At 59.8% G+C, this 115,343-nt stretch carries 104 protein-coding genes, 1 tRNA gene and 2 pseudogenes (2 of these 107 running past the window's edge); 54 read left to right on the forward strand and 53 right to left on the reverse strand.

From position 1 onward, the window contains the following. Together KVH01_RS16435 and KVH01_RS16440 are read right to left on the reverse strand one after the other, a co-directional pair. On the reverse strand, positions 1-66 hold the beginning of the coding sequence (locus KVH01_RS16435) for a DUF1652 domain-containing protein (protein ID WP_043050215.1). It extends 207 nt beyond the left edge of the window; the window shows 66 of its 273 coding nt (coding positions 1-66); its start codon is at positions 64-66; the stop codon falls past the left edge of the window. Between the two features lie 102 nt (positions 67-168). Beyond that, positions 169-1,665 (reverse strand): PAS domain S-box protein, encoded by a 1,497-nt coding sequence (locus KVH01_RS16440; protein ID WP_217882104.1) that lies wholly within the window; start codon positions 1,663-1,665, stop codon positions 169-171. Between the two features lie 203 nt (positions 1,666-1,868). On the opposite strand from KVH01_RS16440, the gene KVH01_RS16445 reads away from it, so the two are divergent. Both KVH01_RS16445 and KVH01_RS16450 read left to right on the forward strand, forming a co-directional pair. Continuing rightward, positions 1,869-2,837 carry a hypothetical protein gene (locus tag KVH01_RS16445; protein ID WP_124377266.1) on the forward strand — a complete coding sequence of 323 codons (969 nt, stop codon included), beginning with the start codon at positions 1,869-1,871 and terminating at the stop codon, positions 2,835-2,837. Positions 2,838-2,915: 78 nt separating this feature from the next. Next, entirely contained in the window at positions 2,916-3,536 is a 621-nt protein-coding gene (locus KVH01_RS16450) for a transglycosylase SLT domain-containing protein (protein WP_217882105.1), read from the forward strand. A gap of 668 nt (positions 3,537-4,204) precedes the next feature. Here the strand turns inward: KVH01_RS16450 and KVH01_RS16455 are convergent. Then, on the reverse strand, positions 4,205-4,450 hold the full coding sequence (locus tag KVH01_RS16455; protein ID WP_217882106.1) for a DUF6124 family protein: 246 nt from the start codon (positions 4,448-4,450) through the stop codon (positions 4,205-4,207). Between the two features lie 397 nt (positions 4,451-4,847). Here KVH01_RS16455 and KVH01_RS16460 point away from each other — a divergent pair, with 397 nt between their 5' ends. Continuing rightward, positions 4,848-5,192 carry an FKBP-type peptidyl-prolyl cis-trans isomerase gene (locus KVH01_RS16460; protein WP_046071995.1) on the forward strand — a complete coding sequence of 115 codons (345 nt, stop codon included), beginning with the start codon at positions 4,848-4,850 and terminating at the stop codon, positions 5,190-5,192. 11 nt (positions 5,193-5,203) lie between these two features. Beyond that, positions 5,204-5,803 carry a GNAT family N-acetyltransferase gene (locus tag KVH01_RS16465; protein ID WP_217882107.1) on the forward strand — a complete coding sequence of 200 codons (600 nt, stop codon included), beginning with the start codon at positions 5,204-5,206 and terminating at the stop codon, positions 5,801-5,803. Positions 5,804-5,806: 3 nt separating this feature from the next. On the opposite strand, the gene KVH01_RS16470 is transcribed toward KVH01_RS16465, so the two are convergent. After that, positions 5,807-6,553: an ArsR/SmtB family transcription factor gene (locus KVH01_RS16470; RefSeq protein ID WP_217882108.1), complete on the reverse strand. Its 747-nt coding sequence runs from the start codon at positions 6,551-6,553 to the stop codon at positions 5,807-5,809. 74 nt (positions 6,554-6,627) lie between these two features. Here KVH01_RS16470 and KVH01_RS16475 point away from each other — a divergent pair, with 74 nt between their 5' ends. The 7 genes from KVH01_RS16475 (at position 6,628) to KVH01_RS16505 (ending at position 17,386) form a co-directional block, all read left to right on the forward strand. Continuing rightward, a complete protein-coding gene (locus tag KVH01_RS16475; protein ID WP_217882109.1) occupies positions 6,628-7,788 on the forward strand; it encodes a cytochrome P450 in 1,161 nt (386 codons plus the stop codon). Further along, positions 7,785-8,129, forward strand: a complete 345-nt coding sequence (locus KVH01_RS16480) for an antibiotic biosynthesis monooxygenase family protein (protein WP_043050225.1) — start codon at positions 7,785-7,787, stop codon at positions 8,127-8,129. Before KVH01_RS16475 ends, KVH01_RS16480 begins: the two co-directional genes overlap by 4 nt. Positions 8,130-8,747: 618 nt before the next feature. Then, on the forward strand, positions 8,748-11,453 hold the full coding sequence (gene mgtA, locus KVH01_RS16485; protein WP_217882110.1) for a magnesium-translocating P-type ATPase: 2,706 nt from the start codon (positions 8,748-8,750) through the stop codon (positions 11,451-11,453). 129 nt (positions 11,454-11,582) lie between these two features. Continuing rightward, the gene (locus KVH01_RS16490; RefSeq protein ID WP_043050227.1) at positions 11,583-12,299 is read left to right on the forward strand and encodes an MgtC/SapB family protein; all 717 of its coding nucleotides are present in this window, start codon (positions 11,583-11,585) and stop codon (positions 12,297-12,299) included. A 287-nt stretch (positions 12,300-12,586) separates the two neighbouring features. Then, complete coding sequence (locus KVH01_RS16495; RefSeq protein WP_043050228.1) at positions 12,587-13,213, forward strand: response regulator transcription factor; 627 nt, start codon at positions 12,587-12,589, stop codon at positions 13,211-13,213. Between the two features lies 1 nt (position 13,214). Then, positions 13,215-16,829 (forward strand): transporter substrate-binding domain-containing protein, encoded by a 3,615-nt coding sequence (locus tag KVH01_RS16500; protein WP_217882111.1) that lies wholly within the window; start codon positions 13,215-13,217, stop codon positions 16,827-16,829. 134 nt (positions 16,830-16,963) lie between these two features. Further along, entirely contained in the window at positions 16,964-17,386 is a 423-nt protein-coding gene (locus tag KVH01_RS16505) for an ANTAR domain-containing protein (RefSeq protein WP_217882112.1), read from the forward strand. 227 nt (positions 17,387-17,613) lie between these two features. On the opposite strand, the gene KVH01_RS16510 is transcribed toward KVH01_RS16505, so the two are convergent. Beyond that, positions 17,614-18,696, reverse strand: coding sequence for a 3-deoxy-7-phosphoheptulonate synthase (locus KVH01_RS16510; RefSeq protein WP_217882113.1), 1,083 nt, complete (start codon positions 18,694-18,696; stop codon positions 17,614-17,616). Positions 18,697-19,313: 617 nt separating this feature from the next. Here KVH01_RS16510 and KVH01_RS16515 point away from each other — a divergent pair. After that, positions 19,314-20,063 carry a carbon-nitrogen hydrolase family protein gene (locus KVH01_RS16515; protein WP_217882114.1) on the forward strand — a complete coding sequence of 250 codons (750 nt, stop codon included), beginning with the start codon at positions 19,314-19,316 and terminating at the stop codon, positions 20,061-20,063. Then, on the forward strand, positions 20,064-20,510 hold the full coding sequence (locus tag KVH01_RS16520; RefSeq protein ID WP_043050232.1) for a GNAT family N-acetyltransferase: 447 nt from the start codon (positions 20,064-20,066) through the stop codon (positions 20,508-20,510). A 35-nt stretch (positions 20,511-20,545) separates the two neighbouring features. Here the strand turns inward: KVH01_RS16520 and KVH01_RS16525 are convergent, their stop codons facing one another. Next, positions 20,546-20,785, reverse strand: coding sequence for a DNA-binding protein (locus KVH01_RS16525; protein ID WP_046072005.1), 240 nt, complete (start codon positions 20,783-20,785; stop codon positions 20,546-20,548). A gap of 82 nt (positions 20,786-20,867) precedes the next feature. Here KVH01_RS16525 and KVH01_RS16530 point away from each other — a divergent pair, with 82 nt between their 5' ends. The 5 genes from KVH01_RS16530 (at position 20,868) to KVH01_RS16550 (ending at position 24,580) form a co-directional block, all read left to right on the forward strand. After that, entirely contained in the window at positions 20,868-21,233 is a 366-nt protein-coding gene (locus KVH01_RS16530) for a helix-turn-helix domain-containing protein (protein ID WP_217882115.1), read from the forward strand. Positions 21,234-21,384: 151 nt separating this feature from the next. Further along, the gene (gene gacA, locus KVH01_RS16535) at positions 21,385-22,026 is read left to right on the forward strand and encodes a response regulator transcription factor GacA (RefSeq protein WP_003190387.1); all 642 of its coding nucleotides are present in this window, start codon (positions 21,385-21,387) and stop codon (positions 22,024-22,026) included. 1 nt (position 22,027) lies between these two features. After that, the gene (gene uvrC / locus KVH01_RS16540) at positions 22,028-23,851 is read left to right on the forward strand and encodes an excinuclease ABC subunit UvrC (protein WP_043050236.1); all 1,824 of its coding nucleotides are present in this window, start codon (positions 22,028-22,030) and stop codon (positions 23,849-23,851) included. A gap of 32 nt (positions 23,852-23,883) precedes the next feature. After that, positions 23,884-24,444 (forward strand): CDP-diacylglycerol--glycerol-3-phosphate 3-phosphatidyltransferase, encoded by a 561-nt coding sequence (pgsA, locus tag KVH01_RS16545; RefSeq protein ID WP_043050237.1) that lies wholly within the window; start codon positions 23,884-23,886, stop codon positions 24,442-24,444. A gap of 60 nt (positions 24,445-24,504) precedes the next feature. Then, positions 24,505-24,580, forward strand: a tRNA-Gly gene (locus tag KVH01_RS16550). An 87-nt stretch (positions 24,581-24,667) separates the two neighbouring features. On the opposite strand, the gene KVH01_RS16555 is transcribed toward KVH01_RS16550, so the two are convergent. Then, positions 24,668-24,967, reverse strand: coding sequence for a hypothetical protein (locus KVH01_RS16555; RefSeq protein ID WP_043050238.1), 300 nt, complete (start codon positions 24,965-24,967; stop codon positions 24,668-24,670). Between the two features lie 418 nt (positions 24,968-25,385). Here KVH01_RS16555 and KVH01_RS16560 point away from each other — a divergent pair, with 418 nt between their 5' ends. Next, positions 25,386-25,646: a helix-turn-helix domain-containing protein gene (locus tag KVH01_RS16560; protein ID WP_217882116.1), complete on the forward strand. Its 261-nt coding sequence runs from the start codon at positions 25,386-25,388 to the stop codon at positions 25,644-25,646. Positions 25,647-26,379: 733 nt separating this feature from the next. Here KVH01_RS16560 and KVH01_RS30320 read toward each other — a convergent pair. From KVH01_RS30320 to tssB, 22 genes and pseudogenes are all read right to left on the reverse strand, one after another. Continuing rightward, the gene (locus KVH01_RS30320) at positions 26,380-26,508 is read right to left on the reverse strand and encodes a hypothetical protein (protein ID WP_264083641.1); all 129 of its coding nucleotides are present in this window, start codon (positions 26,506-26,508) and stop codon (positions 26,380-26,382) included. 89 nt (positions 26,509-26,597) lie between these two features. Then, on the reverse strand, positions 26,598-27,500 hold the full coding sequence (locus tag KVH01_RS16565) for a hypothetical protein (RefSeq protein WP_318836576.1): 903 nt from the start codon (positions 27,498-27,500) through the stop codon (positions 26,598-26,600). Between the two features lie 99 nt (positions 27,501-27,599). Then, the gene (locus tag KVH01_RS16570; RefSeq protein WP_217882117.1) at positions 27,600-28,154 is read right to left on the reverse strand and encodes an imm11 family protein; all 555 of its coding nucleotides are present in this window, start codon (positions 28,152-28,154) and stop codon (positions 27,600-27,602) included. Beyond that, positions 28,147-31,839 (reverse strand): RHS repeat-associated core domain-containing protein, encoded by a 3,693-nt coding sequence (locus tag KVH01_RS16580; protein WP_318836577.1) that lies wholly within the window; start codon positions 31,837-31,839, stop codon positions 28,147-28,149. Before KVH01_RS16580 ends, KVH01_RS16570 begins: the two co-directional genes overlap by 8 nt. A 252-nt stretch (positions 31,840-32,091) precedes the next feature. Beyond that, positions 32,092-32,142: pseudogene (locus KVH01_RS30450) on the reverse strand (hypothetical protein); the annotation flags it as partial. Between the two features lie 356 nt (positions 32,143-32,498). Continuing rightward, entirely contained in the window at positions 32,499-33,191 is a 693-nt protein-coding gene (vgrG, locus tag KVH01_RS16585) for a type VI secretion system tip protein VgrG (protein WP_318836578.1), read from the reverse strand. A 113-nt stretch (positions 33,192-33,304) separates the two neighbouring features. Beyond that, entirely contained in the window at positions 33,305-34,303 is a 999-nt protein-coding gene (locus KVH01_RS16590) for a hypothetical protein (protein WP_217882118.1), read from the reverse strand. 78 nt (positions 34,304-34,381) lie between these two features. After that, positions 34,382-34,888: a hypothetical protein gene (locus KVH01_RS16595; protein ID WP_217882119.1), complete on the reverse strand. Its 507-nt coding sequence runs from the start codon at positions 34,886-34,888 to the stop codon at positions 34,382-34,384. Between the two features lie 8 nt (positions 34,889-34,896). Continuing rightward, positions 34,897-36,117, reverse strand: coding sequence for a hypothetical protein (locus KVH01_RS16600; RefSeq protein WP_217882120.1), 1,221 nt, complete (start codon positions 36,115-36,117; stop codon positions 34,897-34,899). Between the two features lie 3 nt (positions 36,118-36,120). Next, positions 36,121-36,477, reverse strand: coding sequence for a DUF4150 domain-containing protein (locus tag KVH01_RS16605; protein WP_217882121.1), 357 nt, complete (start codon positions 36,475-36,477; stop codon positions 36,121-36,123). Position 36,478: 1 nt separating this feature from the next. Beyond that, positions 36,479-37,828, reverse strand: a complete 1,350-nt coding sequence (locus tag KVH01_RS16610) for a DUF2169 family type VI secretion system accessory protein (RefSeq protein WP_217882122.1) — start codon at positions 37,826-37,828, stop codon at positions 36,479-36,481. A gap of 9 nt (positions 37,829-37,837) precedes the next feature. After that, a complete protein-coding gene (locus KVH01_RS16615) occupies positions 37,838-39,850 on the reverse strand; it encodes a type VI secretion system Vgr family protein (RefSeq protein WP_217882123.1) in 2,013 nt (670 codons plus the stop codon). Positions 39,851-39,875: 25 nt separating this feature from the next. Then, a complete protein-coding gene (locus KVH01_RS16620) occupies positions 39,876-40,133 on the reverse strand; it encodes a PAAR domain-containing protein (protein WP_217882124.1) in 258 nt (85 codons plus the stop codon). Positions 40,134-40,210: 77 nt separating this feature from the next. After that, complete coding sequence (locus KVH01_RS16625; RefSeq protein WP_217882125.1) at positions 40,211-40,732, reverse strand: Hcp family type VI secretion system effector; 522 nt, start codon at positions 40,730-40,732, stop codon at positions 40,211-40,213. A gap of 104 nt (positions 40,733-40,836) precedes the next feature. Beyond that, the gene (gene icmH / locus KVH01_RS16630) at positions 40,837-41,682 is read right to left on the reverse strand and encodes a type IVB secretion system protein IcmH/DotU (RefSeq protein WP_217882126.1); all 846 of its coding nucleotides are present in this window, start codon (positions 41,680-41,682) and stop codon (positions 40,837-40,839) included. Next, on the reverse strand, positions 41,675-43,021 hold the full coding sequence (gene tssK / locus KVH01_RS16635) for a type VI secretion system baseplate subunit TssK (protein WP_217882127.1): 1,347 nt from the start codon (positions 43,019-43,021) through the stop codon (positions 41,675-41,677). Before tssK ends, icmH begins: the two co-directional genes overlap by 8 nt. 37 nt (positions 43,022-43,058) lie before the next feature. Continuing rightward, positions 43,059-44,408, reverse strand: coding sequence for a type VI secretion system lipoprotein TssJ (tssJ, locus tag KVH01_RS16640; RefSeq protein ID WP_217882128.1), 1,350 nt, complete (start codon positions 44,406-44,408; stop codon positions 43,059-43,061). Continuing rightward, entirely contained in the window at positions 44,405-45,427 is a 1,023-nt protein-coding gene (gene tssG / locus KVH01_RS16645; RefSeq protein WP_217882129.1) for a type VI secretion system baseplate subunit TssG, read from the reverse strand. The genes tssJ and tssG overlap by 4 nt, the downstream gene beginning before the upstream one ends. Further along, entirely contained in the window at positions 45,391-47,157 is a 1,767-nt protein-coding gene (gene tssF / locus KVH01_RS16650; protein WP_217882130.1) for a type VI secretion system baseplate subunit TssF, read from the reverse strand. The genes tssG and tssF overlap by 37 nt, the downstream gene beginning before the upstream one ends. A 7-nt stretch (positions 47,158-47,164) precedes the next feature. Further along, the gene (gene tssE, locus KVH01_RS16655) at positions 47,165-47,578 is read right to left on the reverse strand and encodes a type VI secretion system baseplate subunit TssE (protein WP_217882131.1); all 414 of its coding nucleotides are present in this window, start codon (positions 47,576-47,578) and stop codon (positions 47,165-47,167) included. Next, on the reverse strand, positions 47,579-49,051 hold the full coding sequence (gene tssC / locus KVH01_RS16660) for a type VI secretion system contractile sheath large subunit (RefSeq protein WP_217882270.1): 1,473 nt from the start codon (positions 49,049-49,051) through the stop codon (positions 47,579-47,581). A 37-nt stretch (positions 49,052-49,088) separates the two neighbouring features. Continuing rightward, positions 49,089-49,592: a type VI secretion system contractile sheath small subunit gene (gene tssB / locus KVH01_RS16665; RefSeq protein WP_217882132.1), complete on the reverse strand. Its 504-nt coding sequence runs from the start codon at positions 49,590-49,592 to the stop codon at positions 49,089-49,091. Positions 49,593-49,927: 335 nt separating this feature from the next. Here tssB and vasI point away from each other — a divergent pair, with 335 nt between their 5' ends. From vasI to KVH01_RS16685, 4 genes are read left to right on the forward strand one after another with little or no spacing between them, the layout of a single operon-like run. Continuing rightward, complete coding sequence (vasI, locus tag KVH01_RS16670; RefSeq protein WP_225924242.1) at positions 49,928-50,590, forward strand: type VI secretion system-associated protein VasI; 663 nt, start codon at positions 49,928-49,930, stop codon at positions 50,588-50,590. Then, entirely contained in the window at positions 50,578-52,014 is a 1,437-nt protein-coding gene (gene tssA / locus KVH01_RS16675) for a type VI secretion system protein TssA (RefSeq protein WP_217882133.1), read from the forward strand. Before vasI ends, tssA begins: the two co-directional genes overlap by 13 nt. Positions 52,015-52,023: 9 nt before the next feature. Beyond that, entirely contained in the window at positions 52,024-55,665 is a 3,642-nt protein-coding gene (gene tssM, locus KVH01_RS16680) for a type VI secretion system membrane subunit TssM (protein ID WP_217882134.1), read from the forward strand. A 51-nt stretch (positions 55,666-55,716) separates the two neighbouring features. Next, positions 55,717-57,039 (forward strand): hypothetical protein, encoded by a 1,323-nt coding sequence (locus tag KVH01_RS16685; RefSeq protein WP_217882135.1) that lies wholly within the window; start codon positions 55,717-55,719, stop codon positions 57,037-57,039. Between the two features lie 134 nt (positions 57,040-57,173). On the opposite strand, the gene KVH01_RS16690 is transcribed toward KVH01_RS16685, so the two are convergent. Continuing rightward, the gene (locus tag KVH01_RS16690) at positions 57,174-57,962 is read right to left on the reverse strand and encodes a ketol-acid reductoisomerase (protein ID WP_052501167.1); all 789 of its coding nucleotides are present in this window, start codon (positions 57,960-57,962) and stop codon (positions 57,174-57,176) included. A 10-nt stretch (positions 57,963-57,972) separates the two neighbouring features. Continuing rightward, entirely contained in the window at positions 57,973-58,200 is a 228-nt protein-coding gene (locus KVH01_RS16695; protein ID WP_043050631.1) for a hypothetical protein, read from the reverse strand. Positions 58,201-58,688: 488 nt separating this feature from the next. Between KVH01_RS16695 and KVH01_RS16700 the strand changes: the two genes are divergently transcribed. Next, positions 58,689-59,774 carry a sensor domain-containing diguanylate cyclase gene (locus KVH01_RS16700; protein WP_217882136.1) on the forward strand — a complete coding sequence of 362 codons (1,086 nt, stop codon included), beginning with the start codon at positions 58,689-58,691 and terminating at the stop codon, positions 59,772-59,774. Here the strand turns inward: KVH01_RS16700 and KVH01_RS16705 are convergent. From KVH01_RS16705 to KVH01_RS16725, 5 genes are all read right to left on the reverse strand, one after another. Next, positions 59,758-62,106: a TonB-dependent receptor gene (locus tag KVH01_RS16705; RefSeq protein WP_217882137.1), complete on the reverse strand. Its 2,349-nt coding sequence runs from the start codon at positions 62,104-62,106 to the stop codon at positions 59,758-59,760. The genes KVH01_RS16700 and KVH01_RS16705 overlap by 17 nt on opposite strands. A 1-nt stretch (position 62,107) precedes the next feature. Continuing rightward, positions 62,108-64,510: a hybrid sensor histidine kinase/response regulator gene (locus tag KVH01_RS16710; RefSeq protein WP_217882138.1), complete on the reverse strand. Its 2,403-nt coding sequence runs from the start codon at positions 64,508-64,510 to the stop codon at positions 62,108-62,110. Next, positions 64,510-65,334 carry a response regulator transcription factor gene (locus tag KVH01_RS16715; protein ID WP_217882139.1) on the reverse strand — a complete coding sequence of 275 codons (825 nt, stop codon included), beginning with the start codon at positions 65,332-65,334 and terminating at the stop codon, positions 64,510-64,512. The genes KVH01_RS16710 and KVH01_RS16715 overlap by 1 nt, the downstream gene beginning before the upstream one ends. Before the next feature lie 373 nt (positions 65,335-65,707). Then, the gene (locus KVH01_RS16720; protein WP_198720135.1) at positions 65,708-66,616 is read right to left on the reverse strand and encodes a LysR family transcriptional regulator; all 909 of its coding nucleotides are present in this window, start codon (positions 66,614-66,616) and stop codon (positions 65,708-65,710) included. A 190-nt stretch (positions 66,617-66,806) separates the two neighbouring features. Further along, positions 66,807-67,580: an SDR family oxidoreductase gene (locus tag KVH01_RS16725; protein WP_217882140.1), complete on the reverse strand. Its 774-nt coding sequence runs from the start codon at positions 67,578-67,580 to the stop codon at positions 66,807-66,809. A 342-nt stretch (positions 67,581-67,922) separates the two neighbouring features. Between KVH01_RS16725 and KVH01_RS16730 the strand changes: the two genes are divergently transcribed. The 3 genes from KVH01_RS16730 (at position 67,923) to hemN (ending at position 71,243) form a co-directional block, all read left to right on the forward strand. Beyond that, positions 67,923-68,366 carry a CopD family copper resistance protein gene (locus KVH01_RS16730; protein ID WP_217882141.1) on the forward strand — a complete coding sequence of 148 codons (444 nt, stop codon included), beginning with the start codon at positions 67,923-67,925 and terminating at the stop codon, positions 68,364-68,366. A 119-nt stretch (positions 68,367-68,485) separates the two neighbouring features. Continuing rightward, positions 68,486-69,871: an oxygen-independent coproporphyrinogen III oxidase gene (locus tag KVH01_RS16735; protein WP_217882142.1), complete on the forward strand. Its 1,386-nt coding sequence runs from the start codon at positions 68,486-68,488 to the stop codon at positions 69,869-69,871. Beyond that, complete coding sequence (gene hemN, locus KVH01_RS16740) at positions 69,855-71,243, forward strand: oxygen-independent coproporphyrinogen III oxidase (protein WP_057024128.1); 1,389 nt, start codon at positions 69,855-69,857, stop codon at positions 71,241-71,243. Before KVH01_RS16735 ends, hemN begins: the two co-directional genes overlap by 17 nt. Before the next feature lie 59 nt (positions 71,244-71,302). On the opposite strand, the gene cobA is transcribed toward hemN, so the two are convergent. Genes cobA through KVH01_RS16790 form a run of 10 tightly spaced genes read right to left on the reverse strand, consistent with a single transcriptional unit; the run spans position 71,303 to position 78,783 of the window. Further along, complete coding sequence (gene cobA, locus KVH01_RS16745; RefSeq protein ID WP_217882143.1) at positions 71,303-72,112, reverse strand: uroporphyrinogen-III C-methyltransferase; 810 nt, start codon at positions 72,110-72,112, stop codon at positions 71,303-71,305. 47 nt (positions 72,113-72,159) lie between these two features. After that, positions 72,160-73,338: a heme d1 biosynthesis radical SAM protein NirJ gene (gene nirJ, locus KVH01_RS16750; RefSeq protein WP_217882144.1), complete on the reverse strand. Its 1,179-nt coding sequence runs from the start codon at positions 73,336-73,338 to the stop codon at positions 72,160-72,162. Between the two features lie 25 nt (positions 73,339-73,363). Continuing rightward, positions 73,364-73,867: a siroheme decarboxylase subunit beta gene (gene ahbB / locus KVH01_RS16755; protein ID WP_198720129.1), complete on the reverse strand. Its 504-nt coding sequence runs from the start codon at positions 73,865-73,867 to the stop codon at positions 73,364-73,366. Then, positions 73,842-74,285 (reverse strand): Lrp/AsnC family transcriptional regulator, encoded by a 444-nt coding sequence (locus tag KVH01_RS16760; RefSeq protein ID WP_217882145.1) that lies wholly within the window; start codon positions 74,283-74,285, stop codon positions 73,842-73,844. Before KVH01_RS16760 ends, ahbB (KVH01_RS16755) begins: the two co-directional genes overlap by 26 nt. Next, positions 74,278-74,793, reverse strand: a complete 516-nt coding sequence (ahbB, locus tag KVH01_RS16765) for a siroheme decarboxylase subunit beta (protein ID WP_217882146.1) — start codon at positions 74,791-74,793, stop codon at positions 74,278-74,280. The genes KVH01_RS16760 and ahbB (KVH01_RS16765) overlap by 8 nt, the downstream gene beginning before the upstream one ends. Next, positions 74,790-75,248: an Lrp/AsnC family transcriptional regulator gene (locus KVH01_RS16770; RefSeq protein WP_217882147.1), complete on the reverse strand. Its 459-nt coding sequence runs from the start codon at positions 75,246-75,248 to the stop codon at positions 74,790-74,792. The genes ahbB (KVH01_RS16765) and KVH01_RS16770 overlap by 4 nt, the downstream gene beginning before the upstream one ends. A 1-nt stretch (position 75,249) precedes the next feature. Then, on the reverse strand, positions 75,250-76,425 hold the full coding sequence (locus tag KVH01_RS16775) for a cytochrome D1 domain-containing protein (RefSeq protein WP_217882148.1): 1,176 nt from the start codon (positions 76,423-76,425) through the stop codon (positions 75,250-75,252). Next, positions 76,422-76,748: a c-type cytochrome gene (locus KVH01_RS16780; RefSeq protein WP_217882149.1), complete on the reverse strand. Its 327-nt coding sequence runs from the start codon at positions 76,746-76,748 to the stop codon at positions 76,422-76,424. The genes KVH01_RS16775 and KVH01_RS16780 overlap by 4 nt, the downstream gene beginning before the upstream one ends. Before the next feature lie 16 nt (positions 76,749-76,764). Then, entirely contained in the window at positions 76,765-77,079 is a 315-nt protein-coding gene (locus KVH01_RS16785) for a c-type cytochrome (protein ID WP_217882150.1), read from the reverse strand. A 24-nt stretch (positions 77,080-77,103) separates the two neighbouring features. Then, the gene (locus tag KVH01_RS16790; RefSeq protein WP_198720123.1) at positions 77,104-78,783 is read right to left on the reverse strand and encodes a cytochrome D1 domain-containing protein; all 1,680 of its coding nucleotides are present in this window, start codon (positions 78,781-78,783) and stop codon (positions 77,104-77,106) included. 197 nt (positions 78,784-78,980) lie between these two features. On the opposite strand from KVH01_RS16790, the gene KVH01_RS16795 reads away from it, so the two are divergent. The 6 genes from KVH01_RS16795 (at position 78,981) to KVH01_RS16820 (ending at position 85,072) form a co-directional block, all read left to right on the forward strand. Beyond that, a complete protein-coding gene (locus tag KVH01_RS16795; protein ID WP_043050648.1) occupies positions 78,981-79,781 on the forward strand; it encodes a CbbQ/NirQ/NorQ/GpvN family protein in 801 nt (266 codons plus the stop codon). Then, positions 79,765-80,352, forward strand: a complete 588-nt coding sequence (locus KVH01_RS16800) for a cytochrome c oxidase subunit 3 (protein WP_217882151.1) — start codon at positions 79,765-79,767, stop codon at positions 80,350-80,352. The genes KVH01_RS16795 and KVH01_RS16800 overlap by 17 nt, the downstream gene beginning before the upstream one ends. Before the next feature lie 11 nt (positions 80,353-80,363). Beyond that, positions 80,364-80,621, forward strand: a complete 258-nt coding sequence (locus KVH01_RS16805; protein WP_217882152.1) for a cytochrome C oxidase subunit IV family protein — start codon at positions 80,364-80,366, stop codon at positions 80,619-80,621. Positions 80,622-81,280: 659 nt separating this feature from the next. After that, positions 81,281-81,721 (forward strand): c-type cytochrome, encoded by a 441-nt coding sequence (locus KVH01_RS16810; RefSeq protein WP_043051390.1) that lies wholly within the window; start codon positions 81,281-81,283, stop codon positions 81,719-81,721. Positions 81,722-81,724: 3 nt separating this feature from the next. Continuing rightward, complete coding sequence (locus tag KVH01_RS16815) at positions 81,725-83,152, forward strand: cbb3-type cytochrome c oxidase subunit I (RefSeq protein ID WP_043051391.1); 1,428 nt, start codon at positions 81,725-81,727, stop codon at positions 83,150-83,152. A gap of 78 nt (positions 83,153-83,230) precedes the next feature. After that, a complete protein-coding gene (locus KVH01_RS16820) occupies positions 83,231-85,072 on the forward strand; it encodes a nitric oxide reductase activation protein NorD (RefSeq protein WP_217882153.1) in 1,842 nt (613 codons plus the stop codon). 23 nt (positions 85,073-85,095) lie between these two features. On the opposite strand, the gene KVH01_RS16825 is transcribed toward KVH01_RS16820, so the two are convergent. Further along, positions 85,096-85,296: a hypothetical protein gene (locus KVH01_RS16825; RefSeq protein ID WP_057024114.1), complete on the reverse strand. Its 201-nt coding sequence runs from the start codon at positions 85,294-85,296 to the stop codon at positions 85,096-85,098. Continuing rightward, a complete protein-coding gene (locus tag KVH01_RS16830) occupies positions 85,293-85,976 on the reverse strand; it encodes a Crp/Fnr family transcriptional regulator (protein WP_057024113.1) in 684 nt (227 codons plus the stop codon). The genes KVH01_RS16825 and KVH01_RS16830 overlap by 4 nt, the downstream gene beginning before the upstream one ends. Before the next feature lie 472 nt (positions 85,977-86,448). Between KVH01_RS16830 and KVH01_RS16835 the strand changes: the two genes are divergently transcribed. Both KVH01_RS16835 and KVH01_RS16840 read left to right on the forward strand, forming a co-directional pair. Beyond that, positions 86,449-87,639, forward strand: a complete 1,191-nt coding sequence (locus KVH01_RS16835; protein WP_057024112.1) for an NnrS family protein — start codon at positions 86,449-86,451, stop codon at positions 87,637-87,639. Between the two features lie 28 nt (positions 87,640-87,667). After that, complete coding sequence (locus KVH01_RS16840; RefSeq protein ID WP_217882272.1) at positions 87,668-88,105, forward strand: hypothetical protein; 438 nt, start codon at positions 87,668-87,670, stop codon at positions 88,103-88,105. A 75-nt stretch (positions 88,106-88,180) separates the two neighbouring features. On the opposite strand, the gene ytfE is transcribed toward KVH01_RS16840, so the two are convergent. Continuing rightward, on the reverse strand, positions 88,181-88,855 hold the full coding sequence (ytfE, locus tag KVH01_RS16845) for an iron-sulfur cluster repair protein YtfE (protein WP_198721107.1): 675 nt from the start codon (positions 88,853-88,855) through the stop codon (positions 88,181-88,183). Positions 88,856-89,009: 154 nt separating this feature from the next. On the opposite strand from ytfE, the gene norR reads away from it, so the two are divergent. The 7 genes from norR (at position 89,010) to ubiT (ending at position 95,644) form a co-directional block, all read left to right on the forward strand. Next, positions 89,010-90,539: a nitric oxide reductase transcriptional regulator NorR gene (norR, locus tag KVH01_RS16850; protein ID WP_068967752.1), complete on the forward strand. Its 1,530-nt coding sequence runs from the start codon at positions 89,010-89,012 to the stop codon at positions 90,537-90,539. Between the two features lie 89 nt (positions 90,540-90,628). After that, positions 90,629-91,276, forward strand: coding sequence for a pyridoxamine 5'-phosphate oxidase (gene pdxH / locus KVH01_RS16855; protein ID WP_057024109.1), 648 nt, complete (start codon positions 90,629-90,631; stop codon positions 91,274-91,276). Positions 91,277-91,376: 100 nt separating this feature from the next. Continuing rightward, on the forward strand, positions 91,377-91,931 hold the full coding sequence (moaB, locus tag KVH01_RS16860; RefSeq protein ID WP_057024108.1) for a molybdenum cofactor biosynthesis protein B: 555 nt from the start codon (positions 91,377-91,379) through the stop codon (positions 91,929-91,931). Then, positions 91,928-93,163 (forward strand): molybdopterin molybdotransferase MoeA, encoded by a 1,236-nt coding sequence (locus KVH01_RS16865; protein ID WP_217882154.1) that lies wholly within the window; start codon positions 91,928-91,930, stop codon positions 93,161-93,163. Before moaB ends, KVH01_RS16865 begins: the two co-directional genes overlap by 4 nt. Positions 93,164-93,283: 120 nt before the next feature. Beyond that, complete coding sequence (gene ubiU, locus KVH01_RS16870) at positions 93,284-94,279, forward strand: ubiquinone anaerobic biosynthesis protein UbiU (RefSeq protein ID WP_217882155.1); 996 nt, start codon at positions 93,284-93,286, stop codon at positions 94,277-94,279. Between the two features lie 10 nt (positions 94,280-94,289). After that, the gene (locus KVH01_RS16875; protein WP_198721105.1) at positions 94,290-95,180 is read left to right on the forward strand and encodes a U32 family peptidase; all 891 of its coding nucleotides are present in this window, start codon (positions 94,290-94,292) and stop codon (positions 95,178-95,180) included. Next, entirely contained in the window at positions 95,174-95,644 is a 471-nt protein-coding gene (ubiT, locus tag KVH01_RS16880) for a ubiquinone anaerobic biosynthesis accessory factor UbiT (protein ID WP_198721104.1), read from the forward strand. Before KVH01_RS16875 ends, ubiT begins: the two co-directional genes overlap by 7 nt. Positions 95,645-96,329: 685 nt before the next feature. Here the strand turns inward: ubiT and KVH01_RS16885 are convergent. From KVH01_RS16885 to KVH01_RS16895, 3 genes and pseudogenes are all read right to left on the reverse strand, one after another. Then, entirely contained in the window at positions 96,330-97,004 is a 675-nt protein-coding gene (locus tag KVH01_RS16885) for a Crp/Fnr family transcriptional regulator (protein ID WP_057025439.1), read from the reverse strand. Between the two features lie 84 nt (positions 97,005-97,088). Then, entirely contained in the window at positions 97,089-97,736 is a 648-nt protein-coding gene (gene narL, locus KVH01_RS16890) for a two-component system response regulator NarL (protein WP_057025438.1), read from the reverse strand. Next, a pseudogene (locus tag KVH01_RS16895) lies at positions 97,733-99,534 on the reverse strand (histidine kinase). The gene narL and the pseudogene KVH01_RS16895 overlap by 4 nt, the downstream one beginning before the upstream one ends. Before the next feature lie 304 nt (positions 99,535-99,838). Between KVH01_RS16895 and KVH01_RS16900 the strand changes: the two are divergent. From KVH01_RS16900 to KVH01_RS16955, 12 genes are all read left to right on the forward strand, one after another. Beyond that, on the forward strand, positions 99,839-101,143 hold the full coding sequence (locus KVH01_RS16900; RefSeq protein WP_043051184.1) for an MFS transporter: 1,305 nt from the start codon (positions 99,839-99,841) through the stop codon (positions 101,141-101,143). After that, positions 101,121-102,518 (forward strand): NarK family nitrate/nitrite MFS transporter, encoded by a 1,398-nt coding sequence (locus KVH01_RS16905; protein ID WP_057025436.1) that lies wholly within the window; start codon positions 101,121-101,123, stop codon positions 102,516-102,518. Before KVH01_RS16900 ends, KVH01_RS16905 begins: the two co-directional genes overlap by 23 nt. A 70-nt stretch (positions 102,519-102,588) precedes the next feature. Further along, positions 102,589-106,362 carry a nitrate reductase subunit alpha gene (locus KVH01_RS16910; RefSeq protein ID WP_217882156.1) on the forward strand — a complete coding sequence of 1,258 codons (3,774 nt, stop codon included), beginning with the start codon at positions 102,589-102,591 and terminating at the stop codon, positions 106,360-106,362. A 1-nt stretch (position 106,363) separates the two neighbouring features. Beyond that, positions 106,364-107,902 carry a nitrate reductase subunit beta gene (gene narH, locus KVH01_RS16915; RefSeq protein WP_043051186.1) on the forward strand — a complete coding sequence of 513 codons (1,539 nt, stop codon included), beginning with the start codon at positions 106,364-106,366 and terminating at the stop codon, positions 107,900-107,902. A gap of 2 nt (positions 107,903-107,904) precedes the next feature. Beyond that, positions 107,905-108,660, forward strand: coding sequence for a nitrate reductase molybdenum cofactor assembly chaperone (narJ, locus tag KVH01_RS16920; RefSeq protein ID WP_198719063.1), 756 nt, complete (start codon positions 107,905-107,907; stop codon positions 108,658-108,660). Next, the gene (gene narI / locus KVH01_RS16925; RefSeq protein ID WP_057025435.1) at positions 108,653-109,333 is read left to right on the forward strand and encodes a respiratory nitrate reductase subunit gamma; all 681 of its coding nucleotides are present in this window, start codon (positions 108,653-108,655) and stop codon (positions 109,331-109,333) included. Before narJ ends, narI begins: the two co-directional genes overlap by 8 nt. A 10-nt stretch (positions 109,334-109,343) precedes the next feature. Continuing rightward, positions 109,344-110,303, forward strand: a complete 960-nt coding sequence (locus KVH01_RS16930; protein WP_217882157.1) for a peptidylprolyl isomerase — start codon at positions 109,344-109,346, stop codon at positions 110,301-110,303. A gap of 24 nt (positions 110,304-110,327) precedes the next feature. Continuing rightward, positions 110,328-111,320, forward strand: a complete 993-nt coding sequence (gene moaA, locus KVH01_RS16935; protein WP_217882158.1) for a GTP 3',8-cyclase MoaA — start codon at positions 110,328-110,330, stop codon at positions 111,318-111,320. Between the two features lie 181 nt (positions 111,321-111,501). Beyond that, positions 111,502-113,517 carry a ribonucleoside triphosphate reductase gene (locus KVH01_RS16940; protein WP_217882159.1) on the forward strand — a complete coding sequence of 672 codons (2,016 nt, stop codon included), beginning with the start codon at positions 111,502-111,504 and terminating at the stop codon, positions 113,515-113,517. A 32-nt stretch (positions 113,518-113,549) separates the two neighbouring features. Next, positions 113,550-113,717, forward strand: a complete 168-nt coding sequence (nrdD, locus tag KVH01_RS30325; RefSeq protein ID WP_124400195.1) for an anaerobic ribonucleoside-triphosphate reductase — start codon at positions 113,550-113,552, stop codon at positions 113,715-113,717. Further along, entirely contained in the window at positions 113,714-114,409 is a 696-nt protein-coding gene (locus KVH01_RS16950) for an anaerobic ribonucleoside-triphosphate reductase activating protein (RefSeq protein ID WP_217882160.1), read from the forward strand. Before nrdD ends, KVH01_RS16950 begins: the two co-directional genes overlap by 4 nt. Before the next feature lie 113 nt (positions 114,410-114,522). Beyond that, the gene (locus KVH01_RS16955; RefSeq protein WP_217882161.1) at positions 114,523-114,738 is read left to right on the forward strand and encodes a DUF3079 domain-containing protein; all 216 of its coding nucleotides are present in this window, start codon (positions 114,523-114,525) and stop codon (positions 114,736-114,738) included. Positions 114,739-114,775: 37 nt separating this feature from the next. Here the strand turns inward: KVH01_RS16955 and KVH01_RS16960 are convergent, their stop codons facing one another. Beyond that, positions 114,776-115,343, reverse strand: the final stretch of a protein-coding gene (locus KVH01_RS16960; protein ID WP_217882162.1) for an MFS transporter. Its footprint extends 602 nt past the window's final position; 568 of the gene's 1,170 nt are visible here — the last part of the coding sequence; the start codon falls outside the window, past its right edge; it ends in the stop codon at positions 114,776-114,778.

Below are 115,343 nucleotides of genomic sequence, written 5' to 3' on the forward strand. Positions count from 1 at the left end.
GAATTCGCACGTCAGCGGTGACAGGCCTTCTTCGATGCAGTTACGCAGTTGGGAGAGGGTAAACATGCGGGTTCCTTCAAGGCAAAAGTACGATCCCTTGAAGGTTATTGATTGCACCCCCGCCCAATAAGGCGAATTCGCACTAGCTGGACTAGTGCATTTGTATGTTCAGCGCTTGTTTTTAACCCGCAATTCTCCGGCAAACAGCCCGCGTTCGCGGGCCCATACGATGGCCGCACTGCGGCTGTGCACCCCCAGCTTTGAATACACCGTGGCTACATGGTTACGCACGGTGTTGGGTGCCAGTTTCAGGCGCGAGGCGATTTCCTTGTCGGCCAGACCCTCGCAGATCAGGCCCAGCACATCACGCTCCCGGGCGGTCAGGTCGGTGAAGGCCACATTGGACAGGTTAGGGCTATTGACGCTTTTGGCGTTGGCCAGCTTTTCGATCAGGGTCTGGCTGAACCACGACGCGTCCTGCATCACTTCCTCAATGGCCGCCACCAGTTCAAGCTCCGAGCGTTTGCGTTCGGTGATGTTCATCAGCACCATCAGGTAGCAGGGGATGTCCTGAATGATCACGGTATCGGCGGACACCACGCAATCGATCACCTCGTTGCCTTTCTTGCGCACCTTGAGGTCCTGGCCGTCGAGGTTGCCGGCTTTCTCCAGTGTGGCAAACAGTTGCGCACCGGCCTGGGAGCTGTCGATAAAGTTGATTTCTTCGATGGATTTACCGATCAGTTCCTCACTGATATAACCGGTGATCGTCATGAAGGCTTCGTTGATATCCACTACCTGGCGGTTGACGGCGCTGCACATCAGGGTCGGCACTGGCGTCAGGCGGAAGGATTTGGCGAAGCGCTCTTCACTCTGGCGCAGGGCAATTTCCGCTTTGCGCCTAGGCTCCAGGTCGGTGAAGGAAAACAGCATGCAGTCTTCCTCGTTCATGTCCAAAGGCTGGCCGGCCACGATCACCAGTTTACTGCCGCCTTCGGGCAGTCGCAGCTCGGCCTGCATCTGCGGGATGGTCGCGCCTTCGCTTAGGCGCTCGATGGCCAGGTCCTTGCGCTCGGCCTGTTCCAGCACATCCAGTTCATACACGGATTTGCCGATGACCTGGTCGCGGTTGTAGCCGGTCATCTCCAGGAAGCCCTGGTTGACCTTGATATAGCGCAAGTCGCTGAGGCGACAGATCACTGCGGGCGCCGGGTTGGCGTTGAAGGTTTTTTCAAAGCGTTGCTCGGCACTGGCCCACTCAGTGGCGTCGCTGAGGATCAACACCAGCAGCTCCGGCTCGCCCTTGGCGTCAGTCAACACCAGGCTGCGCAAACGGTGTACCCAGTAACGACTTTCATCGGCGGCGGGGGTGACCTCCACCACCACATCGCTGAACTCTTCACCGGCCGCTACGCGGCTCAAGGGGTAGCTGTCCAGCTGCAACGGATGATTATTGCGATAGCGCAAGGCGAAACGCTTGGCGTACGCCTCGGTGTTGGCGCCGAGCTCCTCGACTTCGCTGACGCCATGCATGGCCAGCGCGGCTTCATTGGCCCAGAGGATGGTCTGGTCGACCTCGGCCAGAATCACGCCGTCGGACAGCCCGGAGATGATCTGCTGCAATTGACGGCGGTTGGTTTCTTTGGCGAGAACATCCTGGGTCATAACTTCTCCGTGAGGGCGTGTCTAGGGCGCATGGGACTACGACATCCCGGCTTCAGGATAGTGCAGAGCAATTAACCCAGGGGCAGTGCGAATGCACCAGCTGGCGTGGTGCATATGGGCCACGACTGAACGTATGTCGTTTCGCCACACTCCCACTCAACAAGGCGCCTTGCCTTGCTCCTGAAATTGAAAAGGACCTTTGTATGACCACTGTCTATGAAACCAATCGATCGCTATTCCGTGTGTCGTGGAGTTCGGTACTGGCCGGTAGTGCAATCGCACTGGTGACCTACCTGGTATTGAGTGTGTTGGGTACGGCTATTGGCGCCAGCGCTGTGGACCCTATGGAAGCGGGTAACCCCTTGAGCGGTTTCGGCACCGGAGCGGGCATCTGGCTGTTTGTCTCGACGTTGGTGGCTGTTGCACTGGGTGCCTTCGTGGCCGGGCGCACTGCACCCGACCGTGGTGGGCTGCACGGCGTATTGACCTGGACCTTGACCACCTTGCTCACCACCTGGCTGCTGGCCGGTTTGGCTGCCAGCGTTGTCGGCACTGCCGGCAATGTAGTAGGCAAAGGCCTTTCAGCTGCCGGCAGTGGCATCGCCGCCGCTGCGCCGGGGATCGGCAACAGCCTCAAGCAGCAGTTGAACGAACAAGGCATCCAACTCGATTGGAACAGCCTGCAAGGCCAGTTGGATACCTTGCTCAAGCAGAGTGGCAAGGCTGAGCTTGACCCGGCCAATATCGAGCAGAAAGCCGACCAGGCTGGCGCTGATGGCAAGCAATCGGCCACCGATGCAGCGACCAACCCAGCCCAGGCCGGCGATGAGTTGAAGCAGTGGTTCGAACGTGTCAAAGCCTCCGGCGAGCCGGCACTGAATGCGGCGGATAAAGAAGCACTGGTCAACATCGTTGCCGCCCGTACCGGCAAGAGCAAAGAAGAAGCCACGCAGATCGTCGATAACTATGCCCAGGCTTATCAGCAAGCCATGCAGAAGGTCGAGGAACTCAAGCAGCAGGCTGAGCAGAAAGCCCGTGAAGCCGGTGAAGTAGCGGCCAAGCAACTGTCCCGCGCTGCCTGGAGCACCTTGGCCATGCTGCTGTTGGGCGCGGCCTTGAGCTTCTTTATCGGCCGTATCGCGCTGACGACCCGTCGCGTGCCATTGGCTTAAAACTGTCTGCGGCAAGGACGCCGCCTGTGTGAACGGGTAAAATGCTGGCATTTTACCCGTATCCCGCAAAGGTGCCCCTTGAGCGCAGGCAAAGCCGTAGGACTGTTATTACTTACCTCTCTGTTGGCGGCGTGCGGCACCTCGCCGCCACGCACGCCCAATGATATCTGCGGCATCTTTCGCGAAAAGGATGACTGGTACGACGCCGCCAAGGTCACGCAAAAACGTTGGGGCGTACCGATCCAGGTGCCGCTGGCCATCATGTATCAGGAGTCGGGCTTTCGCCACGACGCCAAGACCCCGCGTAAATACCTGCTGTGGATCATCCCCTGGGGGCGCGTGTCCACCGCTTCGGGCTATGCCCAGGCCAAGGATGAAGTGTGGAACGATTACCGCAAAGCCACCGGACGTAGTGGCGCTGATCGTGAAGACTTCGACGACGCCATCGACTTTATCGGCTGGTACATGGACAAGACTTACACCATCAATGGCGTCTACAAATACGACGCCTACGGCCAATACCTGAATTACCACGAAGGCTGGGGTGGCTACCGCCAGCGCACCTACGCCAGCAAAGCCTGGCTGCTACCGGTGGCGAGCAAGGTTCAGGCGCGTTCACAGCTGTACGCACGGCAATATGCCGGGTGCAAGAATGAGTTGGGGCGTGGGTTCTGGAGCCGATTCTGGCATTGGTTGTAAAAGCTGATAGAACGACCTCTTAATGCACACCGATCAAAATGTGGGAGGGGCTTGCTCCCGATAGCAGGTTGTCAGCCAATGAAGTGGTGACTGATGCACCGCCATCGGGAGCAAGCCCCCTCCCACAGTAGATTGCGGTACGACGCTGGATCTGTGGCGAGGCTGTTGGCAGCCTGACAGCCGACGGCTATCTGGCTGATGCCCTGCGATTCAAATGTGGGAGGGGCTTGCTCCCGATAGCAGGTTGTCAGCCAATGATGAGGTGGCTGATGCGCCGCCATCAGGAGCAAGCCCCCTCCCACAGTAGATTGCGGTACGGCGCTGGATCTGTGGCGAGGCTGTTGGCAGCCTGGCAGCCGACGGCTATCTGACTGATGCCCTGCGATCCAAATGTGGGAGGGGGCTTGCTCCCGATAGCAGGTTGTCAGCCAATGATGAGGTGGCTGATGCGCCGCCATCAGGAGCAAGCCCCCTCCCACAGTAGATTGCGGTACGACGCTGGATCTGTGGCGAGGCTGTTGGCAGCCTGGCAGCCGACGGCTATCTGACAGATGCCCTGCGATCCAAATGTGGGAGGGGCTTGCTCCCGATAGCAGAGTGTCAGCCAATGATGAGGTGGCTGATGCGCCGCTATCGGGAGCAAGCCCCCTCCCACATTTAGTTTTGCATTAGCGCGGCAGTATGCATTCCAGCGAACGGTCCATCATCACGCTGGCCATTTCCACCAGGTGCATGACCGAAATCACCAGGGTGCGGGAAGTGCCATCCAACTGCTCACCCGCTGTCTGCGCGGCAACGGCGGCGCAACGCAATACGCTGCTGGCATGGGCCAGGGCGTCTTCGAAGCTGAGGTCGGGTGTGGTGGCGAAGAATTGCAGTTCTGGGGCGGGTGGTGCGGGGACTAGCTTTTCCATGGTTGACTCCTAATCTAAGTTAGAAGGCCACCACCATCGCTACCAAACGACTTTATAGGGTGGTGGCCGTACGCAGATTGGTAGACCGGTGATTAGGACCCGGTGCACCCGAAGGTGCCCTGCGCACGGCCGCCATAACGCAGGGCCGAAAAAAAGCGCCTTGCATAAGGGGGCGCTTAGCGCCTAATCATTCGCGGTCTACCAAACCCCGAGTCACTGAATTGGCAGTGACCGACGAAGACTAGCCACGCAATGTGAGCGGCGTAAGCGGTTGGGATTCTCTCGGAAACGTCCTTTAAGTTAAAGGGAAATGTCATTGTTCCGACTGTTCCTACACTTGCCAAACCCAGTCGAATCTGGGAAAACCCCAGCCTTCCACCCCTTCAATGAGACCCCCATGAGCAACGACGAACTGCAGATCACCGACATCCGCCCGGGCACTGGAAAAACCGTGGTCAAGGGCGCGCTGATCACGACCCAATACACCGGCACCCTGGAAGATGGCACCGTGTTCGATTCGTCGTGGGAGCGGGGCAAGCCGTTCCAGTGCGTGATTGGCACCGGTCGCGTGATCAAGGGCTGGGACCAGGGTTTGATGGGGATGCAGGTCGGCGGGGTACGTACATTGTATGTGCCAGCGCACCTGGCCTATGGCGAGCGTTCCATGGGCGCGCATATCAACCCCAACAGTAATTTGCGTTTCGAGATTGAATTGCTGGAAGTGCTGACGCGGGATGATTGAAGAGACTGAACATGGACGTTGATCCACAGGTGTTGCCTGGCTGCTCCCTCAAAGACGTTAGGGTGGTTGAACTGCTTGGCTGCGATGAGGCTGAGCTGCAGCAGTTTTTTGAACAGGCGCCGGGTTACTTCATCGCGGTGAATGGCGAACCGGCTACCCCGAGCGAAGCACGGGAAGAATTATACGGCCAGTTACCCGCTGGCTGGCATTGCAGCCGCATGTACTGGCTGGGCTACCGCGATACGCAGAACCAATTGGTCGCCGTGGTGAATATCGCCGCAGATTTGCTCGCCGCGGGGGTATGGCATATCGGCTTGCTGCTTGTGCATACGCGCTGGCACGGCAGCGGGCTGGCGCAGCGCTTGCACTCGGACCTTGAGGCATGGGCGGCGGCGAAGGGTGCCCAATGGCTGCGGTTGACGGTGGTGGTGGGCAATACCAGGGCCGAGCGTTTTTGGCCCGGGCTTGGGTATGTACAGGTGCGAACTCGCGAGGGCATCACCATGGGGCGCCAAGTGAATAGGGTGTCGATCCAGGTCAAGCCTCTCGGCAACGGGACCATTGACGGCTACCTGGCGTTGGTTGAGCGGGACCGGCCCATCAGCCTGTAGCACCTACCGCTCTCCTGGGCGCGCGGCGCCTGATTTCTCCAGCTCCTTGCTTTCAACCGTGATCCCAAATCTGCGGTACAGCTCCTTTCGCCCTTTGGGCGTCAATGCCAACGCACGACTATCAAGGTCCTGGATCACCCATTTGTGGCTTATAACGGCCTGTAGAACAGCGGCCCCCAGTGCGCCGGCGAGGTGAGGGCGGCGCATGCTCCAATCCAGGCATGAGCAAGCGAAACGACGTCGCTGTGCCCTTACGGTTTCTATCTCGACACCGAGCCCCGTCATCGCTTTTTCGCCCTCCACGCTGAGCTGATACGTACCGTCACCAGCGACCGGCATGCTCAACCAGCCGGCGTCGATGAAATAGTCGTGCAGTTGTACAGCCAGGGATCCTGCCATGTGGTCATAACAGGTCCGCGCCAACTGCAATCGACTGGGGGCCGTCGAAACGAACTGGGTTTGCGCGTTTCGGCTGATCACCATGAGTGCTTCAATAGCTTGGGCCACGTGCGCGTCTGCCAGGCTGAAGTAGCGGTGCCTGCCCTGCGTGTGCAGTTTTATCAAACCGTCCTCTTTGAGCCTTGCCAAGTGCGCGCTCGCCGTGGATGCACTGACGTCGGCGATGACAGCCAATTCGGTACTGGTACGGGCGTGACCGTCCATCAGCGAACAAAGCATTTTCGTCCTCGCGGGCTCCGCAATGGCGCCTGCGACACGGGAAATAGCAGTGTCATTGCTTTGGGAATCCATATTTCGTTCCTGAGCGAATTGTGGGGGTGAGGATTGCTCGATAGTAGCCGTTCTTTGTGAAAAGGACTGCCAAAATGACGCCGTTTGAAGCCGCCACGCATGTCGATCCCTACGTTTATTACTCACGCCTCAGGCAGCAAAGGGAATTGTTGTTCGATGCAGATCTTGGAGTATGGATTGCCAGTGGCGCCGGCGTTGTCGAGGCCATTCTGGAACATCCCGACTGCCTTGTACGTCCACTGCACGAGCCGATTCCGGCTGCCCTTGCGCAAGGCGCCGCAGGCCATATTTTTGGTCGTTTGATGCGCATGAACGAGGGGGCGCAACACCAGTGTCCGCGCAGGGTTATCGAGCCTATCTTGGCCTCGATGGGCACGCAAAACATCGCAGGCCTCGTGGCGCAGGTTGTCGAGACATTTGAGATGTCGGGCGATAACCCGAATGAGTGGATGTTCACGTTACCGGTTTCGGTCATTGCGACCTTGATAGGTTTCGCATCCAACCAGCTACAGGAAGTCGCGCAGATGACACGGGATTTTGTTGCCTGTCTGTCGCCGTTAAGTGACGAGGCTCAACTCAGTAAAGCCCATTGCGGGGCGGCACGGCTAAGCCAGATGCTGCAGGCGCTGCTGAGTAACGATGATAAAGGTAACTGCGTGTTGGGCCGTCTTTATAGCGATTACGACACTTCAGCCTGGGAAGACGATGATGCATTGATAGCGAATCTGATCGGACTATTGTCACAGACCTGCGAAGCCACTGCCGGGCTGATCGGCAACACCCTCATAGCGCTCCAACGAAACCCTGAGCTGTTTGAAGGCATGCAAGCCACACCGACGCTTGCCGCTGAGTGGGTGGCAGAGGTAGCGCGCCACGATTCACCGGTACAAAACACTCGGCGGTTTGTTGCCAAGCGATGCGCGATAGGCGACAGCGTTTTAGAGGCGGGCGATACCATTCTGTTATTGCTCGCTGCTGCCAACCGAGACCCCAGCGCCAACCCAGAACCCGACAGCTTCTTGCTCAAGCGAGCGCAACGACGAACCTTCAGCTTCGGCTCAGGAAGACATAAATGTCCAGGCCAGCCATTAGCATTGGCAATTGCTTCAGAGGTGGTTTTCGCGTTTTTGCATCGACAGCCAACCTCACCAGCTCCTGCTTATCGCTGGCGTTATTTGCCTTCGCTTAATGGTCGTATCCCGCAGTTCTGCCGTGATGGGGAGATTCAGCAATGATCGCCGTTATTTTTGAAGCCTGGCCACACGAGGAGCAATACCAGCGCTATCTCGACCTTGCTGCCGAACTCAAACCCCTGCTTGCTCAACTCGATGGCTTCATTTCAGTTGAGCGTTTCCAGAGTCTGAGTGAACCAGGAAAAGTGCTATCTCTGTCATTTTGGCGTGACGAGGAGGCTATCCAGCGGTGGCGACGCCTTGAACTACATCGAGCCGCCCAACTAACAGGTCGTAAGCAGGTTTTTGCTGACTACCACCTGCGTATTGCCCATGTAGTGCGCGATTACAGTCTCGAGGATCGTGTTCAAGCGCCGACCGATAGCAGACAGGCTCATGAGTGAAAGCAGCACACCGAATTCTTAGGTGCAGTTGCCTTAATGCAAGCCTGTTAAGTGGTCATCGTCTTCTGTAGGAGCGAGCTTGCTCGCGAAAAATGTTAATAATAACGCGTGCTTGCTGAATGAACGCGGCGCCTGTAAGTTTTTCGCGAGCGAGCTCGCTCCTACAAAAGATCCTTAACTGACTGGCATTACCTGAACCCATCCTGAAGAATTTTCTTATTCTCCATGCGGGCACTTTCCTACGGTTTACTCTGCCAACATCGCGGCGTAAGCTTCGCGCGTTTTCATCAATAGCGGAGACCCTCAGTGGGTACTTGTTCGAGTGACAGTTGTCGGCCGGTCTCGGTAACCGGCGCATACTTGGCAAGATAACGCGCATTTTCCAGATGCCGTTGTCTCGCCTCACAAAGCGAGAAGCGGCATCCCGGCAGTGGCCCGTCCTGGCGCCTGCCTGAATCCCTCTCATCGACGCTGACCAGCACCTGGGTAACGCCTGGATGCTACGGACGCGCCTGCCTTTTACGGTGGGCGGGCCAGGTTCGGCTGTGCCTGTGTGACGGGCGCGGTGCGGATGGGCAGTACCTGCACGACGGGTTTTCCTCGCGCAGGAGTAACACCATGAACTTCACGCTGCTCAAAGAGTTCTTCGCCGGCTTCCTGCGGACCCGGCATATCGCCCGGCATTTTCGCCGGCTGGCGATGCTCGAAACCGTGACCGACGCCAGCGTCAGCCGCGAAGTCCCGCCGAACCTGGCGCACACCCTGGTGGCTGCGGCCAATGGCAGTGCCGTGCAGTTGCTGGGTGTGCTGGGCAGTCATTCGGCGGGGCTCACTATTCAGGAGGCCGACGCCCTGCGTGTGCAATACGGCCTCAACGAGGTCGAACACGAGCAGCCGCTGCCGTGGTGGGTGCACCTGTGGCACTGCTACAAGAACCCGTTCAACCTGCTGCTGACGTTGCTGGCAGTGATCTCCTGGCTGACCGAGGACATGAAGGCCGCCACGGTGATTTTTTCCATGGTGGTGCTGTCGACCCTGTTACGCTTTTGGCAGGAGGCCAAGTCGAACAAGGCGGCCGACGCCTTGAAGGCCATGGTGAGCAACACGGCCACCGTATTGCGCCGCGATGCTGCCAAGCGTGTTGAACTGCCGATCAAGCAACTGGTGCCGGGCGACCTGATTGTATTGTCGGCCGGTGACATGATTCCCGCAGACTGCCGCGTGCTCAGCGCCAAGGACCTGTTCGTCAGCCAGGCGGCGATGACCGGTGAGTCCATGCCGGTGGAGAAGTTCGTCCATCAGCAGGATGCCCATACCCGCAACCCGTTGGAGCTGGAGAACATTCTGTTCATGGGCACCAACGTAGTGTCCGGCGCCGCCACCGCAGTGGTTCTGGCCACCGGCAACAGCACCTATTTCGGTGCGTTGGCCCAACGTGTCACCGCCACTGATCGCGCGACCACTTCGTTCCAGCACGGGGTCAACAAGGTCAGCTGGTTGCTGATCCGCTTTATGTTCGTGATGGCGCCGCTGGTGCTGTTCATCAATGGTTTCACCAAGGGCGACTGGACCGAGGCGCTGTTGTTTGCGCTGTCGATTGCCGTGGGCCTGACCCCCGAAATGCTGCCGATGATTGTCACCTCGACCTTGGCCAAGGGCGCGGTATTCCTGTCGCGCAAGAAGGTCATCGTCAAGCGCCTGGACGCGATCCAGAACTTCGGCGCCATGGACGTGCTGTGCACCGACAAGACCGGCACGCTGACCCAGGACAAGATATTCCTGGCACGCCATGTGGACGTGTGGGGTGAGGAGTCCGAAGACGTGCTGGAAATGGCCTACCTCAACAGCTACTACCAGACCGGCCTGAAAAACCTGCTGGACGTGGCGGTGCTTGAGCACGTGGAAATCCATCGCGAGCTGAAAGTCGGCACCGCGTTCCATAAGGTCGATGAGATCCCCTTCGACTTCAACCGCCGCCGCATGTCAGTGGTGGTGGCCGAGCAGGACCGGCCCCACCTGTTGATCTGCAAAGGTGCGGTGGAGGAGATCTTGTCTGTGTGCACCAGCGTGCGCCACGGCGACGTCAATGAAGCCCTGAGCGAGGAACTGCTGGCGCGCATTCGCCAGGTGACCGCGGCCTTTAACGAGGAAGGGCTGCGTGTGGTGGCGGTGGCGGCGCAGCCGATGCCAGCCGGGCGTGACACCTACAGCCTGGCGGATGAAAACGACCTGACCCTGATCGGCTATGTGGCGTTTCTCGACCCGCCCAAAGAAAGCACCGCACCCGCCCTCAAGGCCCTGAAAGCCCATGGCGTGGCGGTGAAAGTGCTGACCGGCGACAACGAGCTGGTCACGGCGAAGATCTGCCGCGAAGTGGGTCTTGCGCAACAAGGCTTGCTGATGGGCAACGATATCGAAGCCATGACCGATGCCGAACTGGCCCTGTCTGTGGAAACCACCAATGTGTTCGCCAAGCTCACTCCCAGCCACAAGGAACGCATTGTGCGCCTGCTCAAGGCCAACGGGCATGTGGTGGGCTTTATGGGCGACGGCATCAACGACGCACCGGCATTGCGCACGGCCGATATCGGTATTTCGGTGGACAGCGCGGTGGACATCGCCAAGGAAGCGGCTGACATCATCCTGCTGGAAAAGAGCCTGATGATCCTGGAGGAGGGCGTGCTGGAAGGTCGGCGCACCTTCGCCAACATGCTCAAGTACATCAAGATGACCGCCAGTTCCAACTTCGGCAACGTGTTCTCGGTGCTGGTGGCCAGTGCCTTTATCCCGTTCCTGCCAATGCTGCCAATGCATTTACTGGTGCAGAACCTGCTGTATGACATCTCCCAGATTGCGATTCCGTTCGATAACGTCGATGACGAAATGCTCGCCACGCCGCAACGCTGGCAACCAGGGGAGGTGGGGCGCTTCATGCTGTTTTTCGGACCGATCAGCTCGATCTTCGACATCACCACGTTCGCACTCATGTGGTATGTGTTCGATGCCAACACTCCAGACCACCAGACCCTCTTCCAGTCCGGCTGGTTCGTGGTGGGGCTGCTGACCCAGACCCTGATCGTGCACATGATCCGTACTCCGAAAATTCCCTTCCTGCAAAGCCGTGCGGCGCTGCCGTTGATGTTGATGACCGGCGTGATCATGGCCGTGGGGATTTTCCTGCCGATGGGGCCGCTGGCGCACTATTTCAAATTGCAGGCGCTGCCGTCGCTGTACTTCGTATTTCTGCCGGTGATCCTGCTGGCGTACATGGCACTGACCCAGGCGGTGAAGGGCTTTTATATCCGCCGGTTCGGCTGGCAATAACCCTGTAGGAGCGGGCTTGCCCGCGAGAATCGTTAACGATGACGCGGGCCTTCTGACGGACCGCGCCGCCCTCAGGTTTTTCGCGAGCAAGCTCGCTCCTACAGGCCATCAGGTCATGGAGATCTTTTTATGCAGGCAATCAACAACATCAACCTCAACTCCCTGGTCGACACCGTAGTCAGCCTCAGCGCGGCGTTTATCCTAGGTGGCCTGATCGGCTTCGAGCGCCAATACCGCCAGCGCACCGCTGGCTTGCGCACCAACGTACTGGTGGCGGTCGGCGCGGCAATTTTTGTCGACATGGCCAACCGCCTGGGCGGTGCGGAGGGTGCGGTGCGCGTGGTCGCCTACGTAGTGTCGGGCATCGGCTTCCTCGGCGCCGGTGTGATCATGCGTGAAGAAGGCAATGTGCGCGGGCTCAATACGGCCGCTACCCTCTGGGCCTCGGCGGCGGTGGGTGCCTGTGCCGGCGCTGACCTGATCCTCGAGGCGTTGCTGGGCACGCTGTTTGTGCTGGCGGCCAACACCTTGCTGCGGCCGATCGTCAATAACATCAACCGCCAGCCGTTGGACGTGGTGTCGGCGGAGGTCACCAACATCCTCTATGTGATTGCGCGGCGCAGTCAGCAACAGGCGGTGATGGTGTTGCTGGAAGCCGAGTTGGCCCGCTGCAACTACCCGGCCAGCGATGTCGACGTGCGCCCGTTCGGCAGCGAAGAAGTGGAAATCGAGGCCACCCTGGCAGCGACGTCGGTCGATGGCGACGAGCTGGATGCACTGGTGGCGCGCATCTCGACCTCGACACTGGTGGTACAGGCGTTCTGGAGCCCGAGTACCACTGACTGAACGTTATGGATAGGCCACGGCTGGCTAAACTTAATCGTGGAAAAATCCTACAAACAGTCCGGATTATCCCTTCAATCTAAATATTTATGCGTTGCTAAGGTTGGGCACTTACAACTGATGGGCCCATGGCCCGGCTGCTGGAAGTGTGGTGTTGCAATTGAATGGGCCAGGCATCGCTTGGTTATCTTCCTGAGTTTGCGCAGTGCCGTTGGTCGGAACTGTCATTTCTCACAGGTACCAAGGTCCGATGTGATGTGTAAGGGTATTTTGTCCGTATAGGGAAGTTTATGAGCAAAGCATTAATTGTGGATGACCATCCGTTTATCCGTGCAACGGTCAAGCATCTACTGCAGTTGGAAGGGTTCGACGACATTTATCAGGCAGGTGACGGTGCAGATGCCATGCAATTGGCAAGGGAACAACGTCCGGACTTGATTATCCTCGACCTGGCGATGCCGAAGCTGGGTGGGTTGGAAGTGATCCACCGCATCAAGACCCAGGGCCTGCCGTGCCGCATCCTGGTACTCACCTCTTACCTTGCGGTGTTTTTCTCCACCCGCTGTATGCGCGCCGGAGCCATGGGGTTTGTGGCCAAGACAGGCGAGCTGGACGAGTTGCAAAAGGCCATCAAGGCAATCATGTCGGGCTACAGTTGCTTTCCCAGCCTGCCGACCAGCTCGGTACGCCGTGACGATCTGCAAGAAACGGAGCGACAGATGATCGAATGCCTGTCTGACCGTGAATTGACCGTACTGCAAATGCTGGCCCTGGGGCTGGGTAACAAGGAAATTGCCGAGCAGATGCTGTTGAGCCACAAGACCATCAGCACCTACAAGACTCGACTCAAGGAGAAGTTGCGTATGTCCTCGGTAGTGCATTTATCCAAGTTTGCCCAGCGCAACCATCTGATCTGAAATGATCACCACCGCGTTTACGAGGTTCGCCACGATCCTTTGGATGAGCCTGTTACCCCTGATCGCGGTGGCCCTTGACGAGCCCCACGCTTTGCGCCTGCTGGGGCATTCTCGTATCGAAACTCCCGAAGTGACGCTGGACGAAGCTGATTGGCGTTGGCTGCGTGAGCGGCACACGCTGTTGATGGGGGTTTCGGCCCCCGACTACGCGCCATTTGACCTGACCAATAACAACCACGAACTCGAAGGCATAACTGCCGATTTTGCCGCACTGATCGGCCAGGCGCTGCATATCACGATCGAAGTCCGGCGCTACGATACCCGCGATGAAGTGATCGAAGCCCTCAAGCAGGGGGCCGTGGATTTTCTCGGGTCGGCCAACGGCTACGAAGCGGCCGACCCGCAACTGCATCTGTCTCGCTCCTACGCCAATGATCAACCGACACTGGTCACCCGCACCGGTGAAAGCCAGGTGTTGAGCGACGACCTGGCGGGCAAGCGTGTGGCGATGCTGTACCACTATATGCAGCCCGCCGCTGTACGCGCCTTTTACCCCGATGCCCAGTTGGAGCTGTTTGCGTCGACCTTCGAAGCCATCGGCGCCGTGGCATTTGGTCGTGCCGATGTGTATCTGGGCGACGCTATCAGCACCAATTACTTGATCAACCGTAACCACCTCAATAACGTGCGCATGGCCGATTTTTCGACCCTGGAAGTCAACCCGTTTGCCTTCGCCGTGGCCCGTGACAATGCACGTCTGTTGCCGATCCTGAACGCCGCGCTGGAGGCGATTCCTGCCAGTGAGCAGATGGAGATCCTGCGCCGTTGGAGTGGGGGCAACCTCGGTATCGTCGGCGTCGATCGGTTGCAACTGAGTGCCAGTGAGCAGCGCTGGGTGCAGAAGAACCCACGGGTCAAGGTCGCAGTGCTGAACAGCTTCCTGCCGCTGTCATTCATCAATGACCAGGGGCAGTTCGAAGGGTTGAGTGCCGAGGTGTTGGAGCGTGTCAGTTTGCGTACCGGCTTGAAGTTCGATGTGGTCCCGGGCACCTCGCTACCGCGCCAGATCAATATCGTCAATGCGGGCACGGCGGATATGCTGGCGGTCGTGACCCCCAGTGTCGAGCGCGCCGAGAAGGTGCGGTTTACCCGACCCTACCTCACCAACCCCTTTGTGCTGGTGACACGTAGTGGGGACTACAGCCCGGCCACCTTGGAAGATATGCTCGGCAAACGCTTGGCAATGGTGACTGGCAACGGCTTGCACGATGAAATCGCGCAGAATTTTCCAGGCATCACGTTTGTGGACGTGGAAAACCCGGAGCAAGCCATGGCGTTGGTGGCCAAAGGCGACGCCGAAGGCGCAGTAAACTCGCTGTTCAGCGCGCGTTATGTGATAGCCCGGGATTATCGCGACCGTTTGCGTATCGCCAGTACCGTCGGCACCGAGCCGGCACGTGTGACATTTGGGGTCAATCGCAGTCAATTGGAGCTTTATTCGATCCTGGACAAGGCGCTGCTGAGCATCACCCCGCAAGAAATGGATGAACTGATCGGGCATTGGCGCAGTGAGATCATCATCGAGGACAGCTATTGGTTGCGCCATCGCAACGTCATCCTCCAGGGCTTCGGGCTGGCGGCACTCTTGCTGGTGATCACGCTGGGTTGGGTCATCTATCTACGCAGTCTGATTCATAAACGCGTGCAGGCCGAGCGGGCGCTGAGCGACCAGATGCGGTTCATGAGCGTATTGATTGATGGCACCCCGCACCCGATTTATGTGCGCGACCGCCAAGGACGGCTGATGGCTTGCAATAACGCTTATCTTGACGTTTTCGGGTACAAGCTCGAAGACGTGATCGGCAGAACCGTGGTGGAAACAGACACCACCAATCTGCCCCAGGCCCACTCGTTTCATGAAGATTATCTGCGCCTGATGGCCGGTGGCGAACCGCAGATTCATGATCGGATACTCAAGGTGCCCAGTGGCGAGATTTTGACGATTTACCAGTGGATGTTGCCGTACCGCGATGGCGACGAGAAGGTAGTGGGCATGATTGCCGGCTGGGTGGATGTAAGCGAGCGACAACGCTTGCTTCGCCAGTTGCAGGAAGCCAAGGACGATGCCGATGCTGCCAGCCGAGCCAAGACGACCTTTCTGGCAACCATGAGCCATGAGATCCGCACGCCAATGAATGCGGTGATCGGCATGATCGAGCTGGCCCTGAAAAATGCCGAGCAGGGGCGGGCCGACAGGGATGCGCTGGAGGTGGCATCGGTGGCCTCGCGCGGCATGTTGGAACTGATCGGCGATATTCTCGATATCGCGCGAATCGAGGCCGGGCATTTGTCCCTGGCCCTTGAACCTGCCAACTTGCAAGAGCTGCTGGCATCGGTGGCTCGTGTGTTCGAAGGGTTGGCGCGGGCCAAGGGGCTGGCGCTGCAGGTTGAACTTGACCCATTGATTGATCGGGTGGTGCTGGTCGACCCGCTACGCTTCAAGCAGGTGGTGTCGAACCTGCTGAGCAATGCGATTAAATTCACGGCCAATGGCCAGGTAACACTTGGGGCCAAGGCAGGACTGGAGGGCGAGCGATTGCGCTTGCAGTTGTGGGTGCAGGACACCGGTATCGGTATCAGTGTCCAAGACCAGCAGCGTTTGTTCAGCCTCTTTATCCAGGGCAGCAACAACGAACAGTCGGCGCGTAGCGGTTCTGGGCTGGGTTTGGTGATCAGCCGCAATTTGTGCGAAATGATGGGTGGCCAGCTGCACTTGAACAGTGTGCTGGGGCAAGGTACCCGGGTGGATGTGACGTTGGCATTGGTCATGACCAATGTAGTGCCCGCGCAGGCAGCACCGATGGAAAACTTGCCCCCCCCGAACCGTGCGCTGAGCATTCTGGTGGTCGACGACTACCCGGCCAACCGTCTGTTGCTGGCCCGGCAATTGAGTTTCCTCGGGCACCGTATCATCACCGCCGAGGATGGTGTACAGGGGCTCGAACAGTGGCGCAGTGGTCAGTTCGATTGCGTCATTACCGATTGCAATATGCCCTACAAGAACGGCTATCAGTTGGCACAGGATATCCGTGCACAAGAGCGCGAGCGAGGATTGTCGCCTTGCCTGCTGTTGGGGTTCACCGCCAACGCACAACCGGAAGAAACCGAACGCTGTCGGCAAGCAGGCATGGACGGCTGTCTGTTCAAGCCTACCGGGCTTGACGATTTGCGCTCAGCGTTGGCGTCGCGCGCGGCGGACACTGCCCCGCTGCGCGTGGCGGCTTTTGACTTAAGTACCCTGATTGCGTTGACAGGGGATGACCGCCCCGCGCTTATCGAGTTGCTGGCGCCGTTGCTCGAGAGCCTGAAGGCCGATCGTGCCTTGCTGTCCCCGCTGCAAAGCCAGGCAGACTTCGCCAAGCTGCACGACCTGGCCCATCGCGCCAAAGGCGGCGCTCGGATGGTCAAGGCTTACGGGCTGATCAGCTGTTGTGAGGCATTGGAACAGGCGTGTGAACAGCAGGACCGCCAGGCGTTGGGGTCGACGGTCGAAGGCGTGGGTGAAGCAATTGATACCTTGCATCATGGCCTGAGCGTTTATTGCAATCAGCCTTGACTGCGGTTGATCGCCATTCGGAGAATTTGGGAGAACTCCTACGTGAACGGGGAATATGCCTGATTTTGTCGTCGGCATATGTCTGGAAAATGGGTCGCGCTCACTGCCGAGCACAGCCTGTCCAGGGGTTTGCCATGCCGAACAAAGCACTGACTATCCTGATTGCCGATGAGCAGCATCTGCAACGTTTATACATCGAGAAAATGCTCAACCAGTTGGGGTATTACCGGATCGTGCCGGTGCAAACGCTCGAAGAGGTACAGATTCTGACCGCCATTCCAGCCGAGCCCTTCGATGTACTGATCATCAACGCGAGGCTGATGGCCTATGCCTGTGGGCCTCAGGCCCAGGTAAGCCATGTACTGGTCTATGACCACCCGCAATCGAACGCACCCACGGGCGTAATGCCAGGGCTGCGGGTACGCCTGCCCGGGATGCCGGACAACCTCAATCTCGAACACTTCATGGACATCATCGACCCACCCGAGGCCAGTCAAGGCCTGCGGGTATTGCCGTGGCTGCGGGAGTTGTCCCGTATGCCGGTGGCCGGGGCCTAGTCCCACATCGGCGCGATGCCCTCGGGGCTAGTCAAGCGATGGCCAAGCTGCAGGGCGGCAATCTGCTGGCGCGTTCTGTAAGAGCGAACTTGCTCGCGAAAAAACGTCAACGATAACGCGTGCTTTCTGAATGGACACGGCACCGGTGAGTTTTTCGCGAGCAAGCTCGCTCCTACAAAAAGTTCTAAATGATTGACATCAGGGCACGCCGCACATTTTGCCCTGCGTCAATCCGCTGTTTTGTGGTGTTCGCGCAAGCGCTCTGCCGCACTGCGTAGCAGCTGCTCGGTAGCGTCCCACCCCAGGCAACCATCGGTCACCGATACGCCGTATTTCATCGACGCACTCAATGGCTGGCAACCCTCGAACAGGTGGCTTTCAAGCATCATGCCGATCAGCGATGTATCGCCCTGCAAGCGCTGCTCCAGTACCTCGTTGAATACTGCCGGTTGACGCAACGGGTCCTTGCCGCTGTTGGCATGGCTGCAATCAACCATGATCCGCGCTGCCACCTTGGACTTGGCCAGGTCATGCTTGATCTGGGTGACGCTTTGCGCGTCGTAGTTCGGCCCACGATGACCGCCGCGCAGCACCAAGTGGGTGTCGGGGTTGCCCGGGGTCTGGATGATCGCCGGATGGCCCTGGCTGTCGACGCCGAAGTGGCGATGGGGGTGTGAGGCAGAGCGCATCGCATCACAGGCAATCGCGACGCCGCCGTCGGTGCCGTTCTTGAAACCCACGGGCATGCCCAGGCCGCTGGCCATCTCGCGGTGGATCTGCGACTCGGTGGTGCGTGCACCAATCGCGACCCAACTGAGCAGGTCATCGAAGTAGCCGGCGGCCATGGGTTGCAGCAGCTCGGTAGCGACCGGCAGGCCCAGGCGCAGCATTTCGCGCATCAGCTCCCGCGAGAGGCTCAGGCCGGCGGCCATGTCATCGCTGCCATCCAGGTGCGGATCGTAAGCCAGGCCTTTCCAACCGATGGTGGTGCGGGGTTTTTCGACGTAGGCACGGATTACCAGCAGCATCTGGTCGCTGACTTCAAGCGCGAGCTTCTTCAGGTTGCGTGCGTATTCCATGGCCGATTCCGGATCGTGGATCGAGCACGGACCGACAATCACCAGTAAGCGTGAGTCTTGGCCATTGAGGATGGCGCGCGCAGCTTGGCGATGGGCGTGAATCTGTTCATTGAGGAACGGGCTGAGGGGCAACTGATGCTTGAGCTCCAGGGAGCTGGGCAGGCGCTGGGTCAAGGCTTCATTGGCGCTGTTCAGGGCAGAGACGGGCAAAGCGGCGACGGAGGAGTTCATATTCAAGGCTTCCTGGGCAAGCGGCGGGCGATTCCCGCACGCTTGGCCTACTGGGGTGTTCGACAATTGGCCGTATCGGCTGTACGTGTTGGCTTGCCACCAAGAGGTGACCGGTCGGAGGCGGCAGGCTGTCCCGAACGGAGCTGGCTAAATCGCCATGCAGTGCAAGTGTCGTAGCGGTAATAAGTGGTGTAGTTCATGGCGCGGTTCCTTTAAGTTCTTGATCAAACAAAATAAAAAGAGGCTGAAAAACAAAACCCCCGGTCGGGGAGCCGACCGGGGGTTTAGATTTCTCTGGTAGGCGACCCCTTGAGTAGTGGGCGCCGATTTCAGGTATCAGGCGCGCCAGTGGCTAAACCAATACCCAAAATAAAAGCCAGCCAGTGCGCTCGAACCGTTCACGCGGGTAGCCGACACCGAGCGCAAGGCGCTGGCAGCAGGGCAAACCTGAGTGTGGGTGAGTTGCAACATGAGTAGCTCTCCAAATGTTGGGGGGAGCTTACTAGAGGCGTATGGGTGGATTCAATCAGTAATTTCTATGGCGTGGGGGGACTTACGGCTATGGGTGTGTGCCGATATGCTGACGACACTTAAACAATGATTGCCAGGACGCGACCATGACTGCCTTGACCCTTGCTGCGGCACAAACCCTTTCCATCCCGGGCGACGTTGCGGCCAATATCCAACGGCACCTGGTCATGATGCAGGCTGCGGCCGAGCACGGTGTGCAATGGTTGGTGTTTCCGGAACTGTCGTTGACGGGCTATGAACCATTCCTGGCGGCGGACCTGGCTATCGCCCCGGAGAGTGACGTATTGGCTCCGTTGCGTGAAATGGCGCGGGAATTGCGTTTGACAGCTGTGGTGGGTATGCCGGTGCGGCTGGCGCCACAAGCGGGTGTACTGATTGGTGCGCTCGTGCTGGGAGCGGACGGTTCAATTGGCGTCTACACCAAGCAGCATCTGCATTCTGGAGAAGAACTGGCATTTACGGCCGGGCAGGGTGGCGAGATCCTTGATTGGGAAAGTGAGCGCATTGCGCTGGCGGTGTGCGCGGACTTTTCCCACGCCAGCCACCCACGCCTGGCGGCGGAATCGGGCGCCACGGTATATGCCGCCGGCGTGCTGGTCAGCGAGGGTGGCTACGCGGCAGACAGCGCACTGCTTCAAGGGTATGCGTCTGAGCATGGCATGCTGGTGCTGATGGCTAATCATGGTGGCCCTTCGGGAGGCTGGACCTGTGCAGGCCGCAGCGCGGTCTGGACCGCAGACGGCAATTTGCTTGCCGCTGCGCCCGGTGTCGGCGATGCGTTGGTGATCGCCCATCGCGAAGGCGGGTTGTGGACTGGCCAAGTGGTAGCCCTCTGAATGACGTTTCACTTGCGCCAGGCGACGGACCAGGACCTGCCCTTTGCCCGAAGCCTCACCTATGAAGCCATGAACCGCTACTACTTGCAGTACGGCTTGTTGTGGTCCAACGCCGGCTTTGACACTGCGTGGGCGGGTCGCGAGAACTGGCTGGTGTGCAACGATGATGGCGTAATGGGGTTTGTCAGCCTGAGTCGCGACGAAAAGGCGCTGTATATCCGCGAGCTGCACATGCTGGAGTGCTGCCGCAAGCAGGGGGCGGGCAGTTGGGTGCTGGAGCAGATGGCGCTCAAGGCACATACCGAGGGCCTGGGCTTGTTACGCTTGACCGTATTCAAGACCAACCCGGCAAGAAGGCTGTATCAGCGCCAGGGGTTGAGTATTGTGGGTGAAGAGGACTGCTTCTGGCGCATGGAGTGTGAATGCCGGGCACCCACCTCGGACTAAAACAGTCACGCCGTACGAATAAGCGCATACTGCCGTCAGTTAACGCCTTGCTGATCTTGGGTTCGAGCTTCGGGCTCATCCACGATAATCCCTTCTTTCATGCCCAACAGGACCGCCACCTTATGGGCTTCTCCACGCCGTCCCTTTTTTCGCCCAGCGAGCACTTGATAGGTGGTTGCCGGGTCCACGCCATGCTCCCGGGCAAACGCTTGAACTGATTTTCCTTGGTGTTCAAGCCAAGCCTTGGCTTGTGCAGCAGTGCGGATACCGGGCATAGTTCAAAACCGTTCAAGTTTGTTTAATGAAGTGATGGTGTGTCACCTCTTGGGGTGTGCCAATTTAGGATCATACATCCAAATGAGTGGAATCGGTTCGCGCTTAAGGCAAGAAAGAGAGCGGCTTGGCCTGTCGCAGAAAGTTTTTGGTGAAATCGGAGGCGTGGAAGCCAACGCACAAGGCAAATATGAAAATGGCGGTCGTGCGCCTAAGGCGGACTATCTGTCTCGTGTCGCCGAAAGGGGCGTGGATATCCTGTACGTGTTGACCGGCAGCCCAACGCCGATCCAATTGGATAACCTCAGCAAGGTCGAAGAAAAAGTACTGGGCAACTATCGCGCGATGCTCAAGGAAGACCAGGATGCAATCCGTCGCTTGACCAGCACATTGGCCGAGCATTCATCCGTATTGAACGGAAAACCCAAGCCCACCGCCCCGGATTCCTGACCTTTCACCCAGGAAATAGCGCTGTTTGCCCCCCGGCGAACAGCCGCAGCGCGTCAAAACTCTATATATATGCCACTTGCACCTAGGTCTGCGCCTTGGTTTTTTGCTAAGGTGTTCAGCAATCTATAAGACCATATCGCGAGGTGTCTGCTTGATTAGGGTGCTAGTAGTCGATGACCATGATCTCGTTCGTACAGGCATTACACGAATGCTGGCTGACATCGACGGCCTGCAAGTAGTCGGCCAGGCCGAGTCCGGGGAGGAATCCCTGATCAAGGCCCGAGAGTTAAAACCCGATGTGGTGTTGATGGACGTCAAGATGCCGGGCATCGGCGGCCTGGGCGCCACGACCAAATTATTGCGCAGCCATCCCGACATCAAGGTCGTTGTGGTGACGGTGTGTGAGGAAGACCCGTTTCCGACTCGCCTCCTGCAGGCCGGTGCAGCCGGTTATCTCACTAAAGGCGCGGGCCTGGCGGAGATGGTGCAAGCCATTCGCCTGGTGTTTGCCGGCCAACGCTATATCAGCCCGCAGATTGCCCAGCAATTGGCCATCAAGTCTTTCCAGCCCACCAGCGATTCGCCGTTCGATGCGCTGTCGGAGCGGGAAATCCAGATTGCCCTGATGATCGTCGGTTGCCAGAAGGTGCAGACGATCTCCGACAAGCTGTGCCTGTCGCCCAAAACCGTCAACACCTACCGCTATCGTATCTTCGAGAAGCTCGCCATCAGCAGTGATGTTGAATTGACCCTGCTCGCGGTGCGCCACGGCATGGTGGACGCCAGCGCCTGACATGACCACGCCGTTTGATCCAAGTGCCTTTCTCTCAACCTGCAGTGGCCGCCCCGGCGTGTACCGCATGTTCGACAGCGAGGCGCGCCTGCTGTACGTGGGCAAAGCCAAGAACCTGAAGAACCGTCTGGCGAGCTACTTCCGCAAGACCGGCCTGGCGCCGAAAACTGCCGCTTTGGTGGCGCGTATCGCCCAGGTCGAAACCACCATTACTGCCAATGAAACCGAGGCGCTGCTGCTTGAGCAGACGCTGATCAAGGAATGGCGGCCGCCCTACAACATCCTGCTGCGCGACGATAAATCCTATCCCTATGTGTTTCTATCGGACGGCGATTTCCCGCGTCTGAGCATTCATCGCGGGGCGAAGAAGCAGAAGGGCAAGTATTTCGGCCCCTATCCCAGCGCGGGCGCGATTCGTGAAAGCCTGAGCCTGCTGCAAAAAACCTTTTTTGTGCGCCAGTGCGAAGACAGCTTCTACAAGAACCGCACGCGGCCGTGCCTGCAATACCAGATCAAGCGCTGCAAGGCGCCCTGCGTAGGCCTGGTGGAACCGGCAGAGTACGCCGAGGATGTGCGCCACTCGGTGATGTTCCTCGAAGGGCGCAGCAATGCGCTCACCGATGAGCTGTCCGTGGCCATGGAGCAAGCCGCCAGCACCCTGGATTTCGAGAAGGCCGCCGAACTGCGCGACCAGATCTCTTTGCTGCGCCGGGTCCAGGACCAGCAAAGCATGGAAGGCGGCACCGGCGACGTCGATGTTATCGCCGCCTTCGTCAACCCGGGGGGGGCCTGTGTGCACCTGATCAGCGTGCGCGCTGGCCGGGTGCTGGGCAGCAAGAACTTTTTCCCGCAGACCGGTATCGACGAAGACGTCGCTGAGGTGATGGCCGCGTTCCTTGGTCAGTATTACGTCAGCAGCCCCGAGCGCGACCTGCCGTCGGAGCTGATCGTCAACGTGGTGCACGAAGATTTCCCCACCTTGATCGAGGCCATCCACGAGCTTCGCGGCCGTGAGCTGGACATCAGCCACCGCGTACGCGGCACCCGCGCGCGCTGGCAGCAACTGGCTGTGACCAACGCCGAACAGGCCCTGGGCGCACGCCTGGCCAATCGACAGCATGTTGCCGCACGCTTCGAAGCCTTGGCCGAGGTCCTCAACCTGGACGAGCCGCCTCAACGCCTGGAGTGCTACGACATCAGCCACTCCAGCGGTGAAGCCACGGTGGCCTCTTGCGTGGTATTCGGGCCGGAAGGGCCGATCAAGTCCGACTACCGGCGCTACAACATCGAAGGCGTTACCGCCGGGGACGACTATGCGGCCATGCACCAGGCGCTCACGCGGCGTTTCAGCAAATTAAAGGACGGGGAGGGCAAGCTGCCCGATATCCTGTTGGTAGACGGCGGCAAGGGCCAACTGTCCATGGCCCGTGACGTGCTCAACGAACTGGCTGTGCCCGACCTGATCCTGCTTGGCGTGGCCAAGGGCACCACGCGCAAGGCCGGTTTCGAGACGTTGTACTTGAATGATGCCGCCCATGAGTTCACTTTGAAGGGCGACTCACCCGCGTTACACCTGATTCAACAGATCCGCGACGAAGCCCACCGTTTCGCCATCACCGGCCACCGGGCTCGGCGTGGCAAAACCCGGCGAACCTCAACCCTGGAAGGGGTCGCAGGGGTTGGCCCGACACGGCGTCGCGACTTGCTTAAACATTTTGGTGGCTTGCAGGAGCTCTCCCGTGCCAGCATTGACGAAATAGCCAAAGCACCCGGTATCAGTAAAAAGCTCGCTGAGCTGATTTATGCAAACCTGCACAGCGAATAGAATGCCTTCTCACCTCGTAGCCAGTTGTGCCGATGAATATCCCTAATCTGATTACCGTTCTACGTGTCCTGCTTATCCCGATTTTCATTCTGCTGTTCTATTTGCCGTATGAATGGAGCTATGTAGCCTCAAGCTCCGTGTTCGCCTTCGCAGCCGCCACCGACTGGCTCGACGGCTACCTGGCGCGCCGCCTGGAACAGAGCACGCCCTTTGGCGCGTTCCTTGACCCGGTGGCCGACAAGCTCATGGTGGCCGTCGCCCTGGTGCTGCTGGTGCAGGAACACGGCAACCTGTGGCTGACCCTGCCGGCTGCGGTGATCATCGGCCGCGAGATCGTCGTCTCGGCCCTGCGCGAATGGATGGCCGAAATCGGCGCCCGCGCCCACGTCGCCGTTTCGAACATGGGCAAATGGAAAACCGCCGCGCAGATGCTCGCGCTGGTTATCCTGCTGGGCAATCCATCGGACTTCTCGTTCTGGGTCCTTACGGGCTACGCCTTGCTGCTGATCGCCGCCGGCTTGACCCTGTGGTCCATGCTCCAATACCTGCGCGCCGCCTGGCCGCATCTGCGCACCACCGTGGAAAAGAAATAAAACTTTTTTGAATCAAGGGCTTGACGGGTGCTGAGGATTCTATAGAATGCGCATCACCAAGCGGGAATAGCTCAGTTGGTAGAGCACGACCTTGCCAAGGTCGGGGTCGCGAGTTCGAGTCTCGTTTCCCGCTCCAAGCATTAAAGAAAAAAGCCACTCTAACGAGTGGCTTTTTTTTGCCTGCGATTTGGGGAATAGACGCTTTGGCGTCCGGATGTCGGGCTTACTTCGTGCAGGTCAGCCGCGAGTACGTCGGCGGCTCAAGCAGGATGCCCGGGGTCATGAATGTCGAGCAGTTGAATACGCGGCCCTTTGCTGTCGTGGCTTTAAATGTCAGTTCAGCACCACCCAGGAAGTCTTCCTTGCCTTTGGTCACTGGGCCCATGGTCAGCTCATCCGTTGAGGCGAGGCCGATCGCTTCGGCGGTGACTTTGTGCATTTGCAGAACATTGGGGGTGGTGGAACAGCCTGTTAGCAGGCTGGCCAGTACCAGCAGTAAGAGGGTGGTTGAGGTTTTGGTCACGGTTGGCTCCTTGCGAGTGGCGGCGGCAGCGAGCAGGGCATTCTGCTACATGCCGCCTGTTCGAATCTTCGAAGGGACAGGGATTTGCCCTACGGCTGCGGAGTCTAGGAACACGTAATTGCTCCCACAATCACTTGGACAAAATCGAGACGGAACCCACGGCAGATATTTCTGGATCTGTAGGAGATCAGCTACAGCAGGGTCTAGCGGCCCGTTGTTGCTTATCGGCCACGCGGGTGCACGCTGACTGATCAAGCTATGGACGCGGCCCCTGTTCGATTGAAATCAGCGCATTGTCGTGTTCAACCGACGGGGCTTTGCGGCATGGAAATTGGGCTAGGTGAGCGTCGTGTTTATACTCAGCGAGCCCACATTGTGAGCGGGGCAAAAAGACAGGGAGTTACACAAGGAGCAAGGAATGGCCTTTGGGCAAGGGAAAGAAGTGTGTACGGAGCAACAATCAATGACCCTCTGGGCTGTCAGCGCGGAATGCTCCGGGGCGCGTCTGCGGGTATTGTTGAGTGAGTGCAAGATCTCGCCAATGGATTTCGCACTGTTTTTGAAGATCAGCCCTCAGCGGCTGAACAACTGGTTTGCGCGGGGCATCCCACACTCGCAGCTTGATAGGATCGCACGACTGTTGAGCGTCAACGCCCACTGGCTGAAAACAGGGGGCTGAGGAGTGGCTCCTGGCGACAAGAGCTGGAGCGCACAGCAGAGAGGCCCAGGCGGGCGGGGGCTCAAAGTCTGCTATGTGATTGGCTTACGGCGTGACGGCTCGCAACGGCAATCAACTTCTGGACGGGAGGGTGTTGGCGACAGGCTCCCGGCAACTATCCAAGCCCGCGGGTACTTCATCGTCCGCCGTTCCATGACGGCGTCACTTTTTATGGGTGAGGGCATTCGGACCCGCTGGTTTCCCTGACCGCAAACATCAGGCATCGCACCGCTTCACGATCCTGTTCCGACAAGCAACGGTAGTAGCGCACCAGTTGCTCTTCCTCTCGGGTGAGCTGGTGGGGGTGCAGGGATGTACCGGGGGCGATATGTGGTGTGGGGGAGTGTGGAGTAATTGGCATGATCCTGGTTCTTCATGAGGTGAATGGAGACGTGGGCTTCTTGCCCAGAACAACTGAATACATAGCGTTTATTTTGGAAAAGGGCTCGTTATTTTTTGTGACTGTTGGGTATTTCAGATGGGGCCGTCGGAAGTGCTTGGCAAAGGTGTAGGAGCGATCTTTCAATGGAGGTGGAAAACACGCGATCGGGGGGACGCTACCGCAGATCGGGTCCTGTGCAGTGCCTGAGAGGTCCGGGTGCTGGCTTGCGATCAGGTAGTCGCGGGCGTCATACCGATAGTGAATGTGCTCGCCATGGGCGTTGATATTTTCGCTCAGCCGCCCAAAGCGGTCTTAGCGATAACGTTTGTCTTGATACACATGCACCCGGTTGTGCTTGATCAGGCCGCTGACACAGTAGCCATCGAACAGGTTGCCGGCTGCGTTGTAGTTGAGGCTTTCGATAGACGGGCCTCGGTGCACGCTCTGGATCTGCTCGACGGGGTTGTAGCCATATTGGGCGCTGCCTTGATAGGACTTGCCGGTTGTTGCCTGATTGTGAAATCGTCCGATCAGGCTGTCGTCATTGGCCGCCGTGGTCGGGCGGTTAGCGCCTGGGTAAGTATTTCTGCTATCAGATTGTCGCTGGCGTCGTACTGGTAGTCTTTCTGCAACAGCGGCAGCACCTCGCGGGCGACCTGCTGGTAGTGCAAAGCTTTCTGGCTGAGGCGGCCATAGGCGTCGTAGCCAAACTCAACGCTGTGGCCGAGGGCATCAACACGCTGGATTAGTCTTCCACTGCGGTCATAACGCAGGCGGGTGATGTGCTGGGCTGGGTCGGTATAGGCAGTCAACTGGCCGGCGGCGTCAATGTCATAGCGGTCGATTCGGCCGTCCGGGCGTTCGCTTTCGATCAGATAACCACGAGCGTCGTAACGGTAATGAGTGTGCTCGCCGCGCGCATTGATGCTTTCACTGAGGCGTCCGTCGGTGTCGTAGTGGTACAGCGTTTGCGCATTGGAACAATCGAGGTAACTGAGCAACTGGCCGTGCACGTTCCAGCTCAGGTACTTGGTCTTGTCCAGCGCGTCGGTGATGCGTACCACCCGACCTTCGGGGTCGTATTGGTAGTGGGTCTTGCTGCCCAGCGGATCCGCTTCCCAGAGCAGGTTGCCCTGAGCGTCGTAGCGGGAGCAGTACGTACGCCCCGCAGTGTCGGTGACTTCCACAGGCAAGGCCCAGTGCCGCAGGTAGCGGACGTGTTCGCTACGCCCCAATGGATCGCGCGTCTCGATCAGGCGGCCAATGTCATCATAGCTGTAGTGCCATTCGCCGCCCTGTGGATCGACACTCTTCATCAATTGCCCGGCGATGATTTCCTCTTGCCAGCAGTTGCCGAGGGGGTCGATGTGTTTGTAGATCTCGTAGAACGGGCCCCAATAGTAATGGGTCCTTACGACCGAGTCTGCCAGCACCCTCCAGTTGGTTCTCGCAAGTCTGCAAAAATGTTTTATGTCTGGAGAGCCCCTTTTAATATATCCGCCATGTTGAGTAGATGAACAGGTGTTTTGCTTCTACTCTACGAACTTAAGTCCGTTTAAGTTGTTGCTTAAGCAAAGATCTCTGAATCGTTGTGATACGATAATTCGCGTGAAATCTTCCTGGGCTCGGAAGACATCTGTGTCATGCGTGGTCATTTGGTCCAGTGAAATGCTCGTATATTTTCTAGGGCCGTCGGGTAAGTAGGGGATTAATGGTTCGAAGGATGACTTTTTTTCGTTGAAGCAGTTGCGCTTGTTTGTGACTACAAAAATATTATATCCGGTATGGATCTCCTTGTTTATTGCAATAGACGTTGCCATAAGCTGAAGTCCTGTTATTTGTTCAGAGCGAATCAGGTCACTAAATTTTGGAGAGATGAAATTAGGCCCATCGCTGAAGAAGAAATCATGCTCAAGTATTTTTGATGAGGTTTTTTTTGAATTCTTCTCAAATGTGGTTTCTATTTCAGTATCAATTTTTTTTGATTGGCTGAACTCAATAGCGTCAACCCCTTCGGGGTGTTTGAATTTAAACCAGTGGCTTTCTGGGTAGTTGTTAGATATTTCAAGTAGATAAAGTTTAGTCACAAGGATTGCCCCTTATTGAACGTGCGTTTAAATATGTTCTTCCTGTGCGTAAGCCTTTTCTTTCTTCCGAGATTATAGTGTTTATTGCTCTGGCGTAGTCTGCTTTTTTCCAGCCATTATTTTTCCCGTACTGATCGATAGCGTCCAGTTGTCGTTTTATGTTCGCTGTGTAGCCAGGGTGTGGGCCATTGTGGATTGTGCGTGTTTTATGATATTTACCGTCGGTTGGAAGGTATATGATATTGGATCTCTGATGAATGTTCATGCCAGATGCCTTCAGTGCATCGTGATCGGCAAGTTGGCGTGGAATTATATGGTGTTTTTGGTAGCCATCTTTTGATTCCATTGTGTTATAAGTTTTCCAGCCGAGCGGGTCGATCCAGGTAAGTGGATTTGGACTGTATTGGTAAAGATTAAGTCCGCCTGATAACCCAATCGGATCCGGCTGGGTAAACCGACCCACATCCGGATCAAAAAACCTAAAGGTGTTGTAGTGCAGCCCGGTTTCGCGGTCAAGGTACTGGCCCTGAAAACGTAGGTTCTGCTCACGCCCTGGCTGCTGATTATGCCACTCGTCCCGGCTCTTGCCCCAGGCTTGGAACTCGCTGTGCCACACCGTGGTGCCGGCGGTGTCGGTGAGCTGTTCCGGCAGCCCGGCCAAGTTGGTGTGGAAGTAGAAGATCGCCTCGCTACCGGGCTTGCCATCGACGCGTGCCAGCGGTTCATAGCTGTCCGGATCGGCATACACGTACAGGCTGGGCCGGCCGTCCTGCACCTCTTCCAGCAGGCGCAAGCCTTGCCAGTGGAACAGCGTGCGGTGGCTCGGTTCGCTGGCGTCGTCGTTGTACACCTGCTTGCTGATGCGCCGCCCCAGCGGGTCGTAGCCGAATACCACCCGTTGGCGCAGGGCGCCGTTCTGTTGATGTACCTCTATTAGTCGGTGTTCAGCGTCGTACTCGAAACGCTGGATGCGGTTGCTGCCACTGCGCTTTTCGCTCAGCCGCCCAAAGCGGTCATAGCGATAACGCTTGTCCTGATACACATGCACGCGGTTGTGCTTGATCAGGCCGTTGACCCGGTAGCCATCGAACAGGTTGCCGGCCGCGTCATAGTTGAGGCTCTCGATAAACGGGCCCCGGTGCACGCTCTGGATCTGCTCGACCGGGTTGTAGCCGTAGCGGGCGCTGCCTTGATAGGACTTGCCGGTAGATGCTTGGTTGTGAAAACGCCCGATCAGGCTGTCGTCATTGGCCGCCGTGGTCGGGCGGTTAGCGCCTGGGCGCTGCGTCTGGGTAAGTATTTCTGCTATCAGGTTGTCGCTGGCGTCGTACTGGTAGTCCTTCTGCAACAGCGGCAGCACCTCGCGGGCCACCTGCTGGTAGTGCAACGCTTTCTGGCTGAGGCGGCCATTACGGTCGTAGCGGGTGCGCGTGTGCAGGGCGCCCTGGGTGCGCAGCACTTCCTCGTGCAGCGCGTCGCGCTCGAAATCGCTGATCACCCGCCCGCCCAGGTTGATTTGATGCAGGTGGCCGCTGCCGTAATACAGATGGTTGAGTTGGCGCTGATCGGGCAGGGTCAGGGTTTCAAGGTTGCCCAACTCGTCATACTGGTATTGCAGGAGGCCGGCGCTGTTGGTCTCGCTAAGCAGTTGACCGAGGGCATCGTAGGTGTAGTCGAGCCGCTGCTCTTCACCTTGTTTGTTTATAAAGGCAATCGACAGCAGGTTGTCGGCGTTATCGTAGGCATACTCGGTGACGCCGTCGTCGGTGCGTTTGCGGACCAACCGTCCGAGGGCATCACGTTCGAAATAATGCTCTAGCGGCGTGTGCGGCTCGGTCGCGTCTTTGCCGTCCAGTTCCGGTTCGGCCAGCGGCGCGGGGATATGGCGGATGCCGGTGACCTCGCCCAACGGGTCGTACTGGTAGATATGCCCGCTGCCGTCCAGATCCTGCTGGGCCAGCAGGCGATCCAGCGCATCCCACTCGAAGCGGTAGCGTTCGCGGTTTTCATTGCTCAGGTGCAGCAGGCGGCCATAGGCGTCGTAGTCAAACTTGACACTGTGGCCGAGGGCGTCAACCCGCTGGATCAGCTGACCACTGCAGTCATAACGCAGGCGGGTAATGCGCTGGGCCGGGTCGGTATAAGCCGTAAGCTGGCCGGCAGCGTCGATATCGTAGCGGTCGATTCGGCCGTCCGGGCGTTCGCTTTCGATCAGATAACCACGGGCGTCATACCGATAGTGGGTGTGCTCGCCACGGGCGTTGATGCTTTCGCACAGGCGCCCGTCGGTATCATAGTGGTACAGCGTTTGCGCATTGGAACAATCGCGGTAACTGAGTAACTGGCCGTGCGCGTTCCAGCTCAGGTACTTGGTCTTGTCCAGCGCATCGGTGACGCGTACCACCCGGCCTTCGGGGTCGTATTGGTAGTGGGTCTTGCGGCCCAGCGGATCTTCTTCCCAGAGCTGGTTGCCCTGGGCATCGTAGCGGGAACGGTACGTGCGCCCCGTAGCATCGGTGACTTCGACAGGCAAGGCCCAGTGCCGCAGGTAGCGGATGTGTTCGCTACGTCCCAATGGATCGCGCATCTCGATCAGGCGGCCAATGTCATCATAGCTGTAGTGCCATTCGCCGCCCTGTGGATCGACACTCTTCATCAATTGCCCGGCGATGATTTCCTCTTGCCAGCAGTTGCCGAGGGGGTCGATGTGTTTGTAGATCTCGTAGAAAGGCCCCCAATAGTAATGGTCCTGGCGACCAAGGTTGTCGGTGACGTGGGTTTCACCCCGTTCCAGGTCGTATTCGAATCGATATTCTTCGCCGTCGCTGCCCCAGTGGCGGGTGACGCGCCATTCGTGGTCGGGTTGTGGCTCCAATAGCGGCGGAAGCTGGTACGACGTGCCGTCTGCACGCTTGGGTGTGGGGCGGTTCTCGGGGATGGCAAAGCGTGCCCATTCGTACTCGCGGACGGCGCCACTGGCGATCTGGTGGCTGTTCAGGTAGCCCTCGGCGGTGTAGGTGAAGCGGCGGACCACGTGGTCGGTGGCGTCCAACACTTCATGCAACTGACCACTGCGTGTGTAGCGATAGCTGGCCAGCGTCTTGTTGCGCTCGATGCTGGGGTTTTCGCCGGCCTTCAGGAATACACGAGACGCCTTGCTGACACGCTTTGGATGGTGTTGATCATAGTGAAGCTGCACAACGGTTTGGCTGTACTTGTCGACGAGGAAGTGCAGGCGGCCCTGTTCGTCGTACAGCATGTCGAGGACGTTGAGATTACGGTCGCCTAAGCGGATCAGTCGCGAGCGTTGCGGGTCATGCGGGTCAGTCTGGAAAACCTGATAGCGCCCTGCGTAGATGTCCTCGACAACGGTCTGACCATCCTCCAGCTGGAAGAAGGCCAAGCCATCGATGGCACTGACGAACGCATTGCCGGCCATGAGTTGGCCCAGCTCCAGGCGGTTGCCTGTCTCGTCGACATAGATCCATAGCTCGCCGCCGTGGGGATGCGGGACACGGACGATTTCCACCTCATAGGGAACGCTCCAGCCCCGACCGAAAATACCCTTGGTTCGGGAGTCGTTGCTGTCGTAGCTTCGGGCCCACTCGATGCCCAGCAACCCAGGTAGGCTGAAGTCGACGTCTTCTTCACCGCCGAGGATTTTGCCACCGGTGGAAACCTGCACGGGATTGCCTTTGAGCCCAGGGATTGTGAACTTAATTTTCGTTTCTGAACACCGACGACGACGAGCCCCCATTCGTCTGGATATAAGCAGTGCCGCTACAATCCCCACGATCTGCGCAGTCTTGCTTTTGCCATTGTGAATGTTCCGAACGGTCACCGTTCCGCCGCCAATACGCACATTGGGAGAGACGTTGGCGTTTACATCAATGGTGGCATCGCAGGTGGCCTTATCTCCCGAGCGTGCCGCCGGCCGACTATTGATCTGCACCTTGTCTGAGCCCTGTGCTATGTAGGTCTCAGGCATGGGGGGTGACGGGTGCAGGTGATCTTGTCTTCTTCCTTGGGGGTGAACCCCGGCGCTGCGGGGGTTGTTACTGGAGGGTTGAAAATTTGATGAACCGTGTCAAAGAAGTCTTTGACCAACTTGAAGGGAGGAAATGCAAATCCCAGAGCCGTTTGGGCTATCGCACTTACGTTCTCCAGAACTGAGGGCTCCTCGCCTTTTTCCTCTTCTTCAGACCCATTCGGGGAACTGATCGCCGCAGCGCGAGCGGCGGGTTTGCCATTGATAAAGATATTTTTGGAGCCGCTTTGATTTCGCCATAGACTTCCGGTGCGTCTATGGCGTTGCCAATTGAATCGCAGAAGTCGGAGATGGCGTCACCGATACTTCGATCCTCGCCTATGGGAATCGAACTCATGGCGCCTACCGCAACGCCTGCAGCTATCCCGATGACAACGCCGAGCGCGCCGCCCGTGAACACGGTAGTCGTAGCGTTCGTAGTCCTTGTGCTGATTGTTCAGGTCTTGGTCGCCGGTGGCGGTGTGCTGCTGGTTGTAGCGCGGGTGGGTGAAGGTGTAGTCGCGTTGCACCTGGCGTGCGGTGCGCACTTGTTCGGTGTAGTGGAAGCGGGTCAATGCCGGTTCCATGGAGTCACCGCCACCCATGGCCTGGTAGATCACCGGGCAATCGGTGTGGGTGCCTATGGTGCCGAGGCCGCCGACGCAGTCGGTGAGGACGAGAGTGTGGCCGTCGGCGCGGTGTTCGAAAGTGTAGAGCAGGCCTTCTTCGGCGGCGAGGCGGGCGATGAAGTCGAGGTCGGTTTCGCCGGCCTGTGCGCAGTATTCGCGGGGTTGGTGCTCGAAGCAGATATCGCTGCGGATATCGGTCAGTTTCTGCTCGGCCAGCATGCTGGTGATGATGTCGGGCACGGTCTGGGCCTGGAAGATGCGCCAGTTGGAACGTAGGTTGAAACGCGCCAGGGTCGGCTCGACTACGGCGGTGTAGCGGGTGCGGCGAAAGCCGGTGTCGCCTTGTTGGAACAGGCTGACCAACCCGTGGACGTAACGCACCGGGGTGTCGTCGCGCCAGATGGTGAACGGCGTACGCGCATCATTGATTGCGCGATTTACCACAGCTCATTGGTAACGATGCGAGCAAGTGATGTGCTCAATTGAGCGAGTAATTAGGTGCGTAAGTCGTTTCGATAACCTTCTCTGAGTACACGTATTGACTCAATGCAGTTGTCAAAATTGTCAAAATTAATCCAGACGAGTAGCCCAGGAATGAACCAGCGGGCTACGCCCCACATCATGAAGTCATCCCAATGATCAGCTTTTTTACCAATTTTATACTCAAGAACTGCTGGCGAGTCATCGAAATGCAGCGCGAACGGAAGCTCTCCCCTCCAAGGGGTTGAATCACCCATACGATCTCGGCACATGTTGATTCCGACAAAAGTGGGGCTGCCATCTGCCAATCTGAGTTTTGTATCAAAGTAAAGAGCAAACCCGTACTCGCGTTTTCGGTCAACTATTTCCTGTTCCGCATCAATTTCCAGCTGTTTGGGTTCAAAGTCATCAAATACTCTATGGAATAAAGGATTGGTCGCTGATTTGCCAAATAATGAAAATACTTCTTCCGAAGTAGGATATGAGCGGAGTGGGAGCGAGGGAGGAGATATGGGCATTGGTATGCCTAAACTTACATCGAATAGTCCGGGCTTATCTGGTCTATTGATATCGCCAGGTTGATATGTAAGGCGTACTCGATAGTTTTCCAACCACCAAGCATCACGTTTATAGGCATGCAGAGAACTTTCAAAGCCAAGTGATGCCATTTTTTTGCGTGCTTCAGTACGAGAGTCTTCCCACAGAAGATTGAAGGGAATATTGCCCTCATACCTGGAAAGTAATCCGGATATACCAGCTGAAAGTGCTAAATTTGTAAAAATTAGTATGCGGCTTTTACCGTGTGATGTAATTGGGAGGTTTTCCCAATAGTTTCGCTCGCTAAATGAAAAAAGCATACCCTTGCTTTTTATGCGGACAATTGCTTCGTACGGGCTTTTTGCTAGGCGCTGTAGTTCGGGCCGTGACTTTATGCCGAAACTATCGAACATTGCCTCTATCGCCGGGTCGGATGAGGGCTTTCCGAAGTTGCAAGTTATTTCTTCTGTATGCATAAGTGCTTCCAGTGTCGGCGACCTTTAAGTGCGTTTATGGATGAGGATGTGTATTTTTTTGTGATGTGGGTTTTGTCTTTATTCCAATTGGAGGGGGCGTGGTAATGATAATACTATGCAGCGAATAATCTGCTTGCGGGTGCTAAAGTCTACAAATATATTAAATTCATTTGAGTGCCATATGTCAATATTTTCTGAAAAACCGCCAACTTTTGGCGAGCCAAAGCCGCGAGTGTTCATAATGGTGCGAACATGTTCTCTAGTCATAGAAAACTGGATGTCATAAGGCGTCGGGCCTTTGTAAGTGTTTTTACTTTCTTCCTCAGACCATAGTGTTACATCTGTAAGTATCCATGGTCCTTCATCATCGTGTAGATCGCCATGCAGCAGAGAGCTGACGTCCTCAAGCTCCAGTTGGATCCCCTTATCCATGTCAGCCCAAAGTCGTTGGCCTGGGAGGTCGATTGGAAATTTTTTGAGACTTTTTTCACTGATGTTAAGCTGCTCCATTAACCTTTTGAGCTGAGAGGATTCTGTATTTTGCCCGATTGAAGTTGAAAGTAGTTCAAAGCTTGGGTAGTTCATGGCTCCTCCTAGAGTATTCCATTCCAAGGGTTGTTGGTTCGCTTTCCAGAGAGTGTGTCTGTGAGAAGCTTTTCTAGAAACTTATCATATTGTTTATTGGTTATTTTTCCAATGTCGCCCGTCGCTTTTTGAAGTGCAGCCAAGCAGCGGTGATTTTTGTCACTCCTTCGCATATTTTCTCTATGGCTTGCGCCCTCTTTGTGAGCAATTCCCTGTAGGTCTCTTGAGGCACTTCTGTTATTAGGGTTGCTGTTTGTAACGCCGCTTCTATGGATCTCTTTGGGAATGCTCACTGCTTGGCCATGCCGTTCAATCTTACCTGCTAAGGATTCGATTTGATTCGGGCTAAGCTTCACACCTTTTGCTAGGGCAATATCCTTGGCTCTCTGAATCAGAGCTGCTTGTGGAGGTATATGATCTCGTTCCATCTTGACGCTGGCTGCATCAAAGTCACTGAGTTTGCCATATGTGCTTCTTTGTCCGCATTTGAGTGGAGTTTTGGGTGTGCTTTTGCCTCCTGGGGTATCAGTGTTTTTGCGTGGGGCATCAGTGGCGGCCGTAGCAGGCTTCTTGCCACTTGTCTCCCCTGCTTTGGATGTAACGGTAGCTGCTTCCTCTGCTTTTTCACTCTTCTTCGCAGTGTCTGCAATATTGGTAGCTCTTCTTGCTAGCTTACCAGCCGTCCCGGCGTAGCCGACAAACGGGATCGCCGAGAGCAGCGAGAGACCTGCGCCCACGTAGTCCCCGCGAAAAAGGCTAATGATACCGCTGGCAATATCGGCCACTTCCCCGACCACGGGGATCAGGCCCACCACATCCAAGCCCAGCTGGATGCCATCCAGGATCTGCTCGCCGGTGATACCTTCCTCTTCGGTCTCGGCCTCTATCGGCGGGTTGGCCTGTGATGCCGGAACTGCCAAAGGCGCCGTCTCACCCACAACCCGCCCAATGGTATTACCGCTCTTGAACGAACTGAACGGCGGCATCGTCGCCAGTTCGGCGCGCAAGTAGCCTTTGCGCATTTCCTCGTATTCATCCTCCTGCATCTCCCGGCTTTCGTGCAGTTCATTACCTTGTGCATCCCGCCCAAACACGTCGACTTGCACGCCGCCGTTCTCGCCGAGCTGTAGCATCATTTCGTCCGGGCCGGCGATGCTGTTGGGAGGACGTCGGACGGGTACACTGACCGCATGCACCTGCATCGGGGCTAGATTGATCGGTTCGGCCATGCGTTACGCCCCATTCATCCAGAACTTGTCGCCATGGCGCACCACCAACTTGCCTTCGGCGCGGACGCTGCTGCTCTTCTCCAGCGGGTAGCACTTGCCGCCCACGGTGTTGCTCTTGATGCCCTTGGCGGCGCCAGCCGCATCCCCCTTGGTGGTCGGCACCAGGCTCTTGTCGAACACCACCACTGGCCTGCCGTTGGCACGTACCGATTTGGCGACGCCAGTGGCGGATTTCAGTTCGGCTGTGACCGGGTAGGGCACTGGCGGGATGGCGCTGCCCATCGGCGTCTTGCACACATCCGGGACGATGCTGACGACTTTCCATTTGCCCTGCTTACGGGCGATGACGTTATCGGCCATGTCAGAGCACCTCCCGGGCTGCGCGTTTGATCAGCGGTGCATTTGGATCCGTCTCAAAGCGCGCTTCCATTACGCGGATGCCCAGGTGATTGGGCAGGCTGATGCGATGGGTCAGCGCCAAGGTCATGGCTTCGGTGTCGATGCGCAGCGTATCGGTGAGCATGGGCAGCGGCAGCATGGCGCCGTTGTGCAGGCGCATTAGGACAAACGGGCGATGGCCGGGCAGTTCGACGCACAATGTGCCGTCGGGCGTAAGGCCAGGGGCGGTCAGGTTGAACAGTTCAAGACGAAACGCGGGCGGCGGAAATTCGATCTGTTGATCAACCGGCGCACCGTTCCAGTAGGCAAAGTCGAAATCCCGTGGCAAGCCCGGCCAGCGTTCGCGCTTCCAGGTTTCGTCGTAACTCCCGGCCAATGGCAGGCGCGGTGCCCAGGCGCGTCCCACTACGCCAAATCCCGCTGGTTGGTTTTTGTAGCTGGCCGCGACCTGTGCCATGCCGTGGGCGTCGAGTTCACCCTCGGGGTGTTTGACTCGATCCAGACGCCACACCGGTTTGTCGATGGGCTCGATCTGCGGCGCGGGGAGTTCGCGCAGCGGCTTGTCCAGTTGAAAACCGAGGTCTTCCTGGCGCTTTTCGATCCAGCCTCGGCCCAGCGGGTTGCTGTAATACACCTCGTTGAGCAAATACGGCGGAGTGTTTTCATCAACCGCATGTTCAGGATTGATTACTACGCTGCTGCCCCCGAACGCGTATTCCCAGCGCAAAGGCACCGAGCTGGCCGGTTGCGGTTCGGTCAATTGCCAGCCACCGAACAAGCTGTGGCGGAACTGGCGAGGGCCAGTGAATTTCAGATGCTTGTCCAGCAAGTAATGGCGCGTTGGCGCTTCGGCACGACGCTTAAAAGCTTCTTGCCGGGCGGCCTGCCAAGCAACCAGCTGATACTCGGTCAGTCGTTCGCCGGGACTCAGCGGCGTCGGCAGCGGCACGTCGATGCTGGGCGGCGGCGCCACCGGCGCACTGATGCGTAGCCCGGCAGTCCACTGCGTTGCTGGTTGACCTTGTGGTGCATGAGCATTTCCCACCACGATCACATCACAGCGCGGCTTGAACGGCGCCAGGTCACTTTCCTCGCAGACGCTGCTTGCCCCTTCCTCGCCGTAGTAGCGATCAGCGGCGCATAGCGCCAGTGGATCCTCATCCATCACCTCGGTGCGAAACTGCCCCGGATGCCCGTCAATCGGCAGCAGCCGATAGCCCACCTTCATGACCAGCACCGGGTACTCTTGATCGTCCATGCCCAGCGCGCTAAAGCACAACGCATCGAAGGGCGTCAGATTGCGAAATTCCATGTCCGCCCCTCAGTTGATATCGACGTCTTTGCCGTTGATCTGCACCGCGCCGCTGGCGCTGAAATCGAAGGTGCGGCCATTGATCAGTACGGTGCCGTCGGACTTCATCACTAGAGTGGATTTGCCCACAGTGACCTTGAATTCATCCCCGGCGTCGATGCTGAACTTCTTGCCTACCACCACCGATTTGTGAATACCGATCTGCTCGTTTTGGCTCAGGCCCACAGTGGTGTTCATGGCGGCGCCGACACTGGTCTGGTAGGCCGCACCGATGGTCAGCGCCTTGGCTAAACCGATGGTTTCTGCTTTGGCCAACTTGATGGTTTCGGCCTTGTTGCCACCGATGGTCACGCTGCGGTTGGCGCCGATGCTGATGGTTTCGTTCTGGCCGACATCCTCGGTGCGGTGGTCGCCAATAGAGACGGTTTCGTTGTGTTCAACCCGTTCCTTACGGTTGTTGCCGACGAAGATGCCGTTGTTGTTTTTGATATGGACGTTCTTGTCTTTTTCGGCATGAATGAACACTTCCTGGTGGCCCAACTCATCTTCAAAGCGCAGCTCGTTGAAGCCAGAGCCCTTGTGGGTGCGGCTTTTGATGGTCATTCTTGTTTTGTGTTTGGGCAGCTCGTATGGCGGCAGATTGGTTTGGCGGTAGGTGCGCCCCGTGGCGATCGGCTGGTCAGGATCGCCATCCAAAAAGCTGATGATCAGTTCCTGATTGACCCGAGGCACGGCCATGGCGCCCCAGGTCGCACCGGCCCAGCCTTGAGCTACACGGATCCAGCACGAACTCTGATCGTTGTTTTTGTCCGAACGGTCCCACGGGAATTGCACCTTGACCCGTCCCCATTCATCGCAATAGATCTCCTCGCCCGGTGGGCCGACGACTGTGGCGATCTGCGGACCGTCGATGCAGGGTTTGGGACGCAGCGGCGCTTTCCAATCCGAGGTCCAGCGGATGGCGCTGGCCTTTAACGAGTAAGACGTACCTAGGCCGCTACCAAAGGATTCTTCCTGCAAGCTGGTGTGCTGCTTGCCTTCGTGTTTGATGGCGATGGTGCGCCAACGGTCGTTGAAGTCCTCACGGGGATGATCATTGAGATCGAAGGCCAATCCCGGTTGCAGACGTTCATCGTCGCCTTCCACATGGGCCAGTTTGGCGTCGTTGCGCAGTGCGGCCAGACGGGTCTTGGTGAAGGGTTTTCCAGCGATGTCGCGTTTGTAGCGGCCAGGGTAGTCGTAGCGCTCGTAGTCCTTGTGCTGGTTGTTCAGATCCTGGTCGCCGGTGGCAGTGTGCTGCTGGTTGTAGCGCGGGTGGGTGAAGGTGTAGTCGCGCTGCACCTGGCGTGCAGTGCGCACTTGTTCGGTGTAGTGGAAGCGGGTCAACGCCGGTTCCATGGAATCGCCGCCACCCATGGCTTGGTAGATCACCGGGCAGTCGGTGTGGGTGCCGATGGTGCCCAGGCCGCCGACGCGGTCGGTGAGGACGAGGGTGTGGCCGTCGGCGCTGTGTTCGAAGGTGTAGAGCAGGCCTTCTTCGGCGGCGAGGCGGGCGATGAAGTCGAGGCCGGTTTCGCCGGCCTGCACGCAGTATTCGCGGGGTTGGTGCTCGAAGCAGATTTCAGTGCGGATGTCGGTCAGCTTCTGCTCGGCCAGCATGCTGGTGATGATGTCGGGTACGGTCTGGGCCTGGAAGATGCGCCAGTTGGAACGTAGGTTGAAACGCGCCAGGGTCGGCTCGACCACGGCGGTGTAGCGGGTGCGGCGAAAGCCGGTATCGCCCTGTTGGAACAGGCTGACCAAACCGTGGACGTAACGCACCGGGGTGTCGTCGCGCCAGATGGTGAACACGGCGGCGAGGTCGAGCATGCGGTAGAAGTCGATGGCCGGGTGGTGACTGACCAGTTCCAGCTCAAGTTTGAAGGGCTGGGACAGGCCTTCTTCAAGGGTGAACGAGACCACTTCGAAGGGATCGCCCCGCAGCGGTTGGAAGGTGTAACGCAGGTCGCTTTGACGGGGCATGAAACCTCCTTGTGGTGAGTATGGATCAGTTGATCAACCAGCTGGCGTCGCCGTTTTCCAGCACGCCTTCGTGGTCGGTGGTATCACCGACGCGGGCCACGGCTTTGCCGTTGACGGTCATCGAGGGCGAGCCGCTGATGATCACGGCACCGCAGCCCAGGGCGTCGCCGACACGGGCGACGGCGCGACCGTTGACGGTGACGTTGCGCGTGCCGCTGTTGATGGTGGTGGGGCCACACAAAGGGCAATCGTGGTCGTGTCCGACCAGAACGACGGCAGGCATAGAGCCTCCTTAATTAGATTTGAGTCAGTGAAGGTCCCGCCGCTGCACGCACTGCAGCGACGGAACGGGGTCCAGGCTTAGCCCGCTTCTGCCGGTTTGCGCCAGTCATCCGAGGCTTCGGTACCGGACACTTTGTGGGTCCAGCTGACCTTGCGATAAGACAGGCTGGTCTTGATCAGTTGGGTGTAGTTGGCGTTGTCGCTGTCCTGGGCGTGGGGCAGCACGGTGTGGATTTCGACGACGGTGGCATCCTCAAGCTTGGTGGTGAAGAAGTGCTCCTGCTTGCCGTCCCCCGAGGTGCGGAACCACTTCACTTCAACGGTTGGCAGCACTTCGCCGGTGGCCAGGGCTTGATAAAGCATCGGTGAGGCTTTGTTCAGTGCGCTGGTGAACGTCAGGGGTTTATGCACGCGCTGGCCAGATGGCTGGCCGCTTTGTGGGTCGGTGGGCGCGGCGATTTGGTGGTCGACTTCCTGAGCGAGGATTTCGTCTTCGTGGCCTTCCACATAAACGTTGCCCACCGAATCGGCGGTGAACGCACCTTTGGTGATATGGCCCTGTTTTTTGCCGTGGATGCTGATGTACGCAGGTGTTGGCATGACAAGCTCCTTGTCGCGATCAAGTGAACGACCCGTGGGGTCGCGGGTTATGGCCGATACGGCCATGGCTTTGCAGGCGCTCGGGATGAGCGCGCTGAAAATCGTTACAGGTGAAGCACCCGCTCCAGCGACACCAGCACCTGCTGAGTGATGGCGTTCAGGCGGATGGAGTAGATCGTGTAGGCAACCGTCAGCACGACGGCGGCCATGGCCCAGGGCGTCCACAGCGGCCAAGCGCGTTTGATCCGGTAGTTGCGCGGCGCGACGTTTTTCAGCGGGTCGGTCAGGCGCTTGGGCGTCTCGCCGCGCAAGGGACGCAGCAGGCCGTGCAGTTGGTCGATGATCTTCTGTATTTCGTCATCGCCCTTGATATGGGCGCCGTATTTGCCCTTGAGGCCGGAAATCAGGCACTGGTACATGAACTCCAGCACATGCTGGTACCGGGCGGCTTCGGGGATCATGTTGTTCATGACGGTGAAGAACTTCTCGCCGCCTTGGGTTTCCCCGTGGAACTGGCTGAGCAACGAGCGTGCGCTCCAACTGGAGAGCCTGCCCCACGTGGTGCGCATGACCACCTCGTCAATCAACAGGCATAGGCTGTAGGAGTAGGCCTTGAGCATGCCGGCGTCGTAGTCGAGCTGGCTGACCTCTTCCATGATGGTGGTGATCTGGTTGCTGACGCTCAGGTACAGCGCAGGTACGTCATCGTGGTGGTCTAGACGGCGCAGACGGATCACCAGGCCGATCAGCGGCGTGGCGGCATCGCACAGCGGGTTCCAGGCCACGCCGCGCAAGTCGTATTCAGGGTCGGCGAGCAGCACGGGCCGCTTTGGCTTGGCATGCTCTTCAACGAGGTTCGGGTCTTTGCTGCCGGTTGCCTGTTGCCAATACCCCAGGAGCTGATGGTTGTCCGCAGGTGGCGTGGTTTCGGTGGGCGTTACATCACTCATCTCTCTCACTCCTGATCGCCCAGAACTGCAACTCCAGCTCCGGGAATTCACCGGCAATATGGAAACCGAACCCGCTGCCGCTGCTCAGGCTTTGCCAGGCCGGGTGATGGCGGTCGAGCTCGAAGTAGCTGAAGCCGGCATGGAACGGCAGGTGGCGCGGCGCCACCGGCAGTGGCCGCAGTGGAATGCCCGGCAGTTGCAGGCTGACCAGTTGCTCCAGCCCTTCGGTGGAGGTGATCTTGATCTGCCGGGGCAGTTGCTGACGCAGGGTCTCGGCGGGCAGTTCGGCGCGCACGGCGAGGATGAATTCGGCGTTGTCCAGCAGGCGCTTGTCGTTCAACGCGGCGCTGCGCACGCCGTACTGCTGATCGACGATCGGCAACGACACCGCACGCGGTTGCAGCACGGTGCCCAGGGCACGGCGCAGGGTGTGCTCCAGCATCTGAAACGACTCGCGCAGGTTGTCGTGCTGATAGGCGGGGTATTCCTGGGGCAGGTGACCTTCATCGGTAAAAGTCACCAGTTCGCCGCAGGCTTGGGCCAGTGCAATGTACAGCCGCTCCGGGTGGACCTGACGTTGGCGCGCCAGGTGCTGGAACAGCGGGAACAAGCGGTTGAGGGTTTGCAGCAGGTTGAAGTCGGTGACGTCAGCCACCCCTGACTGCCCCGGTGAGCCGATGCGCTGGGCCAGGTTCTTGGCGCGCTCGCGCATCAGCCCGGCCACCTCGCCCAGGTAGCGATGCAACACTGGCACCGCTTGCAGGGACAGGCTGGTGGGGTAGAAATGCTCGTCCATCACCAGGCTGCCGTCCGGGCGTTTGTCCTTGATTTTGCCCAGGGCAATACCGGTAAAGGCGCTACGGTCGCTGCGTTCGAGCATCAGTTGCAGGTTGGGCACGGCCAGGTCCATGCCGACCTGGTCGCCGTCATCGCTGTGGGTGTCGCGGATTTCCTCGCGGCGGGCGATGTAGCGGCTGTTGCCGTACTGGTCGGGCCAGCGCACTTCGAGGGCTCCGTTGGAGCGCAGCGGCAGGGCCAGGTAGACGATCTGGCCGACCGCGCTGCTGTCAGCGATCTCCAGTGGGGAGGGCGGTGCCAGGTCGTGGGGAATGTCGAAGACGCTGCCGTCGGGCATGATTCCGCGTGCCCGGGTGATGGCGATTTTGCCGAAGCTCAGGTATTCGTCGTTCAACGCCAGCTCGCTGAAGCCATAGAGCGCATCGTTCAGGCTGTGCAGGCGCTGGTGCACGGCGGCTTCGGCGGCACGGGCCTGTTGCTGGAAGTGCTGGGGCTTGACGAACAAACCTTCATGCCAGATGACGGGGTTGCGTGAACTCATCGGTGGTTACTCGGGGCAAAAGCGGCTGAAAAAGGCGTCATCGGGTTTCTCCTTTGAGGCTGACCTGGGCGGCATCCAACAGCACCAGTACGGCGTACTGGCGGCCCTTGGGCTCGACACGCAGGCGCTGTTTCCACTGGCCGACATCGGTGCTGTGGTAATTGGCGATCACTGCGATAAAACGGGTGTCTTCATCCAGGGCGCGCAGGTCGATGAACTTGAATTGGCCGGGGTTGAGCAGGTAGTCGTCGGCGCGAATGTAGGTGCTGCCCAGGGCTTTTTTCAGGTCGTCGGCCATGGCTTGTGGGCTGGCGTTGACCAGCAGCGAGTCGTCGGTCAACTGCAAGACCTTGAAGGCAATGGGCGTGGCAACATGCGCCAGCGCCGGGTTGCCCCAGGGCGTGGTGAGGCTGACGCCTTGGGCGTCGTAGTCGCCCAACAGCGCGTCTTCGATAGGCGACATCGGCACGATGGTTGCTGGCTCCTCGCTCAGTGGCGACTGGGCCGGCACGCTTTCGTAAAGGTGGTTGAGCAGGGTTTGCACCTTGTCCGTCAGCGCCTGCGGGCTGGTTGCCTGCACGTTGAGGGTGTAGGGCGAGCGGCTCGCGTCTTCATCCAGTGCCGTGCCGGTGCTGATCAGGCGTGGGTTGACGTCGTCGCTGGCGTACAGGCTCAGGGAGTAGCGGCTGGGCTGATCGTCGGGGCCGCCGACCGGGATCGACGGCGTCCAGATCACCTGGCCGATCTTGCCGAGCATGGTGCAGCCGCCGAGGGTCAGGCAGGCCAGCAACAGGGTGCCCAGACGCAGGTTGCTGAATAGGCTGACGCTGCGCTTGTGTGCAGGCGCGCGAATATCCGCCAGCGCTTCGGGCGGCGGCGCCTTATGCATCGCTTGCAGCGGATCGCCTTGCTCGGTTAAATCCACCGGCCGGCAAAGACGCTCGAACTCCGGGCAGGTGGCAGCTCGCTTATCCACCTGTGGCCGACTCGGCAGGTCTTGCTGGTGCCACACGTGCATGCCCTCAGGATGCTCGCCGAGCAGCTCATCGAGCGAATGCTGCCCTGGGGCGTGCTCACCCAATTGCACCGCAACCTGATACGCACCAATCTGCAACCGATCACCGTCGTTGAGGCTGATCGCAACGTGCCGCTCAAGCGGCAGATCGTGGCCGTTGACGTAGGTTCTACCGCTGCGGTCGATCACGCAGAAGCGCCCTTCGATGACGCGGATGTCGCAGTGGTTGGGGCGTACACTGTTGTGGCGATCCTCCAGGCGCCAGTCCTCCGCGGCACTGCCGATGCTGCCGCCCTGGGGGCCAAATCGGTGAAGGGGCAAATACCCGTGCAGCAACTGCGCAGGATTGTTGATAACCAGGGTCAGCTTCATGCGCGCCCCCGAATCCGCACCACAGCGGGATGACGGTGTTCTTGATGTTCGATAAAACTGGTCCAGCCCAGGTGGGTGCCGCTGGCGCCTTGCAGATTGAACGGCGGTACATCTTCTTCGCGCAGCCCCAGTTCCAGGTCGTAGGCGGTGGCATCGCGCAGCAGAAAATCCATCAATTGGCGCAATCGCCCGAACTGATCGCCGCTGGGCAAAAACTGCCGAAATCGCGTCTGGGTCAGGTTGGGAATCACCAGGGTGAACTTGCTGGCGCGGGTCTTGCTGCGGTCGCCCACCACGAAATCATTGCCAAGAACACCGTTGGCCTTGCCCAGTGACAGGCGCTGGCGTTGATCCAAACTCACCGAGCGCGCCTCGAACTCACGGATGTGTACGCCGTGCAGGTCGAAGCAGTGTTCAACGATGCCGGACACCACCGAGGGCGAGCGGCTGCGGTTGGCGATCAACCCGGCAAAGCTCAGCAGGCGACCCCATGGCAACGGCGTCGCACCGCGCAGGTCGTTGTCGTTGAGTCCGACCATGGAGAATACGTAGCGCGAAAAGCGGTCGCTGGCTTCGGCCTGAAAGCGAATGTAGTAGCGGTACTTGCGCCAGCTGGTGTGCAGCAGGGTAAGCAAGCGATGATTGAAAAAGTCCATGAACGCCGGGCGAATTCCGCGCTCCTGGGCCTGCTCATAGGCCAGGCGATCCAGATAATAGCCGGGCAGTGGCGAGTCGGTACCGTGCAGGCCAAAGAAGCTGGTCTGCAGGCGATAGCGCACCTCTTCGCGGTTTTCCTCAATGCGTGCCGCCTCGACCACGTCGGAGGCTGGAAAGCCCAACCCTGCATGGCTTTGCAGGCGCACACGGCGGCGCGTCGCCGCACTCAAGGGCTGCGCCTCCAGGTCATCGCCGTGCAAAGCGTGCAGATGCTCCAGCAGACGGTGAAACGAGTAGTTCCGCGCGTCGGCCAGCAGCACATCGGCTAGATCACGGGTTGTCTGCCGGTCAACAGTGGCCATTCGTAGCACTCGTTGTTAGTGGTATTGATCACTTCCAGGCGGTGGAAGGAGTTGATGCTCGCGTAGAGGGCGAAGAAGTGCGAAAGCACACTGGCGAACAGGTACAGCTCGCCTTCGCAGAGAAAGGCGGTCTGGTCCAGTTGCAGGCGGGTCTGTACGCCACGTACCGGCTGGCCCTTCATCAGCCAGTCGATGGGGGTGGTCACGGCATTCTGGATACCGTTGAGGCGCTTGCGCGTGGCACGGGCCTGTTGCAGGTCGTGCAGGGCGGCGAAGTCATAGGCGCGGATCACCGCCTTGAGCGGCTCGGCCGACAGCAACGACAGGTAGTTCAGCGACAGGTTGGAAATCAGCGTCCAGTGCAGGCTGGCATCCAGCACCGGCCGGTAGCTTCGGGTCGGTGCGATCAGGTTGGTGTAGGTGGCAAACGACGGCGTGACTTCGGTGGACAGCGATACATCTCCCACGCCCAGCAACTGCGGTAAATCTCGGTTGCTGCAAGTCAACTCGATGGATGCTGCTTCATGCTCGCCGATGTACAGGCTTTCATCGCCGCGCACGAAAGCGATGCGATGACGCAAGCCCTCGCGGCCATGGGAATCTTCGATATGCGTACGGAAATACAGTGCCGTGCGGCCCCGCGCGTGTTCGATCTCGTGCTGGAACGACTCGAATGGAGTAAAGCGCCGCAACGGATCGCCCTTGCGTTCCTTGTCCGCGGCGTCCCAACCGGCCACTTGGTCGACGCTGAAAATCTCGTAGGCTTCGGGGCGGTTGCCGCTGGGGCTGATACGCCGTTCCAGGCTGCGTCCGTCCAGCGCAATCGGATTCGCGTCGTGACGAAACAGGTTGACCGCCGGCGCGCAGTACAGGTGCAGGTCACTGGTACGCAGGCGGATATCAGGCGGCATGGGCCGGCTGAACTGAAATTCAAAGCGTAGGCTGGTGGTGCTGATCGCCGGCCAGACGCGCGCCAGCTGGGTCAGGCTGAAAAAGTGAAAACGCTGCGGGAACACAAAATACTCCTGCAGGATCCGGTAGCCATCGAACACATTGCGCGGGTAGGGCAGGAGGGCTTCTTCAGCAGTGAAACCGGGAAAGCCGATAGCCTTGGCTGGCAGGCGATAGCTTTGCTTATCAATGTGCAACGTGACGCTGTCCAAGTAGTGGGCGAGCCACAGGTACAACGTCATGGCGGTGGCGTTATCTCCACCCAGATGAAAATCCAGCTGGTCGCAGGCCATGCTGGTCAGCGGTTGCTCGGTCAAAACCTTGAGGTCGATGCGCATCACCGAGGCCTCGCGGCTGTGGGCATCGCTGACTTCCTGCAATGCCAATGGGTACAGGTTGACGTCAGTGCAGGTACGAAACTGGCAGGAGATGCCATCCATCGGTTTGGCAAACAGCGGCGTGCCTTTTGGGATCACCTGGCGCTGGCTGATCGCATCCGGCAACGGTGTAAAACGGATGATGGTCGCGCTGGGCAGGGGCCGCAGGTAATTGGGCCAGAGCATCTGTAGCAGCGGATGGGTCAGCTCCGGCAAATCGTCGTCGATCTTCAGGCCCAGCTTGGCGGTGAGGAAGGCAAAGCCTTCCAGCAGCCGCTCCACGTCCGGGTCGCCGGCCTGATCACCGAGAAATTGCGCCAGTTGCGGGTTGTCCTCGGCAAACTCGCGGCCGAGTTCGCGCAGGTAGCGCAGCTCCTCGGCAAAGCGTTGTTTCAAGTCCATTGCATCCTCATCTCACGCGGGTGTAGCCGTCGCGGCCGTGCATGGCCACCTCGATCTGCACCTGTTCTTCCTTGTGGTTGACCTGCACCTGGCAATCCAAGTGAAAGTTCAGCTCCAGCGGCAGGTCCGGGTCGGGCTGAAAGCGCACGCCCGTGACCTTGATGCGCGGTTCAAAGGCTTCCACCGAACGCCGGATATCGGCGCTGATGGCTACCACCAGGTCACTGCTGGCCTGGGTGACGCCGTTGAAATCGCGCAGGCCCAGCTCAGGGCTGCTTTGCGAGCAGCCCTGGCGTGAGTTGAGCACCTGTTCCAAGTGGCGTTTGATCGCCTCGACACGCTGGCGTGCCTGTTCATCCGCGCTGCCAGGGCGGTAGCGCGGTGTGTCGGGCTCCAGGCGTTCGAACAGGCTGGCGCCCACTTACTGGGTGTCCAGCCGACCGACCAGGGAGATCTCGAAGTTGGCGCCCATGTACTTGAAGTGCGGGCGCACCGCCAACGACACTTGGTACCAGCCTGGATTGCCGTCAACGTCCTGCACTACGACTTTTGCGGCGCGCAAGGGGCGACGGCTGCGCACGTCGGACGAAGGGTTTTCCTGGTCGGCGATGTATTGTTTGAGCCAGTCGTTCAGCTCGCGCTCCAGGTCCTGGCGTTCCTTCCAACTGCCGATCTGTTCGCGTTGCAACACCTTGATGTAGTGGGCCAGGCGATTGACGATAAACAGGTACGGCAACTGGGTGCCGAGCTTGTAATTGGTCTGGGCTTCCTGGCCTTCGCGGGTCTTGGGGAAGTTCTTCGGTTTCTGTACCGAGTTGGCAGAGAAAAACGCCGCGTTGTCACTGTCCTTGCGCATGGTCAGCGGGATAAAACCGGCTTCGGCCAGCTCGAATTCCTTGCGGTCGGAGATCAGCACTTCAGTTGGGATCTTGGCCTGCAATTGGCCGAGGGATTCATACAGATGCACCGGCAGGTCATCCACCGCGCCGCCGGATTGCGGGCCGATGATGTTCGGGCACCAGCGGTAGCGGGCGAAGCTGTCGGTGATGCGCGAAGCCATCAGGAACGCGGTGTTGCCCCACAGATAGTTATCGTGATTGCCGTCGACGGTTTCGTCGTAGCCGAAGCTGCGCGTTGAGTTGTCGTCGGTGCTGTAGGGCGGGCGCAGCAAGAAGCGCGGCAGGGTCAGGGCCAGGTGGCGGGCGTCTTCGGATTCGCGCAGGCTGCGCCATTTGGTGTGGCGTGGGCCTTCGAAAATGTCGCTGACCTCCTTGAGGTCGGGCAGGCCCTGGAAGCCTTCGAGGTTGAACAGTTCTGGCCCGGCCGCCGAGACAAACGGCGCATGGGACATGGCGCCGATGGAGGCCACATAGCTGAGCAACTTGATGTCCGGCGAGCTGGGGCCAAAGGTGTAGTTGCCGACGATGGCGCCCACGGGCTCACCACCGAACTGGCCATAGCCGGCGGTGTAGACGTGCTTGTACAAGCCGCTGCGGGTGATGTCACCGGCGTTGTCGAAGTCGTCCAGTAGTTCCTCTTTGGTGACGTGCAGCATTTCCAGCTTGATGTTCTCGCGAAAGTCCGTGCGATCCACCAGCAGCTTCAGCCCGCGCCAGGCCGATTCCAGTTGCTGGAACTGCGGCTGATGCAGGATTACGTCCATCTGCTTACCCAAGGCTCGGTCGATTTCAGCAATCATCTGGTCGACGCGGTGCTTGTTGACCGGCTGCTGGTGATCGCCGCTTTGCAGGATTTCGCTGATGAACGCGGCCACGCCTTGGCGGGCGACGGCATAGCCTTCCTGGGAGGGGCGGATGGTGGTGTTGGCCAGCAGTTGATCGAGCAACGACGGCGGTTCGTCAGCCACCAATACTTGGGCGGCGGCGCTTTCCATAGGCATGGGGAGTACTCCGTTGAGAAGGGCGTTCAAGTCAGTTGTTGGGCGCGTCGAGCACCAGGTTCAGCTCACTGGCCAGGCGTTGACGGGCGGTTTCATCAGTCAGCAGGTTTTGCAGATGTTTACGAAAGGCCGGGACATTGCCCATCGGACCCTTGAGCGCAACTAAGGCTTCGCGCAGTTCCAGCAACTTGTTCAACTCCGGTACTTGGCGGGCGACTGCATCGGGGCCGAAGTCATTGATGTTTTTGAATTGAAGTTGCACATTCAAGTGGGTGTCTTGGTCGTTATTCAGAACAGACGGCACCGCCATGTCCAGAGCAACTTCGGCTTTGGTGAGGACTTCATTGAAGGTGTCCTTATCTATTCGAACGGATTGCCGGTCTTCAAGGGCGGTTAGTTCACCGTGGCCTTTGAAGTCGCCGGTAACCAACAGCTTCAGGGGAAGCTCTACTTCTGCTTGTTGATCGCCTGTGGCTGGGACGTACTTGATGTTGACGCGTTCTTTGGGGGCGACAGAACCATGAGTTTTCGACATGGGAAAAATCCTTTTCGTAAGGTCGGCGTATTAGAACCAGCTGTTGCAAGGTTTGTCTTGTAGGACGATATGGACGCGATTCGTGGGCTTTGGATGTAGGAAAAAGCATTCTGATAAGAGTTTCTAAATTTCCTACGCTTGCCGTGGAACTATCTGAAAGATGCCTCTTTTTATTCTCGATTTGGCTATGTGTTGCTCGTCTTTTACTTGCCTATCCATTGAGGGCGGGTGACGCTTTGCAAGTTAATAAATTTAACTTTCGGTCTAAGCCATGTGAGTTCGAAAGTTGAAAAATATCCGGTTTGGATTCGACGAGGCATATTCAGGAGGCGTTGATGCGCAACGGATGGCGAGGATGGAAATGGGCGCTCTGCCTGACGGTTGTGGCGGTAATGGAGGCGCAGGCAGCGACCCAGGATTGCCCTGCCATCGTCTCGCCCTTGAAGCGCCTGGAATGCTTTGATCTGGCGGCTGGCACGCCCATTCATCAGCCACCTGCGCCGCCACGTGCCCTGGGCCGGGTGTTGCCGATTGTCGATCTGGTACAACGCAATGAGGCCAAGCGTCCATCCGAGGATCAGCGTTTTCTGTTGTCGTCATTCCCGGAGCCGGACAACAACCAGCAACAGCGGCTGGTGATCTCAGCCCCAGCGTTGGGCGCGCTACCGCCTCGGCCTTACCTGGCCATCAGTTGCGAATCGAAAATCTCGCGCCTGCAACTGGTGCTGGATGAACCGGCCAAGCCCAACAAGATTCGCATCCAACTGTTCAAGGATGAGCGCCCGGTCTCCGCGGCCTATCAGTGGCAGGTGCTGGACGACGCGGGCCTGGTGGTCGATGCCGGGCGCGGGCTGCAGGCGATTGCCTTGCTCCGCAATATGGGCGGCGGCCAGCGTCTACGACTGGAGAGCGACTATCCGCGGCTGCACGGCCTGGTCTTCGACGCTGAAGGGCTGGGTGAGCTGATCGAGCAGGAGCGCCAAGTATGTCGCTGGTAATCGACGTGCCAGCGGACACCGTCAAGTTGCTGCTCACCCCCATCGACCCGGAGCAACCTGCCGGGCATTTCGATGTAGAGGACGAAACCTACCAGGCCATCGACCAGGAGATGGTCAAGCTTGGTGGCCTGCGTGAAGGCGACATCGACTGGCCGTATATCGACGAAGCGTCCCGCCAGTACCTGGCGAACCAGTGCAAGCACTGGCGCGTCGTCGCGCACCTGCAGGTGGTGTGGCTGCGCACCCGGCAATGGGCGCGCTGGGCCGATGCCCTGAGTTTGTTGGCTGGCATGGTCGAACTGTATTGGGACAGTGCCCACCCCAAGCCCGGCCCCACCGGTTACTTGAACAAGCGCAAGCAAGTGCAGCGCCTGCTGGGCGACCTGGGGCAGGTGTTGCCGACCCTGCAGCGCAGCAGTTTTGAACCGGCCTACCAAGCCGCGGCGGAACTGGCCCTGGCCAACCTGCAACGCTGTGTCGAAAGTGCCAAGCTCGACCCGGCCCCGTTGGACGCGTTGCAACGCCAGTTGGACAAATACAGCGAGCCGGTCGTCGCCACTGAGCCCGCCCGTGCGGCCACCTCCGACAGTGTGCTGGAGTCAGCCTTTTTCACCAGCCCCAAACCACAAGCGCCGAGCAATGAGCGCGAACAACGCCGCGCCGTGTTGAACATGGCCGAGCAGATCAACCAACAAGATCCCTATGACCCCACCGGCTACCAACTACGACGCTTCGGCCTGTGGTCGCATTTGCGTACTGCGCCGCTCATCACCCGCGACCGTCGCACCGAATTGACCGCCGTGCCCAAGGATATCGTCGACGGCTATCAGGACGCGCTGAACCACAACGCCATCGAGCCGAACCTGCTGCTGCGCATCGAAAAAAGCGTCTGCGCCTCGCCGTACTGGCTGCGCGGCAGTTACCTGGCCGCCGAGGTCGCCTCGCGCCTGGCGATGGAAGAAGTGGCGGCCGCCATTCGCCAGACCTGCGAGCGGTTTGTCTGCCGTTTGCCGGCCGTGCTGGAGTTGTGTTTCAGCGACGGTACGCCGTTCGTGGATGCGCAAACCCAGGCCTGGATCACCGGCGCCGACCAGGCGCAAACCACCGGCAGCCCGGTGCAGGAGTACGCCGGCCTGCGCGACGAACTGGCCAGTCAGCTCAATAGCGAAGGCGTGGAAGTGGTGCTGCTGCGCCTGCAGGAACTGCACGCCACCCAAGACGCCCCGCGCCAGCGCAGCTACGCCACGGTGATTGCCGCCGACCTGCTGGCATCCCGTGGCCTGTCGTGGCTGGCGGATGACCTGTACGCCAGCGTTGCGCGGTTGATGCGCGAGACCACGGCGCAGGGGTGGGAGCCGGAGTTGTACCGGAAAGTGGCGCAACCCATCGACGACAGTCATTTGATCAAAGCGGTTAAGGAGTAGGAGCGATTTATGGGGATGGTCTGGGGTTACCTCAAACGCTGGGGCCTGCCGGTGCTGCGTCAGTTCAACCAGGCGGTGCCCGTACTGGTGCTGCTAGGCGTGGTGTTTTTGTTGATCGCCATCTGGTGGCTGGGCCCGCAGTGGACCTGGCGCGAGCGTCAGCCGCTGAGTGAACTGGCGATGCGCGTCTCGGCCAGTGTCGTGGTGCTGGTGGTGCCGCTGCTGATCTGGGCGTGGCGGGTGCGTAATCATTATCAGCGTCTGCAGGTTGAGCGCCAGCATGAGGCGGCGGTGCAGGCCGATCCTTGCCTGCCTTATATCGAGGCGCAGGAGCGGGCCCTGGATCGGAGCCTGGGCAACCTGCTGAACAACATGGAGCGCCGCCGTTCGCTCTATCAGCTGCCGTGGTACCTGGTGCTCGGCGAGGAAAATGCCGGTAAGACCAGTCTGATCACGCGTTCCAACCAGAGCTTCGCCTTGTCCCATGTGACCAAGGCCGGGGTCAGGGCCGATAAGGAAGAGCAACTGGCCTATCCGGTGGATTGGTGGATCGGTGACGAGGCGGTGTTGATTGATCCACCGGGTGAGTTCCTCAGCCACCCGGATTCACCCGCTGAAAACGTCGAGCAGCAGGGCAAGGTCAAACCGGTGCTGCCCACGGGCACCCACGCGCGCCTTTGGTCGCATCTGCTTGACTGGCTAACGCGCAACCGCAGCCGTCGAGCGTTGAACGGCGTGGTGCTGGTGATCGATGTACAGGCCTTGCTGGCGCAACGTCCCGAACAACGCAAGGCCCACGCCAATCTGCTGCGCACCCGGCTGTTTGAGCTGACACGACAGTTGGGCACGCGCTTGCCGGTGTACATCACGCTGAGCAAGTTCGACCTGCTGGAAGGCTTCGAAGAATTCTTCGCCCGGTTGTCGCGCAGCGGGCGCGAAGACCTGCTGGGCTTCACTTTCAGCCTGGATGCGGTGGATGATTTCGATGCCTGGCTGGCGGAACTGACGCGCCAATACCAAACCTTTGTCGACTGCCTGACCGAGCAGGTTTTCAATAGCACCAGGGCGTCGCGCACGTTGGATGAGTGTGATCGCTTGCAGGCGCTGATGCATCAGATGGCGGGCTTGCGCCCGGCCCTGTTCGGCTTCCTCGGCGAAATGCTCGGTAGCGACCGTTTCACCACCCCGGCGTTAGTGCGCGGGCTGTATTTCTCTTCGGTGTTGCAGCAGGGCACCCTCAGCAACGCCTTCGTCAAAGAAGCGGGACAAGCCTATCAACTGCCGCCACCGCCACCCGAAGTCAAACCCGCTGGCGGCACGGCGATCTACTTTGCCCAGCAACTGTTCCAGCGCGTGATCTACCCCGAAGCAGGCTTGGCGGGCGACAACATCAAGGTGGCCCGCAGCAAGCGGCGGTTGCTGATCGCCGGGTTCAGCGTCGCCTCCTTGGGCTGTTTGGTGGTCATCGGTACCTGGCAGTTTTACTTCAATATCAACCGCGACAAGGCGGCCAACGTCTTGGCCAAGAGCCAGGAGTTCAGCGAGCGGGACATCGACGCCAAGGTCGACCCCACCGGGCGCAACCTGTTGCTGCCCCTGGACCAGATCCGTGATGCGGTGCTGGTCTACGGCGACTACCGTGAGGCTTGGCCGTTGCTGTCGGATATGGGGTTGTACCAGGGGAGGGCGATTGGCCCTACCGTGGATGAGGCGTACCTGAATCTGCTGTCCAAACGCTTCCTACCGGCGATTGCCAGCGGAGTGTTGGATGCCATCAACAGCGCGCCCGCCGGCAGCAATCAACAACTGGCGGCCCTGCGCGTGTACCGCATGCTTGAAGAACGGCAAAACCGCCGCCCGGCCATCGTCGAAGAATGGGTCGCAAAGCAGTGGCAGCGCGCCTATCCAGGCCAGGGCCAATTGCAGGCCGATCTGATGGGGCACCTGGGCTACGCGCTGAAATACGCCGACGCCGACCTGCCGCACTACCGTGAACGCATTTCCCAGGTGCAACAGCAACTGCGCCAGTTGCCCATGGCCGAACGGGTCTACATGAGCCTGAAACAGGACGCCCTGGAACGTTTGCATCGTCCGTTGGACCTGCGCAACGAAGTGGGCCCGGCGTTCGATATCGTCTATCGCCCGCTCAACACTGATCAAGAGGGCAGCGGCCTGCAGTTGCCGCCGCTGCTCACCGCCAAGGGTTTCAAGGACTACTTCGAACCCGGCACCGAGGGCATCATCGAACTGGCCATGATTGACCAGTGGGTGCTCGGCGAGCGCCAACGCCTGGACTACTCCGACGAAGACCGCAAAGTGCTGACCCAGCGCATTCGCGCCCTGTACAGCGCCGACTACGTGGACAGCTGGCGGCGCGCACTGAATCAGTTCGCGGTCACCGACTTCGACGACCTCAGCCACGGCGTGGCGGTACTGGAACAAGTCACCGGCCCGGCCGCACCGCTACGACGGTTGCTGGAAACCTTGCGCGACAATAGCGTGATCTACCCGGCCGTGCCCTTGGCTGAAGGGCAAGCGCCGCTCAAGCTGGACAAGGTGCCAGAGGGGCAACAACAGGCAGCAGGGATTAGGCGTGCATTCTCCAGTCTTTCAGAGCTGATCAGCGCACGAGGCGAGCAGCCGTCCTATTACGAAGAAACCCTGCGCTCGGTCAGTGCCGTCTACGACTATGCCAAAACCGTGCACGACAACCCCGACCCGGGCAAGGCGGCGCTGAAAACCGTACTCAACCGCTTCTCCCTGGACGGCGCTGACCCGATTGCCAACCTGCAACGCGTCGCCGTGGGCCTGCCCGAACCGCTGAACCAGCACGTCAAGAAACTCGCCGACCAGACCTCACAGGTGTTGGTCATTGCGGCTTTGCGCGAACTGGAAAAACGCTGGGACAGCGAAATCTACAGTTTCTACCGCGACCGTCTGGCAGGCCGCTACCCCTTCAAGGCCAGCGGCGAGGACGCCTCGCTGGAAGATTTCGAAGCCTTCTTCGGCCCACAGGGGCGCCTGCAGCAGTTCCACGATCAGTACCTGAACGTGTTCCTCAAAGACAACCTCGACGCCCTGTACTCCGACAGCCTCGGCGGCTACCTGGTACGCAGCGACGTGCTGGAACAACTGAAAAAGGTCGAACGCATCCGCGACACCTTCTTCAACCATCGCGGCCACCTGGCCGTGCAACTCACCATCGAACCCCTGGCCCTGAGCGCCACCCGCCTGAGCAGCATGCTCAGCGTCGACGGCCAACTGATCCCCTATCAGCATGGCGCGCCGCAACGCACTGGACTGGTGTGGCCTAACAGTCTGGGCAACACCAATGGCAGCCAACTCACCTTGGTACACAGCACCGGCAACACCGCCAGCATGAGCTATCGCGGGCCGTGGTCGTTGTTCCGGCTGCTCAGTCGTGGGCACCTGAATGGAAGAACTGACACCAGTGTGGACCTGACCTTTTCTGTCGCCGATGGGTTGATGCGTTATCGAGTCGGCGCGGAGAAGGCCAACAACCCGATCACCCAGCGCAGTTTTGAAGGGTTTGTGTTGCCTAGAACACTGCTGGAAGAGCGTCAAACAAAGAGAGACGTAAACAAGGTTGGGGGTGTTGCCGCAACAACACTCAGCGATGGACGCTCATAAGTCAGCGATGACTGAATACGAAATAAATACACAAGAAACAGGACTGTTTACATGGCAATCAAGCTGCAAATGTTGACCGAAGATCCTAAAGAAATTGAGCTGATCGAGCGTTACTGGGCTGTTGATGAATCAGGGCAGTACCTTGAAAAGGTGAGTGCGCTGACGGACGTTATTGAAATGGCACCAGGCGTCACACTCGCCAGCTTCATACGGCAACGTTGCAATGCATTCGATGACAATCAGGTCTGTCCCAAGTGCGCAGAACTGATCGAAATCAAAAATCGCTCCGAGGCTAAAAAAGTCCCTCAACGTTCCTCCAAGCTTTGTACGCTGTGTCAGAACGATCAAGACGCGATTGCGCTTGCGGCTAAAAAGACGAAAGCCGCAGAACTTGAACGGCAGTTGGCCGAATACGTAGGCATGCAGTCAACCCGCACGGTGGATTACTCAGCACTACCGGACGCTCAGGTGTTGCTTCTGCTGGCGTTGAACAGGGCCGTTACCCCGAGATTAACCAATGGCGGCTTCAGATTAGGTGATTGTCGAGGGCTGGCGCCTTGGTATGTCGGGGACTTCATGCTGCAATTGCGTGAGACAGGGCTTGTCCTTGATGACCCGAGTAAAGCAAGTCCGGGTACCTACTATTGGGAGGGCGATGAGATTTGGGTGCTGGGGGATCAGGTTGTCTATCGTTTGGCGCCAGATGCTGCATCAAGGAGTGCGGACGAAGTCATTCGTAGTCTGCCGGATAGGATTTATACCGATGCTGACGGACTGTTCAACCTATGGCTTGATTATGCAGTCGCTGATGTCATGCGCTATTTGGGCGCTGAGTGCGAACTCTATAACCATGATCTGTCGGAACAAGAGCTGGCAGAAATTAAAAGTACGATGCGCGCGGCATTGCACACCTACAGCGTTTCACAACTGTGGTCGGTGGCGTGGAAGGTTGTCAGGGACGCTGCCAGTTTAGCGAATCGCGAGTACTACAACCGTTCCAAAGCGGCAGCAACCATTCCAGGAAAGATTCGGCGCAACTTGGAGAAGGTGCAGCGGGAGTCGATTGAACTCAAGGCGTGGAGCCGCCCGGAGCACCACCCCGCGGGCACATTGGGGATGGTGCTGGGTGAGATTTTGGGGGTTGATGAAAATACCTCTGGTCATAGAGTCTCTTCCCTTATTGCCTGGCTCACAGGGCAGGCCTGTTCACCTGCTATCGAAGCAGCGCTAGACGAGCCGATACGGGAATTGATGACCCTGGCGTTGTCCCACGACATCGGCGCTTCAGTAATGCTGCGGTTCGCAGAGATGATTCGTGCCGGTCATGAGGTCGGTTTTGCTATTGAAGAAATTGGTGAAGCGCTTCGGTCGTAAAGCGGGCAGGGTACTCCCGAGAATAGAAGTGGCAGCAAGCCCCAGCCTACATAGGGAGGCGCCCAACGCAAACGAGCCCGCCAGTGCCTCTGGCTGGCGTGGCAGAAACGTGACGGCTGATGCGCATAAACCAATCACAAAGCATCCTCCCTACACGCGCCGTCGAAATTGCCGGTTCTATTTCGAATGTACCGAGTGATGCCTTGCAACAACTGGGCAAACCGTTGGGCATAGATATCCCCCACCGATGGAAGCAACCAAGTGCTGTTGATTTCCAGCTGAACGCTGGGAACGCCGAGGGAAGAAGCAAACCGTGTCAGCGTCTGATTCTTGGTGGCAGGGAAGTAGTTGTCTGAGAAGTTCCGAAGTCCTTCCTTGCGCAATGCTTTACGCAGACCTGAGACAATATCGGTGCGTCCCAGTAACGACGCCCCCTCCATGGTGCCGAAGTCGACATCATAGGGACGCGAGGTGCTGCTGCCGTGGAGGTCAATCAATAACTGCGGCTTTTGCTGTTTGATCAGCTCGGCGACTTGTGCCTTGAAGGCATTGTCGTCGTAGTAGTTAGGGTCTGAGGGGCTGCGGTATTGGGTATATATAACGGTCGCGCAGGTCAGGCTATGGAGCAGTTTGGCCAGTGCGGCGGTAGCCGCCCCGTCCGAATAGCGATAGTCGCCTTCTCGATAGGGCTGCGTGGCGTGAGGCGCGGTGATGAGGACAGGTGTCGTGCCCTTGAGCACCACATACCAAGCGGTGTCGGTGGGGGCGGCAGTGGCACTTTGAGCCTCAATCGTTGTTTCAAGCGTTATCGCTTCCTGTATCTGCGACGGCTGGATGAGGGCGCGTTCTGCCTGCGCCAGCCCCAGGGTGGAGAACAAGCTGATAGCCAGGGTTACGCGGATGCCGCGTGAACGCACGTTCACGAGCCTGTGCTCAGGCAGGGCGTGGCCGCAGAATTTTTGTCATGCGCTCGCACGCTGCAATCTGTTCGAAGCGCACGTAGTGGGTTTGCGACGTCCGCTCTTCGATCAGGATCAAATATTCGGCAGGCGGATTGATCTGGCGCAGGTGACCGCAAAGCAGACACGAGCTTTGCGCATTCATCGGGTACCTTATCGTCAAGATGACGTTGTCGGCGGCGCGGCATTCAGTGATCTCCATGACTGCGGCCCTCATCGATTGCTGGCGGCAAACGAGCCAGCCCAGTATCAGAGGCTATATTTTCATCGCGTAGCGTTCATTTTTGGGCGAGGAGTCGCAGGCGTCTACTGTCATAGCTGACAGTTTTTAGTCGATTGTGTGTCGTTATGCACAGCGTCATAGAACGTTGCGGCCTAGTGAATGGCAGCACAGCACTTCACGACCCTCTCCCCACAAGCAACGGTAGTAATGCACCAACTGCTCCTCCTCACGATTGAGCTGGCCGGGGCAGGGATGTACTGCGCTGAAAGCCGGAGTTACAACGGCAGTTGTCGAAAACATAATAGGCTCCCCCAGTGACTGACACCCCCGGCTGACACCGCAGAAAATCCTTCCCATTCATCCCCTTCCGCAAAGCTCTCATCCGCTCGCGCAAAGACCTCGGCAGGCCTGCACCTCGATAATCTCCTTTCACTCAACCCTGCCGCTGCAACCGAGCACCGCGTACCATGAACCTGCGCACCTTCATCCGTCGCTACTGCCTCAACTCCAGGCTCGCCACGCATGCACTGACCCGCCTGCATAAATCGCTCTCTTTGCTGGCCTCCTCTCTGGCCCGGCAAGGCTTCGATTCCAACACCTGGCCGACCAGCCGTGACGAAGGCGCTTACGAGCGTCGCCTGAACGGCCTGTGCCCGGAGTTGGCCGCCACTGTGTTCAGCCACGCTCGCGACGGCATTATCCTCGTCGACCCGTTTGGCCGGGTTATCGCGGTGAACGAGGCGTTCACCCGGCTCACCGGCTACGGGCAGAACGAAGTGTTGGGGCGGGAGTTGAATGCCCATCGCCTGGTGCGTCGGCTCGCGACGTTTTATACACCAATGAAGAACGCGCTGGATTTCCACGGGCATTGGGCCGGTGAGATCCAAAGCAGCCATAAGAACGGCCGGGAGATGACCTCCCGCATCAACATCAGTGCGGTGCATGACCGGCACGGGAATGTGCAGCACTATGTAGCGCTGTTCAGCGATGTGACGCAGATGAAGCAACGCCTCCAGTTGCTGGAGCGTGATGCCCGGTATGACGCGCTCACGCAATTGCCCAATCGCCTGCTGTTGGCCGAGCGGATGCGCCAGGCGCTGGGCAAGGCGCGTCTGCATCAGCAGAAAGTGGCCATCGCGTTTATTGACCTCGATGGGTTCAAGGCGCTTAACGACAGTTATGGGCATGATTGGGGCGATCGGGTCCTGGAGATTGTCGCGGCACGGATCAATGCGACGTTGCGTGAAGGCGATACCCTGGCGCGGCTGGGGGGCGATGAGTTTGTGGCGGGGCTGGTGGGTTTACAGGCCGTGGAAGACAGCGAGCCTTTGCTCAAGCGGATGCTGCAGGCGGCCAATGCCCCGATTGTGATTGGCGCGCAGACGGTTGAGATTGCGGCGAGTATCGGGGTGGCGTTTTATCCTGAGCATGGGGTGGAGATCGAGGGGCTGATCAGCAAGGCGGATCAGGCCATGTACCTGTCGAAAAAGGCCGGCGGTAACCGTTTGGCGTTTTGTCCGACGCGGTTCATTTCGCTCAATAGCGAAGCCTGACGGTGGTGCCGAGGGTGCGTTCGCTGCCGGTCATGACGCCGTAGTCACCGGCGCCGAGCAGTGAATACACGGCGGTGATGTAGTGGCGATCGAAGAGGTTACGCACCCAGCCTTCCACCTCCCAGGCACGGTCCTGGCTGCGCAGCCCCAGGCGCAGATGGGTGAGGCCATAGCTGGGTTGATAGCTGCCTGCGCCGCCTTCGAGGGTGCCGTAGTAGCCGGACCTGAAGCTGTAATCGATGCCGCTGTAGGTTTCCAGCCCATGCGCCAGCGGGTGGCTGTGGTCGAGGCTGCTGCTGAGGTTCCATTGCGGCGCGTTGTAGAGGCGATCGCCACTGAGGTCGCAGGTCCATTGGCCCGAGGCGGGTGGGCATGGCGCGTTGGGGAAGCTGCGGTAGCGCGCATCGCTCCAGGCCAGGCCCAGGCGCCAGGTGAGTTGAGGCTGCAGTTGCCAGGCGGAATCCAGTTCGATGCCGCGCAGGCGGACTTTGCCGACGTTGATCAGGTTGTCGCGCAGCGGGGGCGCGAACAGCGATGTGGGCGGGCTATAGGTCAGCGCTTGGTAGTTGTCCACGTCGGTCTGGTAGACGGCGAGGTCGAGCATCGCGCGCTCGTCCCAGAAGCGCGTTTTAATGCCCAGTTCCAGGGACGTGGCACGCTCCGGCTCGAAAGTGGGGGCGGTGAACGGGCCAACCACATCGAAATTGATGCCGCCGGCCTTGTACCCCCGCGACCCGCTGATATAGCCCATCACGGCATCGTTGAAGCGGTAGCTGGCACTGAGCAAACTTGAGACGTTGTGCTCTTCAATCGCATCTTCACGGTAATAACCACCGCCCAGGGCGATGCCGCGCAGCAATTGGCCGCCCGCCTGGAAAACCGCGGGCAAGCCATTTAGCGGGGCGAGATTGCTGACGTCGCGGGAGACCCAGCCGTCTTTGCGATCCTGGCTGTAGCGCAGGCCGCCGGTGAGTTCCAGTGCGTCAATCGGGCGCCAGGAAAGCTGGCCGAAAATGGCCCGGCTGTCGCCCCTTTGCTCGCCGTCGTAACGTTGTTGGGCGCCTTCGAGCAGCATGGCCGGCACCTGCTTGGGGTCGGTGAAGTTGATGCCGTAGAGCTTTTTCAGCGGCTCCAGTTGATCGCCGACGAACCAGGGCGCGGCGTCCTTGCCGAATTCGACGTCGATCTTACGGTCAAGCTGCTGATGCAGGTAATAGAGCCCGGCGACATAATCGATGGCCGCGCCGGCGGTGCCGGACAGGCGCCATTCCTGGCTGAACTGGCGGTGACCCAGCTCGGTTTCGGATTCGGCCACCGACAGCGCAGTGCTGTCGCCGTCGCGAGCGGCACGGTAGTCCCAGTCGCGGTAGGCGGTGATGCTGGTCAAACGCAGCGCCGTATCGAGTTCCCAGTTCAGCTCCAGTGAGACACCGTTCTGCAAGGTATGCGGACGCCCCGGCGCGTCGATGCGGGCCTCACGTTTGTAAGGGGCGGGTTCTGCCAGCGGATAGCCGAGGAATTTGGCGCGCTGGCGAGTCTGGGCGCTGTAGTGATTGACCAGCAGCACGTTGCCGGCCTCGTTTTGCTCGGCATGGTCGGCGATCAGGCGCGCGCTGAAGTCCGGGCTTGGCGTCCACAATAATTGCCCACGCAGGCCCTGGCTGTCGGCGTCGCCGAGGCGGGTGCCATCTTGCAGATTGTTCACTGAACCATCGACCGAACTGTTGAAGACGTTCAGGCGCCCGGCCAATACGTCGTCCTGCAGGGGGCCGGAAATCGCCCCGCGATATTCCCGCAAACCGTGCTCGCCGTAGCGTGCTTCAAAGTTGGCCTCAGGTTGAAAGGTCGGCTGGCGGGTGATGATGTTCAGCGCCCCGGCGGTGGTGTTCTTGCCGAACAGGGTGCCCTGTGGCCCGCGCAGAATTTCGAGGCGCTCGATGTCCATCAATTCAGTGAAGGCCATGCCCTGGCGCGCCTGGTAAACGCCGTCGACGTAGGTGCCAACGCTGCCTTCCAGGCCATCGTTGTAGGTAGTGGCGCCGAAGCCGCGCAGGCCGAACCCGGCGAAACGCGCATCGTGACCGGACACCACCAGGCCGGGCACCCGTTGTTGGATGTCCTGAAGCCGATGCAGGCCGGCCTCGTCCAGTTGCTCGCCGTAAAGCACGCTTATCGGAATCGGCACGTCTTGTGGGGCTTCCTCGCGGCGTCGGGCGGTGACGGTCGTGTCGTCGAGCGTGAGGGTGCTGGGCGCCTGTTGTGCGGCATTCACCGACGCCCAGGGCCAAGCCGCAAGGCAAAGCAAGAGCAGCCGATAACCCGAGCCCGGCATGCTAGAACTCCCGAGCCATTGCGCGGCGCACTGTATCCGTGCAGGCCAGCATCTTGACCCAAGCCAGCAATTCTCGGCTGTCGACGGGCTTGAGCAGTACTGCATCGAATACCAGATTGTCTGGATAATCCTGCGGCCGGCGTGGCGGGACCGCGGAATACAGCATCACCGGCAAGTGGCCCCAGCGCTCGCGTACTTGCCGCAACAGTTCCCAGCCATCCATGCCGGGCATCATCTGGTCGCTGATCAGCAGGTCGACCGATTGTCCGGCCAGGCAGGCCAAGGCGTCTTCGCCGTTCGCCGCCATGCTCACGTCAAAACCGTAGCCGGCCAGCAGGTCATACAGCCATTCGCTGTTCTGCTCGACGTCATCGACCAGCAGAACGTGCTTGCCCTGGCCATTGAGCGGCGTGGCGTTGTTGTCGACGAGGCCGAGTTCCAGGTCATGTTCCTCAGCGCGTCTGAGTCGCAGGCGAAAACCGAAGTGGCTGCCGCCTTGCTCGGTGGCCCGGGGTTCGAGCCGGCTGTCCATGCGCTCCAGCAGTTGGGTGACGATCGACAAGCCCAGCCCGCTACCGTCGTAGCGCTGCGCATTACGGCCGCGGCGGAAGGGTTGCAGCAGTTGTTCGAACTCTTGCGGATCAACGCCGATGCCGGTGTCGATCACGCTGAAGCGCAATTCCACGTCATCGGCGTTTGCCCCCGGGTAACCGCTCACTTCGAAACGGATCTGGCCGTTGTGGGTGAATTTTGCCGCGTTAGCCAGCAGGTTCATGAGAATTTGTCGAAGACGTTTGAAGTCGGCCTCGACCAGAGGCGGCAGGTCATCGGCCAGCACCGCTTCGAAGCTGTTGCCCTGACGCGCGGCGAGAAAGCCGGCCTCGTCGACGATCTCCTTGAGGAAACCGTACAAATACCCCGGCGCGAGGGCCAGTTGCATTTGCTCCAGCTCGCCACGGGAGAATTCGAGCATTTCATCGATCAGCTCCAGCTGCTGGCGGGCATTGCGTTCGATCGTGGCTGGGTAATCGCGGTTTGGCCCGGCGTGCAACAGGCGCGCGTAGTCGATAATGCGTACCAGCGGCGAGCGCAGATCGTGGCTGATCCGCGCCATTAGCGCACTGCGGGCCGCCAGGGAGTCGCGCAACTGCGCGGTGCGCAGTGCCACGGTGCTTTCCAGGCGCTCGTGCTCGGCTTGGCGCTGTTGTTCGAGGCTGGACAGCGCGTGCTTTTCGCGGTCGCGGCTGCGGACCACTTCCATGATCAGGGTGCACACCAGCAGCGCCACGCCTGCCAACGTAGACGATAAGCTGTATTTGCTTTGCGCAGACTGCCAGGGCAGCTGTTCCTGAGGGAAGAAAATCCGCATCAGCAATTGGCCCAGCAAGAGTCCTGGCACCAGCCAGGCCATCCAGCTGTAGCTCAGGCGCCGGCACCAGGCCATGAATAACGTTGCGAGCAGCACCGCGTAGAAGCTCATCAGCGATACCTGGACCAGCTGCGCGCCCTGGATTGCATCGACTTTCAGCCACCAGAGTCGGCCGAGGATACAGCCCGACAGCGGCACCCAATAGCTCCAGCCAATGATGCGGGGCAGGCGGGACACCTGCAACAACACGCGCATGTAGGCCAGAAACAGAACGAACGAGACCGCGCTGGCGCAGGTCAGCAACTCGCGTGTCCAGCCCAGTGCGGTGGGCCAATAGACCAGGTAGCCGTTAAGGATGCAGGTGAGCAGGATGTAGCTCAGCACCGCGCCTGCGTTCACGGTCAGCAACGGGGAGCGCAGGATCCAGCCGACGATCAGGCCGAACGGCACCACCAGCAGGACAATGCCGAGGGTGAGTCCATCGCTCAGGTAGGTCTGTTGCTGACTGCGCAGCAGCGCCGGTTCGGACCACAGTTGCGGTTCCAGCAGCATTTGGAAATTGCTCGTCACGCGGACGAACACAGTGACGCTTTCCTGCGCCGCCAGTGAGATCGGGAACGCCGGCTGGCGCGCAGGTGGCTGGGGCCATTCGGCCAGGGGATGAGCGCTTCCCGCATGCGCATCACTCCAACGTCCGCCGGTGGACTGATAGACGCGGATGTCCTCCAGGCGCGGCGCCCCAACCACCAGCAGGCGCGAGCAGGCCGCATCGCTTGAATTGGTGAGCTGCATTTTTAACCAGAATGCGGATCGGCTATAGCCTTGGGGCGGCCAGTCCGGGGTCGGGGTGTTGAAACGCGCTGCTGGCAATCCAGCCACTTCGTCCAGGCTCAGGCTGGCCTGGGTATCCTCGAAAATTTGCAGCGTGGGCATCAGGTCCAACTGCTCGGCCTGGCAACTTTGCACAGGGGCGGCGCGCAGCAGGCCTGCGGATAACAACGCCAGCGTCAGCAGCAGGAGCTGTAGAACCCGCATCAGGTGCGTCCGGCCAGCTCTGCATCCTCAATGCCCAGGGTTTGCCGGCGAAACTGACTGGGTGTCATGCCGATTCGCTGGCGCAAGGCGGTGGCGAAGTTGCAGGCGTTGCGAAAGCCCACCAGCTCGGCGACGTCCTGCACGCTCATGGCGCTTTCGCCGAGCAGTTCCTGGCCGCGACGCAGCCGGGCATCGCGTATATAGGCGAACACGGTCAGCCCCAGGTGCTCACGGAAGATCGCGGTGAGACGTTTTTCATGAGTGCCGACTTTTTGGGCCAGCCAGGGCAGGGAGGGTATATCGTCCAGCTGGTTTTCAATCAATCGCATCGCCGCCCTCAGCACGATTTCATCACCTTGTGGTTGCGGATCGACCGGGCCGTCCTGAATGGCCGGTGGCGCTCGCCAAGTCAACTGCAGGTGAATCTTGATGCGTGCCAGGACTTCTTCGGGGGCGTAGGACTTGGGGATGTAGTCAACCGCGCCGACCGCCAGCCCCTCGAGGCGCTCCAGTGGCGTATTGGCCGACGACAGAAACAGGATCGGGGTAAGCCGGGTGGCCGGTGCCTCGCGTAAAAGCCGGCACAGGCTGAAGCCATCCATCTGTGGCATGTGAACGTCCAGCACGATCAGATCCGGGCGCAGGCTGAGTGCCCGTTGATAGCCCTGATGGGCGTCGCTGGCCAGCGAAAGGCGCCAAGGCTGGGTCTTTAGCAGAACGAGTGTGGCACGGATGTCTTCAGGAACATCATCGATCAGCAGAATATGCGGCAATGAGTCGGACGCCGCCGTCGCTGCCCGCCTTGCGTATTGTCCATTGTCCATTGGCCACGTTCTCTTATGGTGTTTCGCCAGGTCATTGCCGCGACATTGCCAGCGAGCCCCCCCGGAGACTCGCAGCAGGTATTCACTCAAGCGTTGTCTACCTGCCGGATTGCCTTTGACAGTTTGCAAGATAAGGCACGTTACGGACGGCGACAAATCGATATAGCAATAGCGGCAGATGAAGCGAGAACTGAAGCTATCAAATTTTTACTCGGCGATAAATGGTCGGCCCCGTTCGAGATGGGTGCGGTTGCAAGTATCTACCATAGACGCTGGGGTTTGAATCTTAAGCTCCCGGCTTCAGTGGTTCTCTGCAGCGGCAGGTGGGGGTTGGTTCGTTGGGGGGTATCCAAACCTGGGGTGCGAACGCGCATCAGGGTTCGAGGTGCGGCCCCATAAGGTCCTCGAACCACTCGATGAATGCGCCGAGCCGGCGGGTTCTCTGGCGCCGATGCGGATACAGCAAGGACACCGGCATGGCTGCGGCACGAAACGCGGGCATGACCTCGACCAGTTCTCCACTGTCCAGCAGGTGTTTCACATCGAAGCGGGGGATCTGGATCAAGCCAAGCCCGGCGCGGCAGCAGGCGATGTAGCTCTCGGCGTTATTGACGACCACCCGACTGGCTAGGTTGCGCGTCCGCTCCTGCCCGTCGGCCTGAACGTGCTCCCAGGGCAGCTCCCGCCCCGTGGTGGGTGAAGCGTAGCCAACCGCCCAGTGCCCGCGGGCCAGGTCCTCCGGCTGCTGCGGCATGCCGTGTTCATGCAGGTAGGCTTTGCTGGCGCAGTTGATCAAGGCGATAGCCCCCAACGGTCGCACTGCCAGGCTGCTGTCCTGCAGGGGCCCAACGCGTATCGCGCAGTCAACGCCTTCCTGCACCAGGTCGATGGCGCGATCGGTAGAGCCGAGCGCCAACTGCAGCCGAGGATAGCGACGCAGCAGGCCCGGCAATGCCGGCGCGATGAGACGGCGCGCAATGCGGCTGGGCGCATCGATCCTGAGCAGCCCAGCCACTTGCCGCTGACTGCTCTGGAATAGTTGCTCGACGTCCTCGGCGTCCGCCAGCAATGGACGCAAGCGCTCGAGCAGTTGGGTGCCGTCAGCTGTCAGGTGAACTTGGCGCGTCGTGCGGTTCAGCAGGCGGGCGCCGATTTTTTCCTCCAGTTGCTGGATCGCGGCGGAAACGGTGGCGCGAGGCAATTGCAGCGCATGGGCAGCTTTGATGAAACTGCCCATTTCGGCTACCCGCACGAAGACGCGGTACTGATCGAGTGTGTCCATATCTGCCTTTCAACCTTGGAAGCGGTGCCAACCCCGGACGCGGAATCGGCACCCGTGGGACTGGCGGATAATCACCCCGCGAACCCTCCTTGATCCACAAAGATTTGCTCCGCCTCGATTTTCCGCGCCCGTTGATGGGCTTCAATCCGGGTGCCTTCTTGCTCAACCCGTCAATTGAACCGCCAAATGCTTACTTGGTGGTGTAGCCACCGTTGATGAGAATTGTCTGGCCGGTGACCCACCAACCGTCGCTCACCAGATGGCGAATGAAGGGCACCACATCCTCGATGGCGGTCAGGCCAGTCTTGCTGGACGACGAGAGCGCGGCAGCCGTCTTGTGGTACGCCACGGCATCGGCGCCCTCGGCCGGGTAGAAGAACGGCGTGTCCATCGGGCCGGGGCCAACCGCAGTCACCGAGATGCCGCGCGCACCCAGCTCCTTGGATGCTGCGCGGGTGTAGTGCTCAACCGGTGCCTTGGTGCCCGCATAGGCCGCGTAGAAAGGCGTGAACGCGCCCAGCAGCGAGGTGACCACGGTGCAGATCTTGCCATTGTCGTTCAGGTGCTTGCCGGCTTCCTTGAGGAAGAAAAAGGCGGTCTTGGAGTTGACTGCCGTCATCTCGTCGTATTCGGCCTCTGTGATCTCGGCCATGGGTTTCTTAAGCACCTTGCCGACGGTGTTGATGGCGATGTCCGGCTTGCCTACGGCGCTGATGGCGTCGGCAAACAGCTTCTCGACGGCACCCGCTGTGGTCAGGTCAGCCTGCAACGCCACGGCTTGCGCACCACTGCCCTGTATGGCCGCGACGGTCGCATCGGCATCGGCCTTGGAGGAAGCGCTGTTGTAATGGATGGCGATGGCCTTGGCGCCTTGCGCGGCCAGGTCGCGAGCGATCAGGCCGCCAAGGTTCTTGGCTCCGCCGGCGATCAGTACTACTTTGCCCTTGATGGAGTGGTCTGCCATGGGAAATCTCCTGCACGAGTGTAAGGAGCTTCAGCATAGGCGCCTGCATGCGCTGGATAAATCAGGCTTGGCTGGATGGATTATCCATAAAACCTGTCTAATCCTGGGCCTTGTCTGGATTACTTGATTGACGTCAACCGCAGGCGTCGGCCCTGCTCTGTATCCTGTGCTGAAACCCACTCTGCAGGCTTGAACCTGAATGTTGGCGTGGTGGTGTTGCTTGTGCATCCCCCCGGGATGACCGCAAAGGTGTTGGCCAAGATCGCCGACGAAGCACGATGGGCTTGACGGTTGCCTCGCCGTAGGTCAGCCGTGTCCAGCTCAAATGAGAGCGAGTATCCCATGCTCTATCCGCTGTTTCTGACGTTGCATCTGTTTGCCGCGCTGATTTTCATTGGCACGGTGTTCTTCGAAGTCCTGTTCCTGGAAAGTATTCGTAAACAGCTGCCGGTCAAGGTCATGCTGTTGGTCGAACAGGGTATCGGTCGACGCGCGCGCACCCTGGTTCCATGGGTTTTGCTGGTGTTGTTTGGGGCCGGGGCGGGGATGGTCTGGTTGCGCTATTTGCCGGCCCTTGCCACACCATTGGCCTCATCGTTCGGCACACTATTGATGTCGAAGATCGCAGTCGCCGTCAGCGTGTTGCTGCACTTCCTGGCCGCCATGTATCTGTTCAGACGCGACCGGATGACTGCTCGATACCTGCATTTCATCCATGCCAGCCTGTTCTGCCACATGATCGTCATCGTGCTGCTGGCCAAAGGGATGTTTTACCTGACCTGGTGACCAGGCTTGCCCGGCGGTCTGTTGCGCCACCAGCATTGGCTTGCGCTTGATACAAATCAAGACGCATTGATCGACAGGCCCTGACACTGGTAGTGCGCAGCCAGTCTCGGAGACCCGTCATGCTCAACCCATCTCACAACCGCGGCGAGCTGAACGTTCGGTACGATCAAGGCGTGCTCGATCCCGACTGCCCTGTTGGCACTGAAAAGTTCCATGAAGGGATCGGTTCCCTGGATTTGCTTCGCGCTTTACGTGCCAGCCGCCAGAAATGCCGTCCGCTGTCGCTGAACGTGCAACTGCCGTCCAACCCTAGGCCTGCCTTGTGTTCCCCGGGCGATGTTTCATGCGAGCACAGGGGCGGTGAAAACTACCTTCGACGTCTGCAGCACGAGATTGACCTCGTCAGTTGTCACCTGGGCACGGGGCAGCGGGTCGAGCAGTTTCATCTGGGTGGCGGTATACCCGCAATCGCCCAGCTCAGAAGGCTGATGAGTCATCTTCGTGGCCGATTCAACCTTCTGGGGCATGAGTGCGGTGAGTACAGTATTGACGTTGACCTGCACCACACCGACTGGTCGACCATGGGCGTGCTGCGCGACCTTGGATTCAACCATGTCAGCATTGGCGTTCCGGACATCGGTGCCGACAGTGATATGTCGGTGGACTGCTACCAGAACCCGGCCCCCATCCATTCGCTTATCGATGCCGCGCGTACCTTTGGTTATCGTTCCATCAATGTGGATCTGGGGTATGGCCGTGCCTGGCAGACGCCGGAAAGCTTCGCACTGAAATTGGCCACTCTTATCGAACTGGAGCCGGACCGGCTGCTGGTATTTGACTACTCACGGCCACCCCATCGCTATCGGGCGATGGCCGGGGACAACATCAGAGCGCTGTGCAGCCTGGATGATAAAAGCGCGATGCGCCAAAGCTGTTTTGACCAGTTGCTCGGCGGGGGGTATCACTACATCGGCCTGGGGCAATTTGTCCGGCCCGACGATGATTTGGCGATAGCGCAGGAGCGCGGCCGGTTACGTCGCACCAGTGAAGGTTTTACCCGCCACGGGTATTGCGATCAAATCGGGTTCGGTTTGGGCGCCATCAGTCAGATTGACGAACTGTACGCGCAAAATACCGACCAATTGCAACGGTATCAGCAATGCCTGGACATCGACCAATTGCCGACGAGTCGTGGCTGGCGGTGCGAGCCACGCAGCCAGATCAGGCTCATGGTCATGGAGCGCCTGGCGTGTGATTTGGAGCTGGATATCCAGGCCATCGAGACGCGTTGCGGACTGATCTTTCGCCAGTACTTTTACGCCGCCTGGCCTGTGCTGGAGCAATTGGCCGGTGACGGGTTGATTGAGCTGTCTGAGCGTTTCATCAGTATCCTTCCGGCCGGTCGGCCGCACGTAGATGCCATCTGCAACCTGTTTGAAAAGGACTCGGGCGGCGCGGGGCGTGAACCCTATAGCGAGTGGATTGATCATGACACCTTCATTTGATTTCAATCGCGCCCTGGTCGAAAAATATGACCGACCGGGGCCGCGCTATACCTCCTACCCAACCGCACCGCAATTTCATCAGGCGTTCGCCGTCGATGACTATCATCGTGCCGTCACCGATAGCAACCTGGCGCCTGTGCCCAAGCCCCTGTCGGTGTACATTCACATTCCGTTCTGCAAGAGCCTTTGTTACTACTGTGCCTGCAACAAAATCATTACGCAGAAAACCCACCGTGCCGTCGAATACCTGACCTACCTCAAGCGCGAAATCGAGATGCAAGCTGCCTTGTTCGACCGTACGCGCAAGCTGACGCAACTGCACCTGGGCGGGGGCACGCCGACCTATTTGACCCGCGAGCAGCTGGCCGACCTGATGGGCTGTCTACACCAGGCATTCGACATGGACGACAGCGATGACCATGAGTTTTCCATCGAGGTCGATCCGCGCACCATCAGCACCGAACAGATCCAGTCGCTGCGCCAGCTGGGCTTCAATCGCCTGAGTTTTGGTGTGCAGGACTTTGACCCCGACGTACAGGCGGCAGTCAATCGCCAGCAAAGTGAAGCGCAGATTTATGCCCTGGTCGCAGCGGCGCGTGAGGCGCAATTCAAGTCGGTCAGCGTCGACCTGATTTACGGCCTGCCGCTGCAAACGGTGAAGAGTTTCGATGTCACCCTCGGCAAAATCATCGCGTTGCGTCCGGATCGTATTGCCGCCTACAGCTACGCTCATTTGCCGGAGCTGGTGCGCGCGCAACGACTGATTCGCCCAGCCGACATGCCGCCACCGGAACGCAAGCTGGAGTTGCTTGAACTGACCATCCGGCGCCTGACCGAGGCCGGTTATGTCTATATCGGCATGGATCATTTCGCCTTGCCCGACGATGAGCTGGCGCTGGCCCGGGCCAATGGCACGTTGCAGCGCAATTTCCAGGGCTACTCCACCCATGCCGACTGCGATTTGATCGGCCTGGGGGTGTCAGCGATCGGTAAGGTCGGCGACAGCTACAGCCAGAGTGTCAAGGAGCTCTCGCAGTACTATGCCCGTATTGATCAAGGCTTGCTGCCGGTGCATCGGGGTTACCGTTTGAGCGCCGATGACCTGCTGCGCCGTGACGTGATCAGTGAGCTGATGTGCCATGGCCGGGTCGACTTCGGTAAATTCGAAGTGGGTCACGGCATCTGCTTCACCGAGTATTTTGCCGACGCGCTGGGGCAACTGGACGAGCATGTGCGGGACGGGCTCCTGAAGATTCACCACGGCCAATTGCGCCTGTTGCCCCAAGGACATTTGATGATGCGCAGCGTCGCAATGGCGTTTGACGCCTACCTGGGTGACGCACAGAAGGGCCGGTTTTCCCGCACCGTTTAAGGCGTTGGAAACACCTGCAAAGAAAACCGATCGCCTTCAAGTCAGTAGGCTTGCACCTCTCACCTGGATGGGGAAAAGCGCGCCGGGTATTGCAGTGGTTGTTCGGCGAACAGATTGACCACGGTGCCGATCACCGTCAGCGTCGCAATTCCGGGCGGGCACTTAAGCCCCAGGGTCGGCAGTTGGTGCAGCGGGCCACGCACGACATGCTGGTCGGGCCGTGTGCCGTTGCTTATCAGTGCCGCCGGTGTGTCGGCGGGCATTCCGGCCTCGATCAAGCGCTGCGCGATAACCCCAAGATTCGCCAACCCCATGTAGAAGACCAGGGTTTGACTGCAGTCGGCCAGGCTGCTCCAGGGCAACGACAACGCGCCATTGTGTTGCAGGTGCCCGGTGATGAAACGGCAGGAGTTGACCAGGTCCCGGTGGGTCAGTGGGATCCCCGCATAGGCGCTGCAGCCGGAAGCGGCGGTAATGCCCGGGACCACCTGGCAGTCGATACCGCGTTGCAGCAAGTACTGAAGTTCCTCGGCACCGCGCCCGAATATGAAGGGGTCGCCACCCTTGAGCCGAACCACCCGTTGGCCTTGGTCGGCAAGTTCGGCGAGCCGTTGGTTGATCTGTTCCTGGGGCAAGCTGTGGCAGCCGCTGGCCTTGCCGACGTAATGCCGCGCGCAGGTCGGTGGGATCAATGCCAGCAGTTCGTCGCTGATGAGGCGGTCATAGACCACGGCGTCGGCCTGCATCAGCAGGCTCCAGGCGCGCAGGGTCAGCAGTCGGGGGTCGCCGGGGCCGGCACCGACCAGGGCGACTTCCCCCGGTCTGAACGCGCACTCAAGTGCGGCCGGTATAACAATGGATGCAGGCATAAGGCTTCCTTGGTGCGTCATATCAGAGGGTTTACCGCACGGACGCTTCAGTCTGTGGTGCAAGGGATCAGCGGTGACGGCTGCACGCCGATCTCTTCATCGCTTAGATGACAGCCGGGGTCCTGGCCCCAGAGGTCGCCCTCGGCCCAGGCGCGTGTGCGGGTATTGCCGTTGCAGATGGGCAACCAGCGGCATTGCGCGCAACGGCCGCCCACAGCACGGGGGTGCTCACGCAATCTCGACAGCAGCGCATCGGGCTGATCCAGCCAGAGCGTGCGAAAGGGCGTGTGCCGGACATTGCCCACCGAGTGCTGCCACCAATAGGTGTCCGGGTGCACTTCGCCGGTATTGTCGATATTGGCAATACCGCTGCCCGAGGCATTGCCGCCCCAGGCGCGAAGCATGTTTTCCAGGTGCGGGTAGTGCGCAGGCAAGCGGCTCGCGGCCCATTGCAGCAAGAGAATGGCATCGGCATCGTTGTTGCCACTGACAAAATCGGTGCCGTGGCCTTGTTGAATGTCTTCCCAGGCGCGTTCGAAGATCGAGGTCATGGCGTCGCGGCTCATCTGCCGCTGCGCATCGAGCTGGCGGCTGCGTTTGCCGCGGCCGCTGTAGTTAAGGTGCGACAGGTAAAACTTCTGTACGTCGTACTCGCGCATCAGTGCCAGCAGTTGGGGCAACTGCGTGTGGTTCTCCTGGGTCAGCGTCGTACGCAGGCCCACGCGAATGCCTCGTTCTCGACAGAGCCGGATCGCGTGCATGGAACGAGCGAAGCTGCCTTTCAGTTGCCGGAAGGCATCATGGGTGGCTTCCAGGCCATCGATGCTGATGCCCACATAGTCAAACTGCGCGGCGCTGATCCGCGCGATGTTCTGCTCATCGATCAACGTGCCGTTGGTGGACAGCGCCACAAAGAAACCCTTGGCGCGGGCATAGGCGCTGAGCACAAACAGATCCTCGCGCATCAGCGGTTCACCGCCGGAAAATATCAGTACTTTTACGCCGGCATCGTGCAGGTCATCGATCACAGTCAGGGCGGCGGGCGTATCCAGTTCGTCGCGAAAGACACTGTCGGCCGAGGTGGCGTAACAGTGTTTACACGTCAGGTTGCAACGCCGCAGCAGGTTCCAGATCACCACCGGTGGCCGGTTGCTGCCCGGTGGGCTGGTTCTTGGGGCGGGCGCCTGGCCGCTCAGGGCGCGCAGGTATTGGCTGATCCTCAACATGTAAATCTCCTTGATTCAGCTGCGTTCAGCGTGGCGCTTGCGGTAGCCGCACACCGGTTTTCTTCAGGATGCGGCTGCTCACCAGCATCTCGTCGGCGACACAGGCGTCACCCAGCAATTGGCGCAGGTACTCGCGATAGTGGTTGATCTCGTCGCTGCTGCGGCCATGGACCATGGCGAACAGGTTGTAGCGCCAGGCGGTTTGGCGCGGGCGTCGGTAGCAGTGGCTGACGAACGGCTGCGCGCCGATCAATGCGCCAAGGCGCGGCATGTCGGTGTCGCGCACGTCCCAGACGGTCATGCCGTTGTGGCGATAGCCCAGGCGATAGTGGTTGGGGACAGCCGCGATCCGCCGGATCGCGCCCTCGGCTTGCAGGCGCTTGAGCAAATCCAGAGTTGCCTCGACGCTCAGGTGCAACTGTTCGGCGAGCCAGGCCCATGGGTCGTTCACCAAGGGCAGGCCGGCCTGGGTCAGCTCGATCAGATGCCGGGCCAGGGCGTCCTCAGACCGGGAAATACACACCGACATGATAGGTCTCCTCTTTAGGCAGGTTAAGCAGTGGCAGGCCTGTCAGGTTTTCGATGTGGTGCAGGGTTTGGGCGATCGCCTGTTCTGTCGAGCAGGCGAGCACGAACCACATGTTCCAGGCGTGTTCGCGTCGATAGTTGTGCGCCACTTCGGGCAGGGCGTGCAGTTGTTCGGCTACCTGTTCGAAGCGTTCTTCTGGCACCGCCAACGCCGCGAGGGTGAACGCGCCGCCCAGCCGCTCGATGTCGAACAGTGGGCCGAAGCGCGTGAGTATTCCGTCAGCGAGCATTTGGCGCAGACGCTCGAGCAGTTGCGTGCTGCTGCTGTCCAGTTCGGCGGCCAGCGCCTGCCAAGGGTGGCGTACCAGCGGTAGACCCCGTTGCAAGCGGTTGATCAATCGGCGGTCGAGGTCATCCATGGCATGGGGCTCCCATTGGCGAGGCTGCAAAGCGTGCGCCGCACTGTTTGAAGGCGTGGGTGCTGAACAGCAATTGATGGGACAGGTCGCTCAGCAGGTGTTCGTCCAGCAATTGCTGAATCTGGGTTTCGACCTGTTCACGTTGACGTCCATGAACCATGCAGAACAGGTTGTATCGCCACTGCGGCAAACGCCGCGGCCGTTGATAGCAGAGAGTGATGCCCTGCGCTCGCCCCAGGCGCTGGCCGACCTCGTCGATCAGCGCGTCCGGAACATCCAGTACCAACATTGCGTTGGCGGTAAAGCCCAGGGCGCGGTGGTTGAGCACCAGGCCGATTCGGCGGAACAAGCCCTGCTCATGCCACAGATGCATCTGCCCCAGCACCTGGTCTTCGTTGGCGTTTATTCGCTCGGCGAGGCATTGGTAGGGGCGCGATACCAGCGGCAGGCCAGCTTCAAGGTGCCTACGCAGCGCCAGCGTTTGTCTGGGGGTCAAGTCGGTATTCATGGCGTTTCTCCCAGGGAAAAACCAAGGTCGATGCGGTAAGCGGTCAACATCGGCAGGTCCAGTGGCGTGAGGCCGGTGTCTTTTTCAAGTTCGTTGAGTACGCGTTGGATGTGTGGGCGATCAGGGCCGGTCACCACAAACCACAGGTTGTAGAAATGCTCCCGTGCATAGTTGTGATTGACCTCGGGATACTGGCTGACGCGCTCAGCGACCTGATGCAGGCGTGTGGCGGGCACGGCGAACGCGGCGAGGGTGCTGGCTCCGGCACGGCGGTGGTCGAACACCGCGCCGACCCGTGAGAGGGTGCCGGCCTGATCCATGGCGTGCAGGCAAGTCAGCACGTGCGCCTCGTCGCAACCGAGGGCGGCGGCCATGGTCTTATACGGTTCCGCGCACAGCGGCATTTCGTGCTGGAAGCGATCCATCAACTGGCGACTCAGCAGGTCCAAGTCCATTTCAATAGCCCATTTTTTGTGCGCGGCTGCTGAAGAAGATGCCGCTTGGCGCGCTGGCCGGCAGGGTGGCCAGCCGTTTGAGGGTGTACGGGTCCCAGACTTGGACCTGATCGCCGTCGCGGGCCGACAGCCACAACTGGTCGCCACGGGCGGTGAACTCCATGTGCAGCACGGCCGGGCCCGGTCGCAGGTCGGCGATCACGCGATGGGTTTCGGTGTCGATCACCTGAACCCGATCATTATCCGGGTAGGCAAAATTGACCCACAGCTGCCGGCCATCTGGCCGCGAGGTGACGAACACCGGCTGCCCAGCCACCGCAATGGTTGCGGTCTGCTGCCAACTGCGCGAATCCATCACCAGCACCTGATGGCGGCCGACGGCGGGCACAAAGGCCTGGTTGTCGGCGACGGCCCAGCCTTCCAGGTGCGGCATTTTGTAGACCGGGAGTTTTTCCTGGCCGCGACCGTAGTCGCCGAGTATTCGCTTCACGCCTCGTTCCGGATGCCAGAGATCGAGTTGGGCCATGCCGTCTTCGCCGAACAGCCCGGCCATGTAATAGCGCCCATCCGCAGTTATCAGTGCGTCGTAGGGTTGCTGTCCGATGTCTTTGAAGCGGCGGATCACTGGCGAGTTGCCCTGGCTGAAATCGGCGCTCCAGATTTCGCCGGTATCGAACAGGCTGAACACAAAGCGTTGTCCGGGGGCGTCCACCAGGCCCACTACACGAGAGCGTTTGCCATCGGCCAGCGCCGTGGCGGGGATGTCCGCTACCTGTTGCAGGGTGCCGGCATCGAACACCTTGACTCCGCCGGGGACGTAGTTGGACACCGCGATCAACCTGCCGTCCTGACTGATGGCGCCGCCGATGCTGTTGCCGCCCTGGATGACCCTGTGGTCGATGCGCTGGGTCAGCAGGTCGATTTTGCTCAAGCCCCCGTCGCGACCGAACACATAGGCATAACGCTGGTCAGGGGAGAACACCACCGAGGCATGGGACAGATCGCCAAGGCCTGTGAGGCGGGCCAGCGCGGTGTGTTTCTGGCTTTCGATGATCTGGATGCTACCGGTGCCGCGTTCCACCACGACCCCCAGGTCGCCCGTGCCCCGCAAAGGAGTTTGAGCGCAGGCGGATAACAGGAGGCCGGTCGCCGCTGACAGCAGGATTGAACGGATCATGGTGCGGGGTATCCCTGGAGAAGAAGATCGACCAGCCAACGGATGTCGTCGGCACTGAGCAGCGCGCCCCAGCCCGGCATGGCGGTGCCGGGGCGCCCTTGGGTGACGGTGGCGATCAGGCTGGCCCGCGACTTGCCGGCCAATGCTGTGCGGGTCAGCTCGGGGCCCAGCCCACCGGTCATATACAGCCCGTGGCAGGCACCGCAGTCCTGGGCCAGCAAATGTTCGAGCTGCGCCTGGCGCTTGGCGTCCGGCGCCGCAATCGAGCTTGCACAAATGAGCAGGAGGGCCGCCATAATCGCAGCGTGTCGATAGGTGTTCATGACGCCCTCCCGGTGGTTATTTGAGCGTCAGTACCCAGGTCGCAAGGGTCTTCGCTTCTTCTTCGGTAACCGGGTTGGCCGGCATCGGTATCGGCCCCCAATTGCCTTGCGTGCCATTTTTGATATGGCTCGCCAGGGTGTCCACGGCGCCGGCCGTACCGGCGCTCCTGGCCGCGACATCCTTGAGCGCCGGGCCGACCATTTTGGTGTCGATGGCGTGGCAGGCGGCGCAAGGCTTACTCTTGAACAGCTCCAGTGCGTCTTGCGCCAGGGCCGGCTGCACACTCAGCCAGGCAGCCAGGGCAAACAATGAAAGCAGCGTATTTTTCATGGCGATTCCTTGCATTGATGGAGCTCAATAGATGTCGTGCTGGGTGTTGTAGACGTTGAATTTGCCGGTGGGCGTAATCAGCCGCTTGTCTTTGATTACCGCTTTGAGCTTCAGGGTTTTGTCGTCGATCACCACCAGTGCCGACTCGTCTGCCTGCCCGCTCCAGACGGAGAACCAGACCTCGTCCCCGGCCTTGTTGTATTCCGGCTGCACGACCCGCATAGCGCCTTGCTTGATGCCCGCGTACTCGGCGATGGGCAGTACGGTGTAACCGGCGTCGAGCTTGTCGAGGTTGAATACCGCTACCGATTGGCTGAGCTTGGCGTCTGGGTTGAATGTGGTGTCGACGTACAGGTGGCGTGAGCTGGGGTGGGTTTTGATGAACAACGAACCGCTGCCCTGGCCTTTGAGCGAGGCGACCTGTTTCCAGGCGTATTGTGGGTGTTTGACCGGGTCGGTGCCGATCAGCGAGATACCGTCATCGCCCAGGTGGCTGGTGGCCCAGACCGGACCGTAGACCGGGTGCTCGAAGTTGGCGCCGCGACCCGGGTGAGGGATTTTGCCGACGTCCACCAATGCCGTCAGTTTGCGCTCCTTGGAATCGATGACGGCGACCTTGTTGGAGTTGTTGGCGGCGGTCATGAAGTAGCGATGGGTGCTGTCCCAACCACCGTCATGCAGGAACGGCGCGGCATCGATATAGGTGATGGTGAGGTTCTTGATGTCCTGGTAATTGACCAGCATCACCTTGCCGGTTTCCTTGACGTTGACGATGAACTCTGGCCATTCGTGGGAGGCGATGATCGCCGCGACTCGGGGTTCGGGGTGGTATTCCTGCGTGTCGACGGTCATGCCGCGGGTCGAGACGATTTGCTTGGGCTCCAGGGTTTCGCCATCCATGATGGTGAACTGCGGCGGCCAGTAAGAGCCGGCGATGGTGTATGTGTCTTCGTAGCCCTTGAACTTGGAGGTCTCGACCGAGCGCGCTTCAATACCCACTTTGACTTCGGCAACCTTGGTCGGCTCCGCCGGCCATAGGTCGATCATGTCGATCCGGGCGTCTCGACCAATCACCAGCAGATAGCGACCGGAGGCGGAAATTCGCGAGATGTGTACCGCATAACCGGTCTCGATCAGCTTGACGATTTTCTTGCTGTCGCCATCGACGAGAGCGATCTTGCCGTCATCACGCAAGGTCACCGAAAACAGGTTCGGCAGGTTGAGCGTGCTCAGTTGTTTCTTCGGACGGTCTTCAGGCTTGACCAACACTTTCCAGGTCTTGCGCGTCTCGGCCATGCCCCATTCCGGCGGTGTCGGCGGTGTGTGTTGAATGAACTTCGCCATCGCGGTGATCTGCTCCTTGGTCAGAGCGTTGGACGTTCCCCAATTCGGCATGCCCGCCGGTGACCCATAGGTGATCAACGCTTCCAGGTAGGGTTGCCCGCGGGACTGTGTGATGTCGGGGGTCAAGGGTTTACCTGTGGCCCCTTTGCGCAGGACGCCGTGGCAACCAGCGCAGCGTTGGAAATAAATCTCCTTGGATGAGTCGAACTCGTCTTGGCTCAGGTCAGGCGCCCCGGCGGTTTTCACCATGGGCGGGGTGGCCGCCGCCGTGGCGGGTTCGTCAGCGCCGGCGACCTGGCTTATCGCCAAATAGAGTGTGGCGACGGCCAGGGCAAACGTTTTTCTATTGCTGATCAGCATTCCATTTCTCCTCAGGCAAGACCTTTGCGATGTGCTGGAACGCCAGCAGAACGCAGGTTCTTAGTGCGTTGCAAGGCTATGCCCGAGCAGGCCAATGCTTGCTTGACGGCGATCAAGTTTGCCGGCCGTGTCACTTGCCAGGTTGTCGCAGGCGCCCGTAGCGTGTGCCTTGAATCCGCTTTTGGAACAGGCAGCCCATGGACCGTATTCCGTCGTGCGAACAGGTCGAACCTTTCTACCAACCGCTGAACAATGAGCAGGTACTGTTCGAGCAGGCCTGGCGTCACGGCATGCCGGTGCTGATCAAAGGCCCGACCGGATGCGGCAAGACCCGCTTCGTCCAGCACATGGCTCATCGCTTGAAACTGCCGCTTTACACCGTGGCGTGTCACGACGACCTGAGTGCCGCAGACTTGATCGGTCGCCATTTGATCGGCGCCAAAGGCACCTGGTGGCAAGACGGACCGCTGACCCGTGCGGTCCGGGAAGGAGGCATCTGCTACCTCGACGAAGTGGTCGAGGCACGCCAGGACACCGTGGTGGTGCTGCATCCACTGGCCGATGATCGTCGGGAACTGTTCCTGGAACGCACCGGCGAAGTGTTGAAGGCGCCGTCGTCCTTCATGCTCGTGGTGTCTTACAACCCCGGTTATCAGAACCTGCTCAAGGGCATGAAGCCCAGCACCCGCCAACGGTTCATGGCGATGCGCTTCGGCTATCCGCCAGTAGCCGACGAAGAGCGCATTGTCGCCCGGGAAGCCCAGGTGGACAGCGCGCTGGCGGCACAAGTGGTCAAGCTGGGGCAGGCCTTGCGCCGGCTCGATCAGCATGACCTGGAAGAAGTCGCCTCGACGCGACTGCTGATTTTCACTGCGCGCATGATCCGCTCCGGCCTGAGCCCGCGAGAGGCGTGCATGGCGTGCCTGGCCGAGCCGCTGAGCGATGATCCGCTAACGGTCGCTGCGCTGATGGACGTGGTTGATGTGCACTTCGGCTGAGCCCAGCGAGCTGTGCCGTGGCCACTTGCCGGGCGATCTGGCGATGTGGTTTTTCATTCTGGCCGAGTTGTCTGTGTTCGCAATCTTGATTCTGGCGTTTGCGGTGACCCAGGCCCTCAAGCCACAGATGTTCAGTGACAGCCGACAGTTGCTTGCCACGTCTACCGGTTTGGCGATGACATTGAGCCTGATCACTGCAGGGTTGTTCGCTGCACTGGCGCAGGAGCGCATCCGGCGCTCACGGCCCCGCCACGGCGCGGTTTTCCTGTTGCTCGCGTTGCTCGCCGCGAGTGTCTACGTAGTGTTGAAAGTCACCGAATACCGGCACTTGCTGGTCTCGGGGCTGGGCATGGAGCACAACACGTTTTTCACGCTCTACTGGATCCTCACCGGATTTCACTTTCTCCATGTATTGCTCGGCATGTTCATCCTCGGATGGCTGGCCGAGCGTTGCCGTCGAGGCCTGTACGACGCCGCAAACCACAACGGCTTTGAATGTGGCGTGCTGTATTGGCACATGGTCGATCTGGTCTGGGTGGTGCTGTTCCCGCTGGTCTACGTGCTCAATTGACGGGAGGATATATGTCCGCGTCCAGGTTACTGCTCCTCTGCTGGGCTGGGTTGGCCACGTTAAGCCTGTGTACGGTGGCGCTGGCACAGGTCGGCACCTCGAGATGGTTGTCGATGGTCATTTTGCTGGTAGCGGTCGGCAAGGCCTGGCTGATCACGGACGGCTTCATGGAACTGCGCCACGCCCCGCACCTGTGGCGTCGGTTGATGCTGAGCTGGGCGCTGGTGTTGGCGGCCGTTGTCGGGCTGACGCTCGTGTTGTTCCGTTGAAGAGCTCATTGATGAGCATGGGTATCCGCACTCGGTAAAAGTGTGGGAGGAGGCTTGCCCCCGATGAGCATAGGTATCTACACAACTTTTATATCAGCCGACCCGACCGTAACCACGATGCGAAGCGAGCCGCTCTTGATCTTGATCTGCTTTTGATTTTAGGCGCCCCGTTAAACCACGCTGGCCGGAATTCGACAGGGATTTGGGGGGTAAACCGGCAGGGATGCCGGTTTAGCCGCCCCGCGCCATGGATGGCGCGTGGCGGCGGCCCCCCAAATCCCTGTCGGATTACGGGCACACCGAGCCTGGGCGAGGTGCCGAGTGGTGGGGCAAGAGCGTTTTGCTTACTTTTGCGCTTTTCAAAAGTGAGCCGCCGTAAGGGCGGAACCAATAGCGGCCGTTACCCAAAAACGGATATGTACTCGATCAAACTACAACATCCCGATCGGCTGCCAGGCCGCCATCGGGGGCAAGTCGAATCGTCGCACCGCCCCTCCCACAGGGGCCTGCGGCGCACCTAAAGTTGTGTAGATCCCCATGCATTGCTATGGATTGTCGTTAATACCCGACCAAAACCATCTGGCTTTCTTGATCGCCATCAAGCAGGTTTCAAGCCCTCGCTTCCTATCATGGACGGGCCAAGCAACGAGGAAGCGACCATGTCAGAGACCTTCACAAAAGGCATGGCCAGGAATATCTATTTCGGAGGAAGCATCTTTTTCTTCCTGATATTCCTGGCCTTGACCTACCACACGGAACAAACCTTTCCCAAGCGCAGCAATGAAGCGCAATTAACTCAATCAGTGATACGCGGCAAAACAGTCTGGGAGCAGAACAACTGCATCGGCTGCCACACATTGCTGGGAGAGGGTGCCTACTTTGCGCCTGAGCTGGGCAACGTGTTCCAGCGCCGGGGCGGGGAGGACGGCTTCAAACCCTTCCTGCAGGCCTGGATGAAAATGCAGCCGCTGGGCGTACCGGGTCGACGAGCGATGCCCCAGTTCAAGTTGAGTGACCAGGAAGTGGATGACATCGCCGAGTTCCTCAAATGGAGCTCGAAAATCAACACCAATGGCTGGCCGCCCAACAAGGAGGGCTGAGAGATGAGCATGGCTAATCCGCATCTGAAATTCGCCTCGCAAGCCGTGGCCAAACCTTACTTCGTGTTCGCCTTGATCCTGTTTCTCGGTCAGGTGCTGTTCGGTTTGATCATGGGCCTGCAATACGTGATCGGGGACTTTCTGTTCCCGATCATTCCCTTCAACGTGGCGCGAATGGTCCACACCAACCTGCTGATCGTCTGGTTGCTGTTCGGCTTCATGGGCGCCGCTTACTACCTGATTCCTGAAGAGGCCGACCGCGAACTGCACAGCCCCAGACTGGCGATCATTCTGTTTTGGGTGTTTGCCGCTGCCGGTGTGCTGACGATCCTCGGCTACCTGCTGGTGCCCTACGCGGGCCTCGCCAGGTTGACCCACAATGAGCTGCTGCCGACCATGGGCCGGGAGTTTCTGGAGCAACCCACCATCACCAAGATGGGTATTGTGCTGGTGTGCCTGGGCTTTCTCTACAACATTGGCATGACCCTGCTCAAAGGGCGCAAGACCACGGTCAGCATGGTCATGATGACTGGGTTGATCGGGCTCGCGGTGTTCTTCCTTTTCTCCTTCTATAACCCCGGCAACCTGGCCCGCGACAAGTTCTATTGGTGGTGGGTGGTGCATCTTTGGGTGGAAGGCGTGTGGGAATTGATCATGGGCGCGATGCTGGCTTTCGTGCTGATCAAGATCACCGGTGTAGACCGCGAGGTCGTAGAGAAATGGCTGTATGTGATTATCGCCATGGCGCTGATTACCGGGATCATCGGTACTGGGCACCACTTTTTCTGGATTGGCGCGCCCGAGGTCTGGTTGTGGGTCGGATCAATCTTCTCTGCGATGGAGCCGCTGCCCTTCCTGGCGATGGTGATATTCGCCTTCAGCACGGTGAAGAACCGCCGTCGACAACACCCCAACCGCGCCGCGACGCTGTGGGCAAAGGGCACCACGGTGACAGCCTTCTTCGGCGCGGGCGTCTGGGGCTTTCTACACACCCTGGCCCCGGTCAACTTCTATACCCACGGTTCGCAACTGACCGCGGCTCACGGCCACCTGGCTTTCTACGGCGCCTACGCGATGATCGTGATGACCTTGATCAGCTACGCCATGCCGCGTCTGCGCGGGCTCGGTGAAGCCGCTGACGAACGCTCACAGACCCTGGAGATCTGGGGCTTCTGGATGATGACCCTGTCGATGGTGATGATCACGCTGTTCTTGACCGCTGCCGGTGTCGTGCAGGTTTACCTGCAACGTTGGCAGCCCGATGGGATCGCATTGCCGTTCATGGCCACGGTCGAACATTTGCAGGTGATGTTCTGGGCGCGTCTGGGCGCTGGGGTCGGGTTCTTCGCAGGGCTGCTCTGCTATTTGTTCAGCTTCAAGCAGCGGGGGCGCGCAGCCTTGCGTGCGCCGGCGGCGGTGGTGCCTTCATGAATCGGCATAACGGCTAGAAAAGGTCGGCCCGGCTGATCCAGCGGGCCGTTTTTTTGCTTTCCAACAAGGGCAAGTACCATGGCCTTTACCGTCGAACTGGAAGAGTGGGTAGGCAGCGTCTGGCATCGCTTCATCACCCGGCGCGCCAGCCCGGATTTCCCCGAAGCCCGGGTTGAACTGATCAGCCAGCAACGCCCGCTGGCGCTGTTGTTTCGTGCCATGGGCGGTGCCAATGGCATCGGAGTGGAAGCGGCCAGTGACCGCGACCTGTTACTGCGGCGCAATGTGCTGCAGCAGATCGCTGGCACCTGCAAACAAGTGCCATTGGCTTGGTGTGACGAGAGTACCCTGCGGCTGCCATCGAGCCTCGCGGTATTCCCTCAAGTCGCGCTGAATGAGGAACTCTATCGTTGGCTCGCGTTGCTGGCGGCGCAGGCCGGTCCGATGCGGCATTGGGGGCGGGACAACCAGCGCTGGACGCAACAGCTGTTGCGGCGTTATCCAGCGCTGCGTCCGCGCTACCAGCGCCTGGTCGAAGCCCACCTGCGATTGCGTCCGGATCCGGCTTCATTGAGCTGCGCTGAAGCGGCGCTGGAGCGCGCGTTATGTCAGGCATTGCGCCAGCCGGGCAGTGTCGAGGATTTTCCGCGCAGCGAGCGTGCGGTATGGCCGCTGCCGCTGTGGCTGTACCCGCCGCAACAGCTCGCCAGTCCCCTGACGGCCGATCTGGGCGATGAATCCGAAGACACCTTGACGACATCGCCCGGCGAGCAGAAAGGCGGGCGAAAACGCGCCAAACGTATCGATGACAGTCCGCGAGACGGTGGACTGTTGGTGGTGCGCCTGGAGAACCTGTTCAGTTGGACCGAGCACGTGGACCTGGACCGCTGGTCGGACGACAGCGAAGACCCGGATGCCGCCAGGGTCGCCGACGATCTGGACGAGCTGACCCTGTCGCGCACGCGACTGCGCAAGGGCGGTGGCTTGAAGCTGCACCTGGATTTGCCGCCCGCTGATGTCGACGATATCCCTTTGGGCGAGGGCATCAAGTTGCCCGAATGGGACTATCGCAAGCAGCGGATGCAGGACGCTTTCGTCAATCTGCAAATGATGGTGCCCCGTGACAGTCAAGCGCAGCCGCTGCCGCCACGGCTGAAGGTGTCGGCGCAGCGTCTGCGGCGTCAATTCGAGCATTTGCGCAATGATCGTCAGTGGCTGCGTCAGCAAACCCAGGGCTCGGAGCTGGACATGCAGGCCTGGCTGGATTTTCACGTTGAGCGCGAGCATGGGCAGTGCGCCGAGCGCGGTCTGTTCATGGAGCAACGCCAGACGCGCCGTGACCTGGCGTGCCTGTTGCTGGCCGATGTCTCGATGTCCACCGACGCGCACCTGAACAATGAGCATCGGGTCATCGATGTGATCCGTGACACGCTGTTGCTGTTTGGCGAAACCCTGTCGGGGCTGGGGGATGATTTCGCCCTGTACGGGTTTTCGTCGCTGCGCCGTCAGCACGTGCGCATGCAGGCACTCAAGACCTTCGCCCAGCGTTATGACGACCACACCCGGGGCCGTATTCAAGGGCTCAAGCCTGGGTATTACACGCGCATGGGCGCGGCTATTCGCCAGGCCACGTGCCTGTTGGGCAGCAGCAAGCGGCGCAGCAAGCTATTGCTGCTGCTGACCGATGGCAAACCCAATGACCTGGATGTGTATGAGGGACGCTACGGTGTCGAAGACACCCGCGAGGCGGTGCTCCAGGCCCGGCGTCAGGGGCTGACGCCGTTCTGTATCACCATCGATCGCGAGGCCGGGGATTATCTGCCCTACATGTTCGGTGCCAATGGCTACACCTTGATCCGTCAACCTGAGCAATTACCCCTGCGCTTGCCGCAACTGTATCGCCAACTGACGCAGCCTTGAGTCCAGGTCTGAATCCTGCGGCCTCAATTGATGCTGCGCGGCAACACGAAAAACATCGTAATGCAAAAGATCGTCAAGCCAACGCAGAACCACTTGAACCGGTGCAAACGGCGTGCCTGGGCGCGTTCGGCCATCACCGGCAAGGGCATGCCGCATTGCAGGCAATCGGATTGCCTGGACGGGTTGGTAGTTTGGCAATACAGGCAGACGGGCAGGGTGCTCATTCGAACTGTTCCAGGCGCAGACGATCAAGAATGGCGATCTGGCGGCCGTCCTGGGTGATGATTTTTTCATCGATCAGGCGGCGAATGATCCGTGAAAAGGTTTCCGGTTGGATCGACAGATGCCCGGCGATCAATTGCTTGGCCATCGGCAGCTCGAATTGGCTGTTGACCGGCTGCAGGCGCACCAGTTGCGTCAGCAAATAACGCACGACCCGGTGGGTGGCGTTTTTCAGCGACAGGGTTTCGATTTCATTGACCCGCTGGTGCAAGCGAACGCAGAGCTTGCCGAGTAACGCAAAAGTCAGCCGGCTGTTGCTCTGAAGCAGGCGCATGTAGGTGGCGTTGGATAGCCGATACAGTTGAGTGGGGCAGACCGCCTCGGCCGAGGCCACGTAATTGGGGGTATCCATCAACATCATCGCCTCGGCGCAGGTTTGTCGATCGCCGATGACCTCAAACACTTTTTCCTGCCCATCGGGCGTCAGCCGGTAGATTTTCACTGCCCCGGCAATCACGAAATAGAACGAATCGGCGGGCTCGTCTTGCCGGAACAAGGGTTCGCCTTTGTCGATGCTCAGCAAGTGACTGGTACTCATCAATTCATCCAGCTGTTCTTCGTTCAACGGCTCGAACAAATGATGACTGCGCAAAATCTGGTGGTGAACGCGATGAAGCACCATGGGAATTCGTCCTGAAGGTAAAGGAAGGGGCGGCCAACGAGTCAGACGAGGCCCAGGGAAAGGCCACTGGCCAGGGCCAGAACCGAGGCCAACAGCACGAACCAGGTCAGGGGTTGGATGACTTTTTTCATGACGACTCCCGCAGATCGAGGCTTTCATTGAATACCCGATGCTTGAGCAAGACGCGGGCCATGCCTGGAGGCCTTTATTCATGGGGATGGGAAGGCGCGGGGGTAAAAATGACCCTGGTCGATAGGGTCTTAATGACCATGCCAGGGTGATTTTTACCCTGATCCGTTCACCGTTGCAGCCGCGCAGGCCCGCACCGGCAATAAGTCGCCTCAGGGCACGGCCCTTGCACTCTTGATCTGCGACAACGGCGACTGATCGCCTATACCCGATGATGCATCCGGATTTACCTCGGCACTCGCGACTAAGTGTCAGGTCGGCAACAGGTTAGAGGAGTGGCGTTATGCAAGTGCTTGAGCGGCGTAAAGCGATGGCGATCCCGCCGCTGTTACGGCTGGCCTTCCGGCCTTTTTTCCTTGCCGGCTGCCTGTTTGCGGTATTGGCCATTGCGCTGTGGCTGGCAGCCTTCGGCGGTTCGATTTCCCACTGGACTCCCGCAGGCGGTTGGCTGGGCTGGCATCGGCATGAACTGCTGTTCGGCTTCGGGCTGGCGATCATTGCAGGTTTTTTGCTGACGGCGGTGCAGACCTGGACCAGTCGCCCCGGGCTCAGCGGCAAGCCGCTGGCTGCCCTGGCGCTGTTGTGGCTGTGCGCACGGGCGGCCTGGTTGCTCAATGCGCCCTGGCCGCTGCTCATGGTGCTGGAATTGGCATTCCCACTGGCGGTGGCGTTGCTCATGGGGTTGAGCCTGTGGAAGGTGCGACAGAAACGTAACTATCCGATTGTGATGGTGTTGCTGTTGTTAGCCGTGGCCGATGGGTTGTCGCTTTATGGCGTACGCGAAGGCCATGAAGGCTGGCAGCGCCAAGGCGTACTGGCGGGCATCTGGCTGGTGGCAGCGATGATGGGGTTGGTCGGCGGGCGGGTCATTCCGTTTTTCACCCAGCGTGGTCTCGGTCGGGTCGAGGGAGTTGCTCCATGGCCGTGGCTGGACGGGGTGTTGTTGATCGGTGCGCCGCTGGTTGCGTTGCTGTATGCAGCGGGGCCGGCCCTCACCCCCAATGTCTGGGTGGGCCTGCTGTTCGCGGTGTTGGCGGCGGGGCATCTGGTGCGCCTGGTTCGCTGGCATGATCGGGCACTCTGGCGCGTGCCGTTGTTGTGGTCGCTGCACCTGGCCTATGGCTGGTTGGCAGTGGCGTGCCTGGGCATGGCGCTGTGGCATCTCGGCGTGCCGGTCAACCCGAGCCTGGCGGTGCATTGCCTGACGATCGGTGCCATGGGGGGGTTGGTGCTGGCGATGATTGCACGGGTCAGCCTGGGGCATACCGGTCGGCCACTTGAGCCGCCCTCGGGCATGACCCTGGCGTTCATCTTGCTCAATCTGGCGTGTCTCAGCCGGGTTGTGTTGATTGTGGTCCTGCCCTTGCCGGCGCTGTGGCTGGCCGGCCTGTGCTGGGCGCTGGCGTTTGCATTGTACGCCTGGCGTTACGGGCCGATGCTGCTGCGCACTCGGGTTGACGGTCATCCGGGTTGAGCCGGCGAATGAATGGAGGTGGACAGTGATATACCCTTTTTTGCTGGTGACCCACTTGCTCGCGGCAATCGCCTTCATTGGTACGTTGTTTTTCGAAGTGGTGATCTGGCATCACGCCCGCCAGCAGTTGCCGGATGCGCCACAGTCGACGGCCGATCAGGCCATTGCCCTGCGCTCGCGCAAGGTCCTGCATGGCGTGGTGGTGCTGTTGTATGGCGCCGGCATCAGTCTGGCGTGGCAGTACCGGGGCGCCTTGAGCCAGCCGCTGGCCAGCAGTCTTGGCACGTTGTTGAGCCTGAAGATCCTGTTGGCCCTGAGCATCATCGGGCATTATTTGCTGTTGGCCTATTGGCTGAAAAACGCTCGGCTGAGCGCTCAGCGGGCAAGCTGGATTCGCCGCAGCATCCTCGGGCACATGGTGTTGATCGTGATCCTCGCCAAGGCCATGTTTTATTGGCAGGGCTGATCGATAAAGGTGCCCGGCAGACAAAACCCGCGGCAACCGGTGGGCTGGCGCGGGTGGGTTGCAAGCGGCAATCGATCAGTGCCTGGGGGTCAGGGCGTTTACGAAGAGCACATTGTTTTCCAGGTGGATGTGTTGCATCAGGTCGTCGCGAAACTCCAGCAGCCCGCGATACAAGGCACGCCAGGTGTTACAGGCATCCGCTGGCGGGGTGATGTTGTTGGTCAGGGCCAGCAGTTCCTCCAGTGCCTGGCCATGCTGGTCATGTTCGAAACGCAGCACCTGGATCGGCGGGGCGGCTTGGAGGCCGATGCCCTGTTGCAGCATCGGGAAGAGCACTTGTTCTTCCTTGAGCATGTGGCCTTCGAGTTCTTGTTGAATGTCGGTCAGCAGGTCGGCCAAGCCGTTGGGACAACTGCTGCGCGCCCCGTGGACCTGCTCGACCCGCCGGGCCAGGCGGATCAGTTCGGGCAGTTGCTCGCGGTGGCGAGCGTGGTAACGCGTGAGGAGGTGAGTGATCAACGCATGCGACGGCTCGTTGCGCCAGTCAAGTTGGGTTTCGCCGGCGTCTTGCAGGCTGTGCAGAGCCTCGGCAATCAGTGTCGGGTCGAGGTCCTTGCCCAGTGCCGCTTCACGCAGGCTTTTATGACCCCCACAACAGAAGTCCAGCTTGAAGGTGTGAAAGATCCGGGTGGCACCGGGAATGTCGCAGGCCAGTTGGCCGAGGCTTTGTTCCAGCAGGGTCTGGCTCATCAGGGTTCCTTGATTGTGTTTCAACGGTTCCCCAGCCTTGTTGCATCCGGCATGCCATGTTTAATGGATTGATAAATAACGATTAATTATTAGGTGTGGTGATAGTTACCCTGACGCTCTAGGGTGAATGCCACCATAGAGGGTGATGACTACCATGCTGCGAGAAAGCCTGGCCGCCGACTTGATCGTCGAGTTGCCCAATGCCGTACGGTTCCAACGCCTGGTCCAGACCCTGCGCGAATATTTCAACAGCGGTGCCGTGGGCTTGCTGCGCCTGGATGAAGACAGCCTCAGGCCTGTCGCGACAGTGGGGTTGGTGCACGAAGCGTTGGGGCGCCGATTTGTCATCGCTCAGCATCCTCGACTGGCTGCGATCATGGCGTCGCGCGAGCCGACGTGGTTCGAGCCGGACAGCCGCCTGCCGGACCCCTACGACGGCTTGCTCGACAACCACGTGGGAGAACCGTTGCCGGTGCATGACTGCATGGGTGTGAGCCTCTACGTGGAGGGGCGCATCTGGGGCGCCATCACCCTCGATGCGTTGCATGCCGGCACCTTCGACAGCCAGGCGCGGGAGGAACTCAAGCGTTGCACCTTGCAGATCGAAGCCGCCGTGCGCGTCACCCGTCTCGAACAGGAAAACCGCAGCTTGCGCTTGTCCCGCAGCGGCCTTCAAGACGTGCGCTTGCCCGCCGATGAAGGCGAAATCCTCGGCCAGAGCGAGGCGTTGCACCAGTTGCTCAATGAGCTGGATGTACTGGCCGATTCCGACCTGCCGGTGTTGCTGTTGGGCGAGACAGGTGTCGGCAAAGAGTTGTTCGCCCGGCGCCTGCATCGTTTGTCGGGGCGCAGCCACAAGCCGTTGATACAGGTCAATTGCGCCGCCTTGCCGGAATCCTTGGCAGAAAGCGAGTTGTTCGGGCACGTCAAGGGCGCCTTTTCCGGCGCCACCAGTGACCGCGCCGGACGTTTCGATGCGGCCAACGGCGGCACACTGTTTCTTGATGAAGTCGGTGAGTTGCCGCTAAGCGTGCAGGCCAAGCTGTTGCGCGCATTGCAAAACGGCGAGATCCAGCGGCTGGGGGCGGATAAACCGTTGCACGTGGATGTACGGATCATCGCCGCGACCAACCGGCACCTGCCCGACAGCATCCGCGATGGTCTGTTCAGGGCTGACCTGTATCACCGGCTCTCGGTGTACCCGGTGCCGATTCCGCCTCTGCGCGAGCGCGGTAACGATGTGCTGATGCTCGCCGGGCATTTCCTCGAACTCAATCGGGCACGGCTCGGCTTGCGCGGTTTGCGCTTGTCGCCCGCGGCCGAGCGGGCCTTGCTGGCCTATACCTGGCCGGGCAATGTGCGCGAACTGGAACATGTGATCAGTCGCGCTGCGTTGAAGCAACTCAGCCGCGGTACCAGTCGCGCGCTGATCATGACGCTGGAGGCGCAAATCCTTGATCTTGACAGTGCGATGGGGGCATCGGGAATGCTCGTCGAGCGCTCGCTGGAGCTGATGCCTGATGCGCCGTTCCAGGCCTTGGGCGCTGCGGTGGATGACTGCCAGCGCGAAAAAATTCTTCACGCCCTGAGTCTTTCTGCCCAGAACTGGGCGGGCGCCGCACGGCTGCTGGACGTCGACCCCAGCAACCTGCACAAACTGGCCCGGCGTCTTGGCTTGAAGTAAGCCGTGGCGGCGCCGCCTGTTGATGGCGATCAAGGTGAGGTCAGCCAGTGGCTTGCACACTGGGCCAAATCCCCACAGAGATCACCGTTATGCCACTTTCCCTGGCTCAGATGCGCCGTAACTACACCCTCAACGGTCTGCTGGATGAGGCTGCGCCGGACGATCCACTGGCCATGTTCCGCCAATGGCTGCAGCAAGCGCGTGACACCGAATGTGCGCCTGTCGAGGCCAACAGCATGATGTTGGCGACGGTCGACAGTGACGGGCAACCGCACTGCCGGGTCCTGCTGCTCAAGGGCTTGAGCGACGATGGCTTCACGTTTTTCGGCAATTACCAGAGCGACAAAGGCCTGCAACTGGCCGCTAACCCGAATGCCGCCATGACGTTTTTCTGGCCAGGTCTGGAGCGTCAGGTGCGCATTGAAGGCCAGGTATCCAGGCTCGATCCGCAACTCTCGGATGCCTACTTCGACTCCCGCTCAGTGGCTAGCCGCCTGGGCGCCTGGGCTTCACCGCAAAGCCAGCCGCTGGCCAGCCGGGCAGCGCTGGATTCGCGTTTGGCCGAAACCATCAAGCGTTTCGTTGGCCAGGCCGTGCCGCGACCGCAGCACTGGGGTGGTTACTGCCTGCGCCCGGCACGCCTGGAGTTCTGGCAGGGGCGTGCCGATCGCCTGCATGATCGACTCGACTATCGTTTGCAGAACGGCGAATGGTGTCGCCGCCGCCTGGCGCCTTGAGTCTGCATTCGCCCTGTGGAGGTACCTCGTTGGAGGAATAGGCCGGGCGGCGATTCCGGTTCAGGCTTGGCCAAACCCTCATCTACGGGAAGGCTTTTATATGGCCCATTTGGCGCAACGCACCTTTATTCCCCTGAACATCGCCGTGCTGACCATCAGCGATACACGCACCTTTGACACCGATACCTCGGGGCAGACCCTGGCTGGCTTGCTGCAGACCGCCGGCCATGTGCTGATCGACCGGGCGCTGGTCAAGGACGACATTTATCAGATTCGCGCCATTGTTTCCCGGTGGATCGCCGACCCCCAGGTGCAAGTGGTATTGATGACCGGCGGCACCGGTTTCACCGTGCGCGACAACACGCCGCAAGCAGTCCTGCCATTGCTCGACAAACAGGTGGAAGGCTTTGGCGAACTGTTCCGCCAGGTCTCCCTGGCGGAAATCGGCATGTCCAGCTTGCAGTCGCGGGCCCTGGCTGGAATGAGCAATGGGGTTTTGGTGTGTTGCGTCCCGGGTTCGCCAGGGGCGTGCCGGACAGCCTGGAACATGATCCTGCTGGAACAGTTGGACAGCCGCACCGGCCCCTGCAATTTCGCCCCGCATTTGAAACCGCAGCCGCAACAAGGCAATGAAGCCTGCGAGACGCGCTCATGACCGCTGGAGTGTGCGACCTCGGTCATCTGATGCCGGTGGACGAGGCCATCCAGCGTTTGTTGGATCAGGCCCCGACACCCCCGTTGGCGCAAATGATCGGCCTGGATCAAGCCTTGGGACGAGTGCTGGCAACCGACATTCATTCCCCGGTGAACCTGCCGGCCTGGGACAACAGCGCCATGGACGGCTATGCGCTCCGGGCAGCCGACCTACCATCCCAGGGGGGGTACTTGCCCATTGGTGGGCGAATTGCGGCCGGGGATCAAGCCGGCTCGCCGTTGCTCGCCCAGCAGACGGTGCAGATTTTCACCGGCGCGCCATTGCCTGCGGGCGCCGATACAGTCGTGCCGCAAGAGCGCTGCCGGATCGACGGCGAGCGCATCTGGTTCCCGTCCGTCAGTGCGGGCGATCACGTGCGCAAGGAGGGTGAAGAGGTTCGCCGTGGGGACCTGTTGCTCAAGGCCGGCAAGCGCTTGCGTGCACAAGAATTGGGCTTGCTGGCTGGCGCAGGCGTGGCGCGGGTCGCGGTTCATCGACCGTTGCAAGTGTGCTTGCTCAGCAGCGGCAATGAGCTGCGCGAGCCGGGCGATGCCTTGGCGCGGGGGCAGATTTGCAACAGTAACCGCTATTGCCTGTCTGCGTTGCTGCGCGGCTGGGGCGTGGAGGTGCACGACTATGGCGTCATGGCAGATGAGTTGGCGGCCAGCCGCGATGCCTTGAGCCTGGCGTCGTCGGAGTGCGATTTGCTGCTCAGTTCCGGTGGTGTGTCGGTCGGCGAGGAGGACCATCTCAAACGGGCGATTGAGGAGCTGGGTAGCCTGGATTTCTGGCGGCTGGCCATTCAGCCGGGTAAACCCCTGGCCTTTGGCGAAGTCGCCGGCAAACCCTGGATCGGTATGCCGGGCAATCCTTCGGCGGCCCTGATTACCGCGTTGGTGGTCGTGCGGCCGTTCCTGCTCCGGGCGCAGGGCGTCACGGACGTGATGCCTGTGCCATTGGCCGTGCCGGCCGGGTTCGACTGGTTGCAACGCAACAAACGCCGTCAGTACCTGCGGGCCAGGCTGACACCCGCTGCCGACGGCCGTTTGAGCGTGGCGCTGCACCCTCAGCAAAGTTCGGCAATGTTGACCGCTGCGTGCTGGGCCGACGGGTTGGCCGTGATCGAGTGCGAGCAGCAAGTGCTCAAGCACGACAGCGTGATGTTCCTGTCCTTCGCCGACCTGATGCATTGATCGCAATTGATTGTCGTCAAGGCCATGGCGGCTGGTCTAGCTAGACTGGCAGCGCCTTTCTGATCGGTGCACTAGCGATCCCGGGCGAGAGTCAAGACGCGTTTTTCATGAGGATTACCCATGCAACTGGTTTGTCCGGCAGGGAATCTGCCTGCGCTTAAAGCGGCGGTGCGCGAAGGCGCGGATGCCGTCTATGTCGGTTTTCGCGATGACACCAACGCCCGGCACTTTGCCGGCCTGAATATGGATGACAAGCAGTTCGACGCTGCGGTCGCCCACATCCGTCAGCACCAACGCAAACTCTACGTCGCGGTGAATACCTACCCGCAACCCAAGGGCTGGGAACGCTGGCAGCGGGCGGTCGATCGGGCTGCCGATTTCGGCGTGGACGCGCTGATCGCCGCCGATCCCGGGGTGCTCAACTATGCCAGCCAGCGGCACCCGCAACTGGCGTTGCACCTGTCGGTCCAGGGCTCGGCCACCCACGCTGCGGCGCTGCAGTTTTACGCCCAGCGCTACGGTATCCGGCGTGCGGTGCTGCCACGGGTGCTGTCGTTGGCGCAGGTGCGTCAGGTCGCCGCCACCAGCCCGGTGCCGATCGAAGTGTTTGGCTTTGGCAGCTTGTGCATCATGGCCGAGGGGCGTTGCCACCTGTCCTCCTACATCACCGGCGAGTCGCCGAACCTGTGCGGTGTCTGTTCGCCGGCCAAGGCTGTGCGTTGGAGTGAAGACGCCCAAGGCTTGAGCGCGCGCCTCAGCGAAGTACTGATTGATCGCTATACCTCTGACGAGCCGGCCGGTTACCCAACGTTGTGCAAGGGCCGCTTTCTGGTCGACGGCAAACGCTTTCATGCGCTGGAGGAGCCCACCAGCCTCGACACCCTCGACTTGCTCCCTGAGCTGAGCGCCATCGGCGTCGAGGCGGTAAAAATCGAAGGTCGCCAACGCAGCCCGGCCTATGTCGAGCAAGTCACCCGTGTCTGGCGGGCCGCACTCGATGCCCATCGCGGCTCACCGGGCAGTTTCCAGGTCAAGGCGCAATGGCGCCAGGTGCTGGCTGGTTTGTCCGAAGGCAGCCAGACCACCCTGGGTGCTTATCATCGATCGTGGCAATGAGGGACAGAACATGAAGCTCAGCCTTGGACCGGTCCTGTTTTATTGGGATAAAGAGCAACTCAGCAACTTTTACGCCGAGATGTCGGCCTTGCCCCTGGACGTGATTTATCTGGGGGAAACCGTGTGTTCGAAACGTCGGGCTTTTTCACTGGATCAATGGCTGGGGCTGGGGCGCGAATTGCAGGCCTGCAGCCAGGCGCAATTGGTGATCTCCAGCCTGACGCTGATCGAGGCCGCGTCCGAACTTTCCAGTCTGCGGCGGCTCTGCGACAACGGCCAACTGCTGGTGGAAGCCAATGACATGGGCGCGGTGCAGTTTCTGGCTGAACGCAAGTTGCCGTTCGTGGGCGGCCCGGCGCTCAACCTGTACAACGGGCATGCGCTGGCGCAATTGCTCGACTGCGGCATGACCCGCTGGGTACCGCCGGTGGAATGTTCGGCAGCGTTGATCGGCGATGTGATCGAGCAGGTCCGCGAGCTCGGCCGTGACGTGCCGGAAGTGGAAATCTTCGCCTATGGGCATTTGCCCTTGGCCTATTCCGCCCGCTGCTTTACGGCCCGCGCGGAAGACCGGCCGAAGGACGACTGCCAGTTCTGTTGCATCAACTACCCCGATGGCCTGGCGCTGGCCAGCCAGGAAGGGCAGCCGTTGTTCACCCTTAACGGCATTCAAACGATGTCGGCGCAGGTGACCAATCTGCTGGCCGATTATTCCGGGTTGGTAGCCTGCGGGGCTGATCTGTTACGCCTGAGTCCACGAGCCCAGGGCATGAACGAGGTGATCGAGGCGTACCAACGGGTTCGTCTGGGCCAGACACCGCCGCTGTTCGTCGACGGTTGCAATGGTTACTGGCATGGCCAGGCCGGCATGCTGCGCGTTGAGGAGGTCGGCCTGTGTTGAACCGCAAAGCGTGGCTATTGAAAGGCGCTGATCGCTTACTGCCGCTGATACGCCGAGTGCCCTTTGCGGTGCAGCGCCTGGCGCTGCAGCAGGCGCTGAATCGCTGCCTCGCCGAGCCATTGCGCGACGGTGAATTCGAAGTGCTGCGCGGGCGTTGGCTGTGCCTGCAAATTGCCGATCTGGGGTTGTCCTGGTACTTGACCCTGGGCCGCGAGGGCTTGCAAATTGCCCGTCAGGCCCAGGCTCACGTGACCATCAGCGGCAATTGGCGAGAGTTCCTGCTCCTGGCCAGTCGCCAGGAGGATCCGGACACGCTGTTTTTCCGCCGGCGCCTGGTCATCCAGGGCGATACCGAGTTGGGGTTGGCGCTGAAGAACCTGATCGACAGCCTGGACCCTGACGTCTTGCCGGTCTGGTTGTGGCGCAATCTTGAGCGGGCGGGCAAGGGGCTGGCGGTGCAGTAGAGGCATAGGTATCTACACCACTTTGCTACGCCGCTGCTCCCTGACAGCTTATAGCGATCTAACTGATGCACCGCGATCCAAATGTGGGAGGGGCGGTGCGACGATTCGACTTGCCCCCGATGGCGGCCTGACAGCCGACCAGTATTTGACTGATGGTCTCGGCCTAAGTGTGGGAGGGGGCTTGCCCCCGATGGCGGCCTGACAACCGACCAGTATTTGACTGATGGTCTCGGCCCAAGTGTGGGAGGGGGCTTGCCCCGATGGCGGCCTGACAGCCGACCAGCATGCCGGATCAGAGCGAGTACATATCCATTGCTGCGGTAACGGCCACTTAGGGTTCCGCTTTTACAGCGGGTCACTTTGAAAAGCGCAAAGTAACCAAACGCTCTTGCCCCACCACTTGGCACCTCGCTCAGGCTCGGTGTGCCCGTAATCCGACAGGGATTTGGGGGGCCGCCGCCACGCGCCATCCATGGCGCGGGGCGGCTAAACCGGCATCCCTGCCGGTTTACCCCCCAAATCCCTGTCGAATTCCGGCCAGCGTGGTTTAACGGGGCGCCTAAGATCAAGATCAAAAGCAGATCAAAAGCAGATCAAAAGCAAAAGCGGCTCGCTACGCATCGTGGTTACCGTCGGCTGCCACACAGTTGAGCTGGTATTGCGCATTCATCGCAGCCAATTGCGCCTATTGGAACGCAGCCAGATCCTTTTCGGCGAGGATGCTGATGTTGCGTCGTTGCATCTGGATCAGTCCGCACTCGACCAGGCGATGCAAAATCCGCGAAAAGGTTTCCGGTTGAATCCCCAACTTCGACGCCACCAGGCGTTTGGATACCTGCAAGACAATCTGTCCGGTAACCGGGTGGCGTTCCTGGAGCAGAAAACTGATCACCCGACGGCTCGCGCTCGCCATGGTCAAGGTGTCGATGTCCCGCAGGCGCAGGTGCAAATGGACGCTCATGCTCGCCAGGATAGCCAGGCAGACTTTCGGCTGGTCTTCCAGCGCCTTGCGGTAATGGTGGCCCTCGATACTGACCAGCACGCTGTCCTTGAGGGCGGTGCCGCTGACCGGGTAAAGCCGGGCCTGGCTGAAGAGCAGGGCTTCGGCGAAGGTCTGGCCGGGTTGAATGATTTCCACCAGGTTTTCCTGGCCTTCGCCGTTGAGGCGGTAGAGTTTGATCTGGCCGCTGACCAGCAGGAAAAAGCGCTTGGCCGGATCGCCCTGGTACATCAGCGTGGCTTGGCACGGCAGGCGCTTGAGCATGGCCAGGCCGCAGACTTGCTCGAAAACGTTCTCCGGCAATTGGCTGAACAGATGATGACGACGCAGCGTTAAGACGATGGAAGGGTGGGTCAGCATGGCGTACCTCCGCTGACGGTCATTGTAGAGCGCGCAGGGGGGTTGACCTATGCCTCTGCCGGCCTACCTCCAAGGAGGCATGCCTCAGCCTGTAATGCGCAGATGCTCCATGGCCCACACCGCCGCTTCGACCCGTGAACGCAAGCCGAGTTTGTGCAGCAGGTTCTTGACGTGGACCTTGACCGTTCCTTCGGTGATGCCCAGCTTGTGTCCGATAACCTTGTTGCTGTAGCCGCTGGCGATGGTCTTCAACACCTGGCGTTCACGCTCGGTCAGTTCTACCACCGCTTGACGCGGCGGTGAGCGCAACGCCTGGGCCATGACCTGCGTCAGGCCAGGGCTGATGACCAATGCGCCTTCGAGGGCATCGCGGATGTACTGGATCAGCAGCTCGGGCTCCATGTCCTTGAGCAGATAACCGTCGGCATCCAGGCGCAGCGCATCGCGAATGTCGTCTTCGGCATCCGACACGGTAAACAGCAGTACCTTGCCGGTGTAATGCATGGCCCGTAATCGACGCAGGGTCTCAATGCCATTCATCTGCGGCATGTTGTTGTCGAGTAGTACCAGGTCCGGTTGCAGTGGCTCGATCAGGGTGAGTGCTTCTTCGCCATGGTTGGCTTCGCCGACGATCAGGAAATCATCTTCGAGTTCAAGCATCTGGCGAATGCCGTGACGCATCATTGGATGATCGTCTACCAGCAGGATTCTATGGTGGGGGGACGGGGTCATGCGACGCTACCTTCTGTTTGCCGTTCGAGAAACTCGGGATGAAACTCCAGTTGGACGCGGGTCCCTTGCGGCGTCCTGGAAATTATCTGCAACTGGCCGCGCAGGCTGCGCGCACGTTCATCCATGATGTTCAGGCCGTGGTGTTCGCGTTGGTCGACAGTGCCGCTGAAGCCGCGCCCGTCATCTTCGACCGAGAGCCTGACGGTTTCGCCGTCCTGGCGCAGTTGCAGCCAGACGTTTTGCGCATGGGCATGGCGCAGACAGTTGGAAAGCGCCTCGCGGGTGATCTGCAAGATGTGGATTTGCTCGCTGGCGCAGAGCTGGAAGGCCAGCGCATCGACGTGCAGGTGGACCTTGAACTCGCCGCGACGGGAGAACTCCTCGGCGGTGTCCTTGAGCTCCTGCACCAGGCCTGCATCATTGATCTGCAAGCGAAAAGTGGTCAGCAGTTCGCGTAGCTGGCGGTAGGCATTGTTCAGGCCCTCGCGCAACTCAGCGGTGACGGTTTCCAGGGTTTCGACCGGTTCGCCGCGGCGCATCAGGGTTTGCATGCGGCTGACTTGCAGCTTCATGTAGGACAGGGCCTGCGCCAGTGAATCGTGCAATTCGCGGGCGATGATCGTGCGCTCTTCAAGGAGCAGCAGGCGATGGTCCTGTTCCCGTTGGCGTTTGAGCGAAAGCGAGGTGCCGATCAGGTTGGCGAGGGCCTGGATCAGTTGGGTTTCCCAGGCTTGCGCGGGATGGCCGTCGACAAAGTGGGCCTTGAGCTCACCCAGTTCGCTGCCCTGGTTGCTGATGCTGAAGGTTTGCGGGCTGGTTTTGTGGTGTTTCTGGCACGTGGCGCAATCGCTGCTGGCGCAGACATCCCGACTGTCGGCGCCGTGCAGGGCGAGTAATTGCTGGGCCGGTGCCTGCAAGTGTCCTTGCAGGCACAACGACAGCGCAAGCCGGGCAGGCGTTGCTGGAAGCGCCGGATCAACTCGTCCAGCCCCTCGGCATTGGCCAGGCGCGTGGCCAGGCTTCGGCTGCTTTGATAGAGCAGTTCCAGCGCCGCGTTGGCTTGCTGCAGGTTCAAGGTTTTTTGCTGGACCTGGCTTTCAAGCGTGCGGTGCGACTCCTCGATCGTCTCGGCCATGGCGTTGAAACTGGTGGCCAACTGGCCCAGTTCGTCATGGGACTGATGGTTGACCCGCACCTGGAACTCGCCGCGACGAAAGCGCTGGGTGGCGGCCACCAACTCTTGCAGCGGCGAGACGACGCCATACTGCAGTTCGTAAAGCCCGAGCAGCAAGACGATCAGCGTAGTGAACAAGGCCAGGCCTTGAATGACCTGTTGCCAGCCTTGCTTTTGCTCGCTCTGGCGCTGGAGCAGGCTGACGAACTGGTTCAGTTGTTCGACGAAGGGCAGGGCCATGGCCTGAAAAGCACTTGCATCGCCACGTTGAAGTGCCGGGTGCAAATCATCCTTCCAGCGTTGCTGGATCTGCCCATAGCTGATTTGCAAATCGGTGGTCGGGCCATCTTCCAGCACCGCCTTGAGGGAATGGCTATTGAGGCGGGTTTGCAGGCTGTCAGTGATGGCAGCGATTTCTTCGCGGGGAGCGCCAGCGGCCAGTTTCCAGCTCAGGTGGTAAGTCTCCATGCGCACCGAGCCAGCGGTATTGATGGCGGCGGCATCGCCTTGGCTGAACCAGGCGATCAATCCGGCGCTCAACGAGCTGGCCAGGGCGAGGATGGCGATGAGAATCACCGCCAGCCCGGCGCGAGCGGGCAGGGAGCTGCGCAACCAGCGCATCATCAGCGCTGATCCTGGGCAAAGCCACGAAAACTGAGCATACGGCGTCCCGGAACACGGTTTTGCATCCCGTCCCGGGTGCGCTACCTCTAAAGAGTTGCCGACCGCTCCCTGTCAGTAAAGGTGGGGCTGTAAAACCTTAAGAAGCTGATAAATAAAGGCTTTCCAGGTGTCCATGCACTACCTCCTTAGAGGTAGACAGGCTAAGCATAGGCCTATGCCCCCTTGGGCTTCGTTGACATGGGTCAAGTTTTTGCAGGGTTGGCGTCTCTAGTCTGCCGGCATGGCTAGCTGACTGGAGAACATTGTGACCCAACCCCGTGTACGACAAGGCTTGGTGCTTGGCATGAGCACACTGGCCTTCACCGTGTGTTTTATGGTCTGGATGATGTTCGCCGTGCTCGGCGTGCCGATCAAGGAACTGCTCCAGCTCAACGAAACGCAATTTGGCCTGCTGGCCGCCACCCCGGTGCTGACCGGCTCACTGGCGCGTCTGCCCCTTGGCCTGCTCACCGACCGCTTTGGCGGGCGCAGCGTGTTCCTGGTGCTGATGCTGACCTGCGTCGCACCGTTGTACCTGATCAGCCACGCCACTGCTTACTGGCAGTTCCTGGTGCTGGGCCTGTTCGTCGGCCTGGCCGGCGGCTCGTTTTCGGTGGGGATTGCCTACGTCGCCAAATGGTTCGACAAAGAGAACCAGGGCTTCGCGATGGGCATCTTTGGCGCCGGCAACGCGGGGGCTGCGGTGACCAAGTTTCTCGCGCCGGCCCTGATCGCCGCGGGTAGCTGGCAACTGGTACCGAAAGTCTTTAGCGCCATCCTCTTTGTCACGGCATTGCTGTTCTGGTTTCTCAGTGCAGAAAACAAGGACCACCGCAGTGCGACCGGCGCCAGTTTGCGCGAGCAATTGAGCGCCCTGAAAGACCCTGCGGTGTGGCGCTACTGCCAGTACTACTCGATCGTCTTCGGCGGCTATGTGGCCCTCGCATTATGGATGACCCAATACTACGTGCGCGAATACGGTTTCAGCCTGCAAAGCGCCGCGTTGCTGGCCGCCTGTTTCTCCCTGCCCGGCGGTGTATTGCGTGCCGTCGGCGGCTGGATGTCGGATCGCTGGGGCGCGCAAAGCGTGACCTGGTGGGTGTTATGGGTCAGTTGGATCTGCCTGTTCCTGCTCTCGTACCCACAGACCCAGCTGCAAGTGCAGTCCATCAACGGCCCGGTCAGTTTCCACATCGGCCTCACTCCTACGCTGTTCACCGTGCTGCTGTTTGTCATGGGCATCGCCTTCGCATTCGGCAAGGCCTCGGTCTTCAAATACATCGCTAATGACTACCCGCAAAACATGGGCGCGGTGTCGGGCATTGTCGGCCTCGCGGGCGGCCTCGGCGGCTTCGTGCTGCCGATCCTGTTCGGCGCCCTGGTGGACCTCACCGGCGTGCGCTCTTCCTGCTTCATGTTGATGTACGGCGTGGTCTGGGTCTCCCTCACCTGGATGTACTTCAGCGAAATACGCAAGCGCCCGCTGCTGGGCAAACAGCCGCCAGCGACGTCGTCCCCGTTTTCCAGCATTGCCCAAGGAGAAGAACATGTCCGTTCTGCAAAAGCCTGACAAAGGCCCGGTCATCCATGACTGGCGCCCCGAAGACCCTGCGTTCTGGGGAAGCAGCGGCAAACAGACCGCCACCCGCAACCTGTGGATCTCCATTCCTGCACTGCTGCTGGCCTTTGCGGTGTGGATGGTCTGGAGCACGGTGATCGTGCGGTTGAACGCCATCGGCTTCAGCTTCACCACCGACCAGTTGTTCTGGCTGGCGGCATTGCCGGGGTTGTCCGGGGCGACCCTGCGCGTCTTCTATTCGTTCATGGTGCCGATCTTCGGGGGTCGGCGCTGGACCGCCGTGAGCACCGCGTCACTGCTGTTGCCGTCGATCTGGATGGGGCTGGCGGTGCAAGACCCGAGCACCTCGTACAGCGTATTCGTGTTGATCGCCTTGCTCTGCGGCTTTGGTGGCGGCAACTTTGCCTCGAGCATGTCCAACATCAGCTTCTTCTATCCCAAGTCTCAGCAGGGCACAGCCCTTGGTCTCAACGCCGGGCTCGGCAACCTGGGCGTTTCGGTGATGCAGTTCTGCGTGCCGCTGGTGATTACTTTTGGCGTGTTCGGTTTCCTGGGCGGCCAGCCGCAAGTGCTGCAGGACGGCGCTCAGTTGTGGTTGCAGAACGCCGGGTTCATTTGGGTGCCATTCATTGTGTTGGTGACGGTGTTGGCCTGGTTTGGCATGAATGACCTGTCCAGTGCCCGCGCCTCGTTCAGCGAGCAGGCGGTGATCTTCAAGCGCAAGCACAACTGGTTGATGTGCTGGTTGTACCTGGCGACCTTCGGTTCGTTCATCGGCTTCTCCGCGGCGTTTCCGCTGCTGATCAAGACCTCCTTTCCGGACGTCATCGCCTTGAAATTCGCGTTCCTCGGCCCGCTGGTCGGCGCATTGGTTCGTCCGTTGGGCGGCTGGCTGGCGGACAAGCTCGGCGGCGCGAAAGTGACCCTGTGGAACTTCGTGCTGATGATCGTGATGGTCTTCGGTGTGCTGCACTTTTTGCCCCAGGACGGATCAGGCGGCAACTTCTACGGTTTCCTCGGCATGTTCATGCTGCTGTTCATCACCACCGGCGTGGGCAACGGCTCCACCTTCCGGATGATCCCGGTGATCTTCCGGACCCTGCATGAAAGATCCGCTGCTGGAAAACCCGCCGCCGTGCGCGAACAAGCGCTCAAGGATGCCGGCAAGGAATCGGCGGCCGTCCTGGGTTTCAGTTCGGCCATGGGCGCCTTCGGTGCGTTCTTCATTCCCAAATCCTTCGGCACTTCGATGGCCCAGACCGGCGGCCCGGAGATGGCCTTCTACATGTTCGTCGGCTTTTACCTGAGCTGCATCGTGGTGACCTGGTGGTGGTACGCGCGCAAAGGCGCCGCGACACCCTGCTGAGTCGAGCCCGAATCCAACCATTGCGTGGGCGGGGCACAGAACCCCGCAGCAAGCCTGAGAGGTGTACACCGTGAGTCATTTACTGGACCAATTGCGGTTTTTCAATCGCAAGCAAAACGAGTTTTCCGACGGTCATGGAGAGACCCGCAAAGAGTCTCGCGACTGGGAAAACGTCTACCGTTCCCGCTGGCAGTACGACAAGATCGTGCGCTCCACCCACGGGGTGAACTGCACCGGGTCCTGCTCGTGGAAAATCTACGTCAAGAACGGCTTGATCACCTGGGAAACCCAGCAGACCGACTACCCGCGCACCCGCAACGATCTGCCTAACCATGAACCCCGTGGTTGCCCGCGTGGCGCCAGTTACAGCTGGTACATCTACAGCGCGAACCGGCTCAAGTACCCGAAAATCCGCAAGCCGTTGCTGAAGCTGTGGCGCGATGCGCGCCAGACCCTGGCGCCGGTCGAAGCCTGGGCGAGCATCGTCGAGGACAAGGCCAAGGCCGAGTCCTATAAAAGCAAGCGCGGCATGGGTGGCTTCATTCGTTCCAACTGGGAAGAAGTCAACGAGATCATCGCGGCGGCCAACGTCTACACCATCAAGCAATATGGGCCCGATCGCATTGTCGGCTTCTCGCCGATCCCGGCCATGTCGATGGTCAGCTACGCCGCCGGCTCGCGTTACCTGTCGCTGATCGGCGGCGCATGCCTGAGCTTCTATGACTGGTACTGCGACTTGCCGCCGGCTTCGCCGATGGTCTGGGGCGAGCAGACCGACGTGCCGGAATCGGCCGACTGGTACAACTCCAACTACATCATTGCCTGGGGCTCCAACGTCCCTCAGACCCGGACCCCGGACGCGCACTTCTTTACCGAAGTGCGTTACAAGGGCACCAAGACGGTCGCCATTACCCCCGACTATTCGGAAGTCGCCAAGCTCACCGACCTGTGGCTGAACCCCAAACAAGGCACCGATGCGGCACTGGCGCAGGCGTTCAACCATGTCATCTTCAAAGAATTCCACCTCGACAAACCGAGCGCCTATTTCACCGAATACGCCAAGCGCTTCACAGATTTGCCGGTACTGGTGCTGCTCAAGCAAATGGTCGACAAGGCACCGGGTGCAGGCTATCAGCCGGACCGTTTCCTGCGCGCCAGTGACCTGACCGACAACCTCGGCCAGGAAAACCACCCGGAATGGAAAACCATCGCCCTCGACGTCAACGGCGAACTGGTGTCCCCTCAGGGGTCCATCGGTTATCGCTGGGGAGAGAAGGGCAAGTGGAACATTCTTGCCCGTGAAGGTGGCGAAGGTCGCGAGATCGATCTGAAACTGAGCCTGATGGGCGATGACGTCGCCGAAGTGGCGTTCCCGTATTTTGCCGGTGAGTCCCACGAACACTTCCAGCACGTCGCCGGCGATGCCGTGCAATACCGCCGGGTGCCGGTGCATAACGTGGTGCTGGCCGATGGTAGCGTCGCTAAAGTGGCCACGGTCTTCGACCTGTCGGCGGCCAACCTGGCGATTGATCGTGGCCTGGGCGGCGAAAACGTCGCCAAGGATTACGACGACGCCTCGGTGCCCGGCACCCCGGCCTGGCAGGAGAAAATCACCGGCGTGAGCCGCGAAAAAGCCATCCAGATCGCCCGTGAGTTTGCCGACAACGCCGACAAGACCAAGGGCCGCTCGATGATCATCGTCGGCGCGGCGATGAATCACTGGTACCACATGGACATGAACTACCGCGGGCTGATCAACATGCTCATGCTCTGCGGGTGTGTCGGCCAGACCGGTGGCGGTTGGGCGCACTACGTCGGCCAGGAAAAACTGCGTCCACAATGCGGTTGGCTGCCCCTGGCGTTCGGCCTGGACTGGAACCGTCCACCGCGGCAAATGAACGGCACCAGCTTTTTCTACGCCCACAGCTCGCAATGGCGCCACGAGAAAATGAGCATGCACGACGTGCTCTCGCCGTTGGCCGATAAATCCCAATTTCCCGAACACGCCCTGGACTACAACATCCGCGCCGAACGGGCCGGCTGGCTGCCCAGCGCGCCGCAACTCAATACCAACCCGCTGCACATCTGCCGCGATGCGGCCGCCGCCGGCATGGACCCGAAAGACTATGTGGTCAAGTCGTTGCAGGACGGTTCGCTGCGCTTTTCCTGCGAGCAGCCGGACAGCCCGGTGAACTTCCCGCGCAACATGTTTATCTGGCGTTCCAACCTGCTGGGCTCCTCGGGCAAGGGCCATGAGTACATGCTCAAGTACCTGCTCGGCACCAAGAACGGCGTGATGAACGAAGATATCGGCCAGGTCGGCGACTGCAAACCCGAAGAAGCCGAATGGGTTGACGAGGGCGCCATCGGCAAGCTCGACCTGGTGACCACACTGGACTTTCGCATGTCCTCGACCTGCGTGTATTCCGACATCGTCTTGCCGACCGCGACCTGGTACGAAAAAGACGACATGAACACCTCGGACATGCACCCGTTCATCCACCCCTTGTCGGCCGCCATCGACCCCGCGTGGGAGTCGCGTTCCGACTGGGAAATCTACAAGGGCATTGCCAAGGCGTTTTCCAGCATGTCCGAAGGGCACCTGGGCGTCGAACAGGACCTGGTGACCCTGCCACTGATGCACGACAGTGTTGGCGAACTGGCTCAGCCGTTTGGCGGCACCGACTGGAAAAGTGACGGAGTGGCGCCAGTGCCAGGGAAAAACGCACCGAACCTGCATGTGGTCGAGCGTGATTATCCGAACATCTACAAGCAGTTCTCGTCCCTGGGGCCATTGCTGGAAAAACACGGCAACGGCGGCAAGGGCATCAACTGGAACACCGAAGACGAAGTGAAATTTCTCGGTGAGCTGAACCACCACGAAGGCGATGCCGGCATCAGCCACGGTCGGCCGAAAATCGACACGGCCATCGACGCTGCTGAGGTGATCCTGTCCCTGGCGCCGGAAACCAACGGCCAGGTTGCCGTGAAAGCCTGGGCCGCGCTGTCGGAATTCACCGGCATCGACCACAGCCACCTGGCGCTGTCCAAGGCCCACGAGGCGATACGTTTCCGCGACATCCAGGCCCAGCCGCGCAAGATCATTTCCAGCCCGACCTGGTCGGGTCTCGAAGACGATCACGTCAGCTACAACGCCGGCTACACCAACGTGCACGAGGCGATCCCATGGCGCACCATCACCGGCCGCCAGCAGTTCTACCAGGATCACCCGTGGATGCAGGCGTTCGGCGAACAGCTGATGAGTTATCGCCCACCGGTCAATACCCGCACCATCGAAGGGGTGAAGGGCAAGCGCAGCAATGGCGAGATCGAGATCGTCCTGAACTGGATCACCCCGCACCAGAAATGGGGTATCCACAGTACCTACAGCGACAACCTGCTGATGCTGACCCTCAGCCGTGGCGGGCCGATTGTCTGGCTCTCGGAGAATGATGCGAAAAGCGCCGGTATTGAAGACAACGACTGGATCGAATGTTTCAACGTCAACGGTGCGCTGACTGCCCGTGCGGTGGTCAGCCAGCGGGTCAAGGACGGCATGGTGATGATGTACCACGCCCAGGAACGAATCGTGAACGTACCCGGTTCCGAAACCACCAAGACCCGTGGCGGCCACCACAACTCGGTGACCCGCGTCGTGCTCAAGCCGACCCACATGATCGGTGGCTACGCCCAGCAAGCCTACGGTTTCAACTATTACGGCACCGTCGGCTGCAACCGCGATGAGTTTGTCGTGGTGCGCAAAATGTCCAAAGTCGACTGGCTCGATGGTTCGTCCGGTGATGACCTGCCGCGTCCGCTGCCGACCGATATCGAGGAGAACTGAGATGAAGATTCGCTCACAAATCGGCATGGTTCTGAACCTGGACAAATGCATCGGTTGCCACACGTGTTCGATCACCTGCAAAAACGTCTGGACCAGCCGCGAAGGCATGGAATACGCCTGGTTCAACAACGTTGAATCGAAACCGGGCATCGGCTATCCGAAGGAATGGGAAAACCAGGACAAGTGGAAGGGCGGCTGGATTCGCAACGCCAACGGCACGATCAACCCACGCATCGGCGGTAAATTTCGCGTATTGGCGAACATTTTCGCCAACCCGGACCTGCCGAGCCTCGACGACTACTACGAGCCGTTCGACTTCGACTACCAGCACCTGCACACCGCTCCGCTGGGCGAGCACCAGCCCACCGCGCGCCCGCGTTCGCTGATCTCCGGCAAACGCATGGAAAAAATCGAATGGGGCCCGAACTGGGAAGAAATCCTCGGTACCGAATTCGCCAAGCGTCGCAAGGACAAGAACTTTGACAAGATCCAGGCGGACATCTACGGCGAGTACGAAAACACCTTCATGATGTATCTGCCGCGCCTGTGCGAGCACTGCCTCAACCCAACCTGCGCGGCGTCGTGCCCCAGCGGGGCGATCTACAAGCGCGAAGAGGACGGTATCGTCCTGATCGACCAGGAAAAATGCCGTGGCTGGCGGATGTGCATCAGCGGCTGCCCGTACAAGAAGATCTACTTCAACTGGAAAAGCGGCAAATCCGAGAAATGCATCTTCTGCTACCCGCGTATCGAAGCCGGGATGCCGACGGTTTGCGCCGAAACCTGTGTCGGCCGTATCCGCTACCTCGGGGTGCTGCTGTATGACGCCGACCGTATCAGCGAAGTCGCCAGCACCGCCAACGAGCAGGACCTGTACGAAAAACAACTGGAGATCTTCCTCGATCCGAACGATCCGGCGGTGATCCGCCAGGCCTTGGCCGATGGTGTTCCGCAGTCGGTGATCGACTCGGCGCAACGCTCGCCGGTCTACAAGATGGCGGTGGACTGGAAGCTTGCGCTGCCGCTGCACCCGGAATACCGCACCTTGCCGATGGTTTGGTATGTGCCGCCGCTCTCGCCGATCCAGAACGCCGCCACCGCCGGCACCGTGGGCATGAACGGGGTGATCCCGGATGTGGACAGCCTGCGCATTCCACTCAAGTACCTGGCCAACCTGCTGACGGCGGGCGATGAAAAACCGGTCAAGCGTGCGCTCAAACGCTTGCTGGCGATGCGCGCCTACAAGCGTTCCGAGCAAGTCGATGGCGTGCAGGACTTGCAAGTGCTGGCGGATGTCGGCTTGAGCGTGGCCCAGGTCGAAGAGATGTATCGCTACCTTGCGATTGCCAACTATGAAGACCGCTTCGTGGTACCGAGTGCGCACCGCGAAGACGCCATGAGCGACGCCTTCGCCGAACGCTCCGGTTGCGGCTTCAGTTTCGGCAGCGGTTGCAGCGGCAGTTCCGACACCAACCTGTTTGGGGCGAAGAAAGCCAACCGCCGCGACATCCTCAAAACCGTGCAGGTGTGGGAGCAATGAGCATGCAAATTCTCAAAGTGATTTCGCTGCTGCTCGACTACCCGACCGAGGCACTGACTGGCGGTCGCGACGAACTGGAACAAGCGATTGCCCAGTCCCGGGAAATCAGCCCGACGCAACGCGGCGCATTGTTCGAGTTGCTGGAACTGATCTGCGCCAATGACCTGATGGACGGGCAGGAGCACTACGGTGCGCTGTTCGGCCGCGGGCGCTCGCTGTCGCTGCTGTTGTTTGAGCACGTGCACGGTGAGTCCCGTGACCGTGGCCAGGCGATGGTCGACATGATGGCCCAGTACGAAGCCGCCGGTTTTGCCATTGGCGTCAAGGAGCTGCCGGACTTTATCCCGCTGTACCTGGAGTTCCTTTCGACCCGCGAAGACATTGAGGCCCGCGAAGGCCTGGCGGATGTGGCGCATTTGCTGGCCTTGCTGGCGGCGCGCCTGGAGGAGCGTGAAAGCGCTTACGCCAGTTGCTTCCGGGCGTTGCTGCAGATCGCCGGGGCCGAGCCCCATCAAGCGGTGGCTGACCTGCGCGAACAGGTCGCCGCAGAACCGCGCGATGACTCCCTCGAAGCCCTCGACAAGATCTGGGAAGAAGAGGCCGTGGACTTTCTGCAAGCCGAACAGCAGGACCGTTGCAGTTCGCTGCCAAGCGCGCCGGGCAAGGCCCGGGAAGAAAGCGCGGTGCCGCTGCACTGGGTCGATTTTCAGCATGAAGGGCTGGCCGCTGTGCCAGCCAAGGAGGTGGGTAATGTCTAAATGGAATCTTTTGCTGTTCGGGGTTTACCCTTATGTGGCCCTGGCGATTTGCCTGCTAGGCAGTTGGGCACGCTTCGATCTGTCGCAGTACACGTGGAAGGCCGGCTCCAGCCAGATGCTCAACCAGCGTGGCATGCGCGTGGCGAGTAATTTTTTCCATATCGGCGTGTTGTTCGTGCTGGCCGGGCACTTCGTCGGCCTGCTGACGCCGGCATCGGTCTACCACCATGTGATCAGCACGCAGAACAAGCAGTTACTGGCGATGGTTTCCGGTGGGGTCTTCGGCCTGTTATGCCTGGTGGGGTTGCTGATGCTGATCAAGCGGCGGCTGACCGACCCACGGGTTCGCGCCACTTCCAGCCCGTCGGACATCTTGGTCCTGCTGGTGCTGCTCGCGCAATTGCTGCTCGGCCTGCTGACGATTGTCGCGTCCACCGAGCACATGGACGGCTCGGTGATGGTGATGCTCGCCGATTGGGCGCAGAACACTGTGCTGCTGCGGCCAATGGAAGCGGCGGCGTCTATCGCGCCCGTCGGGCTGACCTACAAGCTGCATGTGTTTCTCGGCTTGACCTTGTTCGTGCTGTTTCCCTTCACCCGTCTCGTACACATGATCAGCGCACCGGTCTGGTACTTGGGGCGTCGCTATCAAATCGTTCGGCAGAAATTCTGAGGAGACAATCATGTCAGGTGGATGTGGATGTGGCGGCGGTAACGGGGGCAGCGGTGGCTGCGGTTCTTCAAAAAAACTCGAGGCCGATGTGGTGGATATCGCGCCGACCGGTGTGGTGCAGGTTGACGAGCTGCCGGTTGCGCCAGCGGCCGATGACGCCCCGGCGCAGTTGATCGCCAGCAGCGAGCAGGAGTGGCCGATCATCAGCGTCAATGAGGTGTCGATCACCCCACAGGCGCTGGCCCAGGAGTTGCAATATCACCCGGCGCCCACCCGCGAGGAGGCGGTCTATCAGGCCGCTCGAGCGCTGGTGATCCGCGAGTTGTTGCAGCAACGCATTGCCGAACTCGGTGTGTCGCTGCAGATCGGCGCCGGTGAGAACGAAGAAGAAGCAGCCACGCGCTTGTTGCTTGAGCGTGAGGTGCAGGTGCCGCAGTGCGACGAAGAAACCAGCCTGCGTTATTACGCAAACAACCGCGGGCGCTTTCACAGCGCGCCGTTGCTGGCCGTGCGGCACATCCTGCTTGAATGTGCGCCGGACGATGCCGAGGCCCGTGCACTTGCGCATGCCCAGGCCGAAATCCTGCTGCAACGGCTGGCGGACCTCCCCGGCAGTTTTGCCGAGTTGGCGGTGAAGTATTCGGCCTGCCCGTCGAAGGCTCAGGGTGGTTCCTTGGGGCAGATCAGCAAGGGCCAGACCGTGCCCGAACTGGAACGCCAGCTGTTCACCCTGGCACCGGGGCTGGCCAGTAAACCTTTGGAAAGCCGTTACGGCTGGCACGTGGTCAGTGTCGATCAGCGGATCGAAGGCATGCCGTTGCCCTATGAAGTGGTGTCGACGGCGATCCGCACGCAGTTGCAGCAAGGCGTCTGGCAAAAAGCCCTGGTGCAATACCTGCAAACCCTGATCGGCGCGGCGGATATTCGCGGCATCCATTTGCAGGGTGCCGACTCGCCACTGGTGCAGTGAGCCTTGGGGGCAAAGGGAGAAGTGATGAACGCGGTCATGCAGGATGGTTTTGGACGACAGATTGACTATCTGCGGATGTCGGTGACGGACCGCTGTGATTTTCGCTGTGTGTATTGCATGGCGAAAAACATGACGTTCCTGCCGCGTCAGCAGGTCTTGACGCTGGAGGAGTTGCAGCGCCTGGCGACGCTGTTCGTCGGCCTCGGTGTACGCAAGATTCGCCTGACCGGCGGTGAGCCGCTGATCCGTCCCGGCATTGTCGATTTATGCCGCAATATCGCCGCGTTACCGGGTTTGCGGGAACTGGTGATGACCAGTAACGGCTCGCAACTGGGCCGTTTGGCCCGGCCGTTGGCGGAGGCGGGCGTCAAGCGCATGAACATCAGCCTCGATAGCCTGGACGCGCAGAAATTCCGCGCGATCACCCGCAACGGCGATCTCGACCAAGTGCTGGACGGCATTGAAGCGGCGCGCAGCGCGGGGTTTGAGCGGGTCAAGCTCAACTGCGTGGTGATGAAGGGGCGCAACTTCGATGAAGTGCTGGGGCTGGTGCAGTACGCCATCCGGCAACGCATCGACATCAGTTTCATCGAAGAAATGCCCTTGGGCGACGTAGGGCGCTCACGGGGCGAAGCGTTTTGCTCCAGCGATGAGGTGCGAACGCTGATCGCCAGCCGGCATCGGTTGCTCGACAGCGCCGAAAACAGTGGGGGGCCGGCGCGTTACGTGCGCCTGGAACGCCATCCCGATACCCGCATCGGCTTCATCTCACCCAACAGTCACAACTTTTGTGGCAGTTGCAACCGGGTACGGATGACCGTTGAGGGGACGCTGTTGCTGTGCCTGGGGCAGGACGACGCGCTGGATTTGCGTGGCTTGCTGCGCCGCTATCTGCTGGACGATCAACCGCTGATCGACGCCGTGCACAAAGCCCTGCACGCCAAGCCATTGCGGCACGACTTCAACCCTGGCGGCGAGGTGCAGGTAGTGCGCTTCATGAACATGAGTGGCGGCTGAACGGGATACGCCGAGTCACCGTGAACCCTCGTTGGCCATGTATTCGTCACCGGTCCTGGGGGCGGTTTTTGCCTCACAATCTTGATATTGATCAATTGCAAAACCGCCTATTGCCCGTAGTCTTCACTGCATATTGTGTTTTTTGTTTATTAAATACCTATATGTAGTGTTTGGAGGCTTAATGCAGAGCACGCTGGTTTCAGTGGGATGTACCCGTTTGCACAAGCGCGACGGCACCTTGGTCGCCTTCGATGCGGACAAAATCCGTCAGGCATTGATCGCGGCGGGCAAGGCTACCGGGGAATATACCGAGGTAGAGGCCCAAGGATTGCTGCAGGCGGTACTGGCCCGGCTGGAAGGCTTGTCCAGGCTGCATGTCGAACAAATCCAGGACCGCGTTGAAAGGGTGCTGATGGACGCCGGTTATTTCCTTTCCATGCGGGCCTACATCGTCTATCGCGAACAACACGGGCGTTTGCGCCGTGATCGGCGGACCCTGGTCGAAGTGGCGACGTCGATGAACGAATACCTGGACCGTGAAGACTGGCGGGTCCAGGCCAACGCCAATCAGGGCTACTCCCTGGGCGGGCTGGTGCTGAATGTGTCGGGCAAGGTCACTGCCAACTACTGGCTGGACGAAGTGTACAGCGAAGCCATTGGCCAGGCCCATCGCGAGGCTGATCTGCATGTGCACGACCTGGACATGCTGGCCGGATATTGCGCCGGCTGGTCGCTGCGGACCTTGTTGCACGAGGGGCTCAACGGCGTGCCAGGGCGTGTCGAAGCCGGGCCGCCAAAGCACTTGAGCAGTGCCCTGGGGCAGATGGTGAATTTTCTCGGCACGCTGCAAAACGAATGGGCCGGCGCCCAGGCTTTCAGCTCGTTCGATACCTACCTGGCGCCGTACCTGCGTAAGGATCAATTGAGCTATGCGCAGGTTCGCCAGGCGATCCAGGAATTCATCTACAACCTCAACGTACCGTCGCGCTGGGGCACCCAGACCCCGTTCACCAACCTGACCTTCGACTGGGTGTGCCCGCAGGATCTACGCGAGCAGATCCCCGTCATCGGTGGTGAGGAAATGCCGTTTGCCTACGGCGACCTGCAAGTTGAAATGGATATGCTCAACCGCGCCTACATCGAGGTGATGCAAGCCGGTGATGCAAAAGGGCGGGTGTTCACTTTCCCGATCCCGACCTACAACATTACCCATGACTTTCCGTGGGACAGCGAGAACGCTGATCGCCTGTTCGAAATGACGGCCCGTTACGGCCTGCCGTATTTCCAGAACTTCCTCAATTCCGATCTGCAACCCAATCAGGTGCGGTCCATGTGCTGCCGGTTGCAGCTGGATGTACGCGAATTGCTCAAGCGCGGCGGCGGTTTGTTTGGCTCGGCGGAACAGACCGGATCGCTGGGCGTGGTAACCATCAACTGCGCGCGCCTGGGTTATGTATTCAAGGGCGACACCAGCGGTCTGCTCAAGCGGCTGGACTCGCTGATGGAGTTGGCGATGGAGAGCCTGGAAGTCAAACGCAAGGTCATTCAGCACCATATGGATGCCGGTTTGTACCCTTATACCAAGCGCTACCTGGGTACCTTGCGCAACCATTTCTCCACCATCGGCCTCAATGGCCTGCATGAAATGCTGCGCAACTTCACCGCTGACAAAGAGGGCACGCACACCGAACAGGGCCGCCAGTTCGCCCTGAAGCTGCTGGACCATGTGCGCGCCACATTGCTGCGTTTCCAGGAAGAAACCGGGCACCTCTACAATCTGGAAGCGACCCCGGCGGAAGGCACTACCTATCGTTTCGCCAAGGAAGACCTCAAGCGTTACCCCGACATCCTCCAGGCCGGCACGCTGCAAGCGCCGTATTACACCAACTCCTCGCAACTGCCGGTGGGCTACACCGACGACCCCTTCGAAGCCCTGCAACTGCAAGACGAACTGCAATGCAAATACACCGGGGGCACGGTCTTGCATCTGTACATGGCCGAGCGGATTTCCTCGACCCAAGCCTGCAAGCAACTGGTGCGCAAAGCCCTCGGACGCTTCCGCCTGCCGTACCTGACCGTGACCCCGACGTTCTCCATCTGCCCGGTGCACGGTTACCTCGATGGCGAGCACGAGTTCTGTCCCAAATGTGACGAGGTTCTGCTGTTGAAAGAACAGCAACCCGGCACCGCTCATTGATTTCGATCCACTCAATCGCAAGGAGCTTCACCATGACTGCATCGCAAACACTGCCCCAGGCTCAACGTCAACGCTGCGAAGTCTGGACTCGGGTAATGGGTTATCACCGTCCGGTATCGGCGTTCAATCCGGGCAAACAGTCCGAGCACCACGAGCGGGTGCACTTTACTGAAAGCGCGGCGCTGGCCGCTCGCCAATGAGTCGAACGCTGCGGGTTGGGGGCATGGTGCCCCTGACCACCATCGACTATCCGGGGCTGCTCGCCTGTGTGTTGTTTTGCCAGGGGTGCGCCTGGCGTTGTCGTTACTGCCATAACCCGCAGTTGATCCCGCCTCGCGGCACCGACGAAGTCGATTGGCGGCGGGTGTTGGCGTTCCTGCAACGCCGGCAGGACCTGCTCGATGCGGTGGTGTTCAGCGGCGGTGAGCCAGCCTTGCAAGAGGGTTTACTTGACGCCATGGACGAAGTGCGGGCGATGGGCTTTCGCATCGGTCTTCACAGTGCCGGCATCAAGCCAACAGCCTTTGCCAAGGCGCTGACCGGTGCCGATTGGGTCGGTTTCGATGTCAAGGCGTTGCCCGAGGATTGCCAGGCAATCACTCGGGTCGAAGGCAGTGGAGCGGCGAACTGGCGCAGCCTTGAACATCTTCTGGCCAGTGGTGTGGACTACGAATGCCGTACTACCGTGCATTGGCATCTGTTCAAGCCGGCAGGTCTGTTGACCCTGGCGCAGCGCTTGGGTGAACTGGGGGTCAAACGCTTTGCCGTGCAGCTGGTACGCACCGAGCAGATGTTTGATCCTCAGCTGCCGAGTGTGCTGGCACCTGCCTTGCTTGCGGATCTTTGGGCGGCCATGCGCGCGTTGTTTCCAGCGTTCGTGTTGCGGGGGTAATCGAGGCGACGGATAAAACCTTTATTCGAGGTTGATAGCTTGATATCCGTCAAGGATGGCTTCGCACGGAAGCTGTAGGTTGTAAAAACGCCTCTCAATGATTGGAGATCGGCATGGCCAAGCACTTCCCCGTCAACCCCAGCCACCCCGAACGAATCTGTTGGGGGTGCGACCGCTATTGCCCGGCCAAGTCATTGGCGTGCGGCAATGGCTCCGAGCGTACGATGCACCCAGCCGAACTGTTTGGTGAAGATTGGTGCGCGCCCGGTGATTGGGGGATCGAGCGATCTATCGTCACCGACAAGGCGGCGGATGAAAGCCAGTCGTAGGTCACCGCTCTCGGCAACCCTCGGACCGCAGGCTTTTTTACGATGGTCTCAGCTTGCTTTTCATCTGCAGGGCAAGTATGCCGATGGCCACCAACGCAGCACCTACGCCCGCAATCGGAATAAAGGCGAGCCCGAAACGGGTAATGATCCAGCCTGCGCCGATGCCACCCAATGCGGTGCCTAAGTTGAACGAAGCAATATTGAGTCCTGAAGCCACGCTACTGGATTGCGGAACATAGTGGTGTGCCAGGCGCAGCAGGCGCAGGGTCGACATGGTCACTATGGCGAAGAACACCACACCCAATAACCCCACCAGCATTAACGTGGCGATCAGCGAATCGCCCCACACGTACAAGCTCAACAGGTTAAGCATCAACGCTGTCAACCCACCGAGCAAACATCGATCGGCGTCGAATGCATCGACGAGATAGCCGCCAAGCAAATTACCGAGAATGGAGCAGACACCGAACACCAGCATCGCCAGGCTCAGAATTTGCGGCTGCACACGGGTGATATCCAGCAGGAACGGCGACACGAAGGTAAAGAATGAAAAAGTCGCCACGCTCACCAGCATCGCGATCGTGGCCGCCACCAACAGTTCGCGG

This window comes from Pseudomonas khavaziana, assembly GCF_019145205.1.
In the GTDB taxonomy this organism is placed as follows: domain Bacteria; phylum Pseudomonadota; class Gammaproteobacteria; order Pseudomonadales; family Pseudomonadaceae; genus Aquipseudomonas; species Aquipseudomonas khavaziana.

Bases quoted from the DNA above. Each gene is read 5' to 3' on its own strand.
- narL (WP_057025438.1), bottom strand. From the start codon at position 97,736: ATGACCCCGTCCCCCCACCATAGAATCCTGCTGGTAGACGATCATCCA.
- KVH01_RS16605 (WP_217882121.1), bottom strand. From the start codon at position 36,477: ATGGCCGATAACGTCATCGCCCGTAAGCAGGGCAAATGGAAAGTCGTC.
- KVH01_RS16700 (WP_217882136.1), top strand. From the start codon at position 58,689: ATGAACCTGCGCACCTTCATCCGTCGCTACTGCCTCAACTCCAGGCTC.
- KVH01_RS16735 (WP_217882142.1), top strand. From the start codon at position 68,486: ATGCTCAACCCATCTCACAACCGCGGCGAGCTGAACGTTCGGTACGAT.
- cobA (WP_217882143.1), bottom strand. From the start codon at position 72,112: ATGCCTGCATCCATTGTTATACCGGCCGCACTTGAGTGCGCGTTCAGA.
- KVH01_RS16815 (WP_043051391.1), top strand. From the start codon at position 81,725: ATGAGCATGGCTAATCCGCATCTGAAATTCGCCTCGCAAGCCGTGGCC.
- tssC (WP_217882270.1), bottom strand. From the start codon at position 49,051: ATGGAAAGCGCCGCCGCCCAAGTATTGGTGGCTGACGAACCGCCGTCG.
- tssG (WP_217882129.1), bottom strand. From the start codon at position 45,427: ATGGCCACTGTTGACCGGCAGACAACCCGTGATCTAGCCGATGTGCTG.
- uvrC (WP_043050236.1), top strand. From the start codon at position 22,028: ATGACCACGCCGTTTGATCCAAGTGCCTTTCTCTCAACCTGCAGTGGC.
- KVH01_RS16505 (WP_217882112.1), top strand. From the start codon at position 16,964: ATGCCGAACAAAGCACTGACTATCCTGATTGCCGATGAGCAGCATCTG.
- KVH01_RS16455 (WP_217882106.1), bottom strand. From the start codon at position 4,450: ATGGAAAAGCTAGTCCCCGCACCACCCGCCCCAGAACTGCAATTCTTC.
- KVH01_RS16445 (WP_124377266.1), top strand. From the start codon at position 1,869: ATGACCACTGTCTATGAAACCAATCGATCGCTATTCCGTGTGTCGTGG.
- KVH01_RS16820 (WP_217882153.1), top strand. From the start codon at position 83,231: ATGGCCTTTACCGTCGAACTGGAAGAGTGGGTAGGCAGCGTCTGGCAT.
- KVH01_RS16510 (WP_217882113.1), bottom strand. From the start codon at position 18,696: ATGAACTCCTCCGTCGCCGCTTTGCCCGTCTCTGCCCTGAACAGCGCC.
- KVH01_RS16515 (WP_217882114.1), top strand. From the start codon at position 19,314: ATGACTGCCTTGACCCTTGCTGCGGCACAAACCCTTTCCATCCCGGGC.
- KVH01_RS16520 (WP_043050232.1), top strand. From the start codon at position 20,064: ATGACGTTTCACTTGCGCCAGGCGACGGACCAGGACCTGCCCTTTGCC.
- tssB (WP_217882132.1), bottom strand. From the start codon at position 49,592: ATGTCGAAAACTCATGGTTCTGTCGCCCCCAAAGAACGCGTCAACATC.
- KVH01_RS16525 (WP_046072005.1), bottom strand. From the start codon at position 20,785: ATGCCCGGTATCCGCACTGCTGCACAAGCCAAGGCTTGGCTTGAACAC.
- moaA (WP_217882158.1), top strand. From the start codon at position 110,328: ATGAACGCGGTCATGCAGGATGGTTTTGGACGACAGATTGACTATCTG.
- ahbB (WP_198720129.1), bottom strand. From the start codon at position 73,867: ATGTCGGTGTGTATTTCCCGGTCTGAGGACGCCCTGGCCCGGCATCTG.
- KVH01_RS16805 (WP_217882152.1), top strand. From the start codon at position 80,364: ATGTCCGCGTCCAGGTTACTGCTCCTCTGCTGGGCTGGGTTGGCCACG.
- norR (WP_068967752.1), top strand. From the start codon at position 89,010: ATGCTGCGAGAAAGCCTGGCCGCCGACTTGATCGTCGAGTTGCCCAAT.
- KVH01_RS16730 (WP_217882141.1), top strand. From the start codon at position 67,923: ATGCTCTATCCGCTGTTTCTGACGTTGCATCTGTTTGCCGCGCTGATT.
- tssA (WP_217882133.1), top strand. From the start codon at position 50,578: ATGTCGCTGGTAATCGACGTGCCAGCGGACACCGTCAAGTTGCTGCTC.
- KVH01_RS16470 (WP_217882108.1), bottom strand. From the start codon at position 6,553: ATGGATTCCCAAAGCAATGACACTGCTATTTCCCGTGTCGCAGGCGCC.
- KVH01_RS16475 (WP_217882109.1), top strand. From the start codon at position 6,628: ATGACGCCGTTTGAAGCCGCCACGCATGTCGATCCCTACGTTTATTAC.
- KVH01_RS16710 (WP_217882138.1), bottom strand. From the start codon at position 64,510: ATGCGGGTTCTACAGCTCCTGCTGCTGACGCTGGCGTTGTTATCCGCA.
- KVH01_RS16440 (WP_217882104.1), bottom strand. From the start codon at position 1,665: ATGACCCAGGATGTTCTCGCCAAAGAAACCAACCGCCGTCAATTGCAG.
- KVH01_RS16685 (WP_217882135.1), top strand. From the start codon at position 55,717: ATGGCAATCAAGCTGCAAATGTTGACCGAAGATCCTAAAGAAATTGAG.
- KVH01_RS16490 (WP_043050227.1), top strand. From the start codon at position 11,583: ATGCAGGCAATCAACAACATCAACCTCAACTCCCTGGTCGACACCGTA.
- nirJ (WP_217882144.1), bottom strand. From the start codon at position 73,338: ATGTTGAGGATCAGCCAATACCTGCGCGCCCTGAGCGGCCAGGCGCCC.
- tssJ (WP_217882128.1), bottom strand. From the start codon at position 44,408: ATGAAGCTGACCCTGGTTATCAACAATCCTGCGCAGTTGCTGCACGGG.
- KVH01_RS16905 (WP_057025436.1), top strand. From the start codon at position 101,121: ATGTCCGTTCTGCAAAAGCCTGACAAAGGCCCGGTCATCCATGACTGG.
- hemN (WP_057024128.1), top strand. From the start codon at position 69,855: ATGACACCTTCATTTGATTTCAATCGCGCCCTGGTCGAAAAATATGAC.
- KVH01_RS16620 (WP_217882124.1), bottom strand. From the start codon at position 40,133: ATGCCTGCCGTCGTTCTGGTCGGACACGACCACGATTGCCCTTTGTGT.
- nrdD (WP_124400195.1), top strand. From the start codon at position 113,550: ATGACTGCATCGCAAACACTGCCCCAGGCTCAACGTCAACGCTGCGAA.
- KVH01_RS16810 (WP_043051390.1), top strand. From the start codon at position 81,281: ATGTCAGAGACCTTCACAAAAGGCATGGCCAGGAATATCTATTTCGGA.
- KVH01_RS16720 (WP_198720135.1), bottom strand. From the start codon at position 66,616: ATGGACACACTCGATCAGTACCGCGTCTTCGTGCGGGTAGCCGAAATG.
- KVH01_RS16480 (WP_043050225.1), top strand. From the start codon at position 7,785: ATGATCGCCGTTATTTTTGAAGCCTGGCCACACGAGGAGCAATACCAG.
- moaB (WP_057024108.1), top strand. From the start codon at position 91,377: ATGGCCCATTTGGCGCAACGCACCTTTATTCCCCTGAACATCGCCGTG.
- KVH01_RS16955 (WP_217882161.1), top strand. From the start codon at position 114,523: ATGGCCAAGCACTTCCCCGTCAACCCCAGCCACCCCGAACGAATCTGT.
- KVH01_RS16560 (WP_217882116.1), top strand. From the start codon at position 25,386: ATGGCCTTTGGGCAAGGGAAAGAAGTGTGTACGGAGCAACAATCAATG.
- KVH01_RS16775 (WP_217882148.1), bottom strand. From the start codon at position 76,425: ATGATCCGTTCAATCCTGCTGTCAGCGGCGACCGGCCTCCTGTTATCC.
- KVH01_RS16865 (WP_217882154.1), top strand. From the start codon at position 91,928: ATGACCGCTGGAGTGTGCGACCTCGGTCATCTGATGCCGGTGGACGAG.
- KVH01_RS16940 (WP_217882159.1), top strand. From the start codon at position 111,502: ATGCAGAGCACGCTGGTTTCAGTGGGATGTACCCGTTTGCACAAGCGC.
- KVH01_RS16760 (WP_217882145.1), bottom strand. From the start codon at position 74,285: ATGGATGACCTCGACCGCCGATTGATCAACCGCTTGCAACGGGGTCTA.
- KVH01_RS16950 (WP_217882160.1), top strand. From the start codon at position 113,714: ATGAGTCGAACGCTGCGGGTTGGGGGCATGGTGCCCCTGACCACCATC.
- KVH01_RS16875 (WP_198721105.1), top strand. From the start codon at position 94,290: ATGAAGCTCAGCCTTGGACCGGTCCTGTTTTATTGGGATAAAGAGCAA.
- KVH01_RS16795 (WP_043050648.1), top strand. From the start codon at position 78,981: ATGGACCGTATTCCGTCGTGCGAACAGGTCGAACCTTTCTACCAACCG.
- KVH01_RS16770 (WP_217882147.1), bottom strand. From the start codon at position 75,248: ATGGACTTGGACCTGCTGAGTCGCCAGTTGATGGATCGCTTCCAGCAC.
- pgsA (WP_043050237.1), top strand. From the start codon at position 23,884: ATGAATATCCCTAATCTGATTACCGTTCTACGTGTCCTGCTTATCCCG.
- KVH01_RS16610 (WP_217882122.1), bottom strand. From the start codon at position 37,828: ATGGAATTTCGCAATCTGACGCCCTTCGATGCGTTGTGCTTTAGCGCG.
- ytfE (WP_198721107.1), bottom strand. From the start codon at position 88,855: ATGAGCCAGACCCTGCTGGAACAAAGCCTCGGCCAACTGGCCTGCGAC.
- KVH01_RS16800 (WP_217882151.1), top strand. From the start codon at position 79,765: ATGTGCACTTCGGCTGAGCCCAGCGAGCTGTGCCGTGGCCACTTGCCG.
- KVH01_RS16530 (WP_217882115.1), top strand. From the start codon at position 20,868: ATGAGTGGAATCGGTTCGCGCTTAAGGCAAGAAAGAGAGCGGCTTGGC.
- KVH01_RS16790 (WP_198720123.1), bottom strand. From the start codon at position 78,783: ATGCTGATCAGCAATAGAAAAACGTTTGCCCTGGCCGTCGCCACACTC.
- KVH01_RS16615 (WP_217882123.1), bottom strand. From the start codon at position 39,850: ATGCCCCGTCAAAGCGACCTGCGTTACACCTTCCAACCGCTGCGGGGC.
- KVH01_RS16600 (WP_217882120.1), bottom strand. From the start codon at position 36,117: ATGGCCGAACCGATCAATCTAGCCCCGATGCAGGTGCATGCGGTCAGT.
- KVH01_RS16590 (WP_217882118.1), bottom strand. From the start codon at position 34,303: ATGCATACAGAAGAAATAACTTGCAACTTCGGAAAGCCCTCATCCGAC.
- KVH01_RS16825 (WP_057024114.1), bottom strand. From the start codon at position 85,296: ATGAGCACCCTGCCCGTCTGCCTGTATTGCCAAACTACCAACCCGTCC.
- KVH01_RS16715 (WP_217882139.1), bottom strand. From the start codon at position 65,334: ATGGACAATGGACAATACGCAAGGCGGGCAGCGACGGCGGCGTCCGAC.
- pdxH (WP_057024109.1), top strand. From the start codon at position 90,629: ATGCCACTTTCCCTGGCTCAGATGCGCCGTAACTACACCCTCAACGGT.
- KVH01_RS16465 (WP_217882107.1), top strand. From the start codon at position 5,204: ATGGACGTTGATCCACAGGTGTTGCCTGGCTGCTCCCTCAAAGACGTT.
- KVH01_RS16835 (WP_057024112.1), top strand. From the start codon at position 86,449: ATGCAAGTGCTTGAGCGGCGTAAAGCGATGGCGATCCCGCCGCTGTTA.
- ahbB (WP_217882146.1), bottom strand. From the start codon at position 74,793: ATGAATACCGACTTGACCCCCAGACAAACGCTGGCGCTGCGTAGGCAC.
- KVH01_RS16785 (WP_217882150.1), bottom strand. From the start codon at position 77,079: ATGAAAAATACGCTGCTTTCATTGTTTGCCCTGGCTGCCTGGCTGAGT.
- KVH01_RS16625 (WP_217882125.1), bottom strand. From the start codon at position 40,732: ATGCCAACACCTGCGTACATCAGCATCCACGGCAAAAAACAGGGCCAT.
- KVH01_RS16830 (WP_057024113.1), bottom strand. From the start codon at position 85,976: ATGGTGCTTCATCGCGTTCACCACCAGATTTTGCGCAGTCATCATTTG.
- tssK (WP_217882127.1), bottom strand. From the start codon at position 43,021: ATGAGTTCACGCAACCCCGTCATCTGGCATGAAGGTTTGTTCGTCAAG.
- tssM (WP_217882134.1), top strand. From the start codon at position 52,024: ATGGGGATGGTCTGGGGTTACCTCAAACGCTGGGGCCTGCCGGTGCTG.
- narI (WP_057025435.1), top strand. From the start codon at position 108,653: ATGTCTAAATGGAATCTTTTGCTGTTCGGGGTTTACCCTTATGTGGCC.
- KVH01_RS16705 (WP_217882137.1), bottom strand. From the start codon at position 62,106: ATGCCGGGCTCGGGTTATCGGCTGCTCTTGCTTTGCCTTGCGGCTTGG.
- KVH01_RS16495 (WP_043050228.1), top strand. From the start codon at position 12,587: ATGAGCAAAGCATTAATTGTGGATGACCATCCGTTTATCCGTGCAACG.
- KVH01_RS16595 (WP_217882119.1), bottom strand. From the start codon at position 34,888: ATGAACTACCCAAGCTTTGAACTACTTTCAACTTCAATCGGGCAAAAT.
- tssF (WP_217882130.1), bottom strand. From the start codon at position 47,157: ATGGACTTGAAACAACGCTTTGCCGAGGAGCTGCGCTACCTGCGCGAA.
- mgtA (WP_217882110.1), top strand. From the start codon at position 8,748: ATGAACTTCACGCTGCTCAAAGAGTTCTTCGCCGGCTTCCTGCGGACC.
- KVH01_RS16780 (WP_217882149.1), bottom strand. From the start codon at position 76,748: ATGAACACCTATCGACACGCTGCGATTATGGCGGCCCTCCTGCTCATT.
- KVH01_RS16460 (WP_046071995.1), top strand. From the start codon at position 4,848: ATGAGCAACGACGAACTGCAGATCACCGACATCCGCCCGGGCACTGGA.
- narJ (WP_198719063.1), top strand. From the start codon at position 107,905: ATGCAAATTCTCAAAGTGATTTCGCTGCTGCTCGACTACCCGACCGAG.
- KVH01_RS16725 (WP_217882140.1), bottom strand. From the start codon at position 67,580: ATGGCAGACCACTCCATCAAGGGCAAAGTAGTACTGATCGCCGGCGGA.
- icmH (WP_217882126.1), bottom strand. From the start codon at position 41,682: ATGAGTGATGTAACGCCCACCGAAACCACGCCACCTGCGGACAACCAT.
- ubiU (WP_217882155.1), top strand. From the start codon at position 93,284: ATGCAACTGGTTTGTCCGGCAGGGAATCTGCCTGCGCTTAAAGCGGCG.
- KVH01_RS16695 (WP_043050631.1), bottom strand. From the start codon at position 58,200: ATGGAGATCACTGAATGCCGCGCCGCCGACAACGTCATCTTGACGATA.
- KVH01_RS16500 (WP_217882111.1), top strand. From the start codon at position 13,215: ATGATCACCACCGCGTTTACGAGGTTCGCCACGATCCTTTGGATGAGC.
- KVH01_RS16885 (WP_057025439.1), bottom strand. From the start codon at position 97,004: ATGCTGACCCACCCTTCCATCGTCTTAACGCTGCGTCGTCATCATCTG.
- vasI (WP_225924242.1), top strand. From the start codon at position 49,928: ATGCGCAACGGATGGCGAGGATGGAAATGGGCGCTCTGCCTGACGGTT.
- narH (WP_043051186.1), top strand. From the start codon at position 106,364: ATGAAGATTCGCTCACAAATCGGCATGGTTCTGAACCTGGACAAATGC.
- KVH01_RS16930 (WP_217882157.1), top strand. From the start codon at position 109,344: ATGTCAGGTGGATGTGGATGTGGCGGCGGTAACGGGGGCAGCGGTGGC.